The sequence below is a fragment of the Mycobacterium sp. NGS49 genome (genome assembly GCF_059812565.1).
This window is the reverse complement of record NZ_JCALCX010000006.1, coordinates 110,367-224,925: the sequence shown is the minus strand read 5'-3', so window position 1 is coordinate 224,925 and position 114,559 is coordinate 110,367. Positions and strand designations below refer to the sequence as shown.

The window sequence follows — 114,559 nt, the reverse complement described above, 5'->3', positions numbered from 1 at the left end:
TGCAGCGATTCCGGCGTGCTGGCCAGCTCGAAGCGCTGGTCGATCAATTCCGGGGTGATCAACTTCTGGTCGTAGACCATGACCCGCAGGAACGCCTCCAGGTTCTCCCGGGTGGGATCCATGGAGAACTTGCCCAGCCGCTTCACGCCTTCGGTGGGGTCGGGCGCGAACAGGTTGACGCTCAGCCCGCCGGGCCCCATCAGCACCAGCTTGCCGGCCCGGTCGGGATAGTCCAGCGCGAACCGCACCGCGGTGCCCCCGCCCAGCGAATTGCCCACCAGCGGAACGCGTCCCAGCTCCAGCTGGTCGAACAACCCGTGCAGCGCCCTGGCCGCGTATCGGTTGAACTGCGCGTGCTCGGCGCGCTTGTCGGAGTGGCCGTAACCCGGCTGGTCGACCGCCAGCACGTGGAATTGCCGGGACAGCACCGCGATGTTGCGCGAGAAGTTCGACCAACTCGAAGCGCCGGGCCCGCCGCCGTGCAGCAGCACCACCGTCTGGTCGTTACCTGCTCCCGCTTCGTGATAGTGCAGCTTCAGCGGTCCGTCGACGTCGACCTCCGCATAGCGGGAAGTGGACTCGAATGTGAGTTCTTCGGTCGCGGTCATCACACCATGGTGTCGCCGGGCGGCAACCCGAACTCGTTGTTACCGAAAATCACATAGGCGCGCTCGGGATCGTTGGCCGCGTGCACCCGCCCCGCATGCGCATCACGCCAAAAGCGTTGCACCGGGGCATCACTGGCCAACGCGGTGGCACCGGAGGCCTCGAACAGCCGGTCAATCGAAGCGATCGCGCGGCCGGTGGCACGCACCTGGTCGCGGCGCGCGCGGGCGCGCAACTCGAACGGGATCTCCTTGCCTGCCGACAGCAACGCGTACTCGTCGGCGACGTTGCCGCTCAGCTGCCGCCACGCCGCGTCGATGTCACTGGCCGCCTCGGCGATCCGCACCTTGGCGAACGGGTCGTCCTTGGCCTTCTCGCCGGCGAACGCGGCGCGCACCCGCTTGCCCTGGTGCTCCACGTGCGCGTCGTACGCGCCATAGGCCATGCCCACGATCGGCGCCGAAATGGTAGTGGGATGCATTGTGCCCCAAGGCATTTTGTATACCGGAGCGGTGTTCGTCCGGTAGCCGCCGGCGCTGCCGTCGTTCATCGCCTTGTAGGACAGGAACCGATGCCGGGGCACGAAGACGTCCTTGACGACGACGGTGTTACTGCCGGTGCCTTTCAGACCGACCACATGCCAGACGTCGTCGATGCGGTACTCGCTGCGGGGAATAAGGAAGCTGCCGAAGTCGACCGGGCGGCCGTCCTTGATGACCGGTCCGCCGAGGAAGGCCCAGGTGGCATGGTCGCAGCCGGATGACCAGTTCCACGACCCGTTGACCAGGTAGCCGCCGTCCACCACGACACCGGCGCCCATCGGCGCGTACGACGACGAGATGCGAGTCCTGGTGTCCTCGCCCCAGACCTCTTCCTGTGCCTGCTGGTCGAACAGCGCCAGGTGCCAGTTGTGCACACCGAGGATCGAGCTCACCCAACCGGTGGAACCGCAGGCGCTGGCCAGTCGCCGCACCGCCTCGTAGAACAGCGCGGGGTCACACTGCAGGCCCCCCCACTGCTCGGGTTGCAGCAGCGTGAAGAAGCCGACGTCGTCCAGTTCCTGGACCGTCTCGTCGAGCAGGCGGCGCCGATCCTCCGTGGCCTGAGCGCGCTCCCGAATCCGCGGCAGCAGATCATCGATGGCAGCTAGGACCGCTTGCGCATCACGCTGTTGAATGGTGGTCACTGACGTATGCCTCCTGGGAGTGCTGACTTACAGAAAGACTAGAACACGTTCCGATTTGTGTCGAGCAGGGTAATCCTGCGGCTGGTAGAGATGCCAATCGGGTTTTCTATAACATGTTCTAGTTGAGACCGAAGGAAGGAAGCGCCTTGACGGAGGCGGACCTGGGCGAAGCGCCCGACGAGCCGCTCGGCGACCATGTGTTGGAGCTGCAGATCGCCGAGGTGGTAGCCGAAACCGACGATGCGCGGTCGCTGGTGTTCGCCGTACCGGACGGACCGGGCGATCCGGCGGTCCCGCCCGAGCGGCTGCGTTATGCGCCCGGTCAGTTCCTGACGCTGCGGGTGCCCAGCGACCGCACCGGCTCGGTGGCGCGGTGCTACTCGCTGTGCAGTTCGCCGTTCACCGACGACGCGCTGACGGTGACGGTGAAGCGCACCGCGGACGGATACGCGTCCAACTGGCTGTGCGACAACGCCCACCCGGGCATGCGGGTCCATCTGCTCGCGCCGTCGGGGACGTTCGTACCCAAGACGCTGGACGACGACTTTCTCTTACTGGCCGCCGGCAGCGGCATCACCCCGATCATGTCCATCTGCAAGTCGGCGCTGTCCGAAGGCAGCGGGCAGGTGACGCTCCTCTACGCCAACCGCGACGACCGCTCGGTCATCTTCCGGGACGCGCTCAAGGAGCTGGCCGGGAAGTATCCGGACCGGCTCACCGTGGTGCACTGGCTGGAGTCGTTGCAGGGGCTGCCGAGCGCGGCCGCGCTGGCCGCGCTGGCTGCGCCGTTCACCGGCCGCCCGGTCTTCATCTGCGGTCCCGGGCCGTTCATGGAGGCGGCGAGGGTTGCCCTGGAGACGCTGAAAGTGCCCGCGAGGCAAGTACACATCGAGGTGTTCAAGTCGCTGGACTCAGACCCGTTCGCGGCCGTGACGATCGAGGAGGACGGCGATGGCGACGCGCCGGCCACCGCGGTGGTGGAGCTGGACGGCGAAACCCACACCGTGTCCTGGCCGCGCAGCGCCAAGCTGCTCGACGTGCTGCTGGCCAAAGGCCTCGATGCCCCGTTCTCCTGCCGGGAGGGCCACTGCGGCGCCTGCGCCTGCACGCTGCGCAGCGGCAAAGTCAGCATGGAGGTCAATGACGTGCTCGAACAGCAGGATCTCGACGACGGGCTGATCCTGGCCTGTCAATCTCACCCGGAATCTGATTCGGTAGAAGTGACCTACGACGAGTAGTCGAACAACCGTGGGTGGGAAGGGGAGCCGAATGAAGCGGCTGATACCCGGTCTGGCACTGGCCGGGCTGATAGTGACGTTGGCTCCCACTCCGGTGGCGGCCGCCGCCAGCAATACCGCCACCACGCTGTTTCCCGTCGACGACGCGACCCAGATCGAGACCCACAGCTTCGTCGATTGCCATGGCAACGGCAGCTGCGACTTCGTCGCCGGGTCGAACCTGCGCACGCCCGACGGCCCCGCCGGCTTCCCGCCGGGTTTGTGGGCACGGCAAACCACCGAGATCCGGTCCAACAGCCGGGTGGCATACCTGGATGCGCACGCCACCAGCCAGTTCGAGCGGGTCATGAAGTCGGGTGGCACCGACGTGATCACCACCGTGTATTTCGGTGAAGGGCCGCCGGACAAGTACCAGACCACCGGTGTCATCGACTCGACGAGCTGGGCGACGGGCCAGCCGATGACCAATGTGATGGTCTACGTCTGCACCCACATGCAGGTGGTCTACCCGGGCGTCAACCTCACCTCGCCCAGCACCTGCGCGCAGACGAACTTCTCGTAGGACCTTCACAGGCCAGCCCGCCAGCGCACGTTTGCCATCCCGTCGCCAACCCCGTGCGACGAGCGCTCGACCGACTCGTTCAACAACATCCTCGGGCGTGTCCTCGCTGATGACGCGCACCACGATCCAACCGAGTTCGGCGAGCTTGCGCAGCCGCTTCTGGTCCCAGGCGTACCGCCGGCGGGAGGTCCGATGTTCGTCACCGTCGTATTCGGCCGCCACACCGAACTCCGGCCAGCCCATGTCCAGCACCGCCAGGGTGTGGTAGTCGACGACGATCGGGATCTGGGTCACCGGTCTTGGAAACCCGGCATCGACCAACCGCAGGCGCAGTTCGGTCTCCTTCGGAGATGCGGCGCCACCGTCGACGAGTTCGATGACGGTCCTCAACCTCCGGGCGCCGCGGGCTGCCGGATATCGCTCCGCCAACGCGAACACAGGCCCAGGGGAGAACCGCGTCGCGCGCATCAATGCGTCCAGCCGAGCTACCGCCTGATTCCGCGGCAGCAGACGACCCAAGTCGTATGCGGTTCGCACTAGACCGGTCACGGGCAGGCCCGTTATACGAGCGACTTCGTCATCCGCCAGCGTCAGATCACGCGTAACGATGCCGACAGGCGAACGAGTACGGGAACACACCACGTCGATTGAGTGACTGTCGTCAACCCACTGCGCACCGTGCAACGCCGAGGCCGCGACACCTGCTACGACTCCTCGCCGACCTGACCACAACCATGCCGCCTGGGCCCGTTGGCGCAGCGACAGCTGTTGTCCCGCTTCGGTATACACGCCGGGGAAGACCGATCGATACCAGCGCCGCAGCTCGTATCGCGTGACCTCTCCCCGCGCGATCGCCTCACTGCCCCTGAACACGTTTGCGGACATGGTTGCGATAATGGCCCTCGCGTCCGACAACCCCATCCGGACTGCATATCCGCAGCGAAAGTCCGAGTAAAGCCCGCCAGATTTACCGGCTCGGCGAAGAGCAGCCGCTGAAGACCTCAGCGCGGCAACCCCAGCAGCCGCTCGGCCGCCACCGTGAGCAGGATCTGCTCGGTGCCGCCCGCGATGGTGAGGCAGCGAGTGTTGAGGAAGTCGAACACCGCGCGGTTGTCCACCAGGCCGCCGCCTTCGGACACGTCCATGGTGAACTCGGCCAGCTCTTGCCGGTAACGCACGCCGATCAGTTTGCGCACGCTCGACTGCGCGCCGGGGTCCTTCCCCCCCAAGGCCAGGACGGCTATGCGCTGATCGAGCAGCGCACCCGCCTGCGCCAACAGGATCAGCCTGGCCAGCCGGTCCTGTTGGGCGGCGTCGAGATCCAGCTCCGCCAGGACCTTGAGCAGCCCTTCCATCGGGTTGCCCAGGGCGGTTCCGGTGGCCATCGCGATCCGCTCGTTGGCCAGCGTGGTGCGGGCCAGCTTCCACCCGTCGTTGACCGCCCCGACGACCATCTCGTCGGGAACGAACACGTTGTCCAGGAAGACCTCGTTGAACAGCGAGTGCCCGGTGATCTCCCGGAGTGGGCGAATCTCGATGCCGGGCGACTTCATGTCGACCAGGAAGTACGTGATGCCCTTGTGTTTCGGCGCGTCGGGGTCCGTCCTCGCAAGGCACACCCCCCAAGCGGCCTTCTGGGCGGCCGACGTCCAGACCTTCTGGCCGGTGAGCAGCCAACCACCGTCTGCGCGCACCGCCTTGGTGCGCAGCGACGCCAGGTCCGAACCGGCACCCGGCTCGGAAAACAGCTGACACCACAGAAAGTCACCGCGCAGGGTGGCCGGCACGAATCGCTCGATCTGCTCCGGTGTGCCGTGCTCGAGGATCGTCGGCGCCGCCCACCAGCCGATCACCAGGTCGGGCCGCTCGACGCCGGCCGCGGCCATCTCCTCGTCGATCAGCAGTTGTTCGGCGGGTCCCGCACCGCGACCGTAGGGGGCCGGCCAGTGCGGCGCCTGCAAGCCAGTCTCAGCAAGGGCCAGTTGGCGCTTTTCGGCCGGCAGCGCAGCCACTTCGGCGACCCCGGCGGCGATCGCCGCCCGCTGCCCCTCGACTCCACTGAGGTCGACGGACAACTTGCGGCGGACACCGCCTTGCGTCAGCGCCGCCACCCGGCGCAACCAGTACTCGGGACCGCCAAGAAAGCGGCTGATGCTGTGGGCGCGACGCAGGTAGAGATGCGCATCGTGCTCCCAGGTGCAGCCGATCCCGCCGAGCACCTGGATGCAGTCCTTGACGTTGGCTTTGGCCGCGGCGATTCCGATGCCGGCCGCCGCTGCCGCCGCGATGGCGAATTGCTGAGCATCCGATTCCGAAGCGGCACGAGCGGCGTCGGCGGCCGCCACCTCAGCCTGCTCGGCACGGCACAGCATCTCCGCGCAGATGTGCTTGATGGCCTGGAAGCTGCCGATGGGCTTGCCGAACTGCTCGCGGACCTTGGCGTAGGCGACGGCGGTTTCCAGGGCATAACGGGTGATGCCGGCCGATTCGGCGGCCAGCACGGTAGCCGCCAGATCGTGCAGACCGGGCGCCTCCACCACCATGGCCGCCACCGAAGTCAGCACCACCCGGGCCAGCGGCCGGGAGAAGTCGGCGGCCGACAACGGTTCCAGCGTCACCCCGTCGGCGTCCAGGTCGACCAGCAGCCACTTCCCGTCGGCCGGGGCCAGCAGGATGCCACCGGTCGCGGCGCCCAGCGCCCACGGCAGCGTGCCCGAAACCGTCTGCCCATCGACGGCCACGTCACCCTCGAGTGCCAGCGCACCGAAGCGTTGACCGGACATCAGCGCGCCCAACAGGTCAGGATCGGTCACGACGAGGGTCGCGAGCGCGGTCGTGGCAACCGGTCCCGGTACCAGCGCCTTGGCGGCCTCCTCCACCATGGCGCACAGGTCGCCGATGCTGCCGCCGGCGCCCCCGTCGTCCTCCGCGACCGCGACACCGAAGAGCCCGAGGTCGGCCAGGCCGTTGAATACCGGCCGCCAGGCATCGGGGTCGCCCTGCTCGATGGCGCGCGCCGCCGCGCTCGCGATCTCGCCCGACGCGGCGCCGCGGGCCCAATCGCGTACCAGTTCGCGGGCCGCGAATTGTTCATCGGTGACGGTGGCTACCACCAGCAGTCCTCCCCGTCGGCGAATTCACACACCAAGATATCTTTCCTCCACACTAGAACGTGTTCTAATAGTGGAAACGATCAGCCGTCAAGTTGACGGTTATCTCGCCAGTACACGACGTTGGCCCGGCACCAGGGAGGTGGGAGATTTACGCGAAGAATGCGTATCGTTTGCGACCGAATCGCCCGCACGGAGCACTGCCTGGCAAGTGTCGCCCGACGGCCGACAGCGCGAGGCGGTGAACGTGGCGGTACTGGCTGAATCCGAGCTGGGCTCGGAAGCACAACGCGAGCGTCGCAAGCGCATTCTGGACGCCACCATGGCCATCGCGTCCAAGGGCGGATACGAGGCGGTGCAGATGCGGGCCGTGGCCGATCGGGCCGACGTGGCGGTGGGGACGCTTTATCGGTATTTCCCGTCGAAGGTGCACCTCCTGGTGTCGGCGCTGGGCCGGGAATTCAGCCGCATCGACGCCAAGACCGACCGGTCCGCGGTGGCCGGCGGCACGCCGTTTCAGCGGCTGAACTTCATGGTGGGCAAGCTCAACCGCGCCATGCAGCGCAACCCGCTGCTGACCGAGGCGATGACGCGTGCATACGTGTTCGCCGACGCATCGGCGGCCAGCGAAGTGGATCAGGTCGAGAAGCTGATCGACAGCATGTTCGCACGCGCCATGAGCGACGGCGAGCCGACCGAGGATCAGTACCACATTGCACGGGTGATCTCGGACGTGTGGCTGTCCAACCTGCTGGCCTGGCTTACTCGTCGCGCCTCGGCCACCGACGTGAGCAAGCGACTGGATCTGGCCGTGCGCCTGCTGATCGGCGATCACGAGAACTGCTAGTCGCGATCCCAAGAGCGGCCGTAGGCCGGTCGCTGGGGGCACCTCCCGGTCGCAGCGGGTCGCGACCAACTGTTAAGCGGGCGGCCCCGAGGTACGGCCCCGGATCAGCTCGGTGGCCAGCAACTCGACCGCCGGCAGGCCGGATCGCGGCGGATTGAGCACCAACTCCCCCGCACGACGACCCTTCTGCAGGCTGGGCTGCGCGACCGTGGTCAGGCCGCGGCCCAGCGCGTCCTCAACGCCGTCGAACCCGGTGACCGTCAACTGGCCGGGCACGTAAATGCCATGTGCGCGAAGGTAATCCATGGCTGACAGGGCGAGGATATCGGCGGTGCACATCAGCGCAGTGATGCGCGGATTAGCCTCCAGAGCCGCCTTGGCGGCATCGCCGCCGGAGGTCGGCAGGTGCTCATAGCTTTCCACCACGGTGAGCGAGCCGGGGTCGACACCCGCGGCCGCCATCGCCTCCCACACGCCGATGATGCGTTCGCGCTGCACATCGAAGGTCGGCGACTTCAGCCGCTCGGCATCCACCAGGCCCTGGCGCCGGTCTCGGCCCAGCCGCATGGTCAGCAGCCCGATCTCGCGATGGCCCAGGCCCAGGATGTATTCGGCCAGTTCACGCATCGCGGCCCGGTCGTCGATGCCCACCCGGGAGATCCCCGGCAGGTCCACGGGCTGGTCGACCACCACCACCGGCAGCCGTCGCTGCAAGACAACCTGCAGATAGGGATCGTCGTCGCACACCGAATACACCACGAACCCGTCCACCCCGGCCCCCAGCACCGCCGACGTGCCGTCCTCGATACTGCGGCCGGGGCCCACCGCCACCAGCAGCAGTCCCTGCCCCAGCTCCTCACACGACTGCGCCAGTCCCGCAACGAAATCACGGGCCGCCGGATCGCTGAAGGAATAGGTCAGCGCCTCGGTCATCACCAGGCCGACCGCGCCGGCCTTGCGGGTGCGCAATGAGCGCGCCACCGGGTCGGGTCCCGCATAGCCCAGGCGCTTGGCCGTGGCGAACACCCGGTCACGGAGTTCTGGCGACAGCTGATCCGGCCGGTTGAAGGCGTTCGAGATCGTGGTGCGTGACACCTTGAGCTCGGCTGCCAACGACGCCAGAGTCGCCCGCCTGCGCGGTATGGGACTCACGTTCGGTGACGCTACCGGGCCATCGCCCCGACTTTCTAATGGAAACGATTGTCATTAATATGGTGGGCCGGCCACCTGGCCCGGCGAGAGGATGCGACGTGCGGATGTGGCTGATGGCCTGCCTGGTCGGCTCCGCCGTGCTGACGGGCTGCGCGACCGGCGGTCCGGAGCACCCGGGCACGGTGGCGGTGGTGGCATCCACCGACGTCTGGGGCAGCGTGGCGCGCGCCGTCGCGGGTAGCCACATCGCCGTCAAGTCGGTCCTGACCGGCGCCGACGCCGATCCACACTCATACCAGGCCACTCCCGCCGACGCGGCAGCCCTGGCCGACGCCGATCTGGTGATCTACAACGGCGGCGGATACGACCCATGGGTCGACCGGGTGCTGGCCGGCCACCCCGGCATGCACGCCATCGACGCCTACTCGTTTCTGGGGCCGGTGGGCGAGACACCCGACGAACACGTCTTCTACAACCTCACCGTGGCCAAGGCGGTGGCCATCGCCATCGCCGAACGGCTGGCGATCATCGACCCGGCAGACGCCGCCGATTACCACGCCAACGCGGCCACGTTCGGCCGCGGCGCCGACGCCATCGCCGCCTCCGAGCGCGCCATCGCCACCGCGCACCCGGCCGCCGGCGTCATCGCGACCGAACCCGTGGTGCACTATCTGCTGACCGCCGCCGGGCTGACCAACCGCACACCCGCCGGACTCGCGGTGGCCAACGAGAACGACGCCGATCCGGCCCCGGCCGACATGGCGTCCGCGTTGGACCTGATCAACCACCGGGCGGTCTCGGTGCTGCTGATCAATCCGCAGGCCGCCACCGCGGCGACCGCAGACCTGCAGTCGGCCGCGCAGCAGGCTGGAGTGCCGGTGACCGAGGTGACCGAGACCCTGCCCAGCGGCTCCGACTACCTGACCTGGCAGCGCAATACCGTCAGCCAGTTGACGGCCGCGCTGCGGTCCGGCCCCACCAGCTAGGCGGATGCGTCCGTGAGCCGTCACGTGGTTGCGCTGACCGGCGCCCGGTTGGCCTTCGGTAACCGGGTGCTCTGGGACCACCTCGACCTGTCGGTGGCCCCCGGCGAGTTCCTCGCGGTGCTCGGCCCCAACGGCACCGGTAAGACATCGCTGCTCAAGGTGTTGCTCGGGCAGCTGCCGTTGAGCGGCGGACTGGCGCAGGTGGAAGGACCGGTCGGCTATGTGCCGCAACATCATCCGATCGACCGGGAAGTGATGTTGCGCGGACGGGACCTGGTCGCCCTCGGCGTGGACGGGCACCGTTGGGGTGCGCTGCCCCTGCGCGCCGCCGGGCGCGCCCGCCGCCGCGAGGCCGTGGACAGGGCGGTGCTGCAGGTCAACGGTGCGGGTTTGGCCGGCGTCCGGGTCGGGTTGATGTCCGGCGGCGAGCTGCAGCGGATGCGCGTAGCGCAGGCGCTGGCCAGCGACCCCGCGGTGATGCTGTGCGACGAACCGCTGCTGACCCTGGACCCGGCCAACACCGAGCTGGTCGCAAAGCTGATCGACCGGCGCCGCCGCGATTTTCAGACCGCGGTCATCGTCGTCACCCATGAGGTCAATCCGATCCTTCCGTATGTGGACCGGGTGCTGTACCTCGTCAACGGCCACTTCCGGATCGGCAGCGTCGAGCAGGTGATGACGGCGCAGGCACTGTCGGAGCTGTACGGGGCCGACATCGAGGTGGTCAGGGTGAAGGATCGATACTTCATCGCCGGCGCTCCGAACGGGCAGGTCTGATGAACGAGCGCCTTGCCGCGACGCTGGACCGGCTCTTCGCATTCGACCTGACCGCCCATCTGCTCAGGCACGACTTCGTCCAGCAGGCGCTGGTGGCGGCGGCCCTGCTGGGCCTGGTGTCCGGGCTGATCGGGCCGTTCATCGTGATGCGGCAGATGTCGTTCGCGGTGCACGGATCGGCCGAATTATCTTTGACCGGAGCGGCATTCGCGTTACTGGCCGGGTTCGGTGTGGGGCTCGGCGCGCTGGTCGGCAGTGCCCTGGCGGCCGCCCTGTTCGGGCTGCTGGGCCAGCGGGCCCGGGAGCGCGATTCGGTGATCGGCGTGGTGATGGCCTTCGGGCTGGGCCTGGCGGTGTTGTTCATCCACCTGTATCCCGGCCGGACCGGGACCAGCTTCGCGCTGCTCACCGGACAGATCGTCGGGGTGGGCTACTCGGGGCTGGCGATGTTGGCGGCAGTGTGCGCCCTGGTCGTCGTGGTGCTGGCGGTCTGCTACCGGCCACTGCTGTTCGCCACGGTTGACCCCGAGATCGCGGCAGCCCGCGGCGTGCCGGTCCGCATGCTGGGCATCGTGTTCGCCGCCCTGGTCGGGGTGGTTGCCGCCCAGGCCGTCCAGATCGTCGGCGCGCTGCTGGTGATGTCACTGCTGATCACCCCGGCGGCGGCCGCCGCCCGAGTGGTCAGCGCACCGGCGCTCGCGATCGCAACCTCGGTGCTGTTCGCCGAGTTCGCCGCGGTAGGCGGGATCGTATTGTCGCTGGCCCCGGGGGTGCCGGTATCGGTGTTCGTGGCCACCATCTCGTTCCTCATCTACCTGTTCTGCCGGCTACTTGGGCGACGCCGCTGAGCCCAGCATTTAAGCTGGTAGAACACCCGCGAACAGGGGCCGCGGGAATGGGAGGGGGACCAGGTGCGGTGGGGAATCGCCACGCTGGCCGGTGTGTGCATGTTGGTGGCCGGTTGCACCGACGTCGTGGACGGAAACGCCGTCGCCGGCGAGAAGGCGGGGCTGTCCAATCAGCCACCGATACCCGTCGGCGCGCTCGATGATCTGATGCTGGACGCCAGCCAGGTCAACCGCGCGCTGGGTGCCACGTCGATGAAGATCTGGTTCAAGGCCAAGGGGATGTGGGATTGGAGCAAGAACGTCGACGACAAGAATTGCCTGGCCGTCGACGGCGCCGCGCAGGACAAGGTCTACGCCGGCACCGGGTGGACCTCGATGCGCGGGCAGCGCCTCGACGACAGCGTCGACGATTCCAAGAAGCGCAAGCATTACGCGATTCAGGCGGTGGTGGCCTTCCCCAACGCCCAGGACGCCGGCAACTTCTACCACACGTCGGTGCAGAGCTGGAAGTCATGCTCCAACCGTCGGTTCAATGATGCCGGCCCCAACTCGACGCCCACGATCTGGACGGTCGGCGACGTGACGAACGACAACGGGATGCTGACGAGTTCGCAGGTGCAGGAGGGCGGGGACGGCTGGGCCTGTCAGCGCGCCCTGACCGTTCGTAACAATCTGGCCATCGACATCGTCACCTGCGCGTACCAACAAGACGGTCAGCCGGCTACCGAAATCGCCAACCAGATCGCGGCAAAGGTCGCCAAGCTGTAGCCGGGGCCGGCCTTCTAAGCTGGCCGGGTGACCCGTATCGATCTGAACGCCGACCTGGGTGAAGGATTTGGTGTCTGGCGACTCGGTGACGACGACGCGATGCTGGAGATCGTCAGCAGTGCCAACGTGGCGTGCGGTTTTCACGCCGGTGACCCGGCCGGGCTGCTGCGGGTGTGTCGTTCGGCCGCCGAGCGGGGCGTCCGGATCGGTGCGCAGGTGAGTTACCGGGACCTGGCCGGGTTCGGCAGGCGCTTCATGGACGTCGCCGCCGAGGACTTGCTTGCCGACGTGGTGTTTCAGATCGGCGCTCTGCAGGCGCTGGCCCATGCCGCCGGCTCGGTTGTTGCCTACGTCAAACCGCATGGCGCGCTGTACAACTCGATCGTCTCGCATCGTGAGCAGGCCGCCGCCGTCGCCGAGGCGGTAGCGACGGTGAACGCCTCGCTGCCGGTGCTGGGCATGGCGGGTTCGGCGTTCTTCGAAGAAGCCCTTCGCCGCGGTTTGCGCACGGTTGCGGAGGTTTTCGCCGACCGCGCCTACCAGCCCGACGGCCGGCTGGTGCCCCGCCGGGAACCCGGAGCGGTGCTGGACGACCCGGTGGTGATAGCGCAGCGGGTGGTGAACATGGTGAAGTCCGGCGAGGTCACCGCGACCGACGGCACCGTACTGCGCATTGTCGCGGAATCGGTTTGCGTACATGGCGATTCGCCCGGCGCGGTGCAGATCGCAGCGGCCGTGCACCAACAGCTCCGCGACTCCGGAGTCGAGATAGGGGCGTTCTGCTGATGCGGCCGAGACTGGGGCGCCCCGATCTGGCGCAGTACGCCGATCGCTTCAATGTTGCCGCCGCCGAAAGGGATTCCCCACTGTCGGTGACCTGGTTGGGGGTCGCCACGTTACTCGTCGACGACGGGACTTCGGCGTTGATGACCGACGGCTACTTTTCGCGGCCGGCGCTGGCCACGGTGGCGACCCGCAAAGTCGCGCCGGCACCGGCCCGCGTCGACGGGTGTCTGGCCCGGGCCAACGTATCGCGGCTGGCCGCGGTCATTCCCGTGCACACCCACATCGACCACGCACTCGACTCCGCGCTGGTCGCCGACCGCACCGGCGCCCGACTGGTCGGCGGGGAATCGGCGGCCAATGTGGGCCGCGGATACGGACTGCCGGCGCAGCGGATCGTCGTCGCCGTATCCGGTACGCCAATGACCCTGGGCGCCTTCGAGGTTACGCTGATCGAGTCGCGCCACTGCCCGCCCGACCGGTTCCCGGGCAAGATCGCCGATCCGGTCAGACCACCGGTGCGGGCGTCCGCCTACCGGTGCGGCGAATCATGGTCGGCACTGATCCACCACCGGCCGTCGGGCCGGCGGCTGCTCATTCAGGGCAGCGCCGGCTACGTCGCCGGCGCCCTCGACGGCATGCGCGCCGACGCCGTCTACCTCAGCGTCGGACAGCTTGGGCTGCAACCGCGTTCCTACATCACCGAATACTGGGAGCAGACCGTGCGAGCGGTAGGCGCGCGCCGGGCCATCCCCATCCACTGGGACGACTTCTTCCGACCGCTGTCAAAGCCGCTGCGCGCCTTGCCCTTTGCCGCTGACGACTTGAACGTATCCATGCGCGTGCTGGACGAGCTGGCCGCGCGGGACGGGATTGACTTGCAGATGCCCACGGTCTTTCGGCGCGAAGACCCCTGGGCCTAGACGTTGATCCTGGCCCTCTCGCTGCTCCTGTTGGCGGTCGTGCTCGGGTTCGCCGTCGCGCGTCCGCGCGGCTGGCCAGAAGCGGTGGCCGCCGTCCCCGCGGCAGCCGTGCTGATCGCTTTCGGCGCCATTTCGCCACATCAGGCGGGCATCCAGGTATCCGGACTGGCACGCGTCGTCGCCTTCTTGGGCGCGGTGCTGATGCTGGCCAAACTGTGCGACGACGAGGGCCTGTTCGAGGCCGCCGGCGCCGCCATGGCCCGCGCGAGCTCCACTTCACACGGGCTACTGCGCCAGGTGTTCGTCATCTCCGCCACCATCACCGCGGTGCTCAGCCTCGACGCCACCGTCGTGCTGCTCACGCCGGTCGTGCTGGCCACCACACGCCGGCTGCGAACCCCGGCGCCGCCGTACGCCTATGCCACCGCTCACCTTGCCAACACCGCTTCGCTGCTGCTGCCGGTTTCCAACCTGACCAACCTGCTCGTCTACCGCGGTGCCGGCATCTCCTTCACCAAGTTCACCGCACTGATGACGCTGCCGTGGCTGTGCGCGGTAGCCACCGTTTACCTGGCCTTTCGCCTGTTCTTCGCCCGCGACCTGCGCACCCGGCCCGATCCGGAATACGCCGGCCCCCCGCCGCGGCCGCCCATGTTCGTCCTGGTGGTGGTCGCGCTGACACTCGCCGGTTTCGCGCTCGCCGAATGGTTGGACATCGCCCCCGCCTGGGCTGCCCTGGCGGGCGCGTCGGTGCTGGCGGTGCGCAGCCTGCGCCATCGGCGCACCACGGTAGGTGAGATCGCCGCATCGGTGAACATCCCGTTCCTGGTGTTTGTGTTGGCATTGGGCGTCGTCGTGCAAGCCGTGATGCTCAACGGGATGACTGCCAAGATGTCGGCCCTGGTCCCGAGCGGGTCAAGCCTGATCGCCTTGCTCGGCATCGCGGCGGTGGCGGCCGTGCTGGCCAATATCGTCAACAACCTGCCCGCGACGCTGGCGCTGGTACCGCTGGTCGCAGGAAGCGGGCCGGCGGCGGTGCTGGCCGTGCTGATCGGGGTCAACATCGGACCCAACCTGACCTACGTCGGATCCTTGTCCAACCTGTTGTGGCGGCGGGTGCTGCGCCGATCCGGGCTGCAGGCCGGCGTCGGCGAGTACACCCGACTCGGTCTGTGCACGGTGCCGGCCGCACTGGTGGTGGCCGTAGTCGCGCTGTGGGCGAGCGTACGGGTGCTGGGCGCCTGACCGGCGATAACAGATTCGGCCACCTTCGCACACCTGCCCGCCCAGGTCGTGCTGGATCGCATCGCGATACCCATCCTTGCTCTCCGGCGCGACGGCTCGCTTCTATTCGGGGACTACCCCCGCCGTTGCCGTGCGATTTCGGCCAGCACCACGCCCGCGGCCACCGCCGCATTCAGCGATTCGGCCTGGCCGGCCATCGGGATGGAGACCACCTCGTCACAGTTCTGCCGGACCAGGCGGGACAGCCCCTTGCCTTCCGAGCCGACGACGACCACCATCGGGTCAGTGCCGTCCAGGTCGTCCAACACCGTGTCGCCACTCGCGTCCAGTCCGACGACCCGCAGCCCGCGGTCAGCCCAATCCTTCAGCGTCCGAGTGAGATTCGTGGCCCGCGCCACCGGGATCCGGGCCGCGGCCCCGGCACTGGTCCGCCACGCGACGGCCGTCACCGAGGCTGATCGGCGCTGCGGTATCACCACGCCGTGGCCGCCCAACGCCGCCACCGAGCGCACGATCGCGCCGAGGTTGCGAGGGTCGGAGATGTTGTCCAAGGCGACCAGCAATGCCGGCGGTGTTTCCAGGGCACTGGCCACCAGGTCGTCGGGATGGGCGTAGTTGTAGGGCGGAACCTGCAACGCGATGCCTTGATGCAGATGGTTGGCCGTCATCCGATCGAGATCGCTGCGGGGCACCTCGAGGATGGCGATCCCCTTCTCGGCCGCGCGCGCCACGGATTCGGTCACCCGCTCGTCGGCCTCGACACCGAGCGCGACATAGAGCGCGGTAGCCGGGACACCGGCGCGCAGGCATTCCACCACCGGATTGCGGCCCAGCACCGTCTCGACCTCGTCCACCGGCTTGGACGGCCGCTGCTGTTGCGGTTTGCCCCGTTTGGCGGCGGGGTGGTTGGGGCGCAGGTGCGCCGGGGGCGTCGGACCACGACCCTCCAGGGCGCGACGACGCTGGCCGCCCGAGCCGACGGTAGGCCCCTTCTTGCTGCCGGCCTTGCGGATCGCTCCCCGGCGCTGCGAGTTACCGGCCATCTACTTTCCGTCACCGCCCAACGTCCATTGCGGGCCGTCGGCGGTGTCGGTGACCTCGATGCCGGCCTGCTTGAGCCGGTCCCGGATCTGGTCGGCCAGTGCCCAGTTGCGCTCCTGGCGCGCCTTCTTCCGATTCTCGAGCTCGGCCTGGACCAGCACGTCAACGGCCGCCAGCGCGGCCGAGGTCTCGTCGCGCGTTTCCCAGCGCTCATCGAGCGGGTCACAACCCAGAATCCCCATCATCGCGCGGATTGACGATGCGCTCTGCAACGCGCCCTCGTGGTCGCCGGCGTCGAGCGCACGGTTGCCGTCCGCGCGGTTCTGGTGAATCTCGGCCAGTGCCATCGGTACCGCCAGGTCATCGTCGAGCGCCGCGGCGAATCTCGGCGTCCACGTGCTGGGACAGACGGCACCCACCCGGCTGCGCACGCGGTGCAGGAATTCCTCTACCCCGACATAAGCCTTGACCGCATCCTGTAACGCGGTCTCGGTGTACTCCAGCATCGACCGGTAGTGCGCACTGCCCAGGTAGTAGCGCAACTCCGCCGGCCGGACCCGTTGCAGCATCGCCGGGATGGCGACCACGTTGCCCAGCGACTTGCTCATCTTCTCGCCGCCCATGGTCACCCAGCCGTTATGCAACCAGAATCGGGCGAACCCGTCCCCGGCCGCGCGGCTCTGGGCAATTTCGTTCTCATGGTGCGGGAAGATCAAATCCATTCCGCCGCAATGGATATCGAATTCGGGCCCCAAATAGGTGCGGGCCATCGCCGAGCACTCGATGTGCCAGCCCGGGCGACCCCGTCCCCAGGGCGAAGGCCATGACGGCTCACCCGGCTTCTCCCCTTTCCACAGGGTGAAGTCACGCTGGTCACGCTTACCGGTGGCCGCGCCCTCGCCCTGGTGCACATCGTCGATCCGGTGACCCGAGAGTTGGCCGTAGTCCGGGTAGCTGAGCACATCGAAGTAGACGTCACCGGCGGCCGCATAGGCGTGGCCGGTTTCGATCAGCCGTTCCATTAACTCGACCATCTGGGTGATGTGCCCGGTCGCCTTCGGCTCCGCCGAGGGCGGCAAGACGTCGAGTGCGTCGTAGGCCGCGGTGAATGCGCGTTCGTGGGTGGCGGCCCACTCCCACCACGGCCGCCCGGCCGCGGCGGCTTTGTTCAGGATCTTGTCGTCGATGTCGGTGACGTTGCGAATGAACGCGACGTCATACCCGCGGGCGGCCAACCAGCGGCGCAGGATGTCGAAGGCCACGCCGCTGCGTACATGCCCGATGTGCGGCAGCCCCTGCGGGGTGGCGCCGCACTGGTAGATGGAGACGTGGCCGGTGCGCAGCGGCACAAAATCACGCACGGCTCCCGTCGCCGTGTCATGAAGCCGCAATTGGGCACGATCGGTCACGACGTGCCAGCTTACTGCCTGCGCCGGGGACGCCCCGGTCGCCGGTGGCTTATCGCAGCGGAACGACCAGTGCCGTCGCGATGGCGGCCAAGCCTTCTCCGCGCCCGGTCAGGCCGAGCCCGTCGGTAGTGGTCGCCGCCACCGACACCGGCGCGTTGAGTAGCCGGGAGAGCACCGCTTGAGCCTCGTGACGACGCGAGCCGATCTTCGGGCGGTTGCCGATCACCTGCACCGCCGCGTTGCCGACCGTGAAGCCATGCTCGGTCAGCAGCTCCATGGTGTGCCGCAGCATGTCGGCGCCACTGACGCCGTGCCAGCGGGGGTCATCGACGCCGAAGACGCCGCCGATGTCGCCCAGTCCCGCGGCGGACAGCACGGCATCGCACAGTGCGTGCACGGCGACGTCACCGTCGGAGTGCCCCGAACAGCCGTCCGCGCTGGGAAACAGCAGCCCCAGCAGCCAACATGGTCGCCCCGGTTCGATCGGATGCACGTCGACACCCATACCGACGCGGGGCATCTGCATCACTGGCGCACTATAGCCCTGGCCAGCATCAGGTCGAGTTGAGTGGTGATCTTGAATGCGAGCGGGTCGCCGTCGACCACCTGGACCTGTCCGCCGATGTGCTCGATCAGGGATGCGTCGTCGGTGAAGTCGCCGGCTTCCGCGGCTGCCTGCTGGTAGGCACGCAGCAGCACGTCGGTGGCGAAGCCCTGCGGTGTCTGCACGGCACGCAGGCCCGCCCGTTCCGGCGTGCCCAGGACTACGCCGTTCCCGTCGACGGCCTTGACGGTGTCGGAGACCGGCAACCCGGGGACCACCGCGCCGTGTCCGGCACGCAGGGCCTCGACGACCCGCACGATCAACGACGGCGGCGTCAGCGCCCGGGCGGCATCGTGCACCAGCACGAATTCAGGCTCCGACTCGGCCATCGCCGACAGGGCCAGCCGCACGGAATCCGCACGGCTGGCCCCGCCGGCCACGATGGTGGCGAGATGCCCGAGGATGAGCTTGGCCTCGTCGGTGCGATCCGCAGGTACGGCGACGAAGACGGTGTCGACGACGCCCGAGGCCCGCAGGCCTTCAACGGCCCGCTCAACCAGCGACTGCCCTTCGAGCTGATAGAACGCCTTGGGCACGCCGGCGGCCAACCGCCGCCCGGAACCCGCGGCAGGTACTACAGCGACAACGTTTGCGTTCAGGACGCGGCGGCCAGAACCTCGTCCAAAATGGTGTCGGCTTTGGCTTCGTCCGTGCTTTCGGCCAACGCCAGCTCGCCGACCAGGATCTGCCGGGCCTTGGCCAGCATCCGCTTCTCGCCTGCCGACAGGCCACGCTCCTGGTCGCGGCGCCACAGGTCACGGACGACCTCGGCCACCTTGTTCACATCGCCGGAAGCGAGCTTCTCCAGGTTGGCCTTGTAGCGACGGGACCAGTTGGTGGGTTCTTCGGTGTGCGGAGCGCGCAGCACCTGGAAAACCTTGTCGAGACCTTCCTGGCCTACGACATCGCGGACACCGACGTACTCGGCGTTGTCAGCAGGCACTCGAACAGTCAGGTCGCCCTGCGCAACTTTCAAGACGAGATACTCTTTTTGCTCCCCTTTTATGGTCCGAGTTTCGATCGCCTCGACTAACGCAGCACCGTGATGTGGGTAGACAACGGTGTCACCGACCTTGAAGATCATATGATTCGAGCCCCTTTCGTCGGTTCATTCTAACACGGGAGGCAACCACCTGCGGACCAACGATGCAGGTCAGGGGCACCGCCGGTGAACATTGGGGGTTGACAGGCGCAAAAAGACGTGCAATCGCAAGCCCCGGGCGGGCCCACGATTCAGTCAACTACCCAGCCAGCTCGCCCGCCGGCCCAGAAGAAACCACAGGCGCCGAGCGCGCAATTCAATTAGTCGGACGCACCTGGCTGGCCATCCTGGCCGGTCGCGCCGGCACCGCCGGCCGGACCGTCAAAGCCGCGTGCACCATTGCCGCCGCTGTGGCGTATACCGCCGTCTCCGCCGGTGCCGCCCTCACCGCCTGCGGCACCCTCGCCGCCGGAGCCTGCGGCCCCGCCGGCGCCGTGGTCACCCGCGGTGCCTGCCGGTGCGTCGCCGCCAAGGCCGCCGCTACCGCCGTTACCCCCGGCGCCGCCAGCACCGCCGGTACCGCCGATTCCGCCGTTGCCGCCATTACCGGCAAAGCCGGCGGGCGCATTGGGACCGTCGTACGTGTCGCCGCCGGCGCCACCGTTACCGCCGAGGCCGCCGACGGCCCCCTTACCGCCGTTGCCGGCCGCCCCACCGGTGCCACCGGCACCGCCATTTCCGGACTGCCATCCGCCGGCGCCACCAGCACCTCCTTCCCCACCCGCGCCACCGGCATGACCGGCTGCTCCGGTGCCGCCGCTGCCACCTGTGCCGCCATGACCACCGATCGCCCCGTCTCCCTTCGCGAGGCCGCCGTCACCGCCGTCACCGCCGGTGGTGGCGCCGAGGCCACCGGCCCCACCATTGCCGCCACGGCCCCCGGTAACGACGTCGTTTCCGGAGTTGCTGTCCATGGTGGCCGCGCCACCGTCACCACCGTCACCACCGTCACCGCCGGCCCCACCGGCTCCCCCAGTCCCACCTTTGCCACCAGTAGCTTTACCAAAACTGCTGACTCCGTCACCGGCGTCACCACCGTCGCCGCCGTTGGCACCCAGACCTCCGGTGCCGCCGTTGCCGCCGTCGCCACCGATAACCGGCCGCTGGCCTGAGCCCGGACCGGTACCCTGGCCGCCGTCGCCTCCAACCCCACCCCACTCGCCAGGACCGGCACCGGAGGCACCGGGGAAACCGGGCCCGCCGATGCGCCCGCTCTCGAATCCGTGATCCCCGGCCTGCGCCTGGCCGGTCTGTGGCAGCGCGGTGGGGTTGATTCCGTCGGCGCCGTCGGCGCCGTTACCACCGGTACCGCCGATGCCACCGTCGCCGATCCGGCCGGCGTCGCCGCCCCTGCCACCCGCGCCACCGGCCCCACCGGCCTGGCCGGCAGGTGCGGCGGTCGCGTCGCCTCCACTCCCACCGTGACCGCCGTTGCCACCGGCCATGCCTTCGCCGCCCTGCGAACCCGTCGCACCGTAGGTCCCGTCGCCGCTGTAGCCGCCGATCCCGCCGAACCCCCCGTAACCGCGGTCACCCCCTTTTCCGCCGGATCCGCCATCACCGCCGATGACACCGCCCGCACCGTTGCCGCCAGTACCACCGTCACCCGCACTGCCTCCGGTACCACCGTCCCCGCCGAGCCCACCGGCCCCGTAGCTGCCCCAGGGACCTGCCAATCCCACGCCGGCGGCCCCGCCCGCCCCACCCATTCCTCCGTTGCCGCCAATCCCGCCGTGGCCACCGTCGTCCCCGGCCACCCCTTGACCACCCGCGGTGGTGGCGTCGGCCCCGGCATCGCCGGTCGCACCCGCGCCGCCGTTGCCGCCGCGGCCGCCCTTACCGCCGGCACCGCCAGCACCACCGGCACCGGAGTCTGTTCCGCCTGATCCGCCTGCGCCGCCGGCCCCACCGGCCCCACCGGTTTGTCCATAACCGCCGTCAGCGCCCGCGGCGGTGGCATCGGCCCCTGCGTCGCCATCGGCGCCGGTGCCACCAGAGCCGCCGTTACCGCCATTGCCGACCCGCCCGGCGTTACCCCCGGCACCGCCTTGTCCTCCGGCCCCACCGGCGGCAGTGGCGTCGCCGCCGGCCCCGCCATTACCGCCGTTGCCACCGGTACCCGCGGCCGGCCAGTTCTTCCAGCCGGGTTCGCCATCTGCAGCCTGGCTGCCGGTGCCGCTGAAGCCACCGGCCCCGCCCGCGCCGCCGAAGCCATGGTTCCCGCCGTTTCCACCGGCACCGCCTTGGCCACCGACAGGCCCGTCAGCGCCAGCGCCACCAGCCCCCCCGGACCCGGCAACCCCGCCGAGGCCACCGGCACCGCCCACGCCGCCTGCACCGGCGCTGCCCGTTTGACCGATGAGTCCGCGCGCGCCGCCGGCCCCGCCATTGCCGCCGGCACCACCGGAGCCGCCGGAACCACCATCACCACCGTTGCCGCCGAAGCCACCGTCACCCGGGACGCCGCTGGGCAAGAAGACGCCTGCGTTCCCCGTACCGCCGTCCCCGCCGACACCACCCATGCCGCCGACACCGCCGATACCGCCCGCACCGCCGACGCCGCCATTGCCGATCAGCAGCCCACCGCGACCCCCGACACCACCGTTGCCGCCGGTACCGCCGTCGACGCCCGCCCCACCAACACCACCGGCTAAGCCGACCGAGCCCACGTCTCCTGCCGCGCCTGCACCGCCGGCGAAGCCGTTTGCGCCGGCGCCACCGGCTCCACCCTGACCGAAGAACCAGGCGCTGCCGCCGACGCCGCCGGAACCGCCGGCCGCGCCGGCCGACGTGGCGGCACCGCCGGCGCCGCCCACGCCACCGTTGCCATAGAGCCACCCGCCGGACCCACCCGCGCCACCAGCTGCGCCGGCACCGCCTGCTCCGCCGTTGCCGCCATTACCGAAAAAACCCGCAGCTCCACCGGCGCCACCGGTTTGACCGGCAACACCGGCACCACCGCTGCCGCCGTTGCCCCACAGCAGCCCGCCGGCACCACCAGCCTGGCCCGCCGACCCGTTTGCGCCGTTACCGATCAGCGGGCGCCCCAGCAGTACTTGCGTTGGCGCGTTGATCACACCCAGCAACATCTGTTCGGCATTGACCGACTCGGCGGTGAAGTATGCGGACGCGCCACCGCCCAATGCACGCGCAAACCTTTCGTGGAACGCGGTCGCCTGCACGCTGAACTCCTGATAGGCCTGACCATGCGAGCCGAACAAGGCAGCGATCGCGATTGACACCTCGTCCTCGGCTGCCGCCATCAGCCCCGTCGTCGGGCCGGCTACGGCAGCGCTCACCGCGCCGACCGTCGAACCAATGCGCTGCAAATCCACGGTCGCCGCTGCGAGCGACTCCGGCGAAGCGATCACATACGACATTTCGCACCTCCAGTCGGCAGGGCAATGGCACCGCAGCCAGGTCTCGGTTGTATGCAATGGCGTTTCGGAGGTCATGTAGTAATCGTGAAGTTGCCGCTGGAGAGCATCGCCGCGCTCGACTCCGGCCTGCCACTGCTACCGTCGGCGGTGCCTTACAACTACTGTGCATAGTTGAACCGACGCGGCGGTCCGGAGCCGTCGCACGTGCCGGCACGGTGCCGTGCCCACGCCGAGCAGGAGGCATTGAGTGAACCGCTTGAACACCCGCCGGCCGATCCATTTCTTGAGGCCTAGCTCTTGTATGGCGATCCTGGCGCTTGCCGTGGTCACGCTCAGTGGGTGCGGTACCGGTCAGATCTCCCAGACCGCCGCTCAAGAGCCCGCGGTCAACGGCAACAGGGTGACGATCAACAACATCGCACTGCGCGATATCCGTATTCAGGCCAACCAGGCCGGCGACTTCCTGCAGCCCGGCAGGACCGTCGATCTGGTGCTGGTGGCAATCAACGATTCACCTGACGTGAACGACCGGTTGACCGGCATCACCAGTGAGATCGGCAATGTGACCGTGAGCGGTGACGCCAAGCTGCCGGCGGGCAAGATGTTGATCATCGGCACGCCGGACGGCCAGGGTGTGGCGCCGGGCCCTGCCCAGGGCAACGGGGCGGCCAAGGCGACCGTGAACCTGACGAAGCCGATCACCAATGGCCTGACGTACAAGTTCACCTTCAAATTCGAGAAGGCCGGAGAAGCCAGCGTGCAGGTGCCGATCTCGGCAAGCCTGTCGCAGCCGCACGAGGGTTCCAACCACGCCTGACGGCCGCGCCGGCGTTCCGCACCGGGAACTGTCACCGCCTCCGGATACCGTCACGGGGTGGCCAACGCTCGTTCGCAATACCGCTGCACGGAATGTCGCCATGTCAGCGCCAAGTGGGTGGGACGCTGCCTGGACTGCGGTAGCTGGGGCAGCGTAGAAGAGGTGGCCGTACTGGCCGCTATCGGCAACGGCAGGCGCTCGGTGACGTCCGGGTCGCCGGCGGTGCCGATCAGCGCGGTTGAGCCGAACAAGAGCCGGCACCGGTCCACAGGTGTGGATGAGCTCGACCGCGTGCTCGGCGGCGGCGTGGTCCCCGGCTCCGTCACGTTGCTGGCGGGTGATCCCGGTGTGGGGAAGTCGACCCTGCTGCTCGAAGTCGCACACCGCTGGGCGCAGCGGGGACGACGTGCGCTGTACATCTCCGGCGAAGAGTCGGCCGGCCAGGTGCGGCTGCGTGCCGACCGGATCGGCTGCAGCGGCGCGGCCTTCGACGAGGTTTACCTCGCCGCGGAATCCGACCTGCACACGGTGCTGGACCATATCGACACCGTGCGGCCGGCCCTGGTCATCATCGACTCGGTGCAGACGATGTCCACCACCGAGGTGGACGGTGTCGCCGGCGGTGTCACCCAGGTTCGCGCGGTGACCGCCGCGCTGACCGCGGCCGCCAAGGCCAACGGTGTCGCGATGTTTCTCGTCGGGCACGTCACGAAGGACGGGGCAATCGCCGGACCGCGCTCCCTGGAGCACCTCGTCGACGTGGTCCTGCACTTCGAGGGCGATCGCAACGGCGCGCTGCGGATGGTCCGCGGCATCAAGAACCGGTTCGGGGCAGCTGACGAAGTGGGTTGCTTCCTCTTGCACGACAGCGGCATCGAGGGTGTCGCCGACCCGTCGAACCTGTTCCTGGATCAGCGCCCGATGCCTGTTCCCGGCACCGCCATCACGGTGACCCTGGACGGCAAGCGGCCGCTCATCGGCGAGGTGCAGGCCCTGCTGGCCACCCCCAATGGCGGCTCGCCGAGGCGAGCGGTCAGCGGCATCGACCATTCCCGCGCGGCGATGATCACCGCGGTGCTGGAAAAGCACGCCCGCCTGAGCCTGGCCGTCAACGACATCTATCTGTCGACCGTGGGTGGCATGCGATTGACCGACCCGTCCTCCGATCTCGCGGTGGCCACCGCCCTGGCCTCCGCCTACGCCAACCTGCCGCTGCCCACCACCGCGGTGATGATCGGTGAGGTAGGCCTGGCCGGTGATCTGCGGCGGGTCCACGGCATGGACCGGCGGCTGGCCGAAGCCGCCCGTCAGGGCTTCACCATCGCGCTGATCCCACCGGGCTGCAAGGCGATCCCACCTGGTCTGCGCGCCTTGAGTGCACCCACCATCGTCGAGGCGCTGCAGCACCTGATCAGCATCGCCGAGCAGCCCACCGCCGCCGAGCTGAAGTTGCAACGCCTCCCATAGCCGCGGGTAGGGATCCCGTTAAGCGCCCCGCCATAGCAGAATGCTGGCTGTGACTCGTCCGACCCTGCGTGAGGCCGTGGCCCGACTGGCTCCCGGCACCGGGCTGCGCGACGGCCTGGAACGCATCCTGCGTGGCCGCACCGGCGCCCTGATAGTGCTCGGCCACGACGAGAGCGTCGAAGCCATCTGTGACGGCGGCTTCTCCCTCGACGTCCGGTACGCGCCGACCCGGTTGCGCGAGCTGTCGAAAATGGACGGTGCGGTGGTGCTGTCGACGGACGGCAGCCGCATCGTACGGGCCAACGTCCAGCTGGTGCCGGATCCGTCCATACCGACCGACGAGTCGGGGACGCGGCACCGCTCGGCCGAGCGCGCGGCGATCCAGACCGGCTACCCGGTGATCTCGGTCAGCCATTCGATGAACATCGTGACGGTTTACGTGTGCGGTGAGCGCCATGTGCTGACCGACTCCGCGACCATACTTTCGCGCGCGAATCAGGCGATTGCGACCTTGGAGCGCTACAAGACCAGGCTGGACGAGGTCAGCCGGCAGCTTTCGCGTGCCGAAATCGAGGATTTCGTCACCCTGCGCGATGTGATGACGGTGGTGCAGCGCCTGGAGCTGGTCCGTCGCATCGGCCAGGCCATCGACTACGACGTGGTCGAACTGGGCACCGACGGGCGCCAGTTGCGACTTCAGCAGGAGGAGCTACTGGGCGGCAACGACCTCGCGCGGGAGTTGATCGTTCGCGACTACCACGCCAACCCCGAGCCACCGACCAGGGCACAGATCGCCGACACGCTGGACGCCCTGGACGGTCTGTCGGACACCGAGCTGCTCGATTTCGCCGCCCTGGCGAAGGTGTTCGGCTATCCGACTACGGCTGAGGCCCAGGATTCGGCACTGAGCCCGCGGGGCTATCGCGCGATGGCGGGTATCCCCCGGCTGCAGTTCGCCCACGTCGACCTGCTGGTCCGCGCGTTCGGGACGCTGCAGGGACTACTAGCCGCCAGCGCCAACGACCTGCAATCCGTCGACGGGATCGGCGCCATGTGGGCCCGCCACGTGCGGGAGGGCCTGTCCCAACTGGCCGAGTCGACGCTCGCGGATCCTTAGCCGCGCCCGCTGACCACTAGCCGCCCTGCCCCGGTGGCGCCTCCGGCGGCGGCGCCAGCGCCGGGCCCTGGCCGGGCGCCGGACCTGGCGGCTGAGGCGGTTGGTTGAGCACGAACGGGAGCGGCTGCGAGCGCAGATTCCCCAGCTGCACGACCAGGTTGTAGGTGCCCGGACCGATCGCCGGTCGCGGCAGCGGGCAGTGCGGCGCCGAACCCATACCCGTCCAGGTCACCGCGGTGGTCACCTGTTCCCCGGGGGTGAAGGTCTTGACCAGGGTCTCGTTGGACGGCGCGCAGTCCAGGTTGGACCACAGCCGCTTGTTGTCCAGCGAATACACGTAGGCCGCCAGCACCGCAGCGCCGACGTCGCGCTTGCAGGACACCAGACCGATGTTCGTCACGACCATGGTGAATTTCGGCTGGTCACCGATGTAGTACTGGGGCGAATTGGTCAGCCCCTTGACGGCCAGCGTCGAATCCGGGCAGTCGTCGCCGTCCTTGAGCACCGGCGGTGGCTGCACCGCGGCGGTCGGAGTGGGCGACTCCGGGTTCACCACGCCGGGAGGCGCACCCGGCACCGGCGCCTCGGTCTGCCCCGCCGGCTGCTGCGTCGCCGGCGCCTGGGGCGCGTTCGAGCCGGCACTGCCCTGGGCGGAGGCCGGCTTGTCGGCGGGCTTTGCCCCGGCGTTGCTACTGACCACAGCGATGACGATGGCGACAGCAATCCCGATCACCACGACCGCGATGCCCAGGGCCAGCCCCCTGCGCCGCCAGTAGATCTCAGTGGGTAGCGGGCCACGCGGTTCCAGATCCAGCACATTTCCACGGTAGGGCCAGGTCATGCTTCGCGGGCTGACCCGCCCCGGCGTGTCGCGGGTTAGCTGGCCGGTTGCCGTGTTAGTGGCGGTTAGACGGCCTGCTCTTCCGCCACTTCTTCGCCGATGTCCCCGATGTGGTCGACCAACTGCGCTCTGCCCTCGGCGAGCTGATACGTGACGCCGGCCAGCGCCAGGGTTCCTGCGGCCACCCGCTCGGAGATCGGCGATGAGCGCGCCGTAAGTTGCTTGAGCGTCTCGCTGACGTGCCGTTCCTCGAACTCGTCGACCCGCGTCAGGCCGTCGCGCCGGCCCGCCAATATCGACGGCACGACGCGCTCGACCACGTCGCGCACGAACCCGCTGGGTATCGCTCCGTCGTCCAGTGCTTCGATAGTGGCCTTGACGGCGCCGCAGCTGTTGTGGCCGAGCACCACGATCAGCGGGACGTTGAGCACCGTCACCGCGTATTCGATGGAACCCAACACCGCCGAATCGATCGCCTGCCCGGCCGTGCGGACCACGAAAACGTCGCCGAGTCCCTGGTCGAAGATCAACTCCGCGGCGACCCTGCTGTCCGCACAGCCGAAGATGACTGCGGTCGGCTTCTGACCGGCGGCCAGGCTGGCGCGGTGGTCGATGCTCTGGCTGGGGTGCGCGGGCCTGCCGGCAACGAATCGGTCGTTACCCTCTTTGAGTGCTTTCCACGCGCTTATCGGGTTGCTATTGGGCATGCCAGACATTCTGCCGGACCGGCCGGTGATCGGACCAGGACACATACCTGTCACCAATCTTCTCGCCTGGTACGAGCGGTCGAGGCGCGACCTGCCCTGGCGCGAGCCCGGTGTCAGTGCATGGCAGATCCTGGTCAGCGAGTTCATGCTGCAGCAGACGCCGGTGTCGCGGGTGCTACCGATCTGGACGGACTGGGTGCGGCGCTGGCCGACTCCGTCTGCGACGGCCGCGGCCAGTGCCGCCGACGTGCTGCGAGCCTGGGGCAAGCTGGGATACCCCAGGCGCGCCAAACGCCTGCACGAGTGTGCGGTCGCTATCGCGCGTGACCATGACGACGTTGTCCCCCACGACGTGGAGACGTTGCTGACGCTGCCGGGCGTCGGTAGCTACACCGCGCGGGCAGTAGCATGCTTCGCCTACCGCCAACGCGTTCCGGTAGTGGACACCAACGTTCGCCGCGTGGTGGCCCGCGCCGTTCATGGCCGTGCGGACGCCGGCAACCCGTCAGCCACCCGCGACCACGCCGACGTGGCCGCATTGTTGCCGAATGATGCTGCAGCACCTACTTTTTCAGTGGCACTGATGGAGCTCGGCGCGATGGTGTGCACGGCACGGACGCCCCGGTGCGGGTTGTGCCCGCTGGACAGTTGCGCCTGGCGCGACGCCGGTTATCCCGCAGGCAGCGGACCGGCGCGACGGGCGCAGGGTTATGCCGGTACCGACCGACAAGTCCGGGGTCGGCTGTTGGATATATTGCGGGACAACGATTCTCCGGTGACTCGCGCCGAACTGGATGTCGCCTGGCTGACCGACACCGCACAGCGCGACCGTGCGCTGTATTCGTTGCTGGCCGACGGACTGGTGACCCAGACCGCCGATGGCCGATTTGCACTTGCCGGCGAAGGATAGTAGCCAGTGATGCGCCATGGACCGGCCGACCCCGGTCGGCCGGGTGCTGAAATCCGGGGTTTCCGAGGTCAACTCACTCACTAGTGAGGTTCGTTACACGAAATATATTTCGTGAGGTTTGACAGACGTAATTTGTCTCACGTAATGTCCCTCGCATGTACATCAGACATCGCATACCCAGCACGGGCGGTGATGACCAATGACTGCCGTCCTCCTTGCCGTCTTGACCGCGCCCCTGCTCGCATCGCTACTCGCGCTGCTGGCCGGCTCCCGGCATCCCCGCCTGGTCGGTCGATTGGGCGCCGCGACCGCGGGTTCGGGGCTGATCGCGGCCAGCGTGTTGACCGCTCAGGTACTGCTGCACGGGCCGGTACACGCCTCCCTGCGCACCGGCCAAGGCACCCTCATCGCCGAGATGACCGCCGGCCGGCTCAGCGCACTGCTGCTGGTGCTGGTTTACGGGGTGAGCACGGTCGTTCAACTGTTCGCCCTGCGCTACCTCGCCTGTGACCCGCGGTCGGGCTGGTTCACCGCCGGGACGGGACTGCTCACCGCGGCGTCCGCCGGTCTGATGATCTCCGGAACTCTGATCGGCTTGGCCTTCTGCTGGACCATCGCCGGGATCGCGCTGTGCCTGCTGCTGGCGACTTACTGGGAACTGCCGGCCGCCCGCGACGGCGTGCGACGCACCGCAACCGCGTTCGCGCTGGGCGACCTGGCACTGTGGTCGGCGGTCGGGCTGGTCACCATGCACTGGGGCAATCGGAGCCTGTCCAGCCTGCAGGTGACCAGCGACGACTCACCGACGATGCTGGTGGCCGCGGTCCTGATCGTGGTGGCTGCCCTGTCCCGCTCCGCACAGATTCCGTTCCACCGCTGGTTGCCGGCCACCATGGCAGCACCCACCCCGGTGTCGGCGCTGCTGCACGCCGGAGTGGTCAACGCCGGCGGGGTCCTGCTGGTCCGGTTGAGCCCGATCGTCAGCGGATCGCCCATCGCCATGGGCGTGGCGTTCACCGCCGGCATGTTGAGCATGGTCTACGGGGCCGTCGTGATGCTGACCAAGTCAGACATCAAGGGATCGTTGGCGTATTCGACGATGGCTCAGATGGGCTTCATGATCTTGACCTGCGGCTTGGGCCTGTCTGCCGCGGCGGTCTTCCACCTGTTCGGCCACGGTTTCTACAAGGCCACGCTCTTCCTGTCGTCCGGCTCGGCGATAGCCAAGCGCCGGCAGAAGGCCGCTCGCCCACCGGCGCCGGCGCTGAGCCCGTCGCGACGCACGGCGGTGCTTCTCACCGCGATGCTGCTGCCCGCCGCCGCACTCTACGCAGCCGGCACCGTGTTCCCGCTGCACACCGGCGAGCACGGCTCGGCAGAAGCGCTGGTCATCTTCACCTGGGCGACCGCCGCAGCGGCTCTGGCGGGCTGGCTGGGACGCTCGCCCGGCTGGCGGGCAGTCTTCGCCGCGGCCGTGGCACTGTTCGGTGCGGCCACTGCGTACCTGGCGCTGGTCGACCTGGTGACCGGGTTCCTTTCACCCGACCTACCACCGGTGGCCGTGCCATCCGCCTCCTCGGTCGGCATCGCCGCAGCGGCCGTCGTCCTCGGCGCGCTGGCCCTGCTGCGCCACGCCCCCTCGGGGGGCTGGGCCGGGCGGCTGCAGCGCACCCTCTACACCAAAGCCCTTGTGGCAGGAAATGTTTCGGCCAGCCGGCCACAGCAGCTGCCGAACCTGACCCCGCTGCCCGCACAACTGACAGGAGCGAACCGATGACCATCGTCACCGAACACGTCTCGACCGACACGCTGCGGGCGCAGCTGCGCAGCGAGGTGAATCTGGCCGGCCGGGTGGTCCCCACGCACTACCCGCTCGAGACCTTCATCGCCGTGAACCCGCTGGCCGGACTCGAGGGCATGCCCTTCGAGCAGGCGGTGCTTCGCGCCGGTGACCTCTACGGCGTGGCAGGAATGCTGGATGAGACCGCCTACCGGGACCTCTACCACCGGGGGCGGATATCCGACGCCGACCTCGAGGCCACGCTGCGGCTGCGCTATCCCACGCTGCTGGACGGAGAACCCATCCAGCTCGGCGCCCGGGTCGTGACACCCGCCGAGTTGCTGCGTGCCGACCTGCTCAACGGCAGCGTCGCGGCAAAGCCGCTGCGCCGCAACCGCACCCGCAGCGAACAGACGGCACCGGAGGTAGCCGATCGGGTCGATGCACAGACCGCCAAATGGTGTGCGGCCTTCTTCGGATCACCGGCGGCGGGTTGGCCGATGCCCGGGCGCGATCGGGGTCTCTTTCACGCCTGGCGCTCTCTGGCACCCGGCGACCACGAACTGAGCCGACGGGTGCGGGCCGCACTGCGAAAGGTTCCCGAGCGGGCGGACGACGCCGCGCTGCAGGCCCTGCAGCAGCTCGGGGTCACCGAAAGCGAACGCATCACCTACCTGCAAGCACATCTGACCCGGCTGCCCGGCTGGGCCGCCCATGTCCGCTGGTACGCCCAGCGGGCCGGCGGCGCCAACCTGCTCGACTACCTGGCCATACGCCTGACCTACGAAGCACTCCTGGTGCCCGACAACGCTTCTGGGCCGGTAGCGGAGCCGGAGACGCTCAACCGCTCGCCCATCCCCTCGGCGCGGGAGCGGGCAGCCGCTCTGGCGCACCGGTGGGGTCTCGATCAGCTGAGCGACAGCGACCTCGCGCCCGCCGCAAGGATATTGGCGGCGCTTCCGGTCACCGCCCGGGTCGTGGTCTGGCAGCAGGCCTATGAAGCGCACTATCGCGACGCGCTGCTGACGTCGTTGGCGCACCACACTTCCCGGCAGTCGCGACAGCGGCCACACACCCAACTCGTGTGCTGCATCGACACTCGCTCGGAAGGCCTGCGCCGGCACATCGAATCGCTGGGCGGGTACGAAACCCTGGGTTTCGCCGGGTTCTTCGCCGTCGCGATCCGGTTCACCGACCTGGTCGGCGGGACACCCAACGAACTATGCCCGGTACTGATCCGGCCCGAGCACGAAGTCCGCGAAAGCCCGACACCTGCCGACTCGCGGGCGGCCCGGCGGCTGCGGGAAGGTAGCGCCATCATGGCCGGCGCCGAGGCCGCCTTTTCCACCGCAAAACAGGCGCTGCTCGCCCCGTTCACGCTGGCCGAAGCCTCCGGCTGGGCCGCCGGTCCGTGGGCCGCGGCCAAAACGCTGAGCCCGATCGCCAGCGGCACCCTGCGCCGGCGCCTGCGCGACCGGCTGGCTCCGCCGGCACCCAGCGTGCTCACGGTCAACGAGAGCGTCGACCTGGCTCACCGCGCTCTTTATGCGCAGGTGGCGCTCACCACCATGGGACTGACGAACGGGTTCGCCCGGCTGGTGGTGATGTGCGGACACGGCAGCACGACCGAGAACAATCCCTACCAGGCCGCTCTGGACTGTGGGGCTTGCGGTGGGCAGCCGGGTGGGCCCAACGCCCGCACCGCGGTGACGATCCTCAACAACGCCGAAGTGCGTGCCGAGTTGAGCGAGATGGGGATCTCGATCCCCGCCGACACCTGGTTCGTCGCCGCTCTGCACGACACGGCCACCGACCGGGTCGACGTCTTGGACGAGCACCTGATCCCGGCGAGCCACCTACCGGACCTGCACCGGCTGATCACCGATCTGGAGGTCGCCGGTGCCGAGTTGGCGGCCGAGCGTTGCGCCGCGTTGCCGGGCGGGCCCGCCCGCCCGAACGCGGCACGGGCGGCGCGCCATGTCGCCAACCGATCCGCCGACTGGGCACAGGTCTTTCCGGAGTGGGGGCTGGCCGGCAACGCCGCTTTCATTGTCGGGCCCCGCGACCTGACCCGGGGGCTCGACCTGCAGCGACGGGTGTTCCTGCACTCCTACGAAGCTGACGTCGACCCCGACGGCAGCGCGCTGGAAACCATCCTGACCGCCCCGATGGTCGTGGCGCAGTGGATCAACTGCCAGTACTACTTCTCGACGGTGGCGCCGGAGCTCTTCGGAGCCGGCACCAAGACGATCCACAACGTCGTGGCCGGCGTGGGCGTCCTGGCCGGCCACGGCGGTGACCTGCAGCTCGGCCTGCCTCGTCAGTCGGTAACCGACGGGCAGTCCTTCGGGCACGAACCGATGCGGCTGCTGACCGTCGTCGAGGCCCCGCTGGAGCGGATCGACATGATCGTCGACCGCAACCCCGTACTTCAGCATCTGTTCGGCAACGACTGGGTCGCGCTCGCGGCCCGGGAGAACCCCGGACAGGACTGGCAGCGCTGGACCCGCAACGGCTGGCGGGGCTGGGAAACGGGAGTCGAAAAGCACAACGCAACTGAGGAGGTAATGCCATGCCGCTGAACGGCCTGACAAAGATGACGAAGATCGAAGTGGTCGTGGGCGGCGAACACGCGACCGCGGTCCGCGAGCAAATGCAGAGCGCCGGGGCCACCGGATACACCAGTGTCTCGGGCGTCTCGGGGCTCGGCCATCACGGCTATCACCAAGGCCGGCTGCTCTTCAATCAGCAGGCGGCGTTGGAGCTGCTGATCACCGTCGTCCCGGATACCAAGTCCGAGGCACTGGTCGCCGGCCTGCGACGACTGCTCGAGGGTTCACCCGGGGTCATGTTCGTCACCGACACCTACGTCAGCCGGCCCGAGTACTTCAGCTGAAACCCACCAAAGAAAGGTAAGAATATGTCCAACCCCACCTCCGCCTGGCAGAGCCTGCAAGCCGGAAATCAGCACTTCCACAACACGTTGCGGGCCAAGCCGCTGCACGCCGCCGCCGGGAGCCGGCCCACCGCCGTGGTGTTCCGCTCCGCGGATTCCGACCTACCCAGCCAGGTGGTGTTCGGTCAGGGCTGGAGCTCGATCATCGACATCAGCAACTGGGGACACGTCATCGACACCGGCGTGTTGGCCACCCTCGAGTACGCCGTCGGCACCCTCAAGACGCCGTTGATCGTGATCCTGGGCCACTCGGACTGTGCCGCCATGCAAACGGCCCTCGACGCCTGGAACAATGCCAGCTTCCCCGACGGTGCCTCGCGCGCTGTCGTCGAACAGGCGGTTTCCTCACTGGCCCGCAAGGACGCCGGCATCAGCACCGCCGACGATCTGGTGGCCGCTCACGTGGCACACGTCGGGGTGTCGCTGCTGCACAAATCGCCGGTGGTCGCCAAGGCGGTCGACAGCGGCCAGTGCGGGATCGTCTGCGCTGTGCTTGACCGTGAGGACGGCCGGCTTCAGGTGTGCGGGACCATCGGTGACGTTTCCGAGAACGAAACACCGTTGCTGCGTGTCGTGTAAGGAGTGCGGGCAGCCCGGGTCGGAAACCCCTCCCGGCCCGGCTGCTCGCGTTAGCCATCAAATGATCTCCAAGTTCTCTCATCGCAAACTCGGCGACTATGCCGGGACCCTGATCGCGATGGGCACCATGCACGGGAAACAACGGCAAGTCGCGCCGGCTTTCGCCGCCGAGCTCGGTGCGCACGTCATCGCCCCGTCCGGAATCGACACCGACCAGTTCGGCACATTCGCCGGCGAAGTACCCAGGACCCTGACGCCGGCGGCGGCGGCCACCGAGAAAGCCCGGCTCGCGATGCGTGCGGCCCAGGTGCCTTACGGGCTGGCCAGCGAAGCCAGCTACGACGCCTGGTGCGGAACACTGGCCAGGCACACCGAGTTGCTGGTTTTCCTCGACGACACCCGAGGGATTCGCATTGTCGAGGCCACCACCGCGCCCGCCGCCCCCGGCCTGCCCAAGCTGGTCGAGTCCACAGCCGACGCGCTTTTCGCCGCCACGCGATTCGGCTTCCCCGACCAAGGCGCCGTGGTCAAGGCGACCGTCGACGGCAGGGTGCAAATCTTCGGCAAGGCGATCACGGATGAAGATGCGCTGCGGGACACGGTCGATGCCGCGATGGCGGTTGCCGACGACCACCGCGCCCTGGTCGAGCCCGACCTGCGGGCACACCTCAACCCCAGTCGCCGGCAAATCCTGACGGACCTGGCGCGCCGTCTCGCGCGTCGCCTGGGCACGCGTTGCCCGCGCTGCTCGGCTCCCGGATACGGCCGGGTCGCGGTTCGCGAAGGGCTGCCGTGTCGGGTATGTGGGTGCCCCACTTCACTCGTCGCCGCGGATAGCTACGGCTGTGCGGCATGCGAGCACAGCGAAACAATCGAGCGTAACGGCGCCGAAGCGGAGCCGTGCTTTTGCCCGATGTGCAATCCGTGAAGCGGGTTCAAGACAGCGCGGCGAGGAGCTCACCGACCGTATGGTTGGCTTCCAGTGGGTGACGCAGCCGGCCGTCCAGGATGACTTCGTACACGTTGCGGCGGCCGACCTTGGACTTCACCAGGTAACCCTCCGCGGTCAGGTCGGTCAAGATGGCTTGTACCGAACGCTCGGTGATACCGACTTTCAGCGCCAGCTCTCGCGCCGTCAACTCCTCGCCCATCGAGATGCACAGCAAAACGTGCGCATGATTGGTCAGGAACGTCCAGCTCCGATCGGGTGCTTCAACCGCAGCCGGAGCTTCTTCTCGTCGTTTCCTGGCGACCGCCACCGCTTGATGATACCCCCAGCCCATTCGCGTAAAACGCTTCGTCATTCCCCCCGCGCGGCGCGTCGCTACTCCCGAGGCGACCCGAGGAACGACTCGACCGCCTGTCGGTACACCTCCGGCGCTTCGTCGTGCACCAGATGACCCGCCTGGGGAACATGCAAATATGCTGCCGTACGGTCGCTTTCGGCCATTCTGCGCATCTGCCCGGGCGGCGTGACGGTGTTGCCCGCCTCGATCAACAGCGTGGGCGAACGCACGGCATGCCATTGTGCCCAGTAATCGCGGGTGCCCCACTCCGCCGCGATCTCGATCCATCGGGAGGGATGTCCGTGCAGCCGCCAACCCGAGCTGGTTCGGTCGAACGCCTCCAGGAAGTACTGACCGGCGACGGACCCGAACGCCGCGAATACCTGATCGGCAGAGTGAAACTCCACCGGCAACGCGTGCAGCCACGGCTCCCAGGGGCCGGTTGTCCGGCCGACGAAGTCGGGTGCCATGTCCTCGACCACCAGCGCGCTCACCAGGCTGGGCCGTTCGGCGGCCAGGCACCAGGAGTGCAGGCCCCCCATCGAATGCCCGATCAGCACGACCGGCCCGCCCAGTGAGCTGACCGCGTCGCCGAGGTCGGCGACGAAGCGCTCGGTGCTGATCGGGTACGGGTCTTCGACGTCCCGCCCCCGGTGCCATGGGGCGTCGTAGGTGTAAACCGCGCCCAACCGGGTGAGCCACGGCAATTGGCGCGGCCACGTGGTCCCTCGTCCCATCAGACCATGCACCAGGATCAGCGGCCTGCCCGCTCCACCGCGATGGGTCAACAGATCGGTGGGCATGCCCGGCACGGTAGCCTAGCCCCATGCCAGTGGTGAAGATCAATGCAATCTCGGTGCCCGCCGGCGCTGGCCCCGAACTGGAAAAACGCTTCGCTCATCGCGCGCACGCGGTGGACAACCAGCCCGGCTTTCTCGGCTTTCAGCTGCTACGTCCGGTCAAGGGTGACGACCGCTACTTCGTGGTGACACATTGGGAGTCTGATGAAGCTTTCCAGGCGTGGGCGAACGGGCCCGCGAAAGAAGCCCACGCGGGCGAGCGTGCCAACCCCGTTGCCAGCGGCGCCTCGCTCCTGGAGTTCGAGGTCGTGCTCGACGTTGCCGGGACCAACCGGGCCGGATAGGCGGCGCGCGGTGCCCCGCCGGGCACTGGCGTTGAGCGTCGCCGCCGCGCTGGTGGTGACGCTGACTCCGGGTTGCTCTTCGTCACCCACGCCGTCGGCGAACGCGGCGAACGTGGGACACCGGATCGACACCACCACTCCGCCCGGTCTGCGGGCTCAGCAGACCATGGACATGCTGAACTCCGACTGGCCCATCGGGCCGGACGGCGTACGCACCCTGGCCGCTGCCGACAAGGTCGATTCGGTGGAAGCGACCATGGCGAGTCTGTGGTGGGATCGGCCGTTCACGCTGGACTCGATCTTCATCGGGGCCAACGTGGCCACCTTGCAGCTCGTCTCCTCCTACGGGGCACGTCAAGACATCCGGATACACACCAATGACATCGGCGAGGTCGACCGGTTCGACCTCGACACCCAACCGCCGCCGCCGATCAACGCCTGGCCGGACGTGGACGCGGTGCTGAGCAAGACCGGCGCCCGCTACTCCTACCAGGTGGCGAAGGTGGACAACGGCCGGTGCGACCCGGTGGCAGGCGCCAACACCGCTCAACCGCTGCCGTTGGCATCGATTTTCAAGTTGTACGTGCTGCATGCCGTTGCGACCGCGGTCACCCAGGGGACGGTGTCCTGGGATGACGAGTTGACGGTGACCGCCAAGGGCAAGGCCGTCGGATCGTCAGGTTTGGAACTGGCCCCGGGCGACCACGTCTCGGTGCGCAAGGCCGCCGAGAAGATGATCGCCACCAGCGACAACATGGCCACCGACATGTTGATCGAGCGAGTTGGAACACGCGCCGTCGAGCAGGCGCTGATCACCGCTGGGCACCACGATCCGGCCAGCATGACGCCCTTCCCCACCATGTACGAGTTGTTCTCCATCGGCTGGGGCCGGCCCGACGTGCGTGAGAGGTGGAAGAACGCGTCACAGCAGGAACGGGCCGCGTTACTCGACCAGGCGAATTCCACTGAGTATCAACCTGATCCATTCCGTGCGCACACGCCGGCGTCGGCCTACGGTGCCGAGTGGTACGGCAACGCCGAGGACATCTGCCGCGTACACGTGGCGTTGCAGGCAGACGCCGTCGGCCGGGCGGCACCCGTGCGCCAGATCCTGTCCGCTGTCGCCGGCATCCGGTTGGACCGCGACGTGTGGCCGTACATAGGCGCGAAAGCCGGTGGGCTGCCAGGAGATTTGACGTTCAGCTGGTATGCCGTGGACAAGACGGGGCAACCGTGGGTGGTCAGCTTTCAGCTGAACTGGCCGCGTGACCACGGGCCGACGGTGACCGGCTGGATGCTGAAGGTCGCCCAGCAGGTCTTCGCCATGGTGGCCCCGCGATAGCTAGCGGCGCAGGGTCCACCCCCGCCCGCGGTAATGCAGTTCGGTGCTGCTGACCGGAGCAATGTCGATGCGCCAGAACGACTTCGGCGGTGCGTCCAACACCACCAGGATCGCCGCTCTGATCACCGCCGGGTGAGTGACGGCTACCGTCCGAATCATGTTGTCGGCCTGCACCTTCAGCCACCGGCCCACCCGGTCGATGAGGTCGGCGACAGACTCCCCGCCGTGGGGCGCAGCGGCCGGATCGGTCAGCCAGGCATGCAGTTCGGCCGGCGGGATGTCGTGCAGCTTCTCCCCGCGCCAGCCCCCACAGTCGAGGTCGGCCAGCCGCGGCTCGGTGGTGGCTTGCAGACCCAGCAGTGCCGCGGTTTGCCGCGTCCGCCGTTCGGGGCCGGCCAGCGCCGCGGCGTCGTCGTACCGCCGTCCGGCCTGACGGCGGCCGAGGTGGCTGAGCGGTTCGTCGGCGGGAAAGCGGCCCGCAGCCATCGCGTCGGTCATCGCATGCGAAATCAGGGTGAGCCGGCCGACGTCGGTCATGGCGGGTCAGGCCGCGACGCTCTGCGCCCGTGCGCCTTCGCCCAACAGCCGCCCGGCAAGTACCGCGAAGACCAGCCCCAGGCCCGTCCACAACACCAGCTGGGTGCCCAGCGACACCATCCTGAACTCGTAGAGGTCGTCGGCGGGGAAGCCGGGCGGCACCTCGGCCACGCTGGGCAAGGCCAGCATGACGGCGACCACCACCAACAGGTAGGCAGCGGCCGCCAGCAGCCGGGCGTTGAACGCCCCGAAGCGCACCTCGAGGCGGCGGGTCAGCGACCGGGCGGCGATCGTCAGAGCCACCGAAGCCAGCACCATGACCAGGTACCACAGGGTGCGCGACCCGATGGTGTCTGCCTGACCGACGGCAGGCGGGTTGGACGGGTATTTCAGGAACGGCACCAGATAGCCGGTGACGAACACCGTCGCCGCCAGGCGAACTGAAATCGACTGCGGGGCAATATGTTCCGATCGTGGATAGCAGACGCAGAACAGCACCGCGAACAACGCGCCCATCGCGACGCCGAAAATCACGACGCCGAAACCCAATCCGGCGTTGCCCTGGACGGCGCGGGTGAACAGTTCAGCACCGTGCTCATGTACGCCCTGGGCGTGCGCCGCTTCGATTCGACGATCCTCGAACTCGACCGCGCGGCCGATCACCGGTTCGGCGAACAACCGGGCGAAAACAAAGGCCAGCACGCCACCGGCCGCACCGGCCGCCAGACCGCGGGCGATCAGACGCTTCTCCACGAATCAGTGGCAGGGGAAGCCGAGCAAATGCCTTGCGTCGTGAAAGAATTCGTGCACGTGCGTGTCGCTGCCGAACAGCGATACGGCGCCCTGGTCGATGCCGACGAAGTACACGGCCAGCAGTGCCAGAAAGGCGGTCGCCGCCAACCAGAGCGCTGCCCTTGCGGCCGACAGGTCAACAGCTGCGACCTGCGTCATCTCGGAACTCGCCACGATCAACTCCTTCTGGGATCTCGCGTCCCGCGTAGGTAGCCGGCGACGGGGTCACGGGTCTGACTGTGCACAGTGGCGCGACCGTTCCGGAATTCCACCGGATTCCGTGAACCCGTCTACAACACCGTCAGTGTAATCCGCGCCTGGTTAACGGGTAACCAGGCGCGGACCACGCTGCTTATCCGGACGTCCCCGGACCGCCCGCACCCGCCTTGGCCAGATCCGGCTCGGCCGGCGGCTTGCGCGTTCCGGTGAAGGTGAACACCGCGTCCTCACCGTTACCCTCGCCGTCCCAGTTCTCGACGTCGACGGTGACGATCTGCCCCGGACCGACCTCCTCGAAGAGGATTTTCTCCGACAGCTGGTCCTCGATCTCGCGCTGGATGGTGCGTCGCAGCGGACGGGCACCCAGCACCGGGTCGAAGCCGCGCTTGGCGAGCAGCGCCTTGGCCTGGTCGGACAGCTCGAGCGCCATGTCCTTGGCCTTGAGCTGCTTGCCGACGCGCTCGATCATCAGGTCGACCATCTGGATGATCTCGTCGCGGGTCAGCTGGTGGAAGACGATGATGTCGTCGATACGGTTGAGGAACTCGGGGCGGAAGTGCTTCTTGAGCTCGTCGTTGACCTTCTGCTTCATCCGCTCGTAGTCGTTGGCTCCGCCACCCTGGGTGAACCCGAGGCCGACCGGCTTGGAAATGTCGGATGTGCCCAGGTTCGACGTGAAGATCAGCACGGTGTTCTTGAAATCGACCGTGCGGCCCTGACCGTCGGTGAGCCGGCCGTCCTCGAGAACCTGCAGCAGGCTGTTGTAGATCTCCTGGTGCGCCTTCTCGATCTCGTCGAACAGGACCACCGAGAACGGCTTGCGCCGCACCTTCTCGGTGAGCTGACCGCCCTCTTCGTAGCCGACGTAGCCCGGAGGGGCACCAAACAGCCGCGATGCGGTGAAGCGGTCGTGGAACTCGCCCATGTCGATCTGGATGAGGGCGTCGTCGTCGCCGAACAGGAAGTTGGCCAGCGCCTTGGACAGCTCGGTCTTTCCGACACCGGACGGGCCGGCGAAGATGAACGAGCCCGATGGGCGCTTCGGGTCCTTCAACCCGGCGCGGGTACGGCGGATCGCCTTCGAGACCGCCTTGACGGCGTCCACCTGGCCGATGATCCGCTTGTGCAGCTCATCCTCCATCCGCAGCAGACGGGTGGTCTCGGCCTCGGTGAGCTTGAAGACCGGGATGCCGGTCCAGTTACCCAGCACCTCCGCGATCTGCTCGTCATCGACCTCCGCGACCACATCGAGATCGCCTGAGCGCCATTGCTTTTCACGCTCGGCGCGCTGTGCGACCAGTTGCTTCTCCCGATCCCGCAGGCTGGCTGCCTTCTCGAAGTCCTGGGCGTCGATCGCCGACTCCTTCTCCCGGCGCGCCTCGGCGATCTTCTCGTCGAACTCGCGCAGGTCCGGCGGTGCCGTCATGCGGCGGATCCGCATCCGGGCGCCGGCCTCGTCGATCAGGTCGATCGCCTTGTCCGGCAGGAACCGGTCGTTGATGTAGCGGTCGGCCAGGGTGGCCGCGGCGACCAGTGCGCCGTCGGTGATGGACACCCGGTGGTGCGCCTCGTAGCGGTCGCGCAGGCCCTTGAGGATCTCGATGGTGTGTTCCACCGTCGGCTCGCCCACCTGGACCGGCTGGAAGCGGCGCTCCAGCGCGGCGTCCTTCTCGATGTACTTGCGGTACTCGTCGAGCGTGGTCGCACCGATGGTCTGCAGCTCACCTCGGGCCAGCTTGGGCTTGAGGATGCTGGCCGCGTCGATGGCACCCTCGGCGGCGCCCGCACCCACCAGCGTGTGCAGCTCGTCGATGAACAGGATGATGTCGCCGCGGGTGTTGATCTCCTTGAGCACCTTCTTCAGGCGTTCCTCGAAGTCACCGCGGTACCGGGAGCCGGCCACCAGCGAGCCCAGGTCCAGCGTGTAGAGCTGCTTGTCCTTGAGCGTCTCGGGCACCTCGCCATGCACGATGGCCTGCGCTAGGCCCTCGACGACGGCCGTCTTGCCGACACCGGGCTCGCCGATCAGCACCGGGTTGTTCTTGGTGCGCCGGGACAGGACCTGCATGACCCGCTCGATTTCCTTCTCGCGGCCGATGACCGGGTCCAGCTTGCCCTCCATGGCGGCTGCGGTCAGGTTGCGGCCGAACTGGTCGAGCACCAGCGACGTAGAAGGTGAGCCGGACTCTCCGCCCCGGCCACCGGTGCCGGCCTCCGCGGCCTCCTTGCCCTGGTAGCCGGACAGCAGCTGGATCACCTGCTGACGCACTCGCGTCAGTTCGGCGCCCAGCTTGACCAGCACCTGGGCCGCCACACCCTCACCCTCGCGGATCAGGCCCAGCAGGATGTGCTCGGTGCCGATGTAGTTGTGGCCCAGCTGCAAGGCCTCACGCAGGCTCAACTCGAGAACCTTCTTGGCCCGCGGAGTGAACGGGATGTGGCCGGACGGTGCCTGCTGACCCTGGCCGATGATCTCCTCGACCTGGCTGCGCACGCCTTCGAGCGAAATTCCCAGCGACTCCAGCGACTTGGCTGCGACACCTTCGCCTTCGTGGATCAGACCCAACAGGATGTGCTCGGTGCCGATGTAATTGTGGTTGAGCATCCGGGCCTCTTCTTGCGCCAAGACGACGACCCTGCGGGCACGGTCGGTAAATCTTTCGAACATCGTCGGTTACCTGCTCTCCCTCACCATTAGGCACTCCGTCTCGGAAAGCCGTCTGCCGGCCCTTGCCGACCCTTTGTCGACACATGGCCCGACACCGCGTACCTGTCGTCCACTGTAGTGGTCGGCCTGCCAGGGTTCATACCTCGCAGTGCGCACGGTTGCCCAGACGTAACTGGTTCAACCCGGTTAACGAGGAAAAGCGCCAAAGCGTTTCCCGATCCGGGCGGCGATCAGTTCGCCACAAGCGAAAAGCAAAACCCGGCGCCCGGGCATCGAGCCTGGGCGCCGGGGGCTTTGTCGTCTAGGTTGCGGCGTGGAACGCGTCGATGACGTCGGCCGGGATGCGGCCGCGAGTAGACACGTTGTGCCCGTTGCGGCGGGCCCATTCCCGGATCGCAGCGCTCTGCTCGCGGTCGATGGCGCCACGGCCCCGACCCGAACCGGAACGGCCGCGCCGCCTGCCGCCGACGCGACGACCCGCGGCGACCCATTGCTTCAGGTCGTTGCGCAGCTTCGTCGCATTCTTACTGGAAAGGTCGATCTCATAGGTCACCCCGTCAAGCCCGAATTCGACCGTTTCGTCGGCGGAGCCGGCACCGTCGAAATCATCGACCAAGGTGACGGTCACTTTCTTCGCCATTGGCTTACCCTCGCGTTTCTTCCTGTGCAGTTACACATCCAGTTTGGATAGACTCCCCACTGATCTAATCTGCCATAGCAAGGGAAAATACTCAATCTAGACACAACTTGTGCAGTTCAGTTGGAGTGCGGACGAACAATCGGGAACAATACTGTCTCCCGAATTGACAGCCCAGTCAAACACATCAACAACCGATCGATACCCATTCCCGTTCCGGTGCAAGGCGGCATGCCGAACTCCAGGGCAGCAAGGAAATCCTCGTCGAGTTGCATCGCCTCATCATCGCCGGCGGCCGCGGCCCGGGCTTGGTCAGCAAATCGATCCCGCTGCACTACCGGGTCGTTCAATTCCGAATAGCCGGTGGCCAGCTCCATTCCGCGCACGTAGAGGTCCCACTTCTCGGTTACCCCCGGGATACTGCGGTGATGGCGGGTCAGTGGCGTTGTCTCGACCGGGAAATCCCTAACGAAAGTGGGTGCGATCAGAGTCCTGCCCACCGTGTGCTCCCACAGTTCCTCGACGAGTTTGCCGTGACCAAAGCCACGGTCTTCGGGAATCTCCACATCGAGTTGCGCGGCGATCGCAAGCAACCGTTCGACCGACGTGTCCGGTGTGATCTCTTCTCCGAGCGCGTCGGAGAGGGAGGAATACATCTGCAGAGTTGCCCATTCTCCGTCGATGTCGTAGACGGTGCCGTCGGGCAGCGGGAGTTGTCTGGTCCCGATCGCCTCATCGGCCACCTCTTGAATAAGCTCCCTCGTGACGACTGCCGAATCGTCATACGTGCCGTACGTCTGGTACGTCTCCAACATCGAAAATTCCGGCGAATGCGTGGAATCGGTTCCCTCGTTTCGGAAGACTCGATTTAGTTCGAAGACCTTGTCGAAACCACCGACGATGCAGCGCTTGAGGAAGAGTTCCGGCGCGATCCGCAGGTAAAGGTCGATGTCGAGCGCATTGGAATGCGTGATGAACGGCCGCGCCGCGGCGCCGCCGGCCAGCGTCTGCAGGATGGGAGTTTCGACTTCGGAGAACCCGCGGCGCTCCAGCGCATTCCTAATTGCCCGGATAACGGCAATGCGCTGCCGGGCCACCGAACGCGCCTGCGGACGGACGATCAGGTCGACATAACGCTGGCGCACCCGCGCCTCTTCGCTCATCTCCTTATGGGCGACCGGCAGCGGGCGCAGCGACTTGGCGGCCATCTGCCAGGAATCGGCGAGGACGGACAATTCGCCCCGGCGTGAGCTGATCACGGTGCCGTGGACGTAGACGATGTCGCCGAGATCGACATCGGCCTTCCAGGCGTCCAGCGACTCCTGCCCCACCTTGTCGAGGCTGATCATCGCCTGCAACTGGGTGCCGTCACCGTCCTGCAGTGTCGCAAAGCACAATTTTCCGGTGTTGCGGGCGAACACCACGCGGCCTGCGACGCCGACCACATCGTCGGTCGCGGTGTCGATGGGCAGATCTGAGTGGGCCGCACGAACCTCGGCCAGAGTGTGGGTCCGCGAGATCGCCACCGGGTAGGGGTCGCGGCCTGCTGCCAGCAGGCGGGCACGCTTGTCCCGACGGATCCGGAACTGCTCGGGAAGTTCCCCTAGGGGATCTCTGTCGGGGTCTCGATCGGCGGCACTCACGACGTGCCAGCTTAAATGAGTTCGGGCCGACACTCTGCGCGCGGCCTCGCCCGGCTCACCTCGACACGTGACCTCGCACCCGGCACACGCCGCCCGTCACAAGCGGGCGAACGGGTGCGCGGCGCCCTCCGTGGCTCAGCGCGCGGTCTTCAGCCGGCTGCGCTGGGCATCGCGATTACGTTCGAAGACCAGCCGCAGCCCGTTCAGCGTCAGGTGCCGGTCGTAATGCTCCACGGTGTGCAACTCGGGCAGCAACAGCGGCGCGGTGTGCCCGGTGGCCACCACAGCGACGTCATCGGCGGCCGAGAACCCTTTGACGTCGTCGCGGATCCGGCCGACCAGTCCGTCGACCAGCCCGGCGAAGCCGAACACCGCGCCCGCCTGCATGCATTCCACCGTGTTCTTGCCGACCACGGATCGGGGCCGGGCCAGTTCCACCCGGCGCAGGGCAGCCGAACGCGCTGCCGCGGCATCGGAAGACACCTGCACGCCGGGCGCGATCGCGCCACCGAGGAACTCCCCCTTGGCCGAGACCACGTCGACACAGATCGACGACCCGAAGTCCACGACGATGGCGGCCTTGCCGAAGTTGTGGAATGCGGCCAGGCAGTTCACGATCCGGTCGGCACCCACCTCTTTGGGGTTGTCGACCAGCAGCGGAATGCCGGTGCGTACCCCGGGCTCGATCAGCACATGCGGGACGGACGGCCAGTACTGCTCGAGCATGATCCGCACCTCGTGCAGCACCGACGGAACGGTGGACAACCCGGCGGCACCGGTGAGCCGCTCCGCATCCTCACCGATCAGGCCGTCGATGGTGAGCGCCAGCTCGTCGGCGGTGACCTCGGACTCGGTGCGTATCCGCCACTGCTGTACTACTTTGCCGTTCTCCTTGGCTCCGGCCAACAAGCCGACGACGGTGTGGGTGTTGCGGACGTCGATCGCCAGCAGCACGGCTACCGCACGCCGATCCGCGGGTCGTGGGGGTACCACCCGCGTGCGGGGGACAACTCCCCCATACCGGGTGGGACGCCGTCCGGGACATGAGCAGGGTCGCTACCGAGGTCCATCTGCCTGTTCTCGGCATCGACGAACACGATCCGGGGCTGGTAGGCGCGCGCCTCGGAGTCCTCCATGGTGCCGTAAGCGATCAGAATCACCAGATCACCCGGATGAACGAGATGCGCTGCGGCGCCGTTGATTCCGATCACCCCGGTGCCGCGCGCACCGGTGATCGCGTAGGTGACCAACCGCGCGCCGTTGTCGATGTCCACGATGGTGACCTGTTCACCCTCGAGCAGATCGGCGGCATCCATCAGGTCGGCATCGATGGTCACCGATCCGACGTAATGCAGGTCGGCCTGGGTAACGGTGGCGCGGTGGATTTTCGACTTCAACATCGTTCGTAACATCAATTCCTCCAATGCGATTGAGCGTCCGGCCCACTGGTGGTGCCGGCGAGATTGCCGATTTGAATCGCCACGTTGTCCAGAAGCCTGGTGGTGCCGAGCCGCGCTGCGACCAGCAGCCGGCCGGATCCGTTGGTGGGCACCGGACCCAGTTCGGTATCGCGCAGCTGGAGGTAGTCGACCTCCAGGCCGGGCGTGGCCTGCAGCACCGAGTTCGCCGCGTCCAGCGCGGCCTGGGCGCCTTGGCCGGCCGCATGGGCGCCCGCGCTCAGGGCCGCCGAAAGTGCCACGGCGGCTTCCCGTTGCACCGGGTCCAGATAGCGATTTCGCGATGACATCGCCAGGCCGTCGCGTTCCCGCACGGTCGGCACGCCGACCACCTGCACGTCGATGTTCAAGTCGGCGACCATCTGCCGGATCAGCACCAACTGCTGATAATCCTTCTCGCCGAAGAACGCCCGGTCCGGCCGCACAATCTGCAGCAGCTTGAGGACGACGGTCAGCACACCCGCGAAATGCGTTGGGCGCGCACCACCCTCGAGCTCGGCAGCCAGCGGACCGGGCTGCACGGTGGTACGCAGGCCGTGGGGATACATGCCGGATGCTGCAGGGGCGAACACCATCTCCACACCTTCACCGCGCAACAGCTCGATGTCCCTGTCGAGGGTGCGCGGGTAGGCGTCGAGGTCTTCGCCGGCGCCGAACTGCAGAGGGTTCACGAAGATCGACACCACCACCACCGAACCCGGCACCCGTTTGGCGGCGCGCACCAGAGTCAGGTGACCTTCGTGCAGCGCTCCCATGGTGGGCACCAGCATGATTCGCCGCCCGGTGTGCCGCAACGCGCGGGCGACATCGGTGACGTCGGCCGGTGTCAGGTACACATTGAGTTCACCGGGCTTGAAGGCCGTCGGCTTCTTGCTGCCGATCACCGCGCCAGCACCTCGACCACATCCTCGGGAGCATGCGCGCGCTGCGCGGTTCGCAACGCATTCACCCGGTAGGCCTGCGCAAGCTGGGGATCGGCATCTCCGAGTGCGTGCAGATGTCCGGCGACGGCGGCGGCGTCACCGCGAGCGACAGGGCCGGTAAGCGCGGCCTGACCGCGCTGCAGCGTGTTCTCCAGCGCCGCCCGGGCCAACGGACCCACGATGCGTTCGGCGATACCGCCGGGCTGGTTGTCGACTCGTTGTTGACCGAGCAGTTCGTCACCTTTGAGCGCGGCCCGCAACGCCTCCAGCGCGTCGGCCAGCACGGTCACCAGGTGGTTGGATGCGTGGGCGAGCGCGGCGTGGTAGAGCACACGGGCTTCCTCGCGCACACAAAACGGCTCCCCGCCCATCTCCAGGACCAACGACTGGCCGATGGCATGTCCGACTTCGTCGGCGGCCGTCACACCGAAGCAGGTGTCGGGCAACCTGGCGATGTCGTCGTCGGCGCCGGTGAAGGTCATTGCCGGGTGAATCGCCAGCGGGATACAACCCTGCCGGGCGAGCGGGTCCAGAACCGCTATCCCGTTGGCACCAGAGGTATGCACCACGATGGTGCCCGGCCGCACCGCCGAGGTGGCGGCCAACCCGGCCACCAGACCGGGCAGCTCACTATCGGTGACCGCCAACAACAGCAGTTCGGCACCGGCGGCGACGTCGATCGGCGGCAGCACGGGTGTATCGGGCAGCCGGCGCCGCGCCCGCTGCAGGGATGCATGGGAAATGGCGCTGCACGCCACCACGACGTGGTCGGCACGCTCGAGCGCCACCCCCAAGGCGGTCCCGACCCGGCCGGCAGAAATGATACCCACCTTCAGCCTGGCCGGGCGCAGACCGTCGAACTGCTCCATCGCAGACGACCTCACAGATTTATTCGTTCGTTCCAGTCCCACAATTCGGGTACCGGACGGTCACTACGACTCTAGACGATTCTCCAGATCGAGCACAGCGTGTCAGGCGTCACGGCGGCGCCGCCGGCCGCCTCCGGTGGGCTGGACCTGGAAGCGTGCCAACAGGTCGGCGGCCGATTGACCACCGCTCTGCGGCTCGTCGCCGTGCTCCGGCTCCTCGGCACCGCGGTGCCGGGGAGTGGGGGGTGGCGGCGGCGGGGGGGCAAGGCGCGGGGGCGCTGGTGCGGCCGCGGGCTCCGGGACCGGCGGGGAGGTTTCGGAGCCGGGCTGGGAATCCCACCGACCCGTGAAGTTTCCGACACTGTGCTCCCGGTACTCCGCGGAATGACGGGAGCGCGAACGTCGACCCCCGTACTGCGACACCGGGCCATCCTGGGGGGCACCGATGACAACCTCACCCGGTTCATCAGGGTCGGGCCGGTAGCGCCTTCTGCGACCGCCGGACTGCGCGCCTGCCTCGGGCTCAGCTGCGGCCGCCGCCCCCCAGTTGCTGCCCGGCGCTCCGGGTGGCAACCACTGTCCCTCGGCGGCCACCGGCTGCCAGGCGGCGCGCTGTGGTTGCGGCGGCGGCTGGTACTGCGGCTGAGGCTGGAATTGCGGCTGCGGGGGCGGTGGCCGGTGCCGGGGCTGTGGTTGCGGTGGAGGTGTGGGCGCGAACTCGCGGACGTGGGTGGGCTGGCGCGGCGGCAACAGCGGTTCCTCGGGCACGTCGATGATGGCGGCTTCCTCCTCGCGCGCAGGGAACTCCTCCCGCGGTTCGTCCGGGCGTACGGCGGTCACCCGATCGCTGGCCACCCAGTCGGCGGGCGGGACCTCACCGTTGCTGGCGCCGTTCTGCGGGCGATCGGTCAGCGCCCGCGCGGCCTCCCTGTTGAGGGTCTCCAGGGCCGGACGGTGTTCGAGGTCGGTGTCGAACAAGATTTCCAGGTTGGTGCGCAGCGCCGACAGTTCCGCCCGCAGCGCCGCGATCTCGTCGGCGGCCTGCGCGCGCAGTTCGGCGGCCAGTTCCCGGCGCAACTGCGACTCCACCGAGAGCTCGTACTCGCGGCGTGCCGAGATTTCGCGGTCCAACTGAAGGTCGTAAACCAGCTTCATGTCCCGCGCCCGCGCCTGGTCAGCCTCGGCCTGCCGGCGGTACAGCACAGACACGAAGGCGCCGGCCACGGCGGCCCACAACGCCAGGATCACAGCGAGCTTGAGAAGTTCCACCCGATCGGTGAAAACCAGCGCGGAACTGGCCCCGATCGCCAGGACCAGCAACGTCGTCAAGAGCACCCAACCCGGCCTGCGGCCGCCGCGCCGTACCCGGGCGCCGCGGGACAGAACGGTCATGGCCCCTGACTGTACCGGGCGAGGTCACTTGGCGTGTCGCGCCAGTCCGGCGATTCTCGCCAGGAGTTGCCGTCCGGCTAAGTCTCCACTCCCTCGCCCTGCTCGGCCGGCTCCTGGGGCGGCGACTTACAGCAATGCTGCAGCCACATCGCGGCTATCACCAGAGCCAGCGCGCTGGCCGCCGCCACCACCGCGCCGCCGGTGTCCTCGGCGGCGGCCCGCATCCACGACCGCCGGGGCAGGAAGTAGACCAGCACCCCAACCCACCAACCGAGCATCACCGCGCCGACCCAGGTGGACGCCTTGGCGACCATCAGGCTGCGTGCCACTGCGAGCGGGTGCAGCCAACCGGGTGCGTCGCCGATTTCGCCGTCGTTGATCTTGGCGCGGACGTTGCGGGCCCACAAACCCTCTGCGACGGCGACCACCAGCAGCGAGGCCCCACTCCACACCGTGATCGGAGGAAAGTACCGGTACAACACGGTGATCAGCAGGTATCCCAGGAACGCCGCACCGAGCACCACGGCCGTCAGGTCACGTTTGCGAGTCGGTCCCATCAGATTTCCAGCGTCAGCGTCGTCGGGCGTACGCCTGTTGCGTCGCCGTCCAGCTGGCCGAGCAGTTCGGTCACCGGCCGGCTGAGCGCAGCTTGCGGATCGACATCCAGCCACGGCACCAACACGAATGCCCGAAGATGCGCCCGCGGGTGCGGCAAGGTCAGGTCGGGGTCGCTGAGAGTGATCGCACCTTGCGGTCCGTAACAGGCGACGAGGTCGACGTCGAGCGTGCGCGGACCCCAGCGTTGGTCCCGGGCGCGTCCGGCGGCGGCCTCTAGTTCCTGCCCGCGAAGCAGCCAGTCCCGGGCATCGCGGTCCGGATCGTCGGCGACAAGCACCATGTTGAGGAACGGCTCCTGGTCGACGCCACCCCAGGGGTCGGTCTCGTATATGCGCGACACCGCCCGGACCGCATCGCCCAACCCGGCTGCGACCGACCGCAGGTGGCCCAGGCGGTCACCCACGTTAGAACCGACCGACAACACCACCCTGGTCACCCGCCGCCCCACCTCATCGCTTCGTCCCCCGCAAGCGGGTGGGGGTACCTCCCACTTGTGGGGCCGTGCCCCCACTGCATCGTCGCCGGCGCGTCATACCGCCGCATCCGAGGTCACCGCACCGCGCCCGCCGCGTCGCGATCGCCGGGTCACCACCGCGACGTCGTTGAACGGCAACGGAATCGGGGCCTGCGGCTTGTGGACGACCACTTCGACGGCATGCACCCGCTCGTCCTGCATCACCTCGTCGGCGATCTCTCCCCCGACCGTCTCGATCAGGTTGCGCGGTGGCCCGCCGACGATCTCGGTCGCCCGCTGAGCCAGACGGACGTAGTCGTAGGTGTCGGCGAGTTCGTCGCTGCGGGCCGCGTCGGCAAGGTCGATCCACAAGACGATGTCGATGACAAACCGTTGCCCGGCCACCCGCTCGTGATCGTAAACTCCGTGGTAGCCATGAACGATCAAGCCACGCAACTCAATTCGGTCGGCCATCGCACTCTGTCCTTTCAGATTTGTGCCACGCCTGGACAACCTTCAGGGCGTCGACCGAAGCGCGCACGTCATGCACCCGCACACCCCACACCCCGTGCAGCGCCGCCAGTGCGGAGATGACCGCCGTCGCTGTCTCCCGGCCATCGGGCGGGCGGGGCGTGCCGTCGGATTCGGCCAGCAAAGTACCGAGGAAACGTTTACGCGAGGCGCCCACCAACACCGGAATCCCGGTGGCCACCAACTCGTGCAAGCCGTGCAGGAGAGCCCAATTGTGTTGTGCGGTTTTGGCGAAACCCAGCCCGGGGTCGATCAACAGTTTCGCCGCGTCGACTCCCGCGGCCACCGCGTCGTCCACGCTGGTCAGCAGGTCGGCGCGCACGTCGGCGACCACGTCGCCGTAGTTAGGCACCCGGTGCGGCTGGTCTGCCGAAGCCGGCCGCCAGTGCATCAGCACCCACGGCACCCCGGCGTCGGCCACCAGTGGCGCCATGGCCGGGTCGGCTCGTCCGCCGGACACATCGTTGACGATCTGTGCGCCGTTCTCCAGTGCCGCCCGCGCCACCCGCTCGTGCATGGTGTCGATGCTTACGGTGACTCCCTGTGCGGCAAGCTGTTTGACCACCGGCACGACGCGCGCGGTCTCGACCTCCGGGTCCACCCGGACCGCGCCGGGCCGCGTCGATTCCCCGCCGACGTCGACGATGCCCGCACCTTGGGCAGCCAACGCCAACCCGTGCTCGACGGCATCGTCGAGGTCGAAGTAACGTCCCCCGTCGGAGAACGAGTCGTCAGTGACGTTGAGCACCCCCATAACCTGCACGGGGCCGAACTCACTTGCGCAGAATGAGATCGAGCGCTTCGGCTCTAGAGGCCGCGTCTGTCTTGAACTGGCCGCGTACAGCCGAAGTCGTCGTGGTCGAACCGGGTTTGCGAACACCGCGCATCGCCATGCACAGGTGCTCGGCCTCGATCACCACGATCACCCCGCGCGGATCCAGTCGCTGCATCAGCGCGTCGGCGATCTGGCTGGTGAGCCGCTCCTGGACCTGCGGTCGCTTGGCGTACAGGTCGACCAGCCGGGCGATTTTCGACAGGCCCGTCACCCTGCCGTCTTCACCGGGGATGTAACCCACGTGGGCCACCCCGTGGAAGGCGACCAGGTGATGCTCGCAGGTGGAGTACATCGGTATCTCCTTGACGATCACCAGCTCGTCGTGGTCCTCGTCGAACATGGTGTTGAGTACCGAGGCGGGATCGGTGTAAAGCCCCGCGAAGATCTCCCGGTACGCGCGAACCACGCGAGCCGGCGTCTCCTGCAGGCCATGCCGATCCGGGTCTTCGCCGAGCGCGATCAGTAGTTCGCGGACCGCCGCCTCGGCGCGGGCCTGGTCGAACAGCATTGCGCCGGTGTCTGTGGATTCCAACTGCGTCATCGAACCCTCCTGGTCAGCCGTGGCCCGGTGGGTTGGACCGGCTCACATCCTTGTCGAGCTGCCCAGCTGACTCTTCGGCACCGGCCTCGTCGGAGTCCGGGCCGGGGTAACCGGGTGCGGGTTGCGGCCGACTGGACGACGGCGGCGGCCAACCGGGTGCGTGCCATCCGGCCGGGGCGCCGTAGTCCGGCTGGGTGGGCTTGTGCGAACCATTGGCACCGCGAGCAGCACTGTCGCCGTTTCCTTCGGCCTGGGCCTCCTCGGCGGCCTGGCTGGCGCGCGCGATCGCCACCTTGAACGCGGGCTCCGGCACCGGCTGGGGCCAGGGTTCACCCCGCTCGATGGCCAACTCGCCCGGCGTCTTGATCGGCGGCTTGTCCGACGGAATGCGGCCACCAAAGTCGTCGAACATGGTGAGTCTGGGGCGCTTCTCGACCTCGCCGAAGATCGCCTCCAGCTCGGACCGGTGCAGCGTTTCCTTCTCCAGCAATTCCCCGGCCAAGGTGTCCAGCACGTCCCGGTACTCGGTGAGGATCTCCCAGGCTTCGGTGTGCGCCGCCTCGATGAGCTTGCGCACTTCTTCGTCGATTTCCCGGGCAACCTCATGCGAATAGTCCGCCTGGTTGCCCATGGTGCGGCCCAGGAACGGGTCACCGTGTTCGGTGCCGTACTTCACCGCGCCGAGCCGCGCGCTCATGCCGTATTCGGTGACCATGGCGCGCGCCACCTTGGTGGCCTGCTCGATGTCCGACACCGCTCCCGTGGTCGGCTCACGGAACACCAGTTCTTCAGCCGCGCGCCCACCCATCGCGAACACGAGCTGCGCGATCATCTCCGAGCGCGTTCTCAGTCCCTTGTCTTCCTCCGGCACGGCAACCGCGTGTCCGCCGGTACGGCCGCGAGCCAGGATCGTCACCTTGTAGACCGGGTCGATGTCCGGCATCGCCCAGGCCGCCAGTGTGTGCCCGCCCTCGTGGTAGGCGGTGATCTTCTTCTCCTGCTCGCTGATGATGCGGCCCTTGCGGCGCGGCCCCCCGATCACCCGGTCGACCGCCTCTTCCAGCGCCGCGCCCGTGATGACGGTGCCGTTCTCCCGCGCGGTCAGCAGAGCCGACTCGTTGATCACGTTGGCCAGATCGGCGCCGGTCATGCCGACGGTCCGCTTGGCCAGTCCGTCCAGGTCGGCGTCGGGGCCGATCGGCTTGCCTTTGGAGTGCACCCGCAGGACCGCGCGACGGCCCGCCAGGTCGGGGTTGGTCACCGGGATCTGGCGATCGAAACGTCCGGGCCGCAGCAGCGCGGGGTCCAGAATATCGGGCCGGTTGGTCGCGGCGATCAGGATGACACCGGCACGGTCGCCGAAGCCGTCCATCTCCACCAACAGCTGGTTCAGGGTCTGTTCCCGCTCGTCGTGCCCGCCGCCCAGACCGGCCCCGCGCTGACGGCCGACAGCGTCGATCTCGTCGACGAAGATGATGCAGGGGCTGTTCTGCTTCGCCTGTTCGAAAAGGTCTCGGACCCGCGACGCGCCCACGCCGACGAACATCTCGACGAAGTCTGAGCCGGAGATGGTGAAGAACGGCACGCCCGCCTCGCCTGCCACCGCGCGCGCCAGCAGCGTCTTGCCGGTGCCGGGCGGGCCGTAGAGCAGCACGCCCTTCGGGATCTTGGCCCCGAGCGCCTGGTAGCGGGAGGGGTTCTGCAGGAAGTCCTTGATCTCGTAGAGCTCCTCGACCGCTTCGTCGACGCCGGCGACATCGGCGAAGGTGGTCTTGGGCATGTCCTTGGACAACTGTTTGGCGCGGGACTTGCCGAAGCCGAACCCCATCCGCGCGCCGCCCTGCATGCGGGAGAACATCACGAACAAGCCGACCAGCAGCAACAGCGGCAGCGCGTAGACCAGCAGTTCGCCGATCAGGCTGCCTTCGTTGACCACCGTGCTGACCTTGGCGTTCTTCGCGGTCAGCGCATTGAACAGGTCGACTCCGTAGCCGGTCGGGTATTTGGTGATGACCTTGTCGGAGTTCTCGGTGTCGTTGTTGCCCTTCTTCAGCGTCAACCGCAACTGCTGCTCGCGGTCGTCGATCTGCGCACTCTTGACGTTGTCGGTGTTGATCTGGGTCATCGCCACCGAGGTGTCGACGGGCTTGTAACCGCGGGTGTCGTCGCTGAAGTAGAAGAACGACCAGCCCAGCAGCACCAGCACCGCGACTGCCGTAACGGTGCGGATCACGTTTTTACGGTTCATCAATCATCGGCCGAGGGGGCCAGGTCCTTCCGACAACGCAGCTGGAAACGTCCAGGCTACCGCCCGTGGCGATCGCCGGCTCCGTCAATGTCTATTAGTAAGTCTCTTAGTCAACGCGCGGAAGTTCCCGGTGGCGGGCGTCCGGCCAAACTTCGCCGCACCGGGCTACTCGTAGTAGCGGGCCTCGACCACGTTGCCGTCCGGGTCGGCGAAGTAATAACCCTGCGGCGCCCAGCCCCGCGCGCCGAAGCTGTGGTTGCGCCGCGCGGCGGTATCCACGCCCTCGGCCTGCAACCGGCGGTCCAGCGCATCGTACTCGGCCTTCGTCATGGCCAGGCAGACATGGTTGACCGGATGCCCCGCACTTCCGCGCACCTTTGTCATCGCGTCGGTGCCGGCAGCGGCTACGGCCGGCATCAAGTCGATGATGGAGTCGTCACAAACCCGCACGCTGGGAAACGGCGCCGCACCGGCCCGGAACTCCTCGAATCGGACCGGCGCCAGCCCGACCACCCGCGTGTAGAAATCCATCGATACCGCGGGATCATTCGTCCACAGCACTACATGGTCAAGCCGCATGAAACTCCATGATGCTCGGGCGGGCGGCCGATAAGTATCCGCGGCCCCTTCTCAGCCCGTTGGTGTTGTGCTTTGGTGTGACGATGGGCGTATCAACCGAACGGTTAGTTGACACCAACGGGGTGCGTTTACGAGTGGTCGAGGCCGGGGACCGCGGTGCGCCCGTCGTGGTGCTGTGCCACGGCTTTCCGGAACTGGCCTACTCCTGGCGACACCAGATCCCGGTGCTGGCCGACGCCGGTTACCACGTCCTCGCACCCGACCAGCGCGGTTACGGCGGTTCGTCGCGGCCGGAGGCAATCGAGGCCTACGACATCCACCAATTGACCGCCGACATCGCCGGTCTGCTCGACGACGTCGGGGCCGAGCGGGCGGCGTGGATCGGCCACGACTGGGGCGCCATGGTGGTGTGGAATGCCGGGCTGTTGCACCCCGCCCGCGTGGGGGCCGTGGCGGCATTGAGCGTCCCCCCGGTGCCGCGGGCGAAGCGGCCGGTAACCGTTGCGCTGCGCCGCACGTTCGGCGAAAACTTCTTCTACATCCTCTACTTCCAGGAACCGGGCGTGGCCGATGCCGAACTCAACGGAGACCCGGCCCGAGTGATGCGCCGGATGATGGGTAGCTTGCAGTTGACCGGCGACCAGGACGCGGCGATGCGGATGGTGGCACCAGGGCCGGAGGGCTTCATCGACCGCCTGCCGGAACCAGATTCACTGCCGGACTGGATCAGCCAAGACGAATTGGACCATTACGTAGCCGAATTCACCCGGACGGGGTTCACCGGCGGACTGAATTGGTACCGGAACATGGACCGCAACTGGGAGACCACGCCAGAACTCGATGGCGCGAAGATCGCGGTGCCATGCCTTTTCATCGGCGGGACCGCCGATCCGGTGCTGGCCTTCACCCGCAGCGACCGCGCCGGCGAGGTCATCAGCGGCCCATACCACGAACTCATGATCGACGGTGCCGGGCACTGGCTGCAACAGGAACGGCCCGACGAAGTGAACACCGCCTTGCTGGAGTTCCTCAAAGGAGTGGAATGGTGAGTGCACCAATGCGATTCGGCGTGTTCATCACGCCGTTTCATCCCACCGGTCAATCCCCCACCGTGGCACTGGAATACGACATGGAACGCGTGGTCGCGCTGGACAGCCTCGGTTACGACGAGGCGTGGTTCGGCGAGCATCACTCCGGCGGTTACGAATTGATCTCTTGCCCCGAGGTTTTCATCGCGGCGGCCGCCGAACGCACCAAACACATTCGACTTGGCACCGGCGTGGTTTCACTGCCCTATCACCACCCGTTGATGGTGGCCGATCGCTGGGTGCTGCTGGACCACCTGACCCGGGGCCGCGTGATGTTCGGCGCCGGGCCGGGCGCATTGCCGTCCGATGCCTACATGATGGGGATCGATCCGGTCGACCAGCGACGGATGATGCAGGACTCGCTGGAAGCGATCCTGGCATTGTTCCGCGCCGCGCCAGAGGAACGCATCGACCGCCACAGCGAATGGTTCACCCTGCGCGATGCGCAGCTGCACATCCGCCCCTACACCTGGCCTTATCCCGAAATATCCACCGCCGCAATGATTTCGCCGTCCGGACCGCGGCTCGCCGGGGCGCTGGGCACATCGCTGCTGTCGCTGTCCATGTCGGTACCCGGCGGCTTTGCGGCCTTGGAGAACACCTGGGAGGTGGTGTGCGAACAGGCCGCCAAGGCAGGGCGTGCCGAGCCCGATCGCGCCGACTGGCGCGTCTTGAGCATCATGCACATCGCCGACACGCGCGATCAGGCGATCGAGGATTGCACCTACGGCCTGCCGGACTTCGCCAAGTACTTCGGCGCCGCGGGCTTCGTGCCGTTGTCGAACACGGTCGACGGCGCCGAGTCACCGCGCGAGTTCGTCGAAGACTATGCAGCCAAAGGCAATTGCTGCATCGGCACACCCGAGGATGCGATCGCCCACGTCGAAGACCTGCTGGACCGCTCGGGCGGCTTCGGCACTTTGCTGTTACTCGGCCATGACTGGGCGTCGCCGCAGGCGACATTCCACTCGTATGATCTGTTCGCCCGCAAGGTGATCCCGCACTTCAAGGGCCAACTGGAGGCACCTCGGGCGTCGCATGACTGGGCCAAGGACAAACGTGAGGAGCTGATCGGACGCGCCGGCCAGGCCATCGTGCAGGCGATAAGCCAGCATGTGGCCGAGCACGACGGCGCGGCAAACTGATGCGCGCGTCGGTGCTGCGCGACGGGCGGATGGTCTACCGGGACGACGTGCCGGAGCCGGTTCCGGGCCCGGGACAGGTGCTGGTAGGGGTGCGATGCTGCGGAATCTGCGGCACAGATCTGCATTTCGCCGCGCACGGCGCCGAAGTCGTGGCGCTCAGCAAGCAACTGGCCCGCGGCCGCGGCGGCATGGACCTCGATCTGAAGCAGGACGTCTTCATGGGTCACGAGTTCAGCGCCGAGGTGCTCGAGGCCGGACCGGATACCGAAGCTCCTCCACCCGGGACTCTGGTGACGTCGATCCCAGTCGTGTTGTCCGACAAAGGTGTCGAACCGATCGTCTTCAGCAACACCACCCTGGGCGGGTACGCCGAGCGGATGCTGCTGTCGGCTCCGTTGCTCGTTGCCATACCTAACGGCCTGGATGTCCGGCATGCCGCGCTGGCCGAGCCGATGGCGGTGGGACTGCACGCGGTGAACAAGTCCGGGATAGGCGTGGCCGAGACGGCTCTGGTGATCGGCTGCGGGCCGATCGGCATCGCCATCGTTGCAGCGCTCCGGGTGCGCGGGGTGGAAACAATCGTGGCCGCTGACTTCTCCCCGAAGCGGCGGGAGCTGGCGGCCAGGATGGGCGCGCACCAAACGGTGGACCCCGCAGCGGGGTCACCATTGGACACGGTCAAGGCACGGGTGGTCTTCGAGGCGGTCGGGGTGCCCGGCGTCATCGACGACATCATCCAGCGAGCCCGCAACGGCACCCGATTGGTCGTCGCCGGCGTATGCATGCAGGCCGACACCATCCACCCGTTCTTCGGGATCGCCAAAGAAATCAGCCTGCAGTTCGTCAACGCGTACACCCCGGAGGAATTCGGCGACTCGTTGCGCGCGATCGCCGAGGGCCAGATTGACGTCGCCCCGATGATCACGGGCGAGGTCGGCCTGCAGGGCGTAGGCGCCGCTTTCCACGACCTGGCAGACCCGGAACGGCACTGCAAGATCATGGTCACGCCGTAACCGGCCGGCCCGAGAACGAGCGGTGACCCTCGGGTTCAAATGCTGTTTGCTCAACACTGGGGGGCCGCGCCCGCCGGTCACCTTGACGTAAACAACGAGCGCGGCCCGCTCTACTGTCGCCGTCCATCTACAGTCTTATGCCCATGACCGGCTGAGCGATAGGGACCTATGGCAGTACCGCGAGGTTACCCCGCGCACGGCAACGGCGGCGGCGAGCCGAGACTCACCGCCGCCGCCTTCCGTCTGGATCAGGCCCAGCTGGACCCGACTGCGCTGTCGGTCTGCGCCATGTTGTTGCCGGCGCTCTGGACCTTCTGGCCGTGAGCGTTGGCCTGCTCGTAGATCACCTGGAAGTTGCGGCCCAACTGGGCGATGAACTCCTGGCAAGCCACCGAGCCGGCGCCGCCCCAGAAGTCGCCGGCAGCCAGCACATCGCGGACGATGGCCTGGTGCTCGGCTTCGAGGTTGGCGGCCTGCGCGCGGATGAGTGCGCCGTGGGCGTCGACGTCGCCGAACTGGTAATTGATGGTCATTCGGGTGATCCCTTCTAGCTGCTCAAGATCTGCTGGGAGGCCTGCTCTTGCTGCTCGTAGTTGTTGGCGTCGCGGATCAGCCCGTCGCGCACCCCGTGCAGCATGTTCACGATGTTGCGGAAGGCGGTGTTCATCTGGCCCATGGTGTCCAGCGAGGTGGCCGAGGCCAGACCGCTCCAGCCGGCGCCGGAGATGTTCTGCGAGGAAGCCCACATGCGACGGGCCTCGTCCTCGACGGTCTGGGCGTGGGTCTCGAAACGGCCCGCCATGTCGCGCATCGCGTGCGGGTCGGTCATAAAGCGTGTTGCCATGTTTACCGTGTCCTTCGTTTGGAATGAATGTGTTTGGCAGGGTTCGACTTAGCCGCCGGATGGCGGCTGAACCACCATGGTCGGCTTGAATCCGTAACGCGGCGCCGCGAAGTTGGCCACGCTGCGTCCCGCGCCGGCGCCGGGCACCATCGGCAACCCACCGAAGGCGCTGGTGGCGGGTTCGGCGGCGGCCGCAGCACCGGCGGTGTTCAGGGCCACTGTGATCGGGTTCGCCGCTCCTGTTCCGGCAGTCCACGAAGCCGGCACCGACAAAGCGCCCGCCTTTGCCGCGCCACCGACGGCCCCGATGATCCCGCCCAGACCGCCCCCGTGCGGAACCGCCGCCGCGGCTGCCGGCAACGCGCTCGCGGCGGCCTCGGCACCGGCTTTGGCGCTCTGCGCGAACATCTTCGGCATTTGTTCGACCAGTCCGACGTAGTCCTTGAACTGCGTCACCATCAACCGAGCGGGGGACACCCACCTGTTGAACACGTCGAAGGCGAAGCTGTTGTCCAGGGTCGACGACCCAGTGAAGCCCTCCACCACGTCGCCGAGCATTCCGTTGACGACAATTCCGTCGCCGGTTGAGTTCCAGGTGTGACCCGTCAGACCGAGCGCCGTCAAGGGGTCCTTGAGCCAAGGGGCTTCATTGGTCAGCCCGGCCATCCGCATCAACGCCTTGGGTACTTCATAGAGGCCCTGCGCATTGGCGGCCGTGGTGGCAGCGTTCACGCTCGCAGTGAACTGCGAGTAAAGCCCGTTGAGGTTGACGCCGGCCTGTGCCGGAGTGAACGGCGTCAAACTCGCCGCCTGCGCCGTCGCACCGGAGTAGCCGTACATCGCTGCCGCATCCTGTGCCCACATCTCCCCGTACAGCGCCTCCGTCGCCGCGATGGCGGCGGTGTTCTGCCCGAGAAAGTTGGTCGCGAGCAAGGCAGCCAATTGCGCCCGGTTCGCCGCGACCTCCGCGGGGGGCACTGTCGCGGCGAATGCCGCTTCGTAGGCACCTGCTGCCGCAACTGCCCGGGCACCCGCATCTTGTGCCAGGCCGGCAGTGTTGGTCAGCCAGGAAATCTGTGGCCAGGATGCACCCGCCATGGCCGCGGCTGATGTCCCCTGCCACGGCCCGTCCATCAGGCTGGTGATCACTGCCGTGTACGCAGACGCCACGGTCTGCAATTCGCCGGCCAGCGATTCCCAAGCGGCGGCGGCGGCCAGCATCGGCCCCGATCCGGGGCCCGCGTACATCAACGCCGAATTGACCTCCGGCGGCAACTGCGCGAAATCCACGATAGTTCCTAACCGACCAGAGCCTGGTTGGCGGCCTCAGTCACTGCATACGAACCTGCGCTGATGCCCAGCGTGGTCGCCAGCTGCTCCTGTACAGCGGCGGCCTGCGCGCTGATCTCCTGAAACAGCTCGGCGTGTTTCGCGAATTGCATGGCTGCGAGCATGGAAACCAGGTCCGACGCGGCCGGCACAACCCCGGTCGTCGGTGCTGATGCGGCCGCATTCCCGGCGCGAAGCATGGCGTTGATGGAGAGCAGCTCCCCCGCCGCCCCGGCCAACTCATCAGTTTGGGCGAGCATGATCGACATGACATTTCCTCCTCAATGTCCCAACAAACGGCTTTCAGCGGCGCACGACCTCGTTGTCGTTGCACGCCAAAAGAACCCGTCGCAACGGTAGGCGGATCGGTAGGAACATCCCAGGCGTTGCACAGGTTGTTCATAGTCGAGTTGGGAATTATTCATTTGCTGCGCGATATCCGCAGGACACGGGAATCTAACGGCCCCTCATAGCCAACTCAAATATGTTTTGAGTTGGCTATGAAAACGCTCCTGATGCTTGCTTGCCGCGACATCAAAGAGTCCAATCGCGTACTTCCTCGCAAACTCGACGCGCTGGGCTGTCAGCAGTCGCGGCCGGGCATGCCGCTTTGCCGCGCCGAATGTGCGATGCAGCGGTTGTCACCTGCGTTGCTGTCGAGCTGTGTGACGCAGTCGGTGGGCGGTGCCGGGGATGGCGGTCCCGATTGGTACCCGACATGCGATCCGCACGCTGGTCAAGCACATAGAGAGGCGGTCGCGTCTGACCGGTGATTGGTGAGCCAGACGTGCAGTTGATCACGGCTCGATGAAGTGACGGCCGTCATTCAGAAATTTGCTGCCCCCGGGCTGCCACGAATTCGGATGATCTCGTACCGTCGGTAAGATGAACGCAGAGTGAACTAGGGATAGCGCCACGCTGTCGACTGCCGCCGCTGGAATTTCGTCCCATTTGTCGCTGCGACTCCCTTACCCGGGCCGGAACCCATCCGCGGCGTTACCGCGCCGGCAATGTCAGCGAAATCAACATCCAAACCCGCCGGCATCGCGTCTAGCTGCCGACCCTGGTCGTCACTTTCGGGACCCGGGGGAAGCTCAACCGACTACTGGTAGACCCGTGGGTCCAGGGTGCCGATATAGGACAGGTCGCGGTAGCGCTCGTCGTAGTCCAGGCCGTACCCCACCACGAAGTCGTTGGGAATGTCGAATCCCACGTAAGTGATGTCGACGTTGGCGCCCACCGCGTCCGGCTTGCGTAGCAGTGTGCACACCCGCAACGAGCGTGGATGGCGGCTGGTCAGGTTGCGCAACAACCAGGACAGGGTGAGCCCGGAGTCGACGACGTCCTCCACGATCAACACGTCGCGGTCGTGGATGTCGCGGTCGAGGTCCTTGAGGATGCGCACCACTCCCGACGAGGACGTCGAAGAGCCGTAGGAGCTCACCGCCATGAACTCGAATTGGGTGGGCAGCGGAATGGCGCGCGCCAAGTCGGTGACGAAGAGCACCGCGCCCTTGAGAACGGTGATCAACAGCAGATCCTGGCCGGTGGTTGCGGCCAGATCCCGGTAGTCCTCGCCGATCTGCTGACCCAGCTCGCTGATGCGGCCCTGGATCTGCTCCGCATTGAGCAGCACCGACTTGATGTCCCCCGGGTACAGCTCCGTCACGTGCACAGCGTGCCACGCCTACCTGAGAACGACCAACGCAGGCGTCAAATCGCCTCCGGGCGCAACGTGAGGGCGTCGTCTCGCCGGCCCGCCACCAGCCGCTGCCTCCGCAGGCCCGACCCGACCGCCACCCCGCCCTGGCCGCGCCACGCGGTGACCAGCGAGTCCACCCCGCGGATCTGCTTGTCGGTCAATCCGATCGCACCACCGGCCAGCAGCCAGCCGCGGATCACCCGCCGGCGCACCGCGGCGGGCAGCGCGGCGAGAGCAGCGGTATCGAGTCCGGTCGCGGTGGAGACTTCGGCCAGCGCGTCCGCGGCGATCGCGTCGATCAGCTCGGTGTCCTCACGCAGCGCCGTCGCGGTGCGGGCCAGTGCCGCGGCCACACCACCACCCAGCACATCTTCGAGCAGCGGCAGCACTTCGTTTCGCAGTCGGGCGCGGGTGAAGCGGCGATCCACGTTATGCGGGTCCTGCCAGGGCGTCAGGCCGGCTTCGGCGCAGGCGGCGTGGGTGATCGCCCGTCTGACTCCCAGCAGTGGACGACACCACGGCGGATCGTAGGGCCGCATCCCGGCGATGGACCGCGCGCCCGAACCGCGGCCCAGGCCCAGCAGCACCGTCTCGGCCTGATCGTCGAGAGTGTGCGCCAGCAACACCGGGCCGTCCCGGTGAGCTTGCAGCGCGACGTAGCGGGCGGCGCGGGCCGCGGCCTCCGGCCCGCCATCCGAACCGACCTGCGCGCGCAGCACCCTGGCCGCGCCGCAACCCAGCGAAATAGCTTGTGCCCGAGCAGCTTCGGCAACCTCCGCGGAACCCGCCTGCAGGCCGTGATCGACGATCAACGCGGTGGTGGGCCGCAACTGCGCCGCCACCGCGGTCAGCGCCAACGAATCCGGGCCACCGGACAGCCCCACACACCATCGATCGGCACCAGCCAGATAAGTCTGCGCGAAATCGTCTACCGCCCTGCGCAGTTGGGCTACAGCACCCGGTCGATCCATCGCTGCGGGTGTTCGATCTCGGCGGGCAGGGGTAACGTCTCGGGACCCGTCCAGATCGCGTTGAACCGTCTCATGCCAACCCGGTCCACCACCTGGTCCACGAACACCTTGCCGCGGGTGTACTGACTGAGTTTGGCTTCGAAGCCCAGCAACGCGCGCAGCAGCCGCTGTAACGGCGGTTGCCTGCGCTGACGGCGCTCGTCGAACTTGCGGCGAATGGCGGCGACCGACGGCACCACCACCGGCCCGACGGCGTCCATCACGTGCTCGGCGTGGCCTTCCAGCAGTGTCCCCAGCACCAACAGTTGGTCCAGGGCCTGACGCTGCGGCTCGGACTGCACGGCGCGCACCAGTCCCAGGATCCCCTCGGGGTGCGAGTCGTCGCGCCCGCGGTTTCGGACAAACTCCGCGAGCCGGCCGGCCACCTCGCGGATGTCTTCGGCGGGCTCCTGCGTCAGCAGGCTCAAGGAGCTCGACATGTGACCGGCGATCCAGGGGTTGGCGGTGAACTGCACCCGGTGGGTCACCTCGTGCAGGCACACCCACAACCGGAAATCCGACGGGTCGACCTTCAGCTGCCGCTCGACCGCGATGACGTTCGGGTACACCAGCAGCAAGGTGCCGGAGTCCGGGCTGGTGAACGGGTCGTACTGGCCCAGGATGCCGGATGACACGAAGGCCAGCACCGCACCCGTCTGGGCGCCGGTGAGCCGTCCGGTGACGAAGCTGTGCGGCTTCTCCGCGCCGTTGGTCATGGCACGCATCGACTCGGCGGCCGCCCGGATCCACTCGGGCCGGTCCACGATGCGGGCCGGCGGTACCGCGCCTTCGGTCATCAGACCGGTGACGTCCCGGACCGGCGGCTCGGCCTGCTCGGCCGCTCGGGTCAGCTCCTCCACCACCTGCCGCCGCGTGTAATCGGAGGTGACCGGTCCGCCGCGGGCCAGCTTCTGTCCCACCGTGGCGGCGAACCGCCAGTCGACGGCATTGCCCATCGTGAGCCCGGAAGAGGAAGGCGTCACGTCGCGCACCCGCAGAACCACAACTTGGTGGCCAGCGCATCCATCGCGTTACGGCCGTTCGGCCCGGCGTCGTTGGAGATGAACGCAAACGTCAGCACCCGTCCGCTGGCATCGGTGAGCACCCCGACCAGCGAGTTGACCGCCGTCAGGGAGCCGGTCTTGGCGCGCAGCCAGCCCGCTGGACCCTGCGTGGTGGACCGGTCCAGGAAGCGTTCGCCCAGGGTGCCGCTGCCGCCGGCGATCGGCAGCAGGTCCAGCAACGCCCGCAGTGACGCCTGATCAGGGCCGGCCGCGGCCTGCATCACACCGTCCAGCGTGCGGGCGGTGAGGCGGTCGTTCACCGACAGCCCACTGGAGTCCGCCAGCGCCGCTCCGCTGGTGTCGACGTGGGCGGTGTTGAGCCGGCTGGTCACGGCGTCGACCGCGCCGGTGAAACTCTGCGGCCGGTTGATCGCGGCTGCGACCTCGCGGCCGATGCACTCGGCCATCACGTTGTCGGAGGCGTTCATCATCTGCGACAGCCGCTGGATCAGCGGCGCCGACTGCACCACCGCCAGCTGCCGGGCACCCGCCGGCGCGGCGGCAATGGTCACCGCAGCCGGGTCCAGGCCCAGCGCGATCGCCAGCTGGCGCCCGGCGTCCAGTGCCGGGGTCTTGGACCGTCTCGAGTTGACGGTGGTCGGCTGAATACGCCCGGCGTCGATCATCGCCGATTCGATGGGCGCGACATCGCCGTTGTCGATGTCGGCCGGGTCCCACCCGGGCGCCAGGCCCGGACCGGTGAAGGCCGAGGTGTCCACCTGCACGGCCGTCGGCGTCACACCGCTGCGGTGCACCTGCTCGACCAGATCGCTGATCCGGGCAGCACCGCGGTACCAGGTCTCCACTCCGGGCGGTGCCGCCGACAGGGTCGGGTCCCCAGCGCCGACCAACACGACCGGCCCCTGGGCGGCCTGACCGGCCGCCACCACCCGGGTGCTGACCCTGGCCTGGCGGTCCAGGGTGAGCAGCGCCGCCGCCGCGGTCAGCACCTTGTTGGTCGACGCCGGCACCATCGGCAAGTCGTCGAGCTGCCGCCACAGCTCCTTCCCGGTCATCGCGTCGGTGATCCGGCCACCCAGCCGGCCCAGGTTCGGGTCGGCAACGACGGCCGCCAGCGCCGCGCTCACTCCACCGGGGCTGGGCGCGACGGCGTTGTCGGCTACCGGGCTCACCGCCGCCTTGACCGTGGGCGGCCGCGGCGGGGGGACCGGTGACCGCGCGCCGCCGGCGCCGCGCTTTCCGGTGGTGAAGAGCACCGCCGCCGCCACTACGGCCGCGACGAACGCAAGCACCACCAGCCCAACCAGCACGTGGGTGGACTTGCGCCAGCGTTTGGGGCCCATAGATCGCCGCACTCCTGTCTTGTCGTGTCCCATTCTGCCGAACCGGCCGCCAGGCAGTGCCGCCGCACCTGCTCGACTACTGTGTAGCCGTGCAATTCGACGTGACCATCGAAATCCCCAAGGGCCAGCGCAACAAGTACGAGGTTGATCACGAGACCGGCCGGGTGCGGCTGGACCGTTACCTCTATACCCCGATGGCGTACCCGACGGACTACGGCTTCATCGAGAACACCCTGGGCGAGGACGGCGACCCGCTGGACGCATTGGTGCTGTTGCCACAGCCGCTGTTCCCCGGCGTGCTGGTGGAGGTGCGGCCGGTGGGGATGTTCCGGATGGTCGACGAGGCAGGCGGCGACGACAAAGTGTTGTGCGTTCCCGCCGGCGACAAGCGCTGGGACCACCTCCAGGACATCGGCGATGTTCCCGACTACGAACTCGAATCGATCAAGCACTTCTTCGTGCACTACAAGGACCTGGAGCCGGGCAAGTACGTCAAGGCTGCCGACTGGGTCGGCCGCGCCGAAGCCGAAGCCGAAGTGCAGCGCTCGGTGGAGCGCTTCCAGGCCGAAGGGCACTGACTGCAAGTCCGCTAGTGTCGCGACGGTGACGGACGGCGGGGGCAGCACGGGCGCGACCGGGTGGTCAGGAGCCTCGGCGGGGCCGGTCGCGCGCGGCAGCGTGGCGCGGGTAGGCACCGCGACCGCGGTCACGGCGCTGTGCGGCTACGCGGTGATCTACCTCGCCGCCCGCAATCTGGCACCGAGCGGCTTCTCCATATTCGGCGTCTTCTGGGGAGCGTTCGGCCTGGTCACAGGCGCGGCGAACGGCCTTCTCCAGGAAACGACCCGGGAAGTCCGCGCTATGCAGTATCTCGACGTCCGCCCGGACCGACCGGGAGAACCGAGTACCCACCCGCTACGCGTCGCCGGCATGGTGGGGCTGGCCGCGGCCGCCCTGATCGCCGGTAGCGCACCGCTGTGGAGCGGTCGGGTCTTCGTCGAGGCCCGCGGGCTGTCGGTCACGCTGCTCAGCATCGGGTTGGCGGGGTTCTGCCTGCACGCGACCCTGTTGGGAATGCTGGCGGGCATCAACCGGTGGGGCCAGTACGGCGCGCTGATGGTGACCGACGCCGTGATCCGGGTGGCGGTCGCAACGGCGACCTTCGTGCTGCACTGGGGGCTCGTCGGCTTCCTGTGGGCGACGGTCGCGGGCTCGGTGGCGTGGCTGATCATCCTGGTCACCTCGCCTGCGGCCCGGGTGGCCGCGCGGCTGTTGACACCGGGCAGCACCGCGACTTTTCTGCGGGGTGCCGCCCACTCGATCACCGCGGCGGGCGCCAGCGCGATCCTGGTGATGGGTTTTCCCGTCTTGCTGAAACTGACCTCCGCCGAGCTGGGCGCCGAGGGCGGGGTGGTGATCCTGGCGGTGACCTTGACCCGCGCGCCGCTGCTGGTGCCGCTGACCGCCATGCAGGGCAACCTGATCGCGCACTTCGTCGACGAGCGCAGCCACCGCCTGCGCGCGCTCATCTCGCCCGCGTTGCTGATCGCCGGTATCGGCGGGGTGGGGGTGCTGCTCGCCGGCCTGGTGGGGCCGTGGTTGTTGCGCTTCGCTTTCGGCGCCCAGTATCAGGCCGGCAGTGGGCTGCTGGCCTGGCTGACGGCCGCAGCGGTGGCCATCGCCCTGTTGACGCTCACGGGTGCCGCCTCGGTGGCGGCGGCGCTGCACCGGGCGTATTCACTGGGGTGGGTCAGTGCCACGGTTGCCTCGGGGTTGTTGCTGGCGCTGCCGATTGCGCTGGAAACCCGCACCGTCATCGGACTGATGTGCGGTCCGATGGTGGGAATCGCCGTCCATCTGGTCGCGCTCGGGCGCGGTGGACGCGTGTAATTTTGGGCTTGAAATGGCATTGAGAACGGATTACTCCGACGTCTGGATCATCGTCCCCGCCTTCGACGAAGCCGCCGTCATCGGCGAGGTCGTCGCCGAGTTGCGGTCCGTCTTCGACCACGTGGTCTGTGTCGACGACGGGTGCTCGGACGGCACCGGTGAGATCGCCCGGCAGGCCGGGGCGACACTGGTGCGTCACCCCATCAATCTGGGTCAGGGCGCGGCCATCCAGACCGGCGTCGAGTATGCCCGCAAGCAACCCGGGGCCAGGGTGTTCGCCACGTTCGACGCCGACGGCCAGCACCGGGTCAAGGACGTGGTCAGGATGATCGAGCGGCTGAATCGGGGTGACGTCGACATCGTCATCGGCACCCGCTTCGGCCAGCAGTCGGCCAGCCGGCCACCGCTGGTGAAGCGCCTGGTGCTGCAGACCGCCGCGCGGCTGAGCCGGCGTGGTCGACGGCTCGGCCTGACCGACACCAACAACGGTTTGCGGGTGTTCAACAAGACCGTGGCCGATGGCATGAACATCACCATGAACGGCATGAGCCACGCCACCGAGATCGTCATGATGATCGTCGAAAACCATTGGCGGGTGGCCGAAGAGCCGGTCGAGGTGCTCTACACCGAATATTCGAAGTCGAAGGGGCAGCCGTTGCTCAACGGCGTCAACATCATCTTCGACGGATTCCTGCGCGGAAGGATTCGCCGTTGAACAGGACCCGAGCATGAATTGGATCCAGGTCCTGTTGATCGGATCGATCATCGCCCTGCTGGTGTTCCTGCTGCGGTCACGGCGCAGCGCTCGGGCGCGCGCCTGGGTGAAGGTGGGCTACGTCGTGTTCGTGCTGCTCGGCGTGTATGCGGTGTTGCGGCCGGACGACACCACCGTGGTGGCCAAATGGTTCGGCGTGCGGCGCGGCACCGACCTCATGCTGTACGGACTGATCATGGCGTTCAGCTTCACCACGCTCAGCACCTACATGCGGTTCAAGGACCTGGAGCTGCGGTACGCGCGGCTGGCCCGCGCCATCGCGCTCGAGGGCGCGCAGCCGCCAGAGAGCTAAGTACAGCGAGGCGCGTGCTCGTTTTCACGGCTGCGCATTTCACGATCACCGCATAGTTGCCGAAGGGCCGCACCGCACTGTGTGCTGCGTCACCTTGCTCGGGTGACACGTCAGTCCAGTCGGAGAAAGGCCGTTTCATGTCAACGGATCTTGCACCGCCCCAACCGAGAATCAGTGCAGCGCGCCCAGCCGTCGGCAGCGATACCGTCGCCGACAATCGAGACTCCCACAAACGAGAACCACGCACCGGCCTCGGCACGCTCACTCGACGGCGTCAGCCCAAACCCATGGCCGTTCTGCTGGTCGCAGTCTTCGGCGCATTCCTCGCGTTTCTCGACTCCACAATCGTCAACGTCGCCTTTCCCGCCATCCAAAGTCACTTCCACGGCCAAGACATCAGCACCCTGTCGTGGGTGCTCAACGGCTACAACATCGCTTTCGCGGCGCTTCTCGTGGCAGGCGGAAAATCGGCAGACCTGCTCGGCCGCAAACGGACCTTCATCTTCGGCGTCGTGTTGTTCACGGTCGCGTCCGGTCTGTGTGCGGCCGCCGACACTCTCGAGTGGCTGATCGCGTACCGGGTCCTGCAGGGCGTCGGTGCAGCGGTGTTGGTGCCGGCATCGCTGGCGCTGGTCGTCGAGAGCTTCGATGTCGCGCGCCGCGCGCACGGCGTGGGGCTGTGGGGTTCGGCCGCCGCCGTCGCCTCAGGGTTGGGCCCGCCGATCGGGGGCGCCCTGGTCGAGGTGTCGAGTTGGCGCTGGGTGTTCTTGGTGAACCTGCCTCTTGGTTTATTGGCGGTGATCGTCGCGCGGCGTGGCTTGGTCGAGAGTCGTGCCTCGGGACGGCGACGGATCCCGGACCTGCGTGGGACGGCGCTGCTCGCAATCTCACTGGGTCTCGTCACCCTTGGACTGGTCAAGAGTGTGGACTGGGGGTGGACCAGTCCGATGACCATCGGCTCGATTGCCGCCGGAGCGGCCGCAATGGCTGGGTTCGTGCTGAGCTCGCATTACCACCCGGCGCCGCTGGTCGACCGGGAGTTCATGCACATCCGGACCCTGGTCGCGGGCAATGCGCTGACCGTCGTCGCCAGTGCCGGCTTCTACGCCTACATGCTGACCCATGTCCTGTTTCTGCACTACGTCTGGGGCTACCCGTTGCTGCGTGCGGGGTTGGCGATTACCCCGGCGGCCTTCGTCGCCGCCGTCGTCGCAGCGGCGCTGGGCCGCGTCGCCGACCGGCACGGCTATCGGTTAGTCGTCGTCGCAGGCGCGCTCACCTGGACGGGAAGCCTGCTGTGGTATCTGTTTCGGGTTGGTTCCTCACCCAACTTCCTGGGTGAATGGCTGCCCGGCCAACTGTTGCAGGGCATCGGGGTCGGAGCGACGTTGCCATTGCTCGGCAGTGCCGCGCTGGCCGGGCTGAGCGCGGGAAGCAGCTACGGCACCGCTTCGGCGATGATCAGCGGTGCTCGGCAGGTCGGCTCCGTGATCGGCGTGGCGGTGCTGGTAGTGCTGATCGGGACACCGGCTCGCGGCGCCGCCGAAGAGGCGCTGCGGCGAGGATGGACGTTAGCCGCGATCTGTTTCACTGTTGTCGCGATCGGTGCGGTCTTATTGGGACGCGTCCACCACACCGCCGCCGACGTCGTCGACAGCGAGCCTGTCCCGGGAACCGTTCCGCCGCCTGTGCCGGCGCCCCACGCCAAACCACTGCCACCCCGTCGTGTGCCGACCACGCCTCACTATATGGACCCATTGGGCAGTCTGCCCCTCTTTGCCGGGCTGGACCCGTCGGTGTTGGCCCGGTTACGGCAAACCGCTCGACACTTCGAGCTGCATGCGGGCAAGTACCTCTTTCATGCGGGCCAACCAGCAGATGCCCTCTACGTGTTGTGCAACGGCCGTATGCAGGTAATCAGGAACGATCGGGTCGTCAGAAACCTGGGCCGCGGCGATGTCGTCGGCGAACTCGGATTGCTTATCGACGAACCCCGGTGCGCGTCAGTTCGAGCGGTGCGCGATTGCACTTTGGTGCGCATCACCAAAGCCCATTTCGACGAGATCGCCGACGCAGGAGTGCTCGGCGCGATGGCGCGGAATCTGGCCACTCGGCTCCACCAGCCGATCACCACGACGGGTGGCCGCCGAGCACCCGTCGCGGTGATCGCCGTGGTCGGCATCGATTTGAGCGCACCCGTAGCCATGGTCGCGAAGGAACTGACCAATGCGCTCTCGACCCGGCTCCGCGTCATTGATCCCGGGCGTGTCGATAGATACGGACTGGAGCGCGCCGAGCAGGCCGCAGACAAGGTAATTCTGCACGCAGCAGCCGACAGCGGCGCCTGGCGAGAGTTCTGCCTACGCGTCGCCGACCGAATCGTCGTGGTCTCGGGCAATCCCGTACCTCCGGCGAGATTGCCCGAACGTGCCCACGGGGCCGACTTGGTGCTGGCCGGATGGCCTGCTAACCGTGACCATCGCCGGGCGTGGGAGGAACTGATGACGCCCCGATCGGTACATGCAATTCGGGCAGGGAACTCGACCGCCGACCTGAGGGCACTTGCCGCACGCATCGCCGGCCGGTCGATCGGACTGGTCCTCGGCGGAGGTGCCGCGCGCGCCTACGCCCACCTGGGGGTGCTCGAAGAGCTGGAGCTCGCAGGTATAGAGGTCGACCGGTTCGCCGGCACGAGCATGGGCGCGGTTATTGCGGCCTTCGCGGCAACCGGCATGGACGCGGCGGCGGTAGACGCAAACGTTTACGAGTACAGCGTGCGCAACAACCCGACCGGCGACTACACGCTGCCGATCAAGGGGATTCTTCGCGGTCGGCGCACCTACGCCGGCCTGCAGAGCTCCTTCGGAGAGTTACTTGTTGAAGAACTTCCGAAAGAATTCCGCTGCGTCAGCGTTGACCTGCTGGCCAAGCGGGCCGTCGTACACCGTCGTGGGCGTCTGGCCGATGTCGTCGCCTGCTCGGTGCGGCTGCCGGGCCTGTACGCCCCGCTGTCCTACGGTGGGTCACTCCACATCGACGGTGGTGTGTTGGACAACCTCCCGGTGGGAGCGCTGTCCCGCGGCGAGGGCCCGCTGATCGCGGTGGGCATCGGTATCCGCCGTCCGGCAGCACCAGCCGCCGGCCGACACGCGCGCTCCGCTCGGGTGCCGAGCATCGTCGAAACGCTGATGCGCACCATGACGATCGCCAGCGGCAAAACCCAGTCCGAAGTGCTGGCACAGGCCGATCTCGCGATCCTCCCGGACACCAACGACATCGGACTGCTGGAGTGGCATCAGATCGATCGCGCCCGTGAGGCCGGACGGATCGCCACTCGGGAGGCCCTGCCGCAGATCATGGCCCTCCTCCAGGGATGAAGTGATGGCAATCTCGGAGCTGTTGATGTTCGCCCATCTCACCGACGACGACATCGAAAGCCTGGCCGTTGAGCTAGATGCGGTTCGCGCCGAGATCGAAGACTCGCTCGGTGAACGTGATGCTCGCTACATCCATCGCGCCATCGCCGGCCAGCGCGCGCTCGACCTTGCGGGCCGACTGATCCTGGCCGGCGGCAGCCGGCCCATGGCGTGGTGGGCCGGGGCGGCAACCCTGGGTTTGGCCAAGATCATCGAGAACATGGAGATCGGCCACAACGTCATGCACGGGCAGTGGGATTGGATGAACGATCCCGAGATCCACTCGTCGTCCTGGGAATGGGATATGGCGGGCACCGCGGCACACTGGCGGTTCACCCACAACTTCCAGCATCACAAGTACACCAATGTGCTCGGCCGTGACAACGACGTCGGCTATGGGTTCCTCCGAGTTACCCGGGATCAGCGCTGGCGCTGGTACCACATCGGCAATGTGTTGCTCAACGCGATGCTCACGCTCGGATTCGAATGGGGAGTCGCGCTGCAACACAGTCGCTCGGAGGTGCACGAGCTGTTCGACGCACAGAACCCGCGCGCCAGGGCATCACTACGGCAGCGGGTTTTCAAGGCCGGCAATCAGGTGGTCAAGGATTACGTCGCGATCCCGCTGCTGACGTCCCTGTCGCCCTGGGCGACCGTCCGGTCGACCGTAACCGCCAATGTGACGGCCAACGCCATCCGTAACGCATGGACATACGCGGTGGTGTTCTGCGGTCACTTTCCTGATGGCGCCGACAAGTTCACCGAGCGGGATCTCGACGACGAGAAGAAGGGGCAATGGTATCTGCGGCAGATCCTCGGCAGCGCCGATATCAAGGCTGGACGGCTCTTGGCGTTCCTGACCGGCAACCTTTGCTACCAGATCGAGCACCACCTCTACCCCGACCTACCCAGCAACCGTCTCGCCGAGATCGCCGTTAGGGTACAACAGATTTGCCACAAGTACGACCTGCCGTACACCACCGGCTCGTTCGCCATCCAATACGCCAAGTCGTGGCGCACGGTCGCCAAGCTCTCGCTGCCCAACTCGTGGTTGATCGACACCGCGGACAACGCCCCGGAGACGCGCAGCGAGAAGATGTTCGCGCAGCTCTCACCGGCGTTGTCGAACTCGAGACCGGCAGCTGGCCGTCGGCAGGGTCTTGTGACCGCGCTTGCCGCCGTGCGAACCCGCCGGCGAACCCGCGCAGCGGCGGGCAAACTTGGCTCTTCCACCCGACGCGAGAAGTGACTACATTGCCAGATATCCGAACCCAACCCACTGGAGGCATCATGCCCGACCCCGACGAAATCATGTCAGACGACGATCGCGACGAGGGCGAGTCGGAAAAGGATTTGCTGCCGGCCTGATGGACCAGGACTCCTCGGTCGAGCACCATGTCGGCGAGATCGACGAGTTCGGCTACACCGTCGTCGAGGACGTCCTCGACGCTGAATCAGTCGCCGAGTACCTCGCGGATACCCGGCGCCTGGAGCGGGAGTTGCCGACGGTCATCGCCAACTCCACCACCGTTGTCAAGGGTCTGCCGTGGCCCGGTCTCAAGCCGGTCACCCGGGGTGACCACGACTGGGTGCGCATCGACAATCTGCTGTTGCACGGTTCTCGATACGAGAAGCTGCCGGTTCATCCCAAACTGCTGCCGGTGATCGAAGGCGTACTCGGCGACGATTGCCTGCTGTCGTGGTGCATGACGAGCAACCAACTGCCCGGTGCGGTCGCCCAGCGCCTGCACTGCGACGACGAAATGTATCCGCTGCCGCGGCCGCATCAGCCGCTGTTGTGCAACGCGCTGATCGCACTGTGCGACTTCACCGCCGACAACGGCGCCACCCAGGTGGTGCCCGGCTCCCACCGCTGGAAGGAGTATCCGTCGCCGCCCTACCCGGAGGGCAAGCCGATGGAGACCAAAGCCGGCGACGCCCTGGTCTGGAACGGCAGCCTGTGGCACACCGCGGCGGCAAATCGCACCGACGGGCCCCGTCCGGCTCTGACGGTCAACTTCTGCGCGGGATTCGTGCGACAGCAGGTGAACCAGCAGCTCAGTATCCCGCGAGAGTTGGTGCGCCGCTTCGAGCCCCGGCTGCAGGAGCTGATCGGCTACGGGTTGTTCGCCGGCAAGATGGGCAGGATCGACTGGCGCCCGCCGGCCGACTACCTCGAAGCCGGAGACGAGCATCCCTTCCTGGACGCGGTCGCCGGTCGCCTGTAGCGCCGCGCGGCTCAGTGTCTGTGCCGGAAGTAGTCGACCGTGCGACGCACACCCTCCTGCAATTCCACTTGCGGCTGCCAGCCCAAAACCTCTGCGGCCAAGCCGATGTCGAGGCATGAGCGCTTCAGGTCGCCTAGTCGCGGCGGGTGGAACTCCGGGTCGTCCGGGCCGCCGACCGCGGCCGCGACGGCGGTGTGCAGTTCACGGTCCGAGGTCTCGACACCGGTCCCGACGTTGAAGCGCTGCCCACCGCCGGCAGCCCCGGACGCCTTGACGAAGGCGTCGACGACGTCGTCGACGAACACGTAGTCGCGGGTGTTGCTGCCGTCGCCGAAGACCTTGGTGGGCTTACCTTCCAGGAGCGCCTGCGCGAAGATGGCCACCACGCCGGCCTCGCCGTGCGGGTCCTGGCGCGGCCCGTAGACGTTGGCCGGCGCGATGTGCGAGCAATCCAGCCCGTACAGGTGACGAAAGGTGTTGAGGTAGATCTCGCCGGACACCTTACCCGCGGCATACGGCGAAGCAGGATCAGCGGGATCGGACTCCTTGGTGGGGTAACGCGGCGGAACGCCGTAGATGGACCCGCCCGACGAGGTGTGCACCACTTTGCGTACCTGCGCGCGCCGCGCCGCCTCGGCCAGCCGGATGGTGCCGATCACGTTGACCGAGGCGTCGAACTGCGGATTGGCCACCGAGTGCCGGACGTCGATCTGCGCCGCCAGGTGGAACACCACTTCCGGCTGGTGCTCGTGCAGGATCGCGTCCAGGTCCGACTGCACGATGTCGGCCTCGACGAAGACGTGCCCGGGGTGGTCGGCCAGGTGCTCCAGGTTGGTCGCGCGCCCGGTCGCGAAGTTGTCCAGGCTCACCACCGTGTGGCCGTCGGCCAGAAGACGGTCGACTAGCGTCGACCCGATGAAACCGGCTGCCCCGGTGACCAGTGCTCGCACCGGCCCACCATACCGAGTCGTCGTGGTGGCAGCCGCGCTGATCGCGGCGCAGCTGGGCGTTCGTGCCGTGCTGGCGTTCGGCGGCTATTTCTATTGGGACGATTTGATTCTGATCGGCCGCGCCGGTACCCAGGGCCTGTTGTCGCCGTCGTACCTGTTCGACGACCACGACGGGCATGTCATGCCGGGCGCCTTCCTGGTGGCCGGGGGGATCATCCGGCTGGCGCCGCTGGTGTGGACCGCGCCCGCGATCAGTCTAGTGGTGCTGCAACTGCTCGCATCGCTGGCGTTGTTGCGGGCGCTGTGGGTGATCCTGGGCCGGCGCCCGGTGCTCCTGGTCCCGCTGACTTTCGCCCTGTTCACCCCGTTGGGGGTACCGGCGTTCGCGTGGTGGGCGGCGGCACTGAACTCGCTGCCCATGCTGGCGGCACTGGCCTGGGTCTGCGCCGACGCCGTGCTGCTGGTCCGCACCGGCAACCAGCGTTATGCCGTCACCGGTGTCCTGGTCTATCTCGGCGGCCTGCTGTTCTTCGAGAAGGCCGCGGTGATCCCGTTCGTCGCCTTCGCGGTGGTTGCGCTGATGCGCCATGTCCGGGGCGAACCGGCCGCGCTCCGGACAGCATGGCGCGCGGGCATCCGGTTGTGGGTGGCGTCGCTGGCACTGACCGCCTGCTGGACGGCGCTGTACCTCGCGGTGGTGAATCAGCGGCGCTGGAGCTCGGATCTGGCGATGACGTGGGCGCTGCTGCGCCGGTCCGTCACGCACGGGATCGTGCCGGGGCTGGCCGGCGGTCCCTGGGACTGGGCGCGCTGGGCACCGGCCTCACCTTGGGCCACGCCGCCGCTGCCGGTGATGTGGCTCGGGTGGCTGGTTCTGGTTGCTGCGCTGGCTGTTTCGCTGATCCGTAAGCAGCGTGTGGGGTTGGTGTGGCTGACCGCGGCCGGTTATGCGGTCGCCTGCCAGGTGCCGATCTACCTGATGCGGTCGTCGCGGTTCACCGCGCTGGAACTCGCCCAGACGCTGCGGTATTTTCCCGACCTCGTTTTCGTGCTGGCGCTGCTGGCCGCTGTGGCGTTCACTGCACCGAACCGCGTCTCGTCGGGGTGGCTGGACGCGTCCCGGCCGCGCACCGCGCTGACCACCGTAGTGGGCCTGCTGTTTGCGGCCAGCAGCCTGTATTCGACCGCTTCGTTCCTCGAGTCGTGGCGCGACAACCCGGCAGAGCCCTACCTGAAGAACGCCGAGGCCGGCCTGGCGGCCGCTGACGCTGCGCTGTTGGATCAGGAAGTCGACCCACTGGTGCTGCAGCGGGTGGCCTGGCCGGAGAACCTGGCCAGCCACATGTTCGCTCTGCTTCGGAACAGACCCGACTTCGACTCAACGACAACGCGATTGCGGATGCTGAACAGCAAGGGCCGGTTGGTCGAGGCCCGGGTCACCTGGGTCCGGACCATCGTCCCCGGCCCCATCCCGAATTGCGGCTACTTCGCGCAGCCCGACCAACCCGCAAGACTGGTCCTGGATGGACCGCTGCTGCCAGCCGACTGGACCGTCGAACTGAACTACCTGGGCAACACCGACGGCTCGGTGATGCTGGCCCTCTCCGAGGGGCCGGAGGTCAAGGTGCCGGTTCACCCGGGACTGAACCGCGTCTACGCCCGGCTGCCGGGCGCCGGGGACGCGATCACCGTCCGGGCCAACACCGCTGCGCTGTCCTTGTGCCTCGCCTCGGGACCGGTGGGTTTCCTGGCGCCGCTGTCACCCTGACCTCGGCGGCGTCGCTGAAACATTTCGGCCCGCGGGAGCGATACCGTTAGTGTCCATCGTCATGCTGGAGGGCAGCGTTGTCGCACCTGTTTGCGGTTCCGGAGTTGATGTTTTCGGCGACAACGGATCTGGCGGGAGTGGCGGCCGGACTGAGGGCGGCCAATGCGACCGCCGCGGTACCGACGACCAGCCTGCTGGCCGCCGCCGGAGACGACATTTCGACTGCGGTGGCCGCGCTGTTCTCCGAGCACGCCCGGCAGTATCAGGCACTCGGCGCCCAGCTTGATGCGGTTCACCAGCGCTTCGTGCAGCTGTTGACCTCGGGCGCCGCTCAGTACGCGGCCGCCGAGTCCGTGAACGCCGGCACCCTGCAGCCGGTGCTCGACCTCATCAACGCGCCTACGCAGTCGCTGCTGGGGCGCCCGCTGATCGGTAACGGCTCCGATGCGACGGTGCCCGGCGGGGCCGGCGGGGCCGGCGGATTGCTGTTCGGCGACGGCGGCAACGGCGCCGCCGGGGCCGGCGGTCAGGCCGGTGGTGCCGGTGGCGATGCGGGCCTGATCGGCAATGGCGGCACGGGCGGCAACGGCGGCAGCGGAGCGTCCGGAGGCGCCGGCGGCAACGGCGGCTGGCTGCTGGGCAACGGCGGCCGCGGGGGCCTAGGGGGTGTCGGCGGCAGTGGCGGCGCCGGCGGTGCCGCCCGGCTGATCGGCTTCGGCGGTGCCGGCGGGGCGGGTGGAACCGGCGCGCTGAGCGGGACCGGCGGCGGCGGCGGTGCCGGCGGTCAAGGCGGTGTGCTGTTCGGCGGCGGGGGCAACGGCGGCGACGGTGGCACCGGCGGACCTGACGGCGGTAGCGGGGTGGGCGGCAACGGCGGTGCGGGCGGAGCCGGAGGCGCGGCCGGCCTGGTTTACGGCAATGGCGGGGTCGGTGGCTTCGGCGGCCAGGGCGGCGGCGCCGCGGGGACCGCGGCGGGCGTCGGCGGTACCGGCGGCGCCGGCGGCCACGGAGGTGACGCGGGCTGGGTGGGCACCGGGGGCATCGCCGGAGGCGGCGGCGCGGGCGGAATCGGCGGCACCGGCGGGTCCGGCGGCAACGGCGGCGACGGCGGGGCCGGCGGATCGGCCAAGTTGCTGGGCACCGGCGGCGACGGCGGGGCCGGCGGAGTCCCAGGTGTGCCCATCGGCACCGCGGCGGGCGGCAGCGGCGGGCCCGGGGGCGCCAAGGGCGCGATCTTCGGCGCGGTCGGCCTACCCGGACCTGCCGGCTGACGCGAGACGTGGGTAGTCCAGCGTCCGATTAGCATCCAGGCATGACTACCTACGACACCCTCGACTTCGCCGCAGACGGGCCGGTCACGCGCATCGCACTGAACCGGCCGGAGGCCGCGAACAGCATCAACGATGTGCTGGCCCGCGAGTTGCTGGACGCGGCGAGGCGTTGCGATGTCGCAGGGACGAAGGTGGTGCTGCTCACCGGTAGCGGGCGATTCTTCTGTGCGGGAGGCGACTTGCGGGCGATGGCGCTCTCGCCGCTGGGTCCGGGCCGGTTCGTGAAGGGTCTGGCCGACGACCTGCACCGGGCGATCTCGACGTTCGCCCGCATGGATGCCGTCCTGATCATCGCGGTCAACGGCGCGGCGGCGGGGGCCGGGTTCAGCCTCGCCCTGATCGGCGATCTCGTCCTGGCCGCCGAATCGGCGTCATTCACGATGGCCTACACCAAGGCCGGGCTGAGCCCGGACGGCAGTTCGTCGTACTACCTGCCGCGGCTGATCGGAGTGCGGCGCACGCAAGAGCTGATGTTGACCAACCGGCGATTGTCGGCGACGGAGGCGGCCCAATGGGGCCTGGTCACCGAGGTTGTCCCGGACACCGCGCTGGCCGACCGCGCAGACGCTCTGGTAACTGACTTGAGTGCTGCGGCAAGGCTTTCCAGTTCATCGGTGAAAAGGCTCATGCTGACCAGTTTCAGCAGCGGCCTCGAGGACCAGATGGAGCTCGAGGGGCGCATGATCGCAGCCTGCGCCGGCAGCCCCGACGGGCAGGAGGGCATCGACGCCTTCTTGAACAAGCGCCCCGCCAAGTTCGCCTGAGCTAGAACGGCCAGAGCAGTCCGGGGATCGCCCCACTTGGCGGCCAGGCGCCGTCGTTGCGGTAGGCCGACACCTCCCAGGGATTGTTGTAGTAGGCCACCGTCGCGATCACGCGGTACAGGTCCTGCTCGGGGTGCAACAACCCGTACCCCGTTCCGACCACGGATCCCCCGACCGTCCACGCGTAATAGCTGGCCGCGAACAGCGGGCCGAACACTCGGTTCTGCCAGACATGCAACGCTTCGTGGTTGAGCATCAAGTCATCGGCCTTCGGGCCGGTGCCGAGGTTGCTGGTGACGTTGCCGAAGGTGGTGGCAAAGCCCGACAGTCCGACGCCGCCGCGGTAGACGTGAGACCCGGCGAGGGCACTGAGGGCGGGGTCGTAGTTGGAATTCGGGATGAACTCGTTGACGATTTGCACGCCGTACCCCAACGCCGTGCCAGGCGCACCCCAGGTGTAGTCCAGCAGCAGCGCGGCCCAGCCGCGCCAGTCCCGGAGGTCGTAGATCGCGAACTGGCGGCGGATGAACCCCGTGGCTCTTTCTCTCGCGGTACCGGCCAACAGCGACGAGTTCGCCGCCTCGCCAGACCCATAGGACTGCGCCGCCGCCTGGATTGACCGTCCGAACTGCTGCAGCCATGTGCCGGTCAGCGCGCTGAACGCCTGATATTGCCGGCCGTATTCGGCGAACATTGCCGCTACCGATTCAGATATCTCGTCTGCGGCGGCAGCGGCGAGCAACGACGTCGGCCCCGCGGCGGCCAGGCGGGCGTCATCCAGGCCCGAACCGATAACCGCCAAGTCCGCCGTCGCGGCCGGCAGCACTTCCGGGGAAACCAGCAGCAGCGACATGCCGTTTCGTCCGCCTCTCACACCCGTCCCGGGAACGACCTTTGATTATGGACGGGGCGCGGCACTGCTACCGCAGAAAGGGGATCCGACACGGAGCCGCCTAGGAGAATCGAACTCCTGACCTATTCATTACGAGTGAATCGCTCTACCGACTGAGCTAAGGCGGCGTGCCCTCGCGGGCGGCACGAGTCTACGGCAGCCGGGCCAACCGGCCCAAGTCAGAGGGCCCGGTCAGCGCAGTTCCTGCCCGATGGTGGCGACCATGGCGTCGACGGCGAACTTGGGCTTGACGTTGATGGCCAGCGCTTCGCGGCATTCCAGCACCGCCTCGATGCAGCGCAGCAGCCGCTCGGGGGCGGCGTGCGCGGCCAACGCAGCCACCCGGTCGACCATGTCGGGGTGGTATGGCCGGATATCGCCCGCTTTCGCTGAAACCACCAGCGCATCCCGGAAGTACGTGGCCAGGTCGATCAGTGCCCGGTCCAGGGCATCACGCGAGGCCCTGGTCTGGCGGGACTTCTGCCGTCGCTCCAGGTCCTTGATCGCACCCGCTGCGCCGCGCATCGCCCCGGCCGCACCCTTCCCGGTGCCGCCCGCTCCCAGCGCGGTGCGCAGTTCTTCCGTCTCGGCCTCGGCGCGTCCGGCGGTCAGCGCCACCGCCTCCGCTTCGGCGGCCACCACCAACTCTTCGGCGGCGGCGTAGGTGCGTGCCGGCCGCGCGGCGTCACGAACCAGCTCCAAAGCCTGCTCGCGTCGCTGCCTGGCCTCCGGGTCAGTGGCCAGCCGGCGCGCCCGGCCGACGTGTCCGCCGCTGACCGAGGCCGCCCAGGTGGCGGTGTCGGCGGCCAGGCCGTCACCCTCGATCAGGACCTGTGCGATCGCCTCGGTGGGCGGTGTCACCAGCGCCACATGCCGGCACCGGGACCGCAGGGTGATCGCGATGTCCTCGGGGTCCACCGACGGGGCGCACAGTAGGAAGACCGTCGAGGGTGGCGGTTCCTCCACGACCTTCAGCAGCGCGTTCCCCGCGCCTTCGGTCAGCCGGTCGGCGTCCTCGATCACCACGATCTGGTGGCGGCCGGTGGTCGGGCGCCGCGACGCGACCTGCACGATGCCCCGCATCTCGTCCACACCGATGGACAGACCCTCCGGGATCACCCGCCGGACGTCGGCGTGGGTGCCCGCCATCGTCGTGGTGCAGGCACGGCAACTCCCACAACCCGGCTCTCCCTCTGACGTGCACTGCAGCGCCGCGGCGAAGCACAGGGCCGCCACCGACCGACCGGAACCGGGAGGGCCGGTGATGAGCCACGCATGTGTCATATTCCCGGAGCCGGCGGCTCCGTGACTCTGATCACTCCGAGCATCACCACGCGCGGACCTGACGGCGGCCAGCAGCTCGGCTTCCACCACGTGCTGGCCTACCAGCCGCGTAAACACGCCCGTCATCACCGGCAACAGTAGCGAGGTCCACCGACGTTGACCGATCAGCATCCGTTTCGCGACAATTCCGTGATCTTCCGGCAGCTTTCGCCCACGTCGCGCGACTTGCCGGGGATTTTGGGGTTTCCGGCGAGTCCCCGGCGACCGATACGGTGGGTGCGTGACCATGGCAGCAACCCTCCCCCGGCGAATCAACGCATTCGCCCGCTGGGTGGTGCGTACCCCGTGGCCGGTGTTCTCGCTGAGCATGCTGCAGGCCGACATCATCGGCGGCCTGTTCGTGCTCGGATTCCTGCGTTACGGCCTGCCGCCCCATGACCGCATCGAACTCGGTGATCTGCCGAAGCCGAACGCCGCGATCTTCATCAGCTCGGTGATCTTCCTGTTCTTCGCGGGATTCGCGTGGAACCTCAAGCTGCTGGTCCCCGTATTCCGTTGGCAACGGCGCGACAACCTGCTCGTCGAAGCCGACCCGTCCACCACCGAGCTGGCCCGCACGCGCGCGCTGCGCATGCCGTTCTACCGCACCCTGACGAGCATGGCGTCCTGGGCCGTTGGCAGCGTGGTGTTCATCATGGCCAGCTGGTCGGTGGCACGCCACGCCGCGCCCGTCGTGGTGGTGGCCACCGCGCTGGGCGCGACCGCAACCGCGATCATCGGCTATCTGCAGTCCGAGCGTGTGCTGCGTCCGGTCGCCGTCGCCGCCCTGCGCAGCGGCGTTCCGGAGAGCGTGCGCGCGCCCGGCGTCATCCTGCGGCTGATGTTGACCTGGGTGCTGTCCACGGCGGTGCCCCTGCTGGCCATTGTGCTGGCGGTGATCTCGGACAAGATCGCCCTGCTGCACGCCTCGCCGGATAAGTTGTTCAACCCGATCCTGCTGCTGGCGCTGGCCGCACTGGCCATCGGCGCGGCCAGCACCCTGCTGGTCTCGATGTCTATCGCCGACCCGCTGCGGCAGCTGCGCTGGGCGCTGTCTGAGGTGCAGCGGGGTAACTACAACGCGCACATGCAGATCTACGACGCCAGCGAGCTGGGCCTGCTGCAGTCCGGCTTCAACGACATGGTGCGAGACCTGTCCGAGCGTCAGCGGCTGCGTGACCTGTTCGGTCGGTATGTCGGCGAGGACGTGGCCCGGCGCGCACTCGAGCGGGGCACCGAGCTGGGGGGGCAGGAACGCGACGTCGCGGTGCTGTTCGTGGACCTGGTCGGTTCCACCCAGCTGGCCGCGTCCCGCCCACCCGTCGAGGTGGTCCATCTGCTCAACGAATTCTTCCGGGTGGTGGTGGACACGGTCGGCCGGCACGGCGGGTTCGTCAACAAGTTCCAGGGCGACGCCGCGCTGGCGATCTTCGGCGCACCGATCGAACACCCCGACGGCGCCGGGGCCGCGCTGGCCGCCGCGCGCGAGCTGCACGACGAGCTGATTCCGGTGCTGGGATCTGCCGAGTTCGGCATCGGTGTCTCGGCCGGCCGCGCCATCGCCGGCCACATCGGTGCGCAGGCCCGCTTCGAGTACACCGTCATCGGCGACCCGGTCAACGAAGCCGCCCGGCTCACCGAACTGGCCAAGCTGGAGGAGGGCCACGTACTGGCGTCGGCGATCGCGGTCAGCGGCGCACTGGACGCCGAGGCACTGTGCTGGGACGTGGGCGAGGTGGTCTTCCTGCGTGGCCGCGCTGCGCCCACGCAGTTGGCCCGCCCGTTGAACCTGGCCGAGCCGGGGAGTGCCTGCGACTCGCAGGAAGTCTCCAGCGACGTGAGCCGCTAGCTGCGCTTCGCGGCCTTCTTGGCCGGCGCCTTCTTCGCGGGTGCCTTGCGCGTCGTCTTCTTCGCCGTCCTCTTCACCGGTCCGCGCGCCCTGCGGTCGGCCAGCAGTTCGGCGGCCCGCTCGTCGGTGATCGACAGGACGTCGTCACCCTTGCGCAGGCTGGCGTTGGTCTCCCCGTCGGTGACATACGGCCCGAAGCGGCCGTCCTTGATCACCATCGGCTTACCGGAGGCCGGGTCGTTGCCCAGCTCACGCAGCGGCGGCGCCGAAGCGGCTTGGCGTCCAGAACGTTTGGGCTCGGAGTAGATCTTGAGCGCCTCATCGAGGGTGATGGTGAACATCTGATCCTCGGTCTGCAGCGACCGGGAATCGTTGCCGCGCTTGAGGTATGGGCCGTAGCGCCCGTTCTGGGCGGTGATCTCCTCGCCGGAGGCCGGGTCCACACCGACTACCCGCGGCAGTGACAGCAGTTTCAGCGCGTCCTCGAGCGTCACCGTTTGCAGGTCCATGCTGCGCAGTAGCGAACCGGTACGGGGCTTGGGGCCGGTGGGCTTCTTGCCCTTCCTGGCTCCGGCCCCGGCACCGCCGTCGTCGCCTTCGGACTTCGGCAGGACCTCGGTCACGTACGGTCCGTACCGGCCGTCCTTGGCGACGATCTCGTGGCCCGTCGCCGGGTCCACGCCCAGCACGCGTCCCTCCTGCGGAGTGGCGAAAAGTTCTTCTGCCACTTCGAGAGTGAGCTCGTCGGGGGTGAGCGAGTCGTTGAGATTGGCCCGCTGCGGGGTGGGCTCACCGCCCTCGCCGGCCACCGTGCGCTCGAGGTACGGCCCGTTCTTGCCGACCCGCACGTAGACGGAACGCCCCTCGGCATCGTCGAAAAGCTTGATGGAATTGACTTCCCGGGCATCGATGCCTTCGAGATTGACGCCTACCAGTCGCTTCAGTCCGCCGGACCGGGCCACCGAATCCGGCACACCGTGGTCGCCACCGAAGTAAAAGTTGTTGAGCCAGTTGGTGCGTCGTTCATTGCCAGAGGCGATGGCGTCGAGTTCGTCCTCCATCGCCGCGGTGAAGTCGTAGTCGACCAGCCGGCCGAAATGCTGTTCCAGCAAGCCGGTCACGGCGAATGCCACCCAGGACGGCACCAGGGCGCTGCCCTTCTTGTGCACGTAGCCGCGGTCCTGGATGGTCTTGATGATCGACGAATAGGTGGACGGGCGGCCGATGCCCAGCTCCTCGAGCGCCTTGACCAGAGAGGCCTCGGTATAGCGCGCGGGGGGGTTGGTGGAGTGGCCGTCCGGCGTCAGCTCGATGGCGTCCAGCCGCTGGCCCTGCGTCAGCTGAGGCAACCGGCTTTCGGCGTCATCGGCTTCGCCGCCGGCGAGCTCGTCGACGGTCTCCACGTATGCCTTGAGGAAGCCGGCGAAGGTGATGGTCCGACCGCTCGCCGAGAGCACCACCGCACGGCCGTCGGACTGGCCGTTGATCCGCAGGCTCAGCGTGGTGCCGCGGGCGTCGGCCATCTGCGATGCCACCGTGCGCTGCCAGATCAGCTCGTAGAGCCGGAACTCGTCGCCGTCGAGCTCGCGGCGCACCGCGTCCGGGGTGGCGAAGGTCTCGCCGGCCGGACGGATCGCCTCGTGCGCCTCCTGGGCGTTCTTCACCTTGCGGGTGTACTGCCGGGGCGACGGCGACACATACTCCTCGCCATAGAGCTGCCGGGCCTGGTTACGGGCGGCGTTGATGGCCGACGACGACAATGTCGTCGAGTCGGTACGCATATAGGTGATGTAGCCGTTCTCGTACAGCCGCTGCGCGATGCTCATCGTGCGCTCGGAGGAGAACCGGAGCTTGCGGCCGGCCTCCTGCTGGAGTGTCGAGGTCATGAACGGCGGGTAGGGCCGACGGGTGTAGGGCTTCTCCTCCACAGAAGCCACCGACAACTGCGCGCCACGGAGTCCTGCCGCGATTCCCGTGGCGCCCGCCTCATCCAGAACGATGACTTCGTCGGCCTTACGCAGCTTGCCCAGCGAATCGAAGTCGCGGCCGGTGGCCACCCGCAGCCCGTCGACGTTGGTCAGGCGCGCAGTGAAGGTGGGCGGCTGGGCCTGTGGGTCCGAGACGCTGGCGTCCAGCCTGGCCAGAATGTCCCAGTAGGAGGCGCTACGGAAGGCCATCCGGTCGCGTTCGCGCTGCACGATGATCCGGGTGGCCACCGACTGGACCCGGCCCGCCGACAGTTTCGGCGCAACCTTCTTCCACAGCACCGGGCTGACCTCATAGCCGTACAGCCGGTCCAGGATGCGCCGGGTTTCCTGCGCGTCGACCAGGTCTATGTCCAGGTCCCGCGGGTTTTCGGCGGCTTCCAGGATGGCCGGCTCGGTGATCTCGTGAAAGACCATCCGCTTCACCGGGACGCGTGGTTTGAGGGTCTCCATCAGGTGCCACGCGATCGCCTCGCCCTCCCGGTCACCATCCGTCGCCAGATAGAGCTCGTCGACGTCCTTGAGCAGGCCCTTGAGCTCGGTGACGGTGCTCTTCTTTTCCGGACTGATGATGTAGAGCGGTTCGAAGTCGGCGTCGACGTTGACTCCCAGCCGGGCCCACGGCTCGGACTTGAACTTCGCGGGCACGTCGGCGGCGGCCCGGGGCAGGTCGCGGATGTGGCCCCGAGACGATTCGACGATGTAATTGGATCCCAGATATCCAGCGAGTTTGCGCGCCTTAGTGGGCGACTCCACGATCACGAGTCGCCGGGTGCTCCCGTTTCCGCCGCTGCTAGCCCTCCTGGGGGCCCGGTCAACCAACTGCGTCTACGCTCCATCTCCTGTGTCGGTCCCAGGTCGGAACCGTCCCGCAGAAACAATGACAGGGTGACTCCCCGATATTCCGGATTTCCGGTCAACCGTGGGCACCCCGCCACGCCTTCGCCCTGCGGGCACCTGACAATTTCGCACCCTTGGGCAGGCGCGCGCAAACCGGCGATCATTGCGAGCACTTGGGACGGCGTGCCGGCGGGCGGTCAGATCCGCGGCCACTGCGCTGCCGCCTCGGCGCCATCAGGAGCCTCACCTACGTTCTCTACCAGGCGCGATAGCCTTCGGCGGCCACTGATCCGAAGTGCCGGACGGGCACCGCGGGTGCCTATCAGAGTGGGCGCGATCCCGACCCTCATCAGCGCAGACGCCAGCGGCGAGTGGGTGTCGGGCGCGTGCGGATCGAGTCCGAGCAGGTAGCGGTCCGCCTCCACGCTGCCGGCCGCCAGCGTCCACGCCCGCAGCTCGCGCGGACCGGGCAACCAGCGCGGTGGCACCGTCTTCACCGCACCTCGCGTCCATTCGGTGGCGATACTGCGCAAGGACGGTTCCGCAGCGGTCCGCACCAACGGGTGGTCCTCGTCGGTCCGACTGATCTCCGGGACCAGCCCGGCCTGGCGGATCATCTCGGCCAGCGCGACAGCACGCCACGATTCATCGACCACCACCGACAACCTCGCACCTGCACCGACCAGCACGATCTGGCCGGGTGCCGCCAGCAGTCCGCACAAGTCCCCCACCCCGGGCGGGACCGACTCCGCGGTGAAGAAGGAAAGCTGGCTCACGCCACAGACAGTAGGCCAGCGGGTGGACCGACGGCTGCTCCGCGTCGGCGCGGCGGGCCCGGCCGACCCCCTGGGAAACGAAAACCCCCGGACTGCTCCGGGGGTTCCGTCTTGGGAATCTGCTCGAGTCAGAGCGAGCGGACTCCGGTGGCCTGGGGGCCCTTAGGGCTGTGGCCGATCTCGAACTCGACCTTCTGGTTTTCTTCGAGGGTGCGGAAGCCCGTCCCTTGGATCTCCGTGTAGTGGACAAAAACATCCGCGGATCCATCTTCGGGGGCGATGAAGCCAAAGCCCTTCTCCGCGTTGAACCACTTCACAGTTCCCTGTGGCATTTCTCGATCTTTCCTTTTCTTCTGGGTGCGGCGCACCGCCTTTCGGTGCCCCGGGCCAGCCGCGACCGCCATACCTCGCGGAGTCGCCGGAACTTCACCCGACAGATAACCTCGCAGGAACCGCGACCGCAACGTCGATCCTGCGAAAGTTTTACACGAACACAGAAGCTGCGACCGCACTAAGTCAACCATGTTCATGGCGTCGGCGACAGACTCTGGGCGCAGACTGGTGGCCCACAGCAGGTCAATCAGCGGATGAATTTTCGTCAGCGTCATCCCGCGGGGCCGTACCCGGCGGCACCGGGGTCAAGAGAGGCATCCTGATGGCGAGTTTCGGCAGTGCACTGCTTGCCGCCGCGCTCGCCGGCACCGCAGCCGACGAGCATCCGCTGCGCCACACGGCCGAGCTGCCGCCGCGGCCCGGTCGGCCACAGAACTGGCCGGCATGGGCGCGCCCCGAGGTGGTCCGGGCGTTCACCGACCGGGGCGTCAGCCTGCCGTGGTCGCATCAGGTGGAGGCCGCCGAACTGGCGTACGCCGGACGACACGTCGTGGTGAGCACCGGCACCGCCTCGGGTAAGTCGCTGGCCTACCAGCTCCCGGTGCTCAACGCACTGGCGAGCGATGCCCGGGCCCGGGTGCTTTACCTCTCACCCACCAAGGCGCTGGGCCACGACCAGTTGCGCGCGGCGCAGGCCCTGGTCACCGCCGCGGCACTGAGCGACGTCGCGCCCACTGCCTACGACGGCGACAGCCCCACCGAGGTACGCCGATTCGCCCGCGAGCGCTCCCGCTGGATCTTCTCCAACCCCGACATGATCCACCTGTCGATCCTGCGCAACCACCCACGCTGGGCAGTACTGCTACGGGGCCTGCGCTATGTGGTCGTCGACGAATGTCACTACTACCGTGGTGTATTCGGATCCAACGTGGCGATGGTCTTGCGCCGCCTGTTGCGGCTGTGCGCGCGCTACTCGTCCTACCCGACGGTGATCTTCGCCAGCGCGACCACTGATTCACCGGGCATCACGGCCGCCGAGTTGATCGGCCAGCCAGTGACGGAGGTGACCGAGGACGGCTCGCCACAAGGGGCCCGCACCGTGGCTTTGTGGGAACCGGCACTGCTGACGGATCTGGTCGGCGAGAACGGTGCCCCGGTCCGGCGGTCGGCGGGCGCGGAAGCATCCCGGGTGATGGCCGATTTGATCGTGGAGGGCGCCCAGACCCTCACTTTCGTGCGGTCCCGCCGCGCTGCCGAGCTCACGGCGCTGGGCGCGCAGGCCCGCCTGAACGACATCGCACCCCAGCTGGTGCCGGCCGTGGCTTCCTACCGTGCCGGTTACCTGGCCGAGGATCGCAGTGCGCTGGAGAACGCGCTGAGCGAGGGCCGGTTGCGGGGCCTGGCAACCACCAATGCGCTGGAACTGGGTGTCGACATCGCCGGCCTGGATGCCGTGGTGCTGGCCGGCTTTCCCGGAACGGTCGCGTCGTTCTGGCAGCAGGCCGGCCGATCCGGTCGCCGGGGCCAGGGCGCGCTGGTGGTGCTGATCGCCCGCGACGACCCACTGGACACCTACCTCGTACACCACCCGTCCGCGTTGTTGGACAAGCCGGTTGAGCGCGTGGTCATCGACCCTCGCAATCCGTATCTCCTTGGTCCGCAATTGCTCTGTGCGGCAACAGAATTACCCCTTGACGAGGCCGAAGTGCGCGCGCTGGACGCGGTGGAGGTGGCCGAGAGCCTGGTCGACGACGGACTGCTGAAACGGCGGGGCAGCAGGTACTTTCCGGCACCCGGCATGGAACCCCATGGGGCGGTGGACATTCGGGGCTCCATCGGCGGTCAGATTGTCATCGTGGAATCGGACACCGGACGCTTGCTGGGCAACACCGGTGTCGGGCAGGCTCCGGCCACCATCCACCCGGGCGCGGTGTACCTGCACCAGGGTGAGAGCTACCTGGTCGACTCCCTCGACCTCGAGGAGGGCATGGCGTTCGTCCATGCCGAGGAGCCCGGCTACGCCACGTTCGCGCGGGAGATCACCGACATCGCAGTGACCGGACAGGGCGAGCGTTCGGTGTTCGGAGCGGTCACGCTGGGCCTGGTGCCGGTGACGGTGACCCATCAGGTGGTCGGGTACCTGCGCCGGCGGGGCAATGGCGAAGTGATCGACTTCATCGAGCTCAGCATGCCCGAGCAGTCGCTGCCAACCACGGCGGTCATGTACACCATCGATCCGGATGCCTTGGAGCGCAGCGGCATCGAGTTGCTGCGTGTACCGGGTTCGCTGCACGCCGCCGAACATGCCGCTATCGGATTGCTGCCGTTGGTGGCAAGTTGCGACCGCGGTGACATCGGCGGGTTGTCCACCGCGCTCGGCCCCGAAGGTCTGCCGACCGTCTTCGTCTACGACGGCCACCCGGGCGGGGCGGGATTCGCCGAACGCGGCTTCCAACGGGCTGCTACCTGGTTGGGCGCCACCGCCGCGGCGATTCAGGCGTGCGAATGCCCCACCGGATGCCCCTCGTGTGTGCAGTCACCCAAGTGTGGCAACGGCAACGATCCACTGGACAAGGCCGGCGCGGTGCAGGTCCTGCGACTGGTGCTGGCCGAGTTGGGTCGGAACTGAGCGGTGGCTCGGGGGTTTGGCCGCACCCCCGGGGAGCGTCGGCGGCATTGGCTGCGCCGGCCGCAGCCTGTTGATTCACAGTCATCCGGAGGGGCCGTCGCAGCGACGCTTGCCTCCTCCTTGCCGCCCCTGGAATCTCAGAAAATTCGCTGGCAACATTTTGCCGAAAAGGCGTTACGGTGCTCATATCCATCGTGTAACGCGACGGATAGCAGACACTGGCCGAGTCTGTCGTGGAGGACCGATTGGGAGGTGTCATGTCGTTTGTCAGCGCGTCGCCCGAACGCTTGGCGGCAGCTGCTCGCAATCTGGCCGGCATCGGTTCCACCCTCAACGCTTCCAATGCAACCGCCGCGGTGCCCACCCTGGCCGTCTCGGCCGCCGCCAGCGATCAGGTCTCGGCCGCGGTGGCGGCATTCTTTTCCGGACATGCTCACGGCTACCAGACTCTGAGCGCACAGGCAGCGAAGTTCCACACCCAGTTCGTCCGGGCGCTCACCGCGAACGCGAGCTCGTACGACTCCGCCGAGTCGGCCAACTCCTCGCCCCTGCGACAACTGCTCGGTGCCGCACCCGCGGCCGAACCTGCACCCCCTGGCGACGTCGAAGCCGCGAAGGCGACCACCGCAGCACCCGCCGGTACTGCGTTCAGCGCCCGTAATGTGCGCGGCGGTGCGGCAGGCGCAACCGCCGGGCCGGCGGCCGGCGGAACCGCCAAGGGCACCGGTGCCTGCTCGGCCACGGAAGCGGGAGCTCCCACCGCGGCCTGTGGCGGCGGTGGCCTGTTGCTTCGAGCAGGCGTTGCGAGCGCACCCGAGGGGGACTGGACGGCCGGTGCCGCCCGGGCCGCCGCGGCGGGCGGACTCGTGAGCCGACTGGTCGACGAGGACGGCAGCAGCCACCGGTCGGGCGGCTCGCGCAACGGTGTCTGGCTGGACGGGATCCGGGGAGCCGGCCAGTCCGCCGGCATCGAGGCTGACCGTGGCGCCGCCGGCAGCGCGGCCTCCGCCGTGTACTCGCGGGGCGGTGCCGGCGGCAGCGCGCAACTCGGCGGGCTCTGGGGTGACGGTTGGTCGGGTGGACGCGGCAACGACACCGGGGCGCCCGCCTTCCAGCGCGGTCCGGGCACCGGAGGCAGTGGCGGGTTCCTGTCACGCGCTGCGGGTATCAGCAGCTCATAGGGACATCGGCCCGCGCGTTTCCCGGCCGACACTGGGACACCGACACTGGGACATGCGCCGGGCCCGGCGTCATTCGTCGTCAGCCACGATCGCCGGCACACGCGTCGCCGATCCGCGGGAATGCGATGTACGGCCATTCTCGCGCCTTTGATAGACGCCGCCGAAGCAACCGATCAGCTTGCATGAGAACGATTTACGGAACCGAAATACCGGAATCCGGCCGCGGAACGACAGCCAGGAGCTACACGGCACGGCCGCACCGGTCGAACAATTTGGGAGGCAACGTGTTCCATGCTGCCCGATCAGCATGAGAAGCGCTCGAAGTGATCTCGAACACGAATTACGTTGTGCAATCCGATGGATGGCGACCGACCCCTCGACGGTCGACCTCCACGGACTTGCCTTTCCCGGCCGGGCAACACAATCCGGTCGCACGACCTAAACGCGAATGAACAGAAACTACCCGGCTGTCAGCAGCAAACGCAACATGCAAGTGGGCCATTTCACGAAAAAATTTCGGCGCGAATCCGCCTGGCGGTATGACAAATCGGTCGAGTGTAGACCGAGATGCGTTGCTGCCCGGCTAAATACCTACTACGGCACTCAACTGCGGGTTCACTGCAGGCTGTTTGTACGTGCGAACGCTGTGGCGCCAGTGGATTTGACGTCACAGTAAACACTGCAGACTCACCGCCTCACCCACCTGGCGAATGTCGTCGTTGCTGCCACACCCGAGTTATTCGGCCGCATAGGAATTGACTGGTGCCGGTGGGCGCCTCAAAAAACGTTGGCTACGTCACAACCGCCACCCGTACCACTTTCGTCCCGGCGGCAGCGCCGGCTGAGGTTTGCACTTCGCCGCGTGCGCCGGCTAAGGCCGTGCTCACGGTAGGGGCTCCACCGGCTACCGGACGTCGTCAACGCGCGGGTTTACCCCCGGAACGAACGGAATTCTGCCGGCAACGGGGCACTCAGACGACGCGACGGCCCTTCGGTGCCGGGCAAGGTGTGTCGATGCGACCCCCTTGGAGTCGATCCGCCTCTGCCGCAAGGGCTTACGCTCGACTCTTGCATCACTCGGGCGGGTCCGACGACTTGGTGGCGTACCCCGCCGTGTCAACGTGCTGACGCGCGGTCAGTAAGCTGAAGCCCCATGGGCCACGACTGGTTGCTCGTGGAGACGTTGGGGGATGAACCTGCCGTCGTAGCGCAGGGACGGCAACTCAAGAACCTCGTACCGATCAGCACGTTCTTGCGCCGCAGCCCGTACCTGGCGGCCGTCAAGACGGCGATTGCCGAATCGGTGCAGACCGGCCAGGCCCTGACCAGCATCACCCCCAAGAGCGACCGCGTGATCCGCACCGAGCCGGTGATGATGTCGGACGGCCGCATGCACGGGGTACACGTGTGGACCGGACCGATCAACGAGGAGCCGCCCGAGCGCCCTGTCGCTGGACCGCTGAAGTGGGATCTGACTCTTGGTGTGGCTACCGATACCCCCGAGTCGCTGGCCAACAGTGGCAAGAACCCCGATGCCGAGGTGACCTATGGGAGAGCTTTCGCCGAGGATCTCCCGTCACGCGAACTGAACCCCAACGAAACCAAGGTCCTGGCCATGGCGGTGCGTGCCGAGCCAGGCCAAACACTCTGCAGCACCTGGGATCTCACTGACTGGCAGGGAGAGCCCATCCGGATCGGCTTCACCGCGCGCAGCGCGATCGAGCCGGGCCCCGACGGCCGCGACCACCTGGTGGCTCGGGCGATGAACTGGCGCGCCGAGCGCAAGGGTCCGCCGATAGTCACCGACGATCTGGCGCTGCGCATACTCAAGGGCCTGGCGCAGGCGGGTGTACACCGCGCGCTCGTCGATCTCAAGAACTGGACCTTGCTGAAGTGGCTCGACGAGCCGTGCTCGTTCTACGACTGGCGGGGAGACGGCGACAAGCAACGGGTGCATCCCGACGACGAAGGCGTAGTGCGTTCCATGACAGAGGAATTCGCTGACGGCTCCACCAGCCGGGTGCTGCGGCTGCCCGGAACCGACACCGAATGGGTGCCGGTACACGTCACGGTCAACCGGGTGGAACTTGAACCCGACACTTTCGCGGGCCTGATCTCGCTCCGCCTGCCCACGGACGAGGAAGTGGTAGCCGCCGGCCTGTCGCATGCTGTCCAGCCGGACTGACCCCTTCAACAGCGTCTTCTGCAACTACCCGGTGCCGCCGCTGACGGCGCGCTACCGTGTTCGCTGAGCTGTCATGACTCGATCGCCCTGGCAGTCGGAGGTATCGGGTGTCGTTCCTGAGCGCAACGCCGGAGTTGCTCGCCGCGGCCGCGACGGATTTGTCCCGTCTCGCGTCGGTTATCAGCGCGGCCAGCTCGGCGGCGGGAGCCCCCACCGGCATGCTGCTGGTTGCGGCCGGCGACGAGGTTTCAGCCGCCGCTGCGGAGTTTTTCAACTCGTATGCCGCCGGGTATCAGTCAGCACAGGCTCACGCGGCAGCTTTCCACAGCGACTTCGTCCGAGCCCTCACCGCCGGCGCGGCCTCGTACGCGAGCGCTGAAGCCGCCGGTCAAGACCTACTGGGTTCCATCAACGCGTCCGCGCAGACGTTCTTGGGCAGACCCCTGATCGGTAATGGCACCAACGGTGCAGCCGGCACCGGGCAGGACGGCGGCCCAGGCGGCATCTTGATCGGCAACGGCGGGGCGGGTGGCTCCGGTGCGCCCGGCCAGAAGGGCGGCAACGGCGGTGCCGCAGGGCTGCTCGGCACTGGCGGTGCCGGCGGCGTGGGCGGGTTCGGGCTTCCGGGTGGACCCGGCGGCGCCGGCGGCGCCGGTGGCGCCGGCTGGTTATTCGGCGGCGGGAACGGCGGCACCGGTGGCGGCTCGCTGGACGGTGACGGTGGCGGCGGCGGGCCCGGGGGCGCCGGCGGATGGTTCGGCAGTGGCGGTGCCGGCGGAGTGGGCGGCGTCAGCGCCCATCAAGTCGGGGGCAGTGGCGGGTCTGGTGGCAGCGGCGGCGCGTTTGGTGCGGGCGGCGCCGGCGGTAACGGTGGCCAGGCCGACGACGATCTTGGTGGCGCGGGCGGCTCCGGGGGCCGTGGTGGCCTGCTCTACGGCGCCGGGGGCAGCGGCGGTACCGGCGGCAACGGCGGCCAGGACGGCGGCAGCGGCGGAGCGGGTGGGGCCGCCGGCCTGATCGGCGACGGCGGCGCGGGAGGCGCCGGTGGCACCGGCCGGGCGGCCGAGGGTGGTACCGGCGGAGCGGGCGGGGCGGCCGGGCTGCTCGGTTCCGGCGGCGACGGGGGGCACGGCGGCACTGGAGGCAAGGACGGGGGCGGCGGCGCGGCAGGTGGCCGCGGCGGGATCTTGATCGGCTCCGGCGGGGCTGGTGGCGACGGGGCCAACGGGCAACCCGCCACCGGCGGCGACGGCGGAGCCGGCGGCGCCGCCGGGTTGTTCGGTTCCGGGGGATCCGGCGGTGATGGCGGTGCCGGTCACGACCGGGGCGGCGCCGGCGGGGCCGGGGGCGCCAGTCTGCTCTGGGGCGACGGCGGCACCGGTGGAGACGGTGGCGTGGCGGGCCTTGCCGGCGGAGTGGGCGGTCACGGCGGCAACGCCGGCGTGTTCTTCGGATTCGGCGGTGCGGGCGGCGCCGGCGGCTGGGGCGGTTTCAGCGTTGCCGGCCACGGGGGCGCCGGCGGCGACGGCGGCAAGGCCGGCCTGGTGGGCAACGGCGGCAACGGTGGGGCCGGCGGTATCACGGCAGCGATCGGCAGCACCGGCGGCGACGGCGGCAAAGGCGGCGACGCGTGGCTGGTGGGCAATGGCGGAAACGGCGGGGATGGCGGGCCCGCCACCAACCCGGGCCTGGCGGGGCTCGGAGGTGCGGGCGGCCGCCTACTCGGCCAGAACGGGCTGGCCGGATCGAGCTAGCAGACACTCGCCGGAGTCGGTGCTGCCCGCTTTTGTGCCGGCGCTTGCGGCGAACCGGGAACGTGCCGCCCCGGCCGAGATACCGTGCTAACTGATTTGCCTACGACGTGTGGGGAGGCCGCGTGTCATTCGTGTTCGCAACGCCGGAGTCATTGTCCGCGGCGGCCTCAGACCTGGCGATGATCCGTGCGACGTTGCGAGTCGCTGACAACACTGCGGCGGCGGCCACTACGGCGTTGGCCACTGCAGGCGCCGATGAGGTGTCGGCCGCGATCGCGGCGGTATTTCAGACACACGCTGACATGTATCTGAGCGTCAGCGCTCAGGCAGCCGCCTTCCATGACCGGTTTATCCGGACGGTGGCCACCGCGGCGGCCGGCTATTCCAGCGCCGAGGCCACCGGTTCGGCGCTTCTGCAGTCGCCCCTGCAAGCCGTCCTCGCCGCCGTGAACTCCCCCACCCAGATGCTGCTGGGGCGTCCGCTGATCGGCAACGGCTCGAACGGGGCGGCTGGAACCGGGCAAGACGGCGGACCCGGCGGAATCCTGCTCGGCAACGGCGGCGCCGGCGGATCCGGAGCGGTCGGCCAGAAGGGTGGCAACGGCGGGTCGGCGGGGCTGTTCGGCAACGGCGGCGCGGGCGGCCTCGGTGGTTCGGGCTTGGCCGCGGGGCCGGGTGCGGCCGGTGGCGCCGGCGGGACCGGTGGCTTGTTCGGCAACGGCGGCTTAGGCGGCACCGGGGGAACCGGGATCACCGATGGCGGTGCGGGCGGCGCGGGCGGGGCCGGCCTGCTCTGGGGCAACGGCGGCAACGGCGGAACCGGCGGAGCCAGCCGCACCAGCACCGGGGGTGTCGGCGGGGCCGGCGGATCGGCCGGGCTGTTCGGGGCCGGCGGAAACGGCGGTACCGGCGGTCTCGGCGTGGCTACCGTCGGCGGAGCCGCCGGTGCCGGCGGACAAGGCGGCATAATCGGCGGCTCCGGCGGCAACGGTGGGGCCGGCGGGTCCGGTCACATTCTCGGCGGTGCCGGCGGAGACGGCGGATCCGGTGGCTTCCTGTGGGGCGACGGCGGACTCGGTGGTGCAGGTGGGATAGGCGGGACCGACGGTGGGGCCGGGGGCACCGGCGGCAGCGGCGGTGTGTTCTTCGGCGCCGGCGGCGCCGGGGGCACCGGCGGCAACGGCCAGCCGGGAGTGGGTGGTTCCGGCGGCGACGGGGGCCGAGGGGGAGCGTTCGGCGCCGGTGGCGACGGCGGTTTCGGCGGGGCAGGCCGGATTCAGGGTGGTGCCGGCGGAGCCGGCGGCAATGCCGGGTTTCTCGCCGGAACCGGCGGGATGGGCGGTAACGGCGGCGCGAGCGGCACCAGCGGCGGAGTCGGCGGCGCCGGCGGCAATGCCGGCCTGTTGATCGGCGCCGGCGGTAATGGCGGATCCGGCGGATCCGGCGGCTTCATCGTGGTCGGCGACGGTGGCGACGGCGGAACCGGCGGGAAGGCCGGCCTCTTCGGTAACGGCGGCGCCGGTGGCGCCGGCGGGAATGCCGATCTGCCGGGTAGCACCGGCGGCGACGGCGGCAACGGCGGCGACGCCGTGCTGATCGGAAGCGGCGGAAACGGGGGTAACCCCGGTATCGGGCCGATCGTGGGAGCCGCGGGCATCGGTGGTGCCGCCGGATGGCTGTTGGGCACTACCGGTGAAAATGGGCGGGCATAGCGCCCGGTACTACATCGGCCGGGCCCGCCCGCGCGGCAGCGTGCGCGACACCGGTGAAGGCGACCGGTACCTCGACGCTGACGATCACGTCGAGCCCGTCCACCTCACATCCGACTCCGCCAACCCGCATTCCTTGCGCCACCGCCGCCACCCGCGCGCAGGCCGCTGAATACCCTTGCGGCAGTGCGGCCGCGCCGGCCAAGGCACCCAGATCTGCCGCCGCCTGCGCACGGTGGCGGGCCACCACCGCCGACCCCAGGTACACCCCTGCCCCCGCGAAGACGAGCAGCACGGCGACCATAGCGACCGCAACGACAGTGGCCGACCCCCGTTCACCCAGGCTCGGCGGCCGAGACGGCTCGCGCCCCGATATCCAACGCCGGCAACAGCATTGAGTGGGCCACGACGGTGGCGACCAGGAAGCCACCGTCATGGTGAACCTCAAGCTGGGCTCCCGGCGGCGCGATCCGGCGCGCAGCTTCCACCGCGTTGCGCTGGTCGCCCCGGGCCGCCAGCCGAGCCGCTTCCCGCGCCGCGTCCACGCAGCGCACCTGCATCGACACCGCGGTGAGCCCGGCCACGCACAGCACCAACACCACCACCAGGGCGGCGATCGCCAAGGCCGCCTCGACGGTACTCGCGCCGCCGTCACCGCCGGCTAGACCTTGGTGCTCAACGCACGTCCGATGATGTGGTTCAGCGCGGACACAACCGAGTCGCCGGTCACGACGGTGTACAGGATCGCACCGAATGCCGCGGCAGCAATAGTGCCGATCGCGTACTCGACTGTCGACATGCCCGACTCCTCGCTCAGCAGCATCGCCATCCGCCCCATGATGATCCGAACCTTGTTGCGCACCAGCATCTTCCCTTCTCAAATCAATCCCGACTGCAGAACATTTCCGGCCAATCCGGCGACCACCGGAACGATGCCCAGACACACGAAAGCGGGCAGGAAACACAGTCCCAACGGACCTGCGATCAGCACCCCGGCGCGCTCGGCGGCAGCGGTGGCCGCCGAGGCGGCGTCGTGCCGAGCCTGCGCAGCGAGATCCGCGACGCCGTCGGCGAGCGCGGCACCGGACGAAGCCGACCGCCGCGCCAACCGCAGCAGGCCCTCGACTTGTCCATCGACCCGGCCCGGACCCGTTGGAGCTGACCAGGCGACTGCCGCGTCAGCACCCAGCGCCAACAGGTCGGCGGCACGACGCAACACCGGCGCCACCGTCTGCGGTGCGGATACCGCAGCAGCTGCCGCAGCCGTCGCGACAGCCATTCCCGCACTCAGGCATACGGCGAGCACATCCAAGCTCGAAGCAACCCCGAGCGGGTCCGTACCGCGACCGGGTGCCCGACCGGCAGCAGGCCTCCCGGACGGCATCCCGGCACGAGCGCGCACCAGCGCGGGACCCGCACCGACCAACAGCGCGACGGCCAGCAGCACCGCCGCGACACTCATGCGGGGTCCACCCGATCGGTGATGCGGTCCGACCAGAACAGCCCACCGCAGGCCAGTGCCACGCCCGCCAGCAGACACCACCCACCCGCGTGGCCATCCAACAGGAAGCGCAGCGGCCGGGCTCCGATCAATTGCCCGAGCAGCAACCCAAGCACCGGCAGTCCGGCCAGGATGGCCGCCGTCGCGCGGGCGCCGGCCATTCCCGAGGCGACCTTCGCCGAAAAGTGTCGCCGCGCAGCGATGTCGCGCTGGGCGGCCCGCATCAGCGTGGCGATCGCCAGGCCATGGTCGTTGGCCAGCTGCCAGCACATGGCCAGCCGCTCCCAGTGTTGCGGCAGCGCCGACGATCCCGCCGCCGCTCGCAGTCCGGCGGCGACGTCGGCGCCCAACCGGGCCCGCGCGGCAACCGTCCGCATGCCCGCCGACACCGCCCCGTCGGTCTCTTCGGCGGCAGCGTCGAAGGCCCGCACCGGGTGAGCACCCACCCGCAGCTCACCGACCAGTACGTCGATTCCCGCTTCCAGCCCCCGCGCCTCATCGGCGGCGCGCTTATTGGAGCGACGACGACGGTAACGCACCAGCGCCGCGCCGCCCGCCAACGCACCGGACAACACGGTCGTCACCGGCAACACGAAAGCCGCAAGCACGAAGGCACACCCGCCAAGCCAGCCGGCCGCCCGCGTGCCTGGCACGACTCGTCGGCCGGCGGACGACGCAGGTACAAGGCGACCCCGAGGTCCGGAGGGAAACACCAGCAATGCCGTCGCGAGCAACAGCGCGGCCAACTGCAGCCCGGTCATGCCGATATCCGCGTTCGCAGCACGGCGTCCAAGTCCGCAGCGGCCTCCGCGCTGCCGCGGTCGGCGTGCCACGCTGTCAGCGCATGCACCCGCCCGCTGTCGGATTGACGCAGCATCGCGATCTCGCTGAGCCGTCGCCCGCCGGTTCGATCACGGCTGACATGCAGCAGAACCTGCACCGCGGCACCGAGCTGGCTGTGCAACGCGCCCCGGTCCAGCCCGCCGAGTGCCCCCAGGGCCTCCAATCGGGCAGGAACCTCGCCCGGAGAATTTGCGTGCAACGTGCCCGCGCCGCCCTCGTGTCCGGTGTTGAGGGCTGCCAGCAGGTCTACCACCTCGGCGCCCCGAACCTCCCCGACCACGATCCGGTCCGGACGCATTCTCAGCGCTTGACGGACGAGCTGGCGAACGGTCACTTCACCGGCGCCCTCGACGTTGGCGCACCGTGCGACGAGCTTGACCACGTGGGGATGTCGCGGCGCCAGCTCGGCGGCATCCTCTACGCACACGATGCGCTCGGCCGGTGACACCGCACCCAACATCGCGGCCAACAACGTTGTCTTGCCGGCGCCCGTCCCGCCGCACACCAGGAATGCCAGCCGCGCGGCGATGATGTCGGCCACCAACCCGACAGCCCCCGGCGCGATGGTGCCCGCAGCGGTCAGCGCCGCCAGGTCCTGGGTGGCCGGCCGCAGTACCCGCAATGACAAGCAGGTGCCCGCAACGGCTATCGGCGGCAAAACCGCGTGCAACCGTACCGTCGCGCCACCAGCGCCGCTGCCAGTCAACTGTCCATCCACCCACGGCTGGGCATCATCGAGCCGGCGGCCTGCGGTCAGGGCCAGCCGTTGCGCCAGGCGTCGCACCGCCGCCTCGTCGGCAAACCGAATATGGCTGCGCCGCAGACCATTTCCATCGTCGACCCAGACGCCGTCGGGCGCGGTGACCAAGACGTCGGTGGTGCCGTCCGCGCAGAGCAGCGGTTCGAGAATGCCTGCGCCGGTGAGCTCGGTCTGCAGCAACCGAAGATTCGCCAGCACCTCCGTGTCCCCAAGTATCCCGCCGGACTCCGCACGGATCGCCGCGGCGACCACCTGCGGCCGCAACGGACCTGACTCCGCTGCCAGCCGCTCGCGCACCCGCTCGATCAACGATCCGTTCATGCCGCACGACTCGAGGGCGTAGTCCTGCGCCTGCTCGGCAAAACCGCGAGTACCGACCTGGCTGCCGTCGCGAGCGCGGACCTGCGACCCAATCGCAGGCCGGCGTGCTCGAGCCGCACCGCCAGGCCCGGTTCGGCCCGCATCGATGCCAGCAGTGGGACTCCCGCGATGTCGGCGACCTCGGCCGGCCGCAGTCCTCCGGGCGCCGGCCCGCGGACGACCAACCCGACATTGGGATTGATCGCGGACAGCACCGGGCGGAGCGTCGCGGTGGCCGCGCAGGCCCGGACATCGCAACGGCTTACCAGCACCACCAGGTCGGCACTGTCCAGCGCGACATGCGTCGCCTCGGTCAACCGCCGCGGCAGGTCGCACACCACGGTGACCCCGCCGCGGCGGCCCGCATCGACGATCGCGGCCACCGGGCCGGGTTCCAACTCGTAGCCGCGCCGGGTGCCCGACAGCACGCTGACTGCGCGGTGCCGGGGCAACGCCTGGCGCATCGCCGACCAGTTCAGCCGCCCGCCCTCGAGCGCCAGGTCCGGCCATCGCAACCCGGGCAGGGACTCGCCTCCGACCAGCAGATCGATGCCGCCGCCCCACGGGTCGAGGTCGAGCAGCAGTGCTTCGCCAGCGGTCTGCGCGAGGGCGGTGGCCAGCAGTGAGGCCCCCGCACCGCCGCAGCCTCCGATGACAGCCACAGCCTCACCACAGCGGTTGTCCTCTCGCGCCGCCTCCGCGGCCTCGGCGAGTTCGCCGACGAGTGCTTGCTCCTGCGTGGGCATCCGCAGGACCCGCTCGGCGCCCACCGCCACGGCGGCCGCCCATGTCGCCGCGTCGGCGTCGGTGCTGGTCAAAACACTGACGTGAGTGCGCCGCGGCAACCCGGCGCGGCCACAACAGTCGGCTGCCGCCTCGTCGAGCAGCACCGCCGCAGCCGCCGACCACGTCTTCCTGCTCACCGCATCCCTGCCAGCGGTATGGACAACCCGCACGCCGACGGCTGCGGCGATCCGGTCTATTTCCTCACGCAGGTGCGGGTCCGCCAGGATCGCCAGCACCCCGGATGCGGCCGGCCCCCGAGCGGAGCCGACGGGCGGAAGTTCGTTCATCGCTCCACCGTGCGGCGCAGACGGTATTGGACACCAGTGCCAAAGCCGGATCTGTGGAGAGAGACCGGTCTGTGCACAAGTCGTTCGCTGTGAACCGGTCGACTGGAGCACGAACGGCGTGCCCGCAACGCACCGGCAGCGGGTCGAGGTCCTCGACGAGGCGGAATTTTTACCCTGAAAAAGGGACGACCCCCGCCAGGGGGGGAGGAGGCGGAGGTCGTCGTGTATCAGCCCCGGGGGGTCGGGCTGATACACCCTCGGCTCAAGGCCGAGTAATGCTTACTATACACATGCCAGCCGGGATTCACGCAAGTACTCCGTGCAAGGAAAGTGCGGCTTGAGACGGGTAAATGCGGTGGGCCGAAACGCAACAGCGCTTATGCGCCCGTCGTACTGAACGCAACATTGAACGCAACATCGCGGCCGTACCGGATCGCACACCTATGCTGGATTGGTGACCGTCCCCGACTCGGCCGCCCCACAGCAAACCTCGCTGCACACATCTGAAGCCGCGGCCCCGAGCGCCCGCACCGCTGCCTTCTTCGACTTGGACAAGACCATCATTGCCAAGTCGAGCACCCTTGCGTTCAGCAAACCCTTCTTCGCGCAGGGCCTGCTTAACCGGCGCGCGGTGCTGAAGTCCAGCTACGCCCAGTTCATCTTCCTGCTCTCCGGTGCCGACCATGACCAGATGGATCGGATGCGGACCCACTTGGCGAACATGTGCACCGGGTGGGACGTCGCACAGGTGAAGTCGATCGTCAACGAAACGCTGCACGACATCGTGACACCGCTGGTGTTCGCCGAGGCCGCCGATCTCATCGCCGCGCACAAGCTGTGCGGGCGTGACGTCGTGCTGGTGTCCGCGTCCGGCGAGGAGATCGTCGGTCCGATCGCGCGCGCACTGGGTGCCACGCACGCGATGGCGACCCGGATGGTCGTGGAGGATGGCAAGTACACCGGGGACGTCGCCTTCTACTGCTACGGCGAAGGCAAAGTGCAGGCGATCCGCGAGTTGGCCGCGCGCGAGGGCTATCCCCTGGAGCACTGCTACGCGTATTCGGACTCGATCACCGACCTACCGATGCTGGAATCGGTCGGTCATCCATCGGTCGTCAATCCCGACCGCGGACTGCGCAGGGAGGCCATCGAACGGGGTTGGCCGGTGCTGTCCTTCTCGAGACCGGTGTCGCTACGGGACCGAATCCCGGCGCCGTCGGGTGCCGCCATTGCGACGACTGCGGCGATGGGGATCACCGCTGCGGCGGCCGGCGCGGTGACCTACGCCCTGTTGCGGCGCTTCGCATTCTGACGACTTCAGGCCGGCCGTCCCGGCATCCCTGCCACGCCAGCAAATTCTTAGTGCGCACAATTAAATGTCGTTGCCCAACTTTGACGCGCTTAGGCCTTGCTGTGCCTGTGGTCTAGTAGTACAAAGGAGTCACGGCAGCCTGGTGAGGCCAAGGTCGATCCGGAAGAGAAGGTTCGACCTCCCGACCCGGGCACCCAGCACGGTTCCCGGAACCCACGCGGAGTCATGGCCGCGATAGTGGCAGAAGCGTTGCGGGCCTGCGTAATTGCGAAAAACGGAATGCCCCGACGATCCTTTGGGTGGGGTCGCAGCAGGAAGTATCGCAAACGCGCCGAGGCCACCCACGCAGCCGATAAATGCACGCTTGGTAACCGAGAACCGTGTTGGCGGGCGGCGATTCGAATATTTCGGGTCGCCGCCCGCTTTGCATTTTCACGACATTTTCTTCCGCCCTCTTGCCAGCTACCGTCGGGGCACTGCGTCCGCAATCGCCAACGCCTCCTGCGCTCCGGCCCTCATGGCCCGGCAACACAGCACCAGCCAACTCGCCACGCCGGTTGGGCTCCCCGAGGCGAACTTCGCGGCGGCCTCGCGGTAGGCCGCGGGCTGACGCATCCAGCTGACCTCCGGCACTCCTAGTCCATGTGGGTCCAACCCGGTGGCGATGGTGACCAACCGCGATACGGCGCGTGCCACGACGCCGTCGGCACTGCCGAACGGCCGCAGGGTCACCAACTCCCCGTGCGCCACCGCGGCAACCACCGGCGCCGCCGCCTTGGTGGGACGGCTGACCAGCTGGGCGAGCAACTCCAGCCGCGGCCCGACCTCGGCATCGGCGCGCGGCCGGCCCAGCCGATCGTCGTCGACGAGGTCGGCGGCCGCGAGCATGTGCAGCCGCGCGAGAGCCTGCAGCGGCGCCTTCTGCCACACCGCGACCAGCGATCCCCCGCCGCCTTCCAGCGCCTGCGCCACCCGTAACGCCCCCCCGAACACCGGGTCGCTGACGCCGCCGGCGTCCGCGACGTCGTCCAGCCGAACCGGCCCCCCGTCGAGCACCGAGGAGGCTCGCGCGGCCCGCAATGACGCCTCGGCGGCCGTCACCGGCCAGCCGCGCAGGTTGGCCCGGTGCCGGTGGGCCCGTCCCAGCGCCTCGCGGGCCCGGTCGCTCGCTTCGGCGACGCCGGGAAGGTCCATCAGCGGAGCCAGGGGGTCAGTCACAGGTTGCCAACCTATCGGGGCCCGGCCGGGGCACCGGGTATGGCCTCCAGCAACTGCCGGGTGTAGTCGTGGCCGGGATTGGCGAACACCGCTTCGGTGGCCGCGTGTTCTACCACCCGGCCGGCTCGCATCACCAGCACATCGTCGGAGATCTGCCGGACCACCGCCAGATCGTGGCTGATGAACAGGTAGGTCAGGCCCAGGTTGGCCTGCAACTCACTCAACAGGTCGAGTATCTGGGCCTGCACCAGGACGTCGAGGGCCGACACCGCCTCGTCGCAGACCAGGACGTCGGGCCGCAGCGCCAGTGCCCGTGCAATGGCGACACGCTGCCGCTGGCCACCGGAAAGCTCCCGGGGCAGCCGGTCCAGTACCGACGAAGGCAGCGCCACCTGCTCCATCAGCTCACGCACCGCCCGCTCGCGCCGGCGGCGGTCACCCACGCGATGAATACGCAATGGCTCCTCGATGGCGCGGAACACCGGGTACATGGGATCCAGACTGCTGTACGGGTTCTGGAAGACCGGCTGGATCCGGCGGCGGAAAGCAAGCGTCTTGCGCACCGCGGCGACGTCCGTTCCATCGAAGACAACCGTGCCCGAAGTCGGCGGCAGCAGGCCGAGCACCATACGTGCGACGGTCGATTTGCCGGAACCGGACTCCCCCACCACCGCCAGCGTGCTGGCGCGCCGCACGCGAAAGGACACGCCGTCGACCGCACGGAACTCCGTCCGCCGCCACGGCAGGCCGCGGGTGTCCGGGTAGGTCCTGGTCAGGCCGGACACCACCAGGATGTCGTCCTGTGCGCCCGCCTGCTCCGCCGCTTCGGCGGCCACCCGCCCCCGGATTTCGGCCGCGCGTTTGTCGCGCACCGTCAGCGACGGCGCGGCGGCCACCAGCCGCTGGGTGTACTCGTGCTTCGGGTTACGCAGAATCGCCGCTGCCGCACCAGATTCCACCACCACTCCGCGGTGGATGACCACCACCTGTTCGGCCCGCTCGGCTGCCAGCGCCAAGTCATGGGTGATCAGCAGCAACGCCGTGCCAAGGTCGTCGGTGAGGCGCTGCAGGTGGTCGAGGACCTGTCGCTGCACGGTGACGTCCAGCGCCGACGTGGGTTCGTCGGCGATCAGCAACCGCGGCCGGCCCGCCAGGCCGATCGCGATCAGCGCGCGTTGGCACATCCCGCCGGAAAGTTGGTGTGGGTATCGGCCGGCCTGCTTGCCCGGGTCGGGCATCCCGGCGTCGGCCAGCAACTGCACCGCGCGCCGTCGCGCATCACGACCATCGGTGTTGACCCGCAACGCCTCCCGGACCTGGAAGCCGACCTTCCACACCGGATTGAGATTGGTCATCGGATCCTGCGGCACGTAACCGATCTCGTTGCCCCGGATGCCGCTCATCACCCGCCGTTCGGCCCCAGTGATGTCGCGGCCGTCGAACATGATGCGCCCGCCGGTGATTCGGCCACCGGGTGACAACAACCCGAGGATCGCGGCCGCAGTGGTGGATTTGCCGGATCCGGATTCGCCGACGACCGCCACCGTCTGGCCGCGAAGCACACTCAGGTCCACCCCACGGACCACCGGTTCGTCGGCGCCGAACCGTACCTGCAGGCCCTCGACCGAGAGCAGCGGCTGACCGCTCACGCCCGCCACGCCCGTGACGCCGAATCCAGGCCGTCGCGCAGCGCGTCGCCCATCATCATGAAGGCCAGTACCGTGATCGCCAGAGCGCCGGCAGGATAGAACAAGATGGCAGAACCGGCCCGCAGCCGCATCTGGGCCACGTTGATGTCGCCGCCCCATGACACCACGGACGTGGGTAGTCCCACCCCCAGGTAGGACAAGGTGGCCTCGGTGACGATGAAGACACCCAGCGCGATGGTGGAGACGGCGATGACCGGCCCGATGGCATTTGGCACCACGTGCCGCACCAAGGTACGAAAGTCACTCAGCCCCAACGCCTTTGCCGCCAAGACGTAGTCACAGCCCCGCACCTCCAGCACCGAGCTGCGGGCGATCCGGGCCACCTGCGGCCACCCGAACAGGGCGAGTATCGCGACCACGGTCCACAGCGTGCGGTGATGCATGACCTGCATCAGGACGATCGCGGCCAGCAGCAACGGCAGGGCGAAGAACACGTCGGTGATCCGCGAGATGATCGCGTCAACCCAGCCTCCGTAGAAGCCGGCCAGCGCACCGAGTGTCCCGCCGACGACGAACACGGCCAGCGTCGCACCCAGCCCGACCGTGACCGAAGCCCGTGCACCGTAGATGGTGCGCGCATAGATGTCATGGCCCTGCAGGTCGGTACCGAACCAGTGTGCCGCGGACGGCGGCAGCAGGCTCTGGCTTGAGTCGGCATAGCCGGGATCGACGCCGGTGAACATCCCCGGAAATGCGGCAATCAGCAGGATCAGCAGGATCAGCGCGGCGGCGACGACGAACTTGGGGCGCCTATACATACCGGATCCGGGGGTCCAGCGCCGCGTACAACAGGTCCACCAACAGATTGCTGACCAGGTAGATCAGCACCAGCACCGTCACGATGGACACCACCGTGGGCGCCTCCTGACGGGTGACCGCCTGATACAGCACGCCGCCCACGCCGTGGATGTTGAATATCCCCTCGGTCACGATCGCTCCGCCCATCAGCGCACCGAGATCGGCACCGAGAAAGGTGACCACCGGAATCAGCGAATTGCGCAGAATGTGCACCACGACCACCCGTGGCCGCGACAATCCCTTGGCCGTGGCGGTACGGACGTAGTCGGCATGTGCGTTCGCGGCCACGGCGGAGCGGGTCAACCGCACCACATAGGCGAATGAGACCAGGCCCAATACGATTCCGGGCAGCAGCAACCGCCCGAACGTGGCGCGGCCACCTACCGTGACCGGCGCCCAGCCCAATCCGACCCCGAACACGAATTGCGCCAGGAATCCCAGCACAAAAATCGGGATCGCGATGATGACGAGCCCGCTGACCAGCACCGTGGCATCGAAGATGCCGCCCTGGCGCAGGCCGGCGATCACCCCGAACCCGATGCCGAGGATTCCCTCCACCACCAGCGCGATCAAAGCCAGCCGGATCGTCACCGGAAAGGCATGCGCCAGTACGGCACTGACCGGCAGCCCGGAGTACGCGCGGCCCAGGTCGCCGTGCACCAGGCCGCCGAGGTAGCGCAGGTACTGCACCAGGAACGGATCGTCGAGGTGATAGCGGGCGCGCAGCTGCGCAGCCACTTCCGGACTCAGCGGGCGGTCGCCGGCGATCGCGGCCACCGGGTCACCGGGCAGCAGAAAAACCATGCCGTAGATCAGCAGCGTCGCGCCCAGGAAGACCGGGACCATGACGGCGATCCGGCGCAGCACATACCAGCCCATCTCAGCCCTTCACGATGTTCTCGTAGTCGGGCAGCCCGTTCCAGGTGGGCGTGACGTTGCTGACCTGGCTCGACCACCCGATGACACTGATGTAGTACCACAGGGGGATTGCGGGCATGTCGTGCAACAGGATTCGCTGGGCGACATTGGCCAGCGCATCGGCCTGGCGGAGATCCGGCGCCGCCTCGGCCGCGGCCAAAGCGGCGTCGAACTCGCGGCTGGAGTAGCCGACGTCGTTCGACCCGGCTCCGGTGGCATACAGCGGTGCGAGGAACTCGATCATCGACGGGTAGTCGCCGATCCAGCCGGCCCGGAACGCGGTGCCGATGGTGCGATTGGTGATCTGGGTGCGGAACCCGGCGAAGGTGGGCTGCGGGGCCCCGGCCGCGTCGATGCCCAACACGTTCTTGATGCTGTTGGCCACCGCATCCACCCACTCCTGATGACCGCTGTCGGCGTTGTAGGCGATGGCATACCGCCCGCTCCACGGCGACAGGGCGTTGGCCTGTGCCCAGAGTTCCCGGGCCCGTTGCGGGTTGAAGTCCAGGGCATCGTTGCCCGGGATGTGCGGATCGAATCCCGGCAACGAACTGGCGGTGAAATCCCTTGCCGGACTTCGCGTGCCATTGAAGATCTGTTGGCAGATCTGCGGACGGTTGATGGCCGCCGAGATCGCCAGCCGTCGCAGCCGGCCTTCTTCGCCACCGAAATGCGGCAGCCGCAACGGCGTGTCGAGTGACTGGCTGACGGCAACCGGGCCCGCTACGGCATTCCCGCCCAGGTCCCGCCGGTAGATCGTCAACGCACTGGATGGAATCGTATCCAGCACATCGAGATTGCCCGATAACAGGTCGGCGTACGCGGTGTCCAGGTTGGCATAGAACTCGAACCGCAGACCCTTGTTACGCGGTTTACGGTTGCCGTGATAACCCGGGTTGGCCGCCAGGTCGATCTTGACGTTGTGTTCCCATGCCGGCCCGTCGGGACCGTCGGCCAGCTGGTACGGACCGTTGCCCACCGGATGGCGACCGAACGCCGCCATGTCGCGAAACGCCCAGGCCGGCAACGGATAGAAGGCGTTGTGGCCCAGGCTCAACACGAAGTCGATGGTCGGCGCCCGCAACCGGACGGTGAATTCGAGATCGTTCACCACCCGCAACCCGGACATGCTGGTCGGCTTGCCGTCTCCGGGCGTCGCGGCCAATTCGTCGAAACCCGCGATGGCGCTGAAGAATTGTTGCTGCAGTTGAGCATTGGCGCTCAGCGCACCGAAATTCCAGGCGTCGACGAACGAATGGGCCGTCACCGGCGACCCGTCGGTGAACTGCCAGTCCGGTTTGAGCACGATCCGGTAATTGATGTTGTCGATGCTCTCGATCGACTGTGCGACTTCCGGCGACGGCCGGCCGGCCGCGTCATAGGACACCAGGCCGGCGAACAGTCGGTCGATGATGCGGCCGCCGTTGCTGTCGTTGGTACCGGTCGGGATCAGCGGGTTGGGTGGTTCCGCGCCGTTGACCACCACCGCGTCGGGTGTGAGGATGCCGCCGCCGCACCCCGCCAGGCATCCGGCTGCCAGTAGGGCAGCCAGCACCGCCCGCAACATCCGATGCACATCAGCGACGATAGAGCGTGCCGCCGCTGCGCGTCGGCGTCAGCGACCATAGAGCGTGCCGCCGCTACGAAGGCGGCACCGGCTCTATCGTCACTTGAGTGACCGGGTGCACCTGCATCTGACAGCTGTCCATAGCGACCGTCACGGTGACGGCCTCGGCCCCACCGGGCGGCGTGACGCTCAGTTCGGTGTACTTGGGGCACGGGTGGCCGGCGGCGTCGACGGACAGGCCCTCCACGACCGACTCCGCCCGCTGCGACGGCGAGATCATGACGGTGGGCGGCTCGTCGAGGTCACCCGGCAGTCCGCCCAGGTATCCGCGCGGGGTCGGCTGGGCAGCTATCGCCGATCCGCCACCGGCCGCGCGCACCGCGGGGTACCCGGTCAGCGTGCAGGGCGCGGCCCCCGGCGCCGGTCCGAAGATCAGCGTCACCCCGCGGTGACCGACGGCGGCCTCGGGCCCGGCGGCTGTCACCACGATCTGCCCCGACGAGCAGGGCGCGACGTCAGCAGGCGCGGCCCCGGCGGGCGTCGCTGCCGCACATCCGGTTGCGGCGGCCAGGACTGCGGTCAACCAAGCGCGCATCATGCACGGATTATCCGGCAGCGGGCGCCGCGTGGTCGTGAATCGACGCACGGGAAGAGCGAATGGCCGCGGCGCTAGGCTCAGATTCATGACCGGGACCGAATCGGATGGCACCCAACACGCCCCTGCCTACCCACCCCCGCCACAGTTCGCCGAACAGGCCAACGCCCGCCCCGAGCTCTACGAACAGGCGGAGAAGGACCGGCTGGCGTTCTGGGCCGAGCAGGCCGACCGGCTGTCCTGGGCCACGCCGCACAACACGGTGCTGGACTGGTCGGACGCGCCGTTCGCCAAGTGGTTCGTCGGCGGCAAGCTCAACGTCGCCTACAACTGCGTCGACCGTCACGTCGAGGCGGGCCACGGTGATCGGGTCGCCATCCATTGGGAAGGCGAACCGCAGGATCACCGCCGCACCCTGACCTACGCAGATCTGCAACGGGAAGTGTGCAAGGCGGCTAACGCGCTGACCGATCTGGGCCTGGTCGCCGGTGACCGGGTCGCCATTTACCTTCCGCTCATCCCGGAAGCCGTGATCGCGATGCTGGCCTGCGCGCGGTTGGGCATCATGCACAGCGTGGTGTTCGGCGGCTTCACCGCGCACGCTCTGCGGGCCCGGATCGCCGACGCTGCGGCCAAGCTGTTGATCACCGCCGACGGGCAGTTCCGCCGCGGCAAGCCGGCGCCGCTCAAGGAAGCCGCCGACGAGGCGGTGTCGGTCGACGACAGCCCCGTCGAGCATGTTCTGGTGGTGCGGCGCACCGGAGTTGACGTCTCCTGGGACGAAGATCGCGATCTGTGGTGGCACGACGTCGTGGACCAGGCCTCGCCCGAGCACACTGCCGAGGCGTTCGACGCCGAGCAGCCGCTGTTCCTGCTGTACACCTCGGGCACCACCGGCAAGCCGAAGGGCATCGTGCACACCAGCGGCGGCTATCTGACGCAGTGCGCCTACACGATGCATGCCATCTTCGACGTCAAGCCGGAGACCGACGTGTTCTGGTGCACCGCCGACATCGGCTGGGTCACCGGACACACCTACGGCGTCTACGGCCCGCTGTCCAATGGCATCACCGAGGTGCTCTACGAGGGCACGCCCAACACCCCCAGCCAGCACCGGCATTTCGAGATCATCGAAAAGTACGGCGTCACAATCTATTACACCGCGCCAACGCTGATCCGGACATTCATGAAGTGGGGCCGCGAGATCCCGGACGCGCACGACCTGTCGAGTATCCGGCTGCTGGGTACGGTCGGCGAGATCATCAACCCCGAGGCGTGGCGCTGGTACCGCGACGTGATCGGCGGGGGCAAAGTGCCGGTGGTCGACACCTGGTGGCAGACAGAGACCGGCTCGGCCATGATCTCCCCGCTGCCCGGCGTCAGCGAAGCCAAACCGGGTTCGGCGATGACGGCGCTGCCGGGCATTTCGGCCAAGATCGTCGACGACCACGGCGACCCGCTTGATCCGCCGGACGACCAGGAGGAAAAGGCCGAAACCCACGTCACCGGCTATCTCGTGCTGGACCAACCTTGGCCGTCCATGCTGCGCGGCATCTGGGGCGACCCCGAACGGTACCGCAAGACCTACTGGTCCAAGTTCGCCGACAAGGGCTACTACTTCGCCGGCGACGGGGCCCGTTTCGACCCCGACGGCGCGATCTGGGTGCTGGGCCGCATCGATGACGTGATGAACGTGTCCGGGCACCGCATCTCCACCGCCGAGGTGGAGTCCGCACTCGTCGGGCACCCCGGGGTGGCCGAGGCCGCGGTGGTCGGGGTTACCGACGACACCACCGGGCAGGCCATCTGCGCGTTCGTGGTGCTGCGCTCGAACTACGAAGTCAGCGAAGACACGGTCGCGGAATTGCGCGGTGAGGTTGCCCGCGAGATCTCGCCCATCGCCAAGCCGCGCGAGATCCACATCGTGCCTGAGCTACCGAAGACGCGCAGCGGGAAGATCATGCGCCGGTTGCTTCGCGACGTCGCGGAGAACCGCGACCTGGGCGACACGTCGACGTTGCTGGACCCCAACGTCTTCGACGCCATCCGCGAATCGAAGTAGGTCAGCCGACCGGGACGAACCCGGAGCCGGGGCGATTCTTGGCCACGATGTCGGCCAGGTCGGCGTTGATCGACATCACCACCGCGGGTGTGTGCAGCGGGATGTATTTGGTGACGCAGCTCGGCAGGCTGTCGCTGAAGGCGCCGTGGATCATCCCGACCAGCAGATTGTCGACGGTCACCGGAGCACCGGAGTCACCCGGCCCGCCGCACACCTGCATCAGGATGCTGCCCGGGTCCTGGCCCGGCCCCCAGGTGACACCGCACGAATTGCCGGTGGTGCGGCCCTGCTTGCACGCGACCTGGCCGAAGACCGGCTCCGGGCCGATGCCGTTGATGGCGAAGCCGTTGACGTCGTTCACCGGGTTCACCTTGGCCGGGTCGAACTTGATGACCGCGTAGTCCAGCCCATCATTGCCGGCCACCATCGTGCCGACCTGACCATGGCTCGCGCCGCCCTCGGCACCCTCGGCGGCGACGGGCGCGCCGGGTCCACCGCAGTGCGCGGAGGTGAATCCGATGAGGTCGCCGAACTTGTCATGACCGATAGCGGTCAGCGTGCACAGCGTGCCGGTGTTGACGACAATGCCGGACCCGCCACCGAGTGCGACCTTGTCGTCCGCCGAAGCGGTGTTCGCCGGCAGGAACAGAAGGCCCAAGAAAACGGCCAGGACGGCGGATTTCAGGCCGCTCAGCGCCTTCCGCAAAGTGATACCCCGTTCGGTTGTCAAAGATTGGAGTGAGGAATCTCAGACCAGTGGGTCAGTGTAGAGGATCAATGCGTCCGGTCCGCCGCACTTGCGACGGCCCTCGGCCGGCATCGTCCGGCCTCGTGCTGCCCTGAGGCCGCATGGCAACATAAACCGCGACGACGCGCACTGCGCGACTCGGTGGGACACCGTTGAGTCGCGAAACGGAGAGGACCGTCTGTGAGCAAACCCGATCGAAAGAACGGTGTACCGAGCACGCTGACCACCATTCCGCTGGCCGACCCGCACGCCAGGGCCGGCGAGCCGTCGGTCGGCGAACTGATCAAAGACGTCACCGCGCAGATGTCGACCCTGGTGCGCGCCGAGGTCGAGCTGGCGCGTGCGGAGATCACCCGCGATGTCAAGAAGGGCCTGACCGGCAGCGTCTTTTTCATCTCGGCTCTGGTGGTGCTGTTCTACTCGACGTTCTTCTTCTTCTTTTTCCTCGCCGAACTGCTGGACGACTGGTTGTGGCGGTGGGCGGCATTCCTGATCGTCTTCGCGATCATGGTGGTGGTCACGATCGCGCTGGCGCTGTTCGGCTTCTTGAAGGTCCGCAGGATCCGCGGCCCCCAGAAGACCATCGAATCCGTGAAAGAGGCACGCACGGCCTTCACCCCCGGCCATGACAAGACTCCGGCCGGGCCCAAGCAGCTGCCCGAACACCACGGCAAACACGAAAAGCCGGACAACAAGACTCCCACCGACCCCTCGGGCTGGTAAGTGCCGGCTCCAGATCCGTCGGTCGTCCGCATCGACGGGCCTTGGCGCCATCTGGATGTGCACGCCAACGGCATCCGGTTTCACGTCGTCGAAGCGAATTCCGGGGACGGGGCGGCCAGCGGCCGGCCGCTGGTGATGCTGCTGCATGGGTTCGGGTCGTTCTGGTGGTCCTGGCGTCATCAGCTGCGCGCCCTGACCGGCGCCCGGGTGGTCGCGGTCGACCTGCGCGGTTACGGCGGCAGCGACAAGCCGCCCCGCGGCTACGACGGCTGGACTTTGGCCGGAGATACCGCCGGACTCATTCGCGCACTTGGTCATTCGTCCGCGACGCTGATCGGCCACGCCGACGGTGGGCTGGCCTGCTGGGGCACCGCGCTGTTGCATGCACGGCTGGTGCGCGCCATTGCCGTGATCAGCTCTCCCCACCCGGCGGCACTGCGGCGGTCGACGCTGACGCGACGGGACCAGGGCCGCGCGCTACTGCCCACCCTGTTGCGCTACCAGGCGCCACTGCTGCCCGAGCGGATGCTGACCAGACATAACGGCGCCGAGATCGAGCGGCTGGTGCGCAGCCGCAGCGGTGCCAAATGGATTGACTCCGAAGATTTTTCGCAGACCGTCGAGCACCTGCGGCGGGCCATCCGGATCCCGGGCGCCGCGCACTGCGCGCTTGAGTACCAGCGGTGGGCGGTGCGCAGCCAGCTCCGCGGCGAAGGCCACCGGTTCATCAAGTCCACCGGCGCACAGCTCGGGGTGCCGCTACTGCATATCCGCGGCGACGCCGATCCCTACGTGCTCGCCGCCCCGGTCGAACGCACCCGGCGCTATGCACCGCACGGCCGCTACGTGTCCGTCGCCGGCGCCGGACATTTCAGCCACGAAGAGGCACCGGGGGAGATCAACCGGCACCTGATGCGCTTCCTGCAGAAGGTGCACCAGGTCAGCTGACGCAGGCTCCAGTGCTCACCGGCGCGGTGGCGCCGACTCGGGAAAGCTGGCCGGCCACTTCTTCGGCCGTCAGCACAAACCCGGTGTCGGCGTCGTCCACCGCAGCGCCGAACACCACGCCGAGCACCCGGCCCTCGAGGTCGATGAGCGGCCCACCGGAATCGCCCTGCTCCACATTGGCCCGGATGGTGTAGACGTCACGCGTTACCTGCTGCGGGCTGCGGTAGATGTCGGGCCCGCTGAGCTTGATGACCTCACGGATCCGGGCCGGGGTGGCGGTGAAGTTGCCGCCGCCCGGATAGCCCAGCACCACCACGTCGGTACCGGTCTTCGCGGGAGTGTCGTCGAACACCAGCGGCGTCGACGGCAGCCCCGGGGCGGCCAGGATCGCGATGTCCACCTGCGGGTCATAGGAGACCACCGTGGCGTCATAACTCTTGCCGTTGGCCTGCAGCGAAACGGTGCTGGACCCGGCCACCACGTGCGCGTTGGTCATCACCCGCTCGGGTGCGATGACGAATCCGGTGCCTTCCAGTACTTTCTGGCAACTCGGTGCCAGGCTGCGCACCTTGACCACGCTCGGCGCCGCCGCGGCAACCACCGGATTGTTGGCCAGCGCCGGGTCCGGCGAGGCGACCGGAATCACCGGGGTACGGCTGAACGGTTCCAGCACGGCGGGCAGCCCGGAGGTGTTCAGCAGGGCCGAAAGGCGCTTGGGCACCGTCTTCAGCCACGTCGGCGCCACCTCGTTGACCTCGGCGAGCACTCTCGAGCCGCGGACCGCGGCGGCCAGCTCCGGCTGGTCCTTCGATTGGGTCAGCGGCGTCGCCAGCAGCCAGGCCGCGGTCAGCACCACGATCAGCTGCACCGCCACGCCGATGACGGAGTCGATGGTGCGGACCGGCCGGTTGCGGATTGCGCCCCGAACCGCCCGCCCCAGCACCACGCCCGCCACCTCGCCGACCACCACGAGCGCCAGGATCAGGAACAGCGCCGCAAACAACTTCGCCCGCGGAGCGGCGATCTGGCTGACGATGTGGGGCGCCAGCAGCACCCCGGCAACCGCGCCCAGTACCACCCCGGCGAATGACAGCACCGAGCCCAGCGCCCCGGACCGCCACCCAGAGATCGCGGCGATGAATGCCACCGACAGGACGGCGATGTCCAGCCATTGCGAGGGAGTCATGGAGTTCACCGCAGCTCACCTCGCAGCCCGCCTGAGTCGTCGACCAGCATCATCGCGTCGTCCAACTCGCGGATGTCGTCGGTGTCCCAGGGCCGGGCCCAGCCCGCGACGTCGAGCACCGCAGAGATCACCTGGCCAGTGAAGCCCCACACCAGCATCTGGTTGAGCAGAAACGCCGGCCCGGCCCAGCGTCGTCCCAAGGTGCCGCGGTACACCATCAGCCGATTGTCCGGGTTGATGAACGCGCGCACCGGCACCCGCGCCACGATCGCCGTCTCGGCGTCGTTGACGACGGTCACCGGGCCCGGGTCGGGCGAGTAGGCCAGCACCGGGACGACGTGGAAGCGCGACGGGGCGATGAAGGTGCGTTCCATGGTCGCCAGTGGACGCAATCGGCCGACGTCGATGCCGGTCTCCTCGCGCGCCTCGCGCAGGGCCGTGGCGACGGGGCCGTCGTCGCCGGGGTCGGATGC

General features: G+C 68.1%; 106 protein-coding genes, 1 tRNA gene and 1 pseudogene (2 of these 108 only partly in view). 44 read left to right on the top strand and 64 right to left on the bottom strand.

Annotation, left to right across the window (positions count from 1 at the left end):
* A protein-coding gene (hsaD, locus tag AC5Y7D_RS08620) for a 4,5:9,10-diseco-3-hydroxy-5,9,17-trioxoandrosta-1(10),2-diene-4-oate hydrolase (RefSeq protein ID WP_499923080.1) crosses the window boundary here: on the bottom strand, positions 1-608 show its 5' portion. Its footprint begins 268 nt before the window's first position; the window shows 608 of its 876 coding nt (coding positions 1-608); it begins with the start codon at positions 606-608; its stop codon lies off the left edge, out of view.
* Positions 608-1,792: a 3-hydroxy-9,10-secoandrosta-1,3,5(10)-triene-9,17-dione monooxygenase oxygenase subunit gene (gene hsaA, locus AC5Y7D_RS08615; protein ID WP_499923079.1), complete on the bottom strand. Its 1,185-nt coding sequence runs from the start codon at positions 1,790-1,792 to the stop codon at positions 608-610. The genes hsaD and hsaA overlap by 1 nt, the downstream gene beginning before the upstream one ends.
* Positions 1,793-1,938: 146 nt before the next feature.
* Between hsaA and AC5Y7D_RS08610 the strand changes: the two genes are divergently transcribed.
* Complete coding sequence (locus AC5Y7D_RS08610) at positions 1,939-3,030, top strand: 2Fe-2S iron-sulfur cluster-binding protein (RefSeq protein ID WP_499923078.1); 1,092 nt, start codon at positions 1,939-1,941, stop codon at positions 3,028-3,030.
* Between the two features lie 31 nt (positions 3,031-3,061).
* On the top strand, positions 3,062-3,592 hold the full coding sequence (locus tag AC5Y7D_RS08605; RefSeq protein WP_499923077.1) for a hypothetical protein: 531 nt from the start codon (positions 3,062-3,064) through the stop codon (positions 3,590-3,592).
* A gap of 42 nt (positions 3,593-3,634) precedes the next feature.
* Here AC5Y7D_RS08605 and AC5Y7D_RS08600 read toward each other — a convergent pair.
* Together AC5Y7D_RS08600 and AC5Y7D_RS08595 are read right to left on the bottom strand one after the other, a co-directional pair.
* Positions 3,635-4,513 (bottom strand): annotated as a pseudogene (locus AC5Y7D_RS08600) (hypothetical protein); the annotation flags it as partial.
* Between the two features lie 80 nt (positions 4,514-4,593).
* Positions 4,594-6,705, bottom strand: a complete 2,112-nt coding sequence (locus tag AC5Y7D_RS08595) for an acyl-CoA dehydrogenase family protein (protein WP_499923076.1) — start codon at positions 6,703-6,705, stop codon at positions 4,594-4,596.
* Positions 6,706-6,949: 244 nt separating this feature from the next.
* Here AC5Y7D_RS08595 and kstR point away from each other — a divergent pair, with 244 nt between their 5' ends.
* On the top strand, positions 6,950-7,549 hold the full coding sequence (gene kstR, locus AC5Y7D_RS08590; protein WP_463828576.1) for a cholesterol catabolism transcriptional regulator KstR: 600 nt from the start codon (positions 6,950-6,952) through the stop codon (positions 7,547-7,549).
* Between the two features lie 72 nt (positions 7,550-7,621).
* On the opposite strand, the gene AC5Y7D_RS08585 is transcribed toward kstR, so the two are convergent.
* The gene (locus AC5Y7D_RS08585; RefSeq protein ID WP_499923075.1) at positions 7,622-8,701 is read right to left on the bottom strand and encodes an Rv3575c family transcriptional regulator; all 1,080 of its coding nucleotides are present in this window, start codon (positions 8,699-8,701) and stop codon (positions 7,622-7,624) included.
* A 104-nt stretch (positions 8,702-8,805) separates the two neighbouring features.
* Here AC5Y7D_RS08585 and AC5Y7D_RS08580 point away from each other — a divergent pair, with 104 nt between their 5' ends.
* From AC5Y7D_RS08580 to AC5Y7D_RS08550, 7 genes are all read left to right on the top strand, one after another.
* Positions 8,806-9,687 (top strand): metal ABC transporter solute-binding protein, Zn/Mn family, encoded by an 882-nt coding sequence (locus tag AC5Y7D_RS08580; protein WP_499923223.1) that lies wholly within the window; start codon positions 8,806-8,808, stop codon positions 9,685-9,687.
* A gap of 12 nt (positions 9,688-9,699) precedes the next feature.
* On the top strand, positions 9,700-10,464 hold the full coding sequence (locus AC5Y7D_RS08575; RefSeq protein WP_499923074.1) for a metal ABC transporter ATP-binding protein: 765 nt from the start codon (positions 9,700-9,702) through the stop codon (positions 10,462-10,464).
* Complete coding sequence (locus AC5Y7D_RS08570) at positions 10,464-11,312, top strand: metal ABC transporter permease (protein WP_499923072.1); 849 nt, start codon at positions 10,464-10,466, stop codon at positions 11,310-11,312. Before AC5Y7D_RS08575 ends, AC5Y7D_RS08570 begins: the two co-directional genes overlap by 1 nt.
* 99 nt (positions 11,313-11,411) lie before the next feature.
* Positions 11,412-12,080 carry a sensor domain-containing protein gene (locus AC5Y7D_RS08565; protein WP_499923220.1) on the top strand — a complete coding sequence of 223 codons (669 nt, stop codon included), beginning with the start codon at positions 11,412-11,414 and terminating at the stop codon, positions 12,078-12,080.
* A 27-nt stretch (positions 12,081-12,107) separates the two neighbouring features.
* Positions 12,108-12,866, top strand: coding sequence for a LamB/YcsF family protein (locus tag AC5Y7D_RS08560; RefSeq protein WP_499923068.1), 759 nt, complete (start codon positions 12,108-12,110; stop codon positions 12,864-12,866).
* A complete protein-coding gene (locus AC5Y7D_RS08555) occupies positions 12,866-13,786 on the top strand; it encodes an MBL fold metallo-hydrolase (protein WP_499923065.1) in 921 nt (306 codons plus the stop codon). Before AC5Y7D_RS08560 ends, AC5Y7D_RS08555 begins: the two co-directional genes overlap by 1 nt.
* A 3-nt stretch (positions 13,787-13,789) precedes the next feature.
* A complete protein-coding gene (locus AC5Y7D_RS08550) occupies positions 13,790-15,031 on the top strand; it encodes an SLC13 family permease (protein WP_499923062.1) in 1,242 nt (413 codons plus the stop codon).
* Positions 15,032-15,144: 113 nt separating this feature from the next.
* Here the strand turns inward: AC5Y7D_RS08550 and rlmB are convergent, their stop codons facing one another.
* The 6 genes from rlmB to AC5Y7D_RS08520 form a co-directional block, all read right to left on the bottom strand.
* Positions 15,145-16,074: a 23S rRNA (guanosine(2251)-2'-O)-methyltransferase RlmB gene (gene rlmB, locus AC5Y7D_RS08545; RefSeq protein WP_499923058.1), complete on the bottom strand. Its 930-nt coding sequence runs from the start codon at positions 16,072-16,074 to the stop codon at positions 15,145-15,147.
* On the bottom strand, positions 16,075-17,481 hold the full coding sequence (gene cysS / locus AC5Y7D_RS08540) for a cysteine--tRNA ligase (RefSeq protein WP_499923057.1): 1,407 nt from the start codon (positions 17,479-17,481) through the stop codon (positions 16,075-16,077). It abuts the gene before it with no gap.
* Positions 17,482-17,530: 49 nt separating this feature from the next.
* Positions 17,531-18,010 (bottom strand): 2-C-methyl-D-erythritol 2,4-cyclodiphosphate synthase, encoded by a 480-nt coding sequence (gene ispF, locus AC5Y7D_RS08535; RefSeq protein ID WP_499923054.1) that lies wholly within the window; start codon positions 18,008-18,010, stop codon positions 17,531-17,533.
* On the bottom strand, positions 18,007-18,684 hold the full coding sequence (ispD, locus tag AC5Y7D_RS08530; protein ID WP_499923217.1) for a 2-C-methyl-D-erythritol 4-phosphate cytidylyltransferase: 678 nt from the start codon (positions 18,682-18,684) through the stop codon (positions 18,007-18,009). The genes ispF and ispD overlap by 4 nt, the downstream gene beginning before the upstream one ends.
* Positions 18,681-19,169: an RNA polymerase-binding transcription factor CarD gene (gene carD / locus AC5Y7D_RS08525; RefSeq protein ID WP_065132069.1), complete on the bottom strand. Its 489-nt coding sequence runs from the start codon at positions 19,167-19,169 to the stop codon at positions 18,681-18,683. The genes ispD and carD overlap by 4 nt, the downstream gene beginning before the upstream one ends.
* A 218-nt stretch (positions 19,170-19,387) precedes the next feature.
* Complete coding sequence (locus AC5Y7D_RS08520) at positions 19,388-22,507, bottom strand: PE family protein (RefSeq protein ID WP_499923052.1); 3,120 nt, start codon at positions 22,505-22,507, stop codon at positions 19,388-19,390.
* A gap of 301 nt (positions 22,508-22,808) precedes the next feature.
* On the opposite strand from AC5Y7D_RS08520, the gene AC5Y7D_RS08515 reads away from it, so the two are divergent.
* Genes AC5Y7D_RS08515 through disA form a run of 3 tightly spaced genes read left to right on the top strand, consistent with a single transcriptional unit; the run spans position 22,809 to position 25,908 of the window.
* Positions 22,809-23,324, top strand: a complete 516-nt coding sequence (locus AC5Y7D_RS08515) for a copper chaperone PCu(A)C domain-containing protein (protein ID WP_499923048.1) — start codon at positions 22,809-22,811, stop codon at positions 23,322-23,324.
* Between the two features lie 57 nt (positions 23,325-23,381).
* Entirely contained in the window at positions 23,382-24,791 is a 1,410-nt protein-coding gene (gene radA, locus AC5Y7D_RS08510) for a DNA repair protein RadA (protein WP_499923045.1), read from the top strand.
* 40 nt (positions 24,792-24,831) lie between these two features.
* On the top strand, positions 24,832-25,908 hold the full coding sequence (disA, locus tag AC5Y7D_RS08505; RefSeq protein ID WP_499923043.1) for a DNA integrity scanning diadenylate cyclase DisA: 1,077 nt from the start codon (positions 24,832-24,834) through the stop codon (positions 25,906-25,908).
* A 16-nt stretch (positions 25,909-25,924) separates the two neighbouring features.
* On the opposite strand, the gene AC5Y7D_RS08500 is transcribed toward disA, so the two are convergent.
* Both AC5Y7D_RS08500 and AC5Y7D_RS08495 read right to left on the bottom strand, forming a co-directional pair.
* Positions 25,925-26,725 (bottom strand): hypothetical protein, encoded by an 801-nt coding sequence (locus AC5Y7D_RS08500; RefSeq protein ID WP_499923042.1) that lies wholly within the window; start codon positions 26,723-26,725, stop codon positions 25,925-25,927.
* An 89-nt stretch (positions 26,726-26,814) separates the two neighbouring features.
* A complete protein-coding gene (locus tag AC5Y7D_RS08495; protein WP_499923041.1) occupies positions 26,815-27,456 on the bottom strand; it encodes a carbonic anhydrase in 642 nt (213 codons plus the stop codon).
* Between AC5Y7D_RS08495 and AC5Y7D_RS08490 the strand changes: the two genes are divergently transcribed.
* The 6 genes from AC5Y7D_RS08490 (at position 27,455) to AC5Y7D_RS08465 (ending at position 34,609) form a co-directional block, all read left to right on the top strand.
* Entirely contained in the window at positions 27,455-28,366 is a 912-nt protein-coding gene (locus AC5Y7D_RS08490; protein ID WP_499923037.1) for an HhH-GPD family protein, read from the top strand. The two genes, AC5Y7D_RS08495 and AC5Y7D_RS08490, sit on opposite strands and share 2 nt — an antisense overlap.
* Before the next feature lie 199 nt (positions 28,367-28,565).
* Positions 28,566-30,143: a proton-conducting transporter transmembrane domain-containing protein gene (locus AC5Y7D_RS08485; protein WP_499923036.1), complete on the top strand. Its 1,578-nt coding sequence runs from the start codon at positions 28,566-28,568 to the stop codon at positions 30,141-30,143.
* A complete protein-coding gene (locus tag AC5Y7D_RS08480; RefSeq protein ID WP_499923034.1) occupies positions 30,140-32,728 on the top strand; it encodes a DUF2309 domain-containing protein in 2,589 nt (862 codons plus the stop codon). The genes AC5Y7D_RS08485 and AC5Y7D_RS08480 overlap by 4 nt, the downstream gene beginning before the upstream one ends.
* A complete protein-coding gene (locus AC5Y7D_RS08475) occupies positions 32,719-33,042 on the top strand; it encodes a P-II family nitrogen regulator (protein WP_499923032.1) in 324 nt (107 codons plus the stop codon). The genes AC5Y7D_RS08480 and AC5Y7D_RS08475 overlap by 10 nt, the downstream gene beginning before the upstream one ends.
* Positions 33,043-33,066: 24 nt before the next feature.
* A complete protein-coding gene (locus tag AC5Y7D_RS08470) occupies positions 33,067-33,681 on the top strand; it encodes a carbonic anhydrase (protein WP_499923031.1) in 615 nt (204 codons plus the stop codon).
* 61 nt (positions 33,682-33,742) lie between these two features.
* Positions 33,743-34,609 (top strand): DUF6671 family protein, encoded by an 867-nt coding sequence (locus AC5Y7D_RS08465; protein WP_499923029.1) that lies wholly within the window; start codon positions 33,743-33,745, stop codon positions 34,607-34,609.
* A gap of 7 nt (positions 34,610-34,616) precedes the next feature.
* Here the strand turns inward: AC5Y7D_RS08465 and AC5Y7D_RS08460 are convergent, their stop codons facing one another.
* Entirely contained in the window at positions 34,617-34,964 is a 348-nt protein-coding gene (locus tag AC5Y7D_RS08460) for a helix-turn-helix transcriptional regulator (RefSeq protein WP_499923214.1), read from the bottom strand.
* A gap of 41 nt (positions 34,965-35,005) precedes the next feature.
* The gene (locus AC5Y7D_RS08455) at positions 35,006-35,779 is read right to left on the bottom strand and encodes an alpha/beta fold hydrolase (RefSeq protein WP_499923027.1); all 774 of its coding nucleotides are present in this window, start codon (positions 35,777-35,779) and stop codon (positions 35,006-35,008) included.
* A gap of 14 nt (positions 35,780-35,793) precedes the next feature.
* Between AC5Y7D_RS08455 and mhuD the strand changes: the two genes are divergently transcribed.
* Positions 35,794-36,111 carry a mycobilin-forming heme oxygenase MhuD gene (gene mhuD / locus AC5Y7D_RS08450; protein WP_499923025.1) on the top strand — a complete coding sequence of 106 codons (318 nt, stop codon included), beginning with the start codon at positions 35,794-35,796 and terminating at the stop codon, positions 36,109-36,111.
* Positions 36,086-37,453, top strand: coding sequence for a serine hydrolase (locus AC5Y7D_RS08445; protein ID WP_499923023.1), 1,368 nt, complete (start codon positions 36,086-36,088; stop codon positions 37,451-37,453). Before mhuD ends, AC5Y7D_RS08445 begins: the two co-directional genes overlap by 26 nt.
* On the opposite strand, the gene AC5Y7D_RS08440 is transcribed toward AC5Y7D_RS08445, so the two are convergent.
* The 18 genes from AC5Y7D_RS08440 to AC5Y7D_RS08355 form a co-directional block, all read right to left on the bottom strand.
* A complete protein-coding gene (locus AC5Y7D_RS08440) occupies positions 37,454-37,990 on the bottom strand; it encodes a histidine phosphatase family protein (RefSeq protein WP_499923021.1) in 537 nt (178 codons plus the stop codon).
* 6 nt (positions 37,991-37,996) lie between these two features.
* A complete protein-coding gene (locus AC5Y7D_RS08435; protein WP_499923019.1) occupies positions 37,997-38,743 on the bottom strand; it encodes a CbtA family protein in 747 nt (248 codons plus the stop codon).
* Positions 38,744-38,746: 3 nt separating this feature from the next.
* Positions 38,747-38,941, bottom strand: coding sequence for a CbtB domain-containing protein (locus tag AC5Y7D_RS08430; protein ID WP_499923211.1), 195 nt, complete (start codon positions 38,939-38,941; stop codon positions 38,747-38,749).
* A gap of 193 nt (positions 38,942-39,134) precedes the next feature.
* Positions 39,135-41,669, bottom strand: a complete 2,535-nt coding sequence (gene clpC1 / locus AC5Y7D_RS08425; protein ID WP_499923017.1) for an ATP-dependent protease ATP-binding subunit ClpC — start codon at positions 41,667-41,669, stop codon at positions 39,135-39,137.
* Positions 41,670-41,970: 301 nt separating this feature from the next.
* Complete coding sequence (gene lsr2, locus AC5Y7D_RS08420) at positions 41,971-42,309, bottom strand: histone-like nucleoid-structuring protein Lsr2 (protein WP_055577626.1); 339 nt, start codon at positions 42,307-42,309, stop codon at positions 41,971-41,973.
* 116 nt (positions 42,310-42,425) lie between these two features.
* Positions 42,426-43,949, bottom strand: a complete 1,524-nt coding sequence (lysS, locus tag AC5Y7D_RS08415) for a lysine--tRNA ligase (protein WP_499923015.1) — start codon at positions 43,947-43,949, stop codon at positions 42,426-42,428.
* 135 nt (positions 43,950-44,084) lie between these two features.
* Positions 44,085-44,903 carry a type III pantothenate kinase gene (locus tag AC5Y7D_RS08410; RefSeq protein WP_499923013.1) on the bottom strand — a complete coding sequence of 273 codons (819 nt, stop codon included), beginning with the start codon at positions 44,901-44,903 and terminating at the stop codon, positions 44,085-44,087.
* 2 nt (positions 44,904-44,905) lie between these two features.
* A complete protein-coding gene (gene panD / locus AC5Y7D_RS08405) occupies positions 44,906-45,361 on the bottom strand; it encodes an aspartate 1-decarboxylase (RefSeq protein WP_499923010.1) in 456 nt (151 codons plus the stop codon).
* Entirely contained in the window at positions 45,361-46,287 is a 927-nt protein-coding gene (panC, locus tag AC5Y7D_RS08400; protein ID WP_499923208.1) for a pantoate--beta-alanine ligase, read from the bottom strand. The genes panD and panC overlap by 1 nt, the downstream gene beginning before the upstream one ends.
* Positions 46,287-47,198, bottom strand: coding sequence for a Rossmann-like and DUF2520 domain-containing protein (locus tag AC5Y7D_RS08395; RefSeq protein WP_499923008.1), 912 nt, complete (start codon positions 47,196-47,198; stop codon positions 46,287-46,289). Before AC5Y7D_RS08395 ends, panC begins: the two co-directional genes overlap by 1 nt.
* A 102-nt stretch (positions 47,199-47,300) precedes the next feature.
* Entirely contained in the window at positions 47,301-48,590 is a 1,290-nt protein-coding gene (locus tag AC5Y7D_RS08390; protein WP_499923006.1) for a DUF6779 domain-containing protein, read from the bottom strand.
* 77 nt (positions 48,591-48,667) lie between these two features.
* Positions 48,668-49,147: a DUF3180 domain-containing protein gene (locus tag AC5Y7D_RS08385; RefSeq protein WP_499923004.1), complete on the bottom strand. Its 480-nt coding sequence runs from the start codon at positions 49,145-49,147 to the stop codon at positions 48,668-48,670.
* A complete protein-coding gene (gene folK / locus AC5Y7D_RS08380) occupies positions 49,147-49,644 on the bottom strand; it encodes a 2-amino-4-hydroxy-6-hydroxymethyldihydropteridine diphosphokinase (RefSeq protein WP_499923002.1) in 498 nt (165 codons plus the stop codon). The genes AC5Y7D_RS08385 and folK overlap by 1 nt, the downstream gene beginning before the upstream one ends.
* A 93-nt stretch (positions 49,645-49,737) precedes the next feature.
* Positions 49,738-50,136: a dihydroneopterin aldolase gene (gene folB / locus AC5Y7D_RS08375; protein ID WP_499923000.1), complete on the bottom strand. Its 399-nt coding sequence runs from the start codon at positions 50,134-50,136 to the stop codon at positions 49,738-49,740.
* Positions 50,120-50,947: a dihydropteroate synthase gene (gene folP, locus AC5Y7D_RS08370; protein ID WP_499923202.1), complete on the bottom strand. Its 828-nt coding sequence runs from the start codon at positions 50,945-50,947 to the stop codon at positions 50,120-50,122. The genes folB and folP overlap by 17 nt, the downstream gene beginning before the upstream one ends.
* A 19-nt stretch (positions 50,948-50,966) precedes the next feature.
* Positions 50,967-51,569: a GTP cyclohydrolase I FolE gene (gene folE / locus AC5Y7D_RS08365; protein ID WP_499922998.1), complete on the bottom strand. Its 603-nt coding sequence runs from the start codon at positions 51,567-51,569 to the stop codon at positions 50,967-50,969.
* A gap of 13 nt (positions 51,570-51,582) precedes the next feature.
* A complete protein-coding gene (gene ftsH, locus AC5Y7D_RS08360; protein WP_499922996.1) occupies positions 51,583-53,817 on the bottom strand; it encodes an ATP-dependent zinc metalloprotease FtsH in 2,235 nt (744 codons plus the stop codon).
* 165 nt (positions 53,818-53,982) lie between these two features.
* Complete coding sequence (locus tag AC5Y7D_RS08355; RefSeq protein WP_499922994.1) at positions 53,983-54,396, bottom strand: VOC family protein; 414 nt, start codon at positions 54,394-54,396, stop codon at positions 53,983-53,985.
* A gap of 83 nt (positions 54,397-54,479) precedes the next feature.
* Here AC5Y7D_RS08355 and AC5Y7D_RS08350 point away from each other — a divergent pair, with 83 nt between their 5' ends.
* The 3 genes from AC5Y7D_RS08350 to AC5Y7D_RS08340 are packed head-to-tail and all read left to right on the top strand — an operon-like array spanning position 54,480 to position 57,642.
* The gene (locus AC5Y7D_RS08350; RefSeq protein ID WP_499922993.1) at positions 54,480-55,445 is read left to right on the top strand and encodes an alpha/beta fold hydrolase; all 966 of its coding nucleotides are present in this window, start codon (positions 54,480-54,482) and stop codon (positions 55,443-55,445) included.
* Positions 55,442-56,629 (top strand): LLM class flavin-dependent oxidoreductase, encoded by a 1,188-nt coding sequence (locus AC5Y7D_RS08345; protein ID WP_499922991.1) that lies wholly within the window; start codon positions 55,442-55,444, stop codon positions 56,627-56,629. The genes AC5Y7D_RS08350 and AC5Y7D_RS08345 overlap by 4 nt, the downstream gene beginning before the upstream one ends.
* A complete protein-coding gene (locus AC5Y7D_RS08340) occupies positions 56,629-57,642 on the top strand; it encodes a zinc-binding dehydrogenase (protein WP_499922990.1) in 1,014 nt (337 codons plus the stop codon). Before AC5Y7D_RS08345 ends, AC5Y7D_RS08340 begins: the two co-directional genes overlap by 1 nt.
* 248 nt (positions 57,643-57,890) lie before the next feature.
* On the opposite strand, the gene AC5Y7D_RS08335 is transcribed toward AC5Y7D_RS08340, so the two are convergent.
* The 8 genes from AC5Y7D_RS08335 to dacB form a co-directional block, all read right to left on the bottom strand.
* On the bottom strand, positions 57,891-58,175 hold the full coding sequence (locus AC5Y7D_RS08335) for a WXG100 family type VII secretion target (RefSeq protein WP_065142966.1): 285 nt from the start codon (positions 58,173-58,175) through the stop codon (positions 57,891-57,893).
* Positions 58,176-58,189: 14 nt separating this feature from the next.
* Positions 58,190-58,486: a WXG100 family type VII secretion target gene (locus AC5Y7D_RS08330; RefSeq protein ID WP_065132169.1), complete on the bottom strand. Its 297-nt coding sequence runs from the start codon at positions 58,484-58,486 to the stop codon at positions 58,190-58,192.
* Between the two features lie 48 nt (positions 58,487-58,534).
* A complete protein-coding gene (locus tag AC5Y7D_RS08325) occupies positions 58,535-59,779 on the bottom strand; it encodes a PPE family protein (RefSeq protein WP_499923200.1) in 1,245 nt (414 codons plus the stop codon).
* A 5-nt stretch (positions 59,780-59,784) separates the two neighbouring features.
* Complete coding sequence (locus AC5Y7D_RS08320) at positions 59,785-60,084, bottom strand: PE family protein (protein WP_499922987.1); 300 nt, start codon at positions 60,082-60,084, stop codon at positions 59,785-59,787.
* 833 nt (positions 60,085-60,917) lie between these two features.
* Positions 60,918-61,490 (bottom strand): hypoxanthine phosphoribosyltransferase, encoded by a 573-nt coding sequence (gene hpt / locus AC5Y7D_RS08315; RefSeq protein ID WP_499922986.1) that lies wholly within the window; start codon positions 61,488-61,490, stop codon positions 60,918-60,920.
* Between the two features lie 38 nt (positions 61,491-61,528).
* Complete coding sequence (gene tilS, locus AC5Y7D_RS08310) at positions 61,529-62,488, bottom strand: tRNA lysidine(34) synthetase TilS (protein WP_499922984.1); 960 nt, start codon at positions 62,486-62,488, stop codon at positions 61,529-61,531.
* Positions 62,467-63,483 (bottom strand): zinc-dependent metalloprotease, encoded by a 1,017-nt coding sequence (locus AC5Y7D_RS08305; protein ID WP_499923197.1) that lies wholly within the window; start codon positions 63,481-63,483, stop codon positions 62,467-62,469. The genes tilS and AC5Y7D_RS08305 overlap by 22 nt, the downstream gene beginning before the upstream one ends.
* Before the next feature lie 23 nt (positions 63,484-63,506).
* Entirely contained in the window at positions 63,507-64,895 is a 1,389-nt protein-coding gene (dacB, locus tag AC5Y7D_RS08300) for a D-alanyl-D-alanine carboxypeptidase/D-alanyl-D-alanine endopeptidase (RefSeq protein WP_499922983.1), read from the bottom strand.
* A gap of 89 nt (positions 64,896-64,984) precedes the next feature.
* Between dacB and AC5Y7D_RS08295 the strand changes: the two genes are divergently transcribed.
* The 7 genes from AC5Y7D_RS08295 (at position 64,985) to AC5Y7D_RS08265 (ending at position 73,496) form a co-directional block, all read left to right on the top strand.
* Positions 64,985-65,473: an inorganic diphosphatase gene (locus AC5Y7D_RS08295; protein ID WP_499922982.1), complete on the top strand. Its 489-nt coding sequence runs from the start codon at positions 64,985-64,987 to the stop codon at positions 65,471-65,473.
* A 25-nt stretch (positions 65,474-65,498) separates the two neighbouring features.
* The gene (locus AC5Y7D_RS08290; protein ID WP_499922980.1) at positions 65,499-66,785 is read left to right on the top strand and encodes a hypothetical protein; all 1,287 of its coding nucleotides are present in this window, start codon (positions 65,499-65,501) and stop codon (positions 66,783-66,785) included.
* Positions 66,786-66,798: 13 nt separating this feature from the next.
* Positions 66,799-67,500, top strand: coding sequence for a polyprenyl-phospho-N-acetylgalactosaminyl synthase PpgS (ppgS, locus tag AC5Y7D_RS08285; protein ID WP_499922979.1), 702 nt, complete (start codon positions 66,799-66,801; stop codon positions 67,498-67,500).
* A 13-nt stretch (positions 67,501-67,513) separates the two neighbouring features.
* Positions 67,514-67,852 (top strand): DUF2304 domain-containing protein, encoded by a 339-nt coding sequence (locus AC5Y7D_RS08280; RefSeq protein WP_499922977.1) that lies wholly within the window; start codon positions 67,514-67,516, stop codon positions 67,850-67,852.
* A gap of 287 nt (positions 67,853-68,139) precedes the next feature.
* Entirely contained in the window at positions 68,140-71,229 is a 3,090-nt protein-coding gene (locus AC5Y7D_RS08275; protein WP_499922976.1) for an MFS transporter, read from the top strand.
* Between the two features lie 4 nt (positions 71,230-71,233).
* Positions 71,234-72,517 carry a fatty acid desaturase family protein gene (locus AC5Y7D_RS08270; RefSeq protein ID WP_499922974.1) on the top strand — a complete coding sequence of 428 codons (1,284 nt, stop codon included), beginning with the start codon at positions 71,234-71,236 and terminating at the stop codon, positions 72,515-72,517.
* 118 nt (positions 72,518-72,635) lie between these two features.
* Positions 72,636-73,496, top strand: coding sequence for a phytanoyl-CoA dioxygenase family protein (locus AC5Y7D_RS08265; protein ID WP_499922972.1), 861 nt, complete (start codon positions 72,636-72,638; stop codon positions 73,494-73,496).
* Positions 73,497-73,507: 11 nt separating this feature from the next.
* Here the strand turns inward: AC5Y7D_RS08265 and AC5Y7D_RS08260 are convergent, their stop codons facing one another.
* On the bottom strand, positions 73,508-74,446 hold the full coding sequence (locus tag AC5Y7D_RS08260) for an NAD-dependent epimerase/dehydratase family protein (RefSeq protein WP_499922971.1): 939 nt from the start codon (positions 74,444-74,446) through the stop codon (positions 73,508-73,510).
* Here AC5Y7D_RS08260 and AC5Y7D_RS08255 point away from each other — a divergent pair.
* From AC5Y7D_RS08255 to AC5Y7D_RS08245, 3 genes are all read left to right on the top strand, one after another.
* The gene (locus tag AC5Y7D_RS08255; protein ID WP_499922969.1) at positions 74,412-76,214 is read left to right on the top strand and encodes a hypothetical protein; all 1,803 of its coding nucleotides are present in this window, start codon (positions 74,412-74,414) and stop codon (positions 76,212-76,214) included. The two genes, AC5Y7D_RS08260 and AC5Y7D_RS08255, sit on opposite strands and share 35 nt — an antisense overlap.
* Before the next feature lie 77 nt (positions 76,215-76,291).
* On the top strand, positions 76,292-77,485 hold the full coding sequence (locus AC5Y7D_RS08250; protein ID WP_499922967.1) for a PE family protein: 1,194 nt from the start codon (positions 76,292-76,294) through the stop codon (positions 77,483-77,485).
* A gap of 41 nt (positions 77,486-77,526) precedes the next feature.
* Positions 77,527-78,309, top strand: a complete 783-nt coding sequence (locus tag AC5Y7D_RS08245) for an enoyl-CoA hydratase/isomerase family protein (RefSeq protein ID WP_499922965.1) — start codon at positions 77,527-77,529, stop codon at positions 78,307-78,309.
* Position 78,310: 1 nt separating this feature from the next.
* Here the strand turns inward: AC5Y7D_RS08245 and AC5Y7D_RS08240 are convergent, their stop codons facing one another.
* The 3 genes from AC5Y7D_RS08240 to AC5Y7D_RS08230 form a co-directional block, all read right to left on the bottom strand.
* Positions 78,311-79,162: a PE family protein gene (locus tag AC5Y7D_RS08240; protein ID WP_499922962.1), complete on the bottom strand. Its 852-nt coding sequence runs from the start codon at positions 79,160-79,162 to the stop codon at positions 78,311-78,313.
* 94 nt (positions 79,163-79,256) lie between these two features.
* A tRNA-Thr gene (locus tag AC5Y7D_RS08235) sits at positions 79,257-79,329 on the bottom strand.
* A 64-nt stretch (positions 79,330-79,393) separates the two neighbouring features.
* A complete protein-coding gene (locus AC5Y7D_RS08230; RefSeq protein ID WP_499922957.1) occupies positions 79,394-80,611 on the bottom strand; it encodes a DNA polymerase III subunit delta' in 1,218 nt (405 codons plus the stop codon).
* A gap of 160 nt (positions 80,612-80,771) precedes the next feature.
* Here AC5Y7D_RS08230 and AC5Y7D_RS08225 point away from each other — a divergent pair, with 160 nt between their 5' ends.
* Entirely contained in the window at positions 80,772-82,373 is a 1,602-nt protein-coding gene (locus AC5Y7D_RS08225) for an adenylate/guanylate cyclase domain-containing protein (RefSeq protein WP_499923195.1), read from the top strand.
* Here the strand turns inward: AC5Y7D_RS08225 and topA are convergent.
* The 3 genes from topA to cspA all read right to left on the bottom strand — a co-directional run bounded on the left by topA (position 82,370) and on the right by cspA (position 86,306).
* Positions 82,370-85,180 (bottom strand): type I DNA topoisomerase, encoded by a 2,811-nt coding sequence (gene topA, locus AC5Y7D_RS08220; RefSeq protein WP_499922954.1) that lies wholly within the window; start codon positions 85,178-85,180, stop codon positions 82,370-82,372. The two genes, AC5Y7D_RS08225 and topA, sit on opposite strands and share 4 nt — an antisense overlap.
* 215 nt (positions 85,181-85,395) lie before the next feature.
* On the bottom strand, positions 85,396-85,974 hold the full coding sequence (locus AC5Y7D_RS08215; RefSeq protein ID WP_499922952.1) for a hypothetical protein: 579 nt from the start codon (positions 85,972-85,974) through the stop codon (positions 85,396-85,398).
* Positions 85,975-86,102: 128 nt separating this feature from the next.
* On the bottom strand, positions 86,103-86,306 hold the full coding sequence (cspA, locus tag AC5Y7D_RS08210) for a cold shock protein CspA (RefSeq protein ID WP_003419650.1): 204 nt from the start codon (positions 86,304-86,306) through the stop codon (positions 86,103-86,105).
* Positions 86,307-86,629: 323 nt separating this feature from the next.
* Between cspA and AC5Y7D_RS08205 the strand changes: the two genes are divergently transcribed.
* The 5 genes from AC5Y7D_RS08205 (at position 86,630) to AC5Y7D_RS08185 (ending at position 95,768) form a co-directional block, all read left to right on the top strand.
* Positions 86,630-88,936, top strand: coding sequence for a DEAD/DEAH box helicase (locus tag AC5Y7D_RS08205; RefSeq protein WP_499922949.1), 2,307 nt, complete (start codon positions 86,630-86,632; stop codon positions 88,934-88,936).
* A 257-nt stretch (positions 88,937-89,193) separates the two neighbouring features.
* Entirely contained in the window at positions 89,194-90,117 is a 924-nt protein-coding gene (locus tag AC5Y7D_RS08200) for a PE family protein (protein WP_499922945.1), read from the top strand.
* Positions 90,118-91,270: 1,153 nt separating this feature from the next.
* Positions 91,271-92,302, top strand: coding sequence for a PAS domain-containing protein (locus AC5Y7D_RS08195; RefSeq protein ID WP_499922944.1), 1,032 nt, complete (start codon positions 91,271-91,273; stop codon positions 92,300-92,302).
* Between the two features lie 107 nt (positions 92,303-92,409).
* Positions 92,410-94,056 carry a PE family protein gene (locus AC5Y7D_RS08190; RefSeq protein ID WP_499922943.1) on the top strand — a complete coding sequence of 549 codons (1,647 nt, stop codon included), beginning with the start codon at positions 92,410-92,412 and terminating at the stop codon, positions 94,054-94,056.
* Between the two features lie 122 nt (positions 94,057-94,178).
* Positions 94,179-95,768 (top strand): PE family protein, encoded by a 1,590-nt coding sequence (locus AC5Y7D_RS08185; RefSeq protein WP_499922942.1) that lies wholly within the window; start codon positions 94,179-94,181, stop codon positions 95,766-95,768.
* On the opposite strand, the gene AC5Y7D_RS08180 is transcribed toward AC5Y7D_RS08185, so the two are convergent.
* The 7 genes from AC5Y7D_RS08180 to ssd are packed head-to-tail and all read right to left on the bottom strand — an operon-like array spanning position 95,743 to position 100,242.
* Complete coding sequence (locus AC5Y7D_RS08180; protein WP_499922941.1) at positions 95,743-96,069, bottom strand: Rv3654c family TadE-like protein; 327 nt, start codon at positions 96,067-96,069, stop codon at positions 95,743-95,745. The two genes, AC5Y7D_RS08185 and AC5Y7D_RS08180, sit on opposite strands and share 26 nt — an antisense overlap.
* Positions 96,070-96,100: 31 nt before the next feature.
* Positions 96,101-96,388 (bottom strand): TadE family type IV pilus minor pilin, encoded by a 288-nt coding sequence (locus AC5Y7D_RS08175; RefSeq protein ID WP_499922940.1) that lies wholly within the window; start codon positions 96,386-96,388, stop codon positions 96,101-96,103.
* A 38-nt stretch (positions 96,389-96,426) separates the two neighbouring features.
* Positions 96,427-96,633 (bottom strand): DUF4244 domain-containing protein, encoded by a 207-nt coding sequence (locus AC5Y7D_RS08170; protein WP_499922939.1) that lies wholly within the window; start codon positions 96,631-96,633, stop codon positions 96,427-96,429.
* A 9-nt stretch (positions 96,634-96,642) separates the two neighbouring features.
* On the bottom strand, positions 96,643-97,227 hold the full coding sequence (locus AC5Y7D_RS08165) for a type II secretion system F family protein (protein ID WP_499922937.1): 585 nt from the start codon (positions 97,225-97,227) through the stop codon (positions 96,643-96,645).
* Positions 97,224-98,027 (bottom strand): type II secretion system F family protein, encoded by an 804-nt coding sequence (locus AC5Y7D_RS08160; protein WP_499922935.1) that lies wholly within the window; start codon positions 98,025-98,027, stop codon positions 97,224-97,226. The genes AC5Y7D_RS08165 and AC5Y7D_RS08160 overlap by 4 nt, the downstream gene beginning before the upstream one ends.
* Entirely contained in the window at positions 98,024-99,190 is a 1,167-nt protein-coding gene (locus AC5Y7D_RS08155; RefSeq protein WP_499922933.1) for a TadA family conjugal transfer-associated ATPase, read from the bottom strand. Before AC5Y7D_RS08155 ends, AC5Y7D_RS08160 begins: the two co-directional genes overlap by 4 nt.
* Positions 99,187-100,242, bottom strand: coding sequence for a septum site-determining protein Ssd (gene ssd / locus AC5Y7D_RS08150; RefSeq protein WP_499923187.1), 1,056 nt, complete (start codon positions 100,240-100,242; stop codon positions 99,187-99,189). The genes AC5Y7D_RS08155 and ssd overlap by 4 nt, the downstream gene beginning before the upstream one ends.
* Positions 100,243-100,756: 514 nt before the next feature.
* On the opposite strand from ssd, the gene AC5Y7D_RS08145 reads away from it, so the two are divergent.
* A complete protein-coding gene (locus AC5Y7D_RS08145; RefSeq protein ID WP_499922932.1) occupies positions 100,757-101,614 on the top strand; it encodes an HAD-IB family hydrolase in 858 nt (285 codons plus the stop codon).
* Positions 101,615-102,076: 462 nt separating this feature from the next.
* On the opposite strand, the gene AC5Y7D_RS08140 is transcribed toward AC5Y7D_RS08145, so the two are convergent.
* The 6 genes from AC5Y7D_RS08140 to AC5Y7D_RS08115 all read right to left on the bottom strand — a co-directional run bounded on the left by AC5Y7D_RS08140 (position 102,077) and on the right by AC5Y7D_RS08115 (position 108,440).
* On the bottom strand, positions 102,077-102,808 hold the full coding sequence (locus AC5Y7D_RS08140; RefSeq protein ID WP_499923184.1) for a Fic family protein: 732 nt from the start codon (positions 102,806-102,808) through the stop codon (positions 102,077-102,079).
* Positions 102,809-102,843: 35 nt separating this feature from the next.
* Complete coding sequence (locus AC5Y7D_RS08135) at positions 102,844-104,481, bottom strand: dipeptide ABC transporter ATP-binding protein (RefSeq protein WP_499922929.1); 1,638 nt, start codon at positions 104,479-104,481, stop codon at positions 102,844-102,846.
* Positions 104,478-105,299, bottom strand: a complete 822-nt coding sequence (locus AC5Y7D_RS08130) for an ABC transporter permease (RefSeq protein ID WP_499922926.1) — start codon at positions 105,297-105,299, stop codon at positions 104,478-104,480. Before AC5Y7D_RS08130 ends, AC5Y7D_RS08135 begins: the two co-directional genes overlap by 4 nt.
* Complete coding sequence (locus tag AC5Y7D_RS08125) at positions 105,292-106,218, bottom strand: ABC transporter permease (protein WP_499922924.1); 927 nt, start codon at positions 106,216-106,218, stop codon at positions 105,292-105,294. The genes AC5Y7D_RS08130 and AC5Y7D_RS08125 overlap by 8 nt, the downstream gene beginning before the upstream one ends.
* A gap of 1 nt (position 106,219) precedes the next feature.
* Entirely contained in the window at positions 106,220-107,824 is a 1,605-nt protein-coding gene (locus AC5Y7D_RS08120; protein ID WP_499923181.1) for a peptide ABC transporter substrate-binding protein, read from the bottom strand.
* A 73-nt stretch (positions 107,825-107,897) separates the two neighbouring features.
* Positions 107,898-108,440 carry a DUF4232 domain-containing protein gene (locus AC5Y7D_RS08115; protein WP_499923180.1) on the bottom strand — a complete coding sequence of 181 codons (543 nt, stop codon included), beginning with the start codon at positions 108,438-108,440 and terminating at the stop codon, positions 107,898-107,900.
* A gap of 67 nt (positions 108,441-108,507) precedes the next feature.
* Here AC5Y7D_RS08115 and acs point away from each other — a divergent pair, with 67 nt between their 5' ends.
* Positions 108,508-110,481, top strand: coding sequence for an acetate--CoA ligase (gene acs, locus AC5Y7D_RS08110; protein ID WP_499922922.1), 1,974 nt, complete (start codon positions 108,508-108,510; stop codon positions 110,479-110,481).
* Position 110,482: 1 nt separating this feature from the next.
* Here acs and AC5Y7D_RS08105 read toward each other — a convergent pair whose 3' ends face one another.
* The gene (locus AC5Y7D_RS08105; RefSeq protein ID WP_499923179.1) at positions 110,483-111,187 is read right to left on the bottom strand and encodes a S1 family peptidase; all 705 of its coding nucleotides are present in this window, start codon (positions 111,185-111,187) and stop codon (positions 110,483-110,485) included.
* A gap of 222 nt (positions 111,188-111,409) precedes the next feature.
* Here AC5Y7D_RS08105 and AC5Y7D_RS08100 point away from each other — a divergent pair, with 222 nt between their 5' ends.
* Entirely contained in the window at positions 111,410-111,952 is a 543-nt protein-coding gene (locus tag AC5Y7D_RS08100; RefSeq protein WP_499922920.1) for a phage holin family protein, read from the top strand.
* Positions 111,953-112,900, top strand: a complete 948-nt coding sequence (locus AC5Y7D_RS08095) for an alpha/beta fold hydrolase (RefSeq protein WP_499922918.1) — start codon at positions 111,953-111,955, stop codon at positions 112,898-112,900. It begins immediately after the preceding gene.
* On the opposite strand, the gene marP is transcribed toward AC5Y7D_RS08095, so the two are convergent.
* Both marP and AC5Y7D_RS08085 read right to left on the bottom strand, forming a co-directional pair.
* Positions 112,893-114,086: an acid resistance serine protease MarP gene (gene marP, locus AC5Y7D_RS08090; protein ID WP_499923177.1), complete on the bottom strand. Its 1,194-nt coding sequence runs from the start codon at positions 114,084-114,086 to the stop codon at positions 112,893-112,895. The genes AC5Y7D_RS08095 and marP overlap by 8 nt on opposite strands.
* A gap of 5 nt (positions 114,087-114,091) precedes the next feature.
* Positions 114,092-114,559 carry the 3' portion of an NUDIX hydrolase gene (locus tag AC5Y7D_RS08085; RefSeq protein WP_499922916.1) on the bottom strand. The gene runs 348 nt beyond the window's last position, so only the last 468 of its 816 coding nucleotides appear in the window; the start codon falls outside the window, past its right edge; its stop codon occupies positions 114,092-114,094.

What these genes read in the sequence shown, in the direction of transcription:
- AC5Y7D_RS08605 (WP_499923077.1), top strand. Translation starts at nt 3,062, where the DNA reads ATGAAGCGGCTGATACCCGGTCTGGCACTGGCCGGGCTGATAGTGACG.
- AC5Y7D_RS08580 (WP_499923223.1), top strand. Translation starts at nt 8,806, where the DNA reads ATGTGGCTGATGGCCTGCCTGGTCGGCTCCGCCGTGCTGACGGGCTGC.
- AC5Y7D_RS08570 (WP_499923072.1), top strand. Translation starts at nt 10,464, where the DNA reads ATGAACGAGCGCCTTGCCGCGACGCTGGACCGGCTCTTCGCATTCGAC.
- AC5Y7D_RS08565 (WP_499923220.1), top strand. Translation starts at nt 11,412, where the DNA reads ATGTTGGTGGCCGGTTGCACCGACGTCGTGGACGGAAACGCCGTCGCC.
- AC5Y7D_RS08555 (WP_499923065.1), top strand. Translation starts at nt 12,866, where the DNA reads ATGCGGCCGAGACTGGGGCGCCCCGATCTGGCGCAGTACGCCGATCGC.
- rlmB (WP_499923058.1), bottom strand. Translation starts at nt 16,074, where the DNA reads ATGGCCGGTAACTCGCAGCGCCGGGGAGCGATCCGCAAGGCCGGCAGC.
- carD (WP_065132069.1), bottom strand. Translation starts at nt 19,169, where the DNA reads ATGATCTTCAAGGTCGGTGACACCGTTGTCTACCCACATCACGGTGCT.
- AC5Y7D_RS08520 (WP_499923052.1), bottom strand. Translation starts at nt 22,507, where the DNA reads ATGTCGTATGTGATCGCTTCGCCGGAGTCGCTCGCAGCGGCGACCGTG.
- AC5Y7D_RS08515 (WP_499923048.1), top strand. Translation starts at nt 22,809, where the DNA reads ATGGCGATCCTGGCGCTTGCCGTGGTCACGCTCAGTGGGTGCGGTACC.
- disA (WP_499923043.1), top strand. Translation starts at nt 24,832, where the DNA reads ATGCTGGCTGTGACTCGTCCGACCCTGCGTGAGGCCGTGGCCCGACTG.
- AC5Y7D_RS08490 (WP_499923037.1), top strand. Translation starts at nt 27,455, where the DNA reads ATGCCAGACATTCTGCCGGACCGGCCGGTGATCGGACCAGGACACATA.
- AC5Y7D_RS08495 (WP_499923041.1), bottom strand. Translation starts at nt 27,456, where the DNA reads ATGCCCAATAGCAACCCGATAAGCGCGTGGAAAGCACTCAAAGAGGGT.
- AC5Y7D_RS08485 (WP_499923036.1), top strand. Translation starts at nt 28,566, where the DNA reads ATGACTGCCGTCCTCCTTGCCGTCTTGACCGCGCCCCTGCTCGCATCG.
- AC5Y7D_RS08480 (WP_499923034.1), top strand. Translation starts at nt 30,140, where the DNA reads ATGACCATCGTCACCGAACACGTCTCGACCGACACGCTGCGGGCGCAG.
- AC5Y7D_RS08475 (WP_499923032.1), top strand. Translation starts at nt 32,719, where the DNA reads ATGCCGCTGAACGGCCTGACAAAGATGACGAAGATCGAAGTGGTCGTG.
- AC5Y7D_RS08470 (WP_499923031.1), top strand. Translation starts at nt 33,067, where the DNA reads ATGTCCAACCCCACCTCCGCCTGGCAGAGCCTGCAAGCCGGAAATCAG.
- AC5Y7D_RS08465 (WP_499923029.1), top strand. Translation starts at nt 33,743, where the DNA reads ATGATCTCCAAGTTCTCTCATCGCAAACTCGGCGACTATGCCGGGACC.
- AC5Y7D_RS08460 (WP_499923214.1), bottom strand. Translation starts at nt 34,964, where the DNA reads ATGGGCTGGGGGTATCATCAAGCGGTGGCGGTCGCCAGGAAACGACGA.
- mhuD (WP_499923025.1), top strand. Translation starts at nt 35,794, where the DNA reads ATGCCAGTGGTGAAGATCAATGCAATCTCGGTGCCCGCCGGCGCTGGC.
- AC5Y7D_RS08440 (WP_499923021.1), bottom strand. Translation starts at nt 37,990, where the DNA reads ATGACCGACGTCGGCCGGCTCACCCTGATTTCGCATGCGATGACCGAC.
- AC5Y7D_RS08430 (WP_499923211.1), bottom strand. Translation starts at nt 38,941, where the DNA reads ATGACGCAGGTCGCAGCTGTTGACCTGTCGGCCGCAAGGGCAGCGCTC.
- clpC1 (WP_499923017.1), bottom strand. Translation starts at nt 41,669, where the DNA reads ATGTTCGAAAGATTTACCGACCGTGCCCGCAGGGTCGTCGTCTTGGCG.
- lsr2 (WP_055577626.1), bottom strand. Translation starts at nt 42,309, where the DNA reads ATGGCGAAGAAAGTGACCGTCACCTTGGTCGATGATTTCGACGGTGCC.
- panD (WP_499923010.1), bottom strand. Translation starts at nt 45,361, where the DNA reads ATGTTACGAACGATGTTGAAGTCGAAAATCCACCGCGCCACCGTTACC.
- AC5Y7D_RS08395 (WP_499923008.1), bottom strand. Translation starts at nt 47,198, where the DNA reads ATGGAGCAGTTCGACGGTCTGCGCCCGGCCAGGCTGAAGGTGGGTATC.
- AC5Y7D_RS08390 (WP_499923006.1), bottom strand. Translation starts at nt 48,590, where the DNA reads ATGACCGTTCTGTCCCGCGGCGCCCGGGTACGGCGCGGCGGCCGCAGG.
- AC5Y7D_RS08385 (WP_499923004.1), bottom strand. Translation starts at nt 49,147, where the DNA reads ATGGGACCGACTCGCAAACGTGACCTGACGGCCGTGGTGCTCGGTGCG.
- folB (WP_499923000.1), bottom strand. Translation starts at nt 50,136, where the DNA reads ATGGCCGACCGAATTGAGTTGCGTGGCTTGATCGTTCATGGCTACCAC.
- folP (WP_499923202.1), bottom strand. Translation starts at nt 50,947, where the DNA reads ATGGGGGTGCTCAACGTCACTGACGACTCGTTCTCCGACGGGGGACGT.
- folE (WP_499922998.1), bottom strand. Translation starts at nt 51,569, where the DNA reads ATGACGCAGTTGGAATCCACAGACACCGGCGCAATGCTGTTCGACCAG.
- ftsH (WP_499922996.1), bottom strand. Translation starts at nt 53,817, where the DNA reads ATGAACCGTAAAAACGTGATCCGCACCGTTACGGCAGTCGCGGTGCTG.
- AC5Y7D_RS08355 (WP_499922994.1), bottom strand. Translation starts at nt 54,396, where the DNA reads ATGCGGCTTGACCATGTAGTGCTGTGGACGAATGATCCCGCGGTATCG.
- AC5Y7D_RS08350 (WP_499922993.1), top strand. Translation starts at nt 54,480, where the DNA reads ATGGGCGTATCAACCGAACGGTTAGTTGACACCAACGGGGTGCGTTTA.
- AC5Y7D_RS08340 (WP_499922990.1), top strand. Translation starts at nt 56,629, where the DNA reads ATGCGCGCGTCGGTGCTGCGCGACGGGCGGATGGTCTACCGGGACGAC.
- AC5Y7D_RS08335 (WP_065142966.1), bottom strand. Translation starts at nt 58,175, where the DNA reads ATGACCATCAATTACCAGTTCGGCGACGTCGACGCCCACGGCGCACTC.
- AC5Y7D_RS08330 (WP_065132169.1), bottom strand. Translation starts at nt 58,486, where the DNA reads ATGGCAACACGCTTTATGACCGACCCGCACGCGATGCGCGACATGGCG.
- AC5Y7D_RS08320 (WP_499922987.1), bottom strand. Translation starts at nt 60,084, where the DNA reads ATGTCGATCATGCTCGCCCAAACTGATGAGTTGGCCGGGGCGGCGGGG.
- tilS (WP_499922984.1), bottom strand. Translation starts at nt 62,488, where the DNA reads ATGGATCGACCGGGTGCTGTAGCCCAACTGCGCAGGGCGGTAGACGAT.
- AC5Y7D_RS08305 (WP_499923197.1), bottom strand. Translation starts at nt 63,483, where the DNA reads ATGGGCAATGCCGTCGACTGGCGGTTCGCCGCCACGGTGGGACAGAAG.
- dacB (WP_499922983.1), bottom strand. Translation starts at nt 64,895, where the DNA reads ATGGGCCCCAAACGCTGGCGCAAGTCCACCCACGTGCTGGTTGGGCTG.
- ppgS (WP_499922979.1), top strand. Translation starts at nt 66,799, where the DNA reads ATGGCATTGAGAACGGATTACTCCGACGTCTGGATCATCGTCCCCGCC.
- AC5Y7D_RS08280 (WP_499922977.1), top strand. Translation starts at nt 67,514, where the DNA reads ATGAATTGGATCCAGGTCCTGTTGATCGGATCGATCATCGCCCTGCTG.
- AC5Y7D_RS08275 (WP_499922976.1), top strand. Translation starts at nt 68,140, where the DNA reads ATGGCCGTTCTGCTGGTCGCAGTCTTCGGCGCATTCCTCGCGTTTCTC.
- AC5Y7D_RS08270 (WP_499922974.1), top strand. Translation starts at nt 71,234, where the DNA reads ATGGCAATCTCGGAGCTGTTGATGTTCGCCCATCTCACCGACGACGAC.
- AC5Y7D_RS08265 (WP_499922972.1), top strand. Translation starts at nt 72,636, where the DNA reads ATGGACCAGGACTCCTCGGTCGAGCACCATGTCGGCGAGATCGACGAG.
- AC5Y7D_RS08255 (WP_499922969.1), top strand. Translation starts at nt 74,412, where the DNA reads ATGAAACCGGCTGCCCCGGTGACCAGTGCTCGCACCGGCCCACCATAC.
- AC5Y7D_RS08245 (WP_499922965.1), top strand. Translation starts at nt 77,527, where the DNA reads ATGACTACCTACGACACCCTCGACTTCGCCGCAGACGGGCCGGTCACG.
- AC5Y7D_RS08240 (WP_499922962.1), bottom strand. Translation starts at nt 79,162, where the DNA reads ATGTCGCTGCTGCTGGTTTCCCCGGAAGTGCTGCCGGCCGCGACGGCG.
- AC5Y7D_RS08230 (WP_499922957.1), bottom strand. Translation starts at nt 80,611, where the DNA reads ATGACGGGCGTGTTTACGCGGCTGGTAGGCCAGCACGTGGTGGAAGCC.
- AC5Y7D_RS08225 (WP_499923195.1), top strand. Translation starts at nt 80,772, where the DNA reads ATGGCAGCAACCCTCCCCCGGCGAATCAACGCATTCGCCCGCTGGGTG.
- cspA (WP_003419650.1), bottom strand. Translation starts at nt 86,306, where the DNA reads ATGCCACAGGGAACTGTGAAGTGGTTCAACGCGGAGAAGGGCTTTGGC.
- AC5Y7D_RS08205 (WP_499922949.1), top strand. Translation starts at nt 86,630, where the DNA reads ATGGCGAGTTTCGGCAGTGCACTGCTTGCCGCCGCGCTCGCCGGCACC.
- AC5Y7D_RS08200 (WP_499922945.1), top strand. Translation starts at nt 89,194, where the DNA reads ATGTCGTTTGTCAGCGCGTCGCCCGAACGCTTGGCGGCAGCTGCTCGC.
- AC5Y7D_RS08195 (WP_499922944.1), top strand. Translation starts at nt 91,271, where the DNA reads ATGGGCCACGACTGGTTGCTCGTGGAGACGTTGGGGGATGAACCTGCC.
- AC5Y7D_RS08180 (WP_499922941.1), bottom strand. Translation starts at nt 96,069, where the DNA reads ATGGTCGCCGTGCTGCTCGTCTTCGCGGGGGCAGGGGTGTACCTGGGG.
- AC5Y7D_RS08170 (WP_499922939.1), bottom strand. Translation starts at nt 96,633, where the DNA reads ATGCTGGTGCGCAACAAGGTTCGGATCATCATGGGGCGGATGGCGATG.
- AC5Y7D_RS08165 (WP_499922937.1), bottom strand. Translation starts at nt 97,227, where the DNA reads ATGAGTGTCGCGGCGGTGCTGCTGGCCGTCGCGCTGTTGGTCGGTGCG.
- AC5Y7D_RS08160 (WP_499922935.1), bottom strand. Translation starts at nt 98,027, where the DNA reads ATGACCGGGCTGCAGTTGGCCGCGCTGTTGCTCGCGACGGCATTGCTG.
- AC5Y7D_RS08155 (WP_499922933.1), bottom strand. Translation starts at nt 99,190, where the DNA reads ATGAACGGATCGTTGATCGAGCGGGTGCGCGAGCGGCTGGCAGCGGAG.
- AC5Y7D_RS08140 (WP_499923184.1), bottom strand. Translation starts at nt 102,808, where the DNA reads ATGGACCTTCCCGGCGTCGCCGAAGCGAGCGACCGGGCCCGCGAGGCG.
- AC5Y7D_RS08130 (WP_499922926.1), bottom strand. Translation starts at nt 105,299, where the DNA reads ATGTATAGGCGCCCCAAGTTCGTCGTCGCCGCCGCGCTGATCCTGCTG.
- AC5Y7D_RS08125 (WP_499922924.1), bottom strand. Translation starts at nt 106,218, where the DNA reads ATGGGCTGGTATGTGCTGCGCCGGATCGCCGTCATGGTCCCGGTCTTC.
- AC5Y7D_RS08120 (WP_499923181.1), bottom strand. Translation starts at nt 107,824, where the DNA reads ATGTTGCGGGCGGTGCTGGCTGCCCTACTGGCAGCCGGATGCCTGGCG.
- acs (WP_499922922.1), top strand. Translation starts at nt 108,508, where the DNA reads ATGACCGGGACCGAATCGGATGGCACCCAACACGCCCCTGCCTACCCA.
- marP (WP_499923177.1), bottom strand. Translation starts at nt 114,086, where the DNA reads ATGACTCCCTCGCAATGGCTGGACATCGCCGTCCTGTCGGTGGCATTC.